Annotated in this window: 59 protein-coding genes; 23 read left to right on the forward strand and 36 right to left on the reverse strand. The window is 68.2% G+C overall.

Going from position 1 to position 86,200, the window contains the following annotated elements; all coding sequences use genetic code 11:
• Positions 1–794: 794 nt before the first annotated feature.
• The 14 genes from AC5P9C_RS17590 to glnA form a co-directional block, all read right to left on the reverse strand.
• Positions 795–1,421, reverse strand: a complete 627-nt coding sequence (locus tag AC5P9C_RS17590) for a superoxide dismutase family protein (protein ID WP_049439226.1) — start codon at positions 1,419–1,421, stop codon at positions 795–797.
• Positions 1,422–1,458: 37 nt separating this feature from the next.
• On the reverse strand, positions 1,459–2,028 hold the full coding sequence (locus AC5P9C_RS17595) for a superoxide dismutase family protein (protein ID WP_164082939.1): 570 nt from the start codon (positions 2,026–2,028) through the stop codon (positions 1,459–1,461).
• A gap of 93 nt (positions 2,029–2,121) precedes the next feature.
• Positions 2,122–3,564, reverse strand: coding sequence for a nitrogen regulation protein NR(I) (gene ntrC / locus AC5P9C_RS17600; RefSeq protein ID WP_049466302.1), 1,443 nt, complete (start codon positions 3,562–3,564; stop codon positions 2,122–2,124).
• A complete protein-coding gene (locus AC5P9C_RS17605) occupies positions 3,557–4,618 on the reverse strand; it encodes a two-component system sensor histidine kinase NtrB (protein ID WP_053462608.1) in 1,062 nt (353 codons plus the stop codon). The genes ntrC and AC5P9C_RS17605 overlap by 8 nt, the downstream gene beginning before the upstream one ends.
• 171 nt (positions 4,619–4,789) lie before the next feature.
• The gene (locus AC5P9C_RS17610; protein ID WP_343540676.1) at positions 4,790–6,835 is read right to left on the reverse strand and encodes a TonB-dependent receptor; all 2,046 of its coding nucleotides are present in this window, start codon (positions 6,833–6,835) and stop codon (positions 4,790–4,792) included.
• A gap of 103 nt (positions 6,836–6,938) precedes the next feature.
• On the reverse strand, positions 6,939–7,253 hold the full coding sequence (locus tag AC5P9C_RS17615) for a hypothetical protein (protein ID WP_049466292.1): 315 nt from the start codon (positions 7,251–7,253) through the stop codon (positions 6,939–6,941).
• Between the two features lie 107 nt (positions 7,254–7,360).
• Positions 7,361–8,527, reverse strand: coding sequence for a murein transglycosylase A (gene mltA / locus AC5P9C_RS17620; protein WP_343540675.1), 1,167 nt, complete (start codon positions 8,525–8,527; stop codon positions 7,361–7,363).
• A 67-nt stretch (positions 8,528–8,594) separates the two neighbouring features.
• A complete protein-coding gene (locus tag AC5P9C_RS17625; protein ID WP_057493694.1) occupies positions 8,595–9,341 on the reverse strand; it encodes an N-acetylmuramoyl-L-alanine amidase in 747 nt (248 codons plus the stop codon).
• 347 nt (positions 9,342–9,688) lie between these two features.
• Positions 9,689–9,967 (reverse strand): YrhB domain-containing protein, encoded by a 279-nt coding sequence (locus AC5P9C_RS17630; protein WP_154329821.1) that lies wholly within the window; start codon positions 9,965–9,967, stop codon positions 9,689–9,691.
• Positions 9,967–23,691 (reverse strand): hemagglutinin repeat-containing protein, encoded by a 13,725-nt coding sequence (locus tag AC5P9C_RS17635; protein WP_495205232.1) that lies wholly within the window; start codon positions 23,689–23,691, stop codon positions 9,967–9,969. The genes AC5P9C_RS17630 and AC5P9C_RS17635 overlap by 1 nt, the downstream gene beginning before the upstream one ends.
• Before the next feature lie 106 nt (positions 23,692–23,797).
• Positions 23,798–25,522 carry a ShlB/FhaC/HecB family hemolysin secretion/activation protein gene (locus tag AC5P9C_RS17640; RefSeq protein WP_495205233.1) on the reverse strand — a complete coding sequence of 575 codons (1,725 nt, stop codon included), beginning with the start codon at positions 25,520–25,522 and terminating at the stop codon, positions 23,798–23,800.
• A 295-nt stretch (positions 25,523–25,817) separates the two neighbouring features.
• A complete protein-coding gene (amt, locus tag AC5P9C_RS17645; RefSeq protein WP_312580535.1) occupies positions 25,818–27,248 on the reverse strand; it encodes an ammonium transporter in 1,431 nt (476 codons plus the stop codon).
• A 22-nt stretch (positions 27,249–27,270) separates the two neighbouring features.
• A complete protein-coding gene (locus AC5P9C_RS17650) occupies positions 27,271–27,609 on the reverse strand; it encodes a P-II family nitrogen regulator (RefSeq protein ID WP_004134334.1) in 339 nt (112 codons plus the stop codon).
• Positions 27,610–27,955: 346 nt separating this feature from the next.
• Positions 27,956–29,365 (reverse strand): type I glutamate--ammonia ligase, encoded by a 1,410-nt coding sequence (gene glnA, locus AC5P9C_RS17655; RefSeq protein WP_019661939.1) that lies wholly within the window; start codon positions 29,363–29,365, stop codon positions 27,956–27,958.
• Between the two features lie 223 nt (positions 29,366–29,588).
• On the opposite strand from glnA, the gene AC5P9C_RS17660 reads away from it, so the two are divergent.
• The gene (locus AC5P9C_RS17660; RefSeq protein WP_057493697.1) at positions 29,589–30,383 is read left to right on the forward strand and encodes an undecaprenyl-diphosphate phosphatase; all 795 of its coding nucleotides are present in this window, start codon (positions 29,589–29,591) and stop codon (positions 30,381–30,383) included.
• 73 nt (positions 30,384–30,456) lie between these two features.
• The gene (locus tag AC5P9C_RS17665; protein ID WP_049466280.1) at positions 30,457–31,281 is read left to right on the forward strand and encodes an META and DUF4377 domain-containing protein; all 825 of its coding nucleotides are present in this window, start codon (positions 30,457–30,459) and stop codon (positions 31,279–31,281) included.
• A 157-nt stretch (positions 31,282–31,438) separates the two neighbouring features.
• On the opposite strand, the gene AC5P9C_RS17670 is transcribed toward AC5P9C_RS17665, so the two are convergent.
• The 9 genes from AC5P9C_RS17670 to AC5P9C_RS17710 form a co-directional block, all read right to left on the reverse strand.
• A complete protein-coding gene (locus AC5P9C_RS17670; RefSeq protein WP_049466278.1) occupies positions 31,439–32,050 on the reverse strand; it encodes a YbhB/YbcL family Raf kinase inhibitor-like protein in 612 nt (203 codons plus the stop codon).
• A 10-nt stretch (positions 32,051–32,060) separates the two neighbouring features.
• Positions 32,061–34,130, reverse strand: coding sequence for a tetratricopeptide repeat protein (locus AC5P9C_RS17675; protein WP_414615134.1), 2,070 nt, complete (start codon positions 34,128–34,130; stop codon positions 32,061–32,063).
• Positions 34,131–34,186: 56 nt separating this feature from the next.
• Positions 34,187–35,176, reverse strand: a complete 990-nt coding sequence (locus AC5P9C_RS17680; RefSeq protein WP_049466306.1) for a YheT family hydrolase — start codon at positions 35,174–35,176, stop codon at positions 34,187–34,189.
• Between the two features lie 52 nt (positions 35,177–35,228).
• Positions 35,229–36,020: a lysophospholipid acyltransferase family protein gene (locus AC5P9C_RS17685; protein ID WP_049466274.1), complete on the reverse strand. Its 792-nt coding sequence runs from the start codon at positions 36,018–36,020 to the stop codon at positions 35,229–35,231.
• A 118-nt stretch (positions 36,021–36,138) separates the two neighbouring features.
• Positions 36,139–36,573, reverse strand: a complete 435-nt coding sequence (locus AC5P9C_RS17690; RefSeq protein ID WP_049466272.1) for a hotdog fold thioesterase — start codon at positions 36,571–36,573, stop codon at positions 36,139–36,141.
• Positions 36,574–36,583: 10 nt separating this feature from the next.
• Positions 36,584–38,632: a phospholipase D family protein gene (locus tag AC5P9C_RS17695; protein WP_049466270.1), complete on the reverse strand. Its 2,049-nt coding sequence runs from the start codon at positions 38,630–38,632 to the stop codon at positions 36,584–36,586.
• Positions 38,629–39,246, reverse strand: coding sequence for a YceI family protein (locus tag AC5P9C_RS17700; RefSeq protein WP_049466268.1), 618 nt, complete (start codon positions 39,244–39,246; stop codon positions 38,629–38,631). The genes AC5P9C_RS17695 and AC5P9C_RS17700 overlap by 4 nt, the downstream gene beginning before the upstream one ends.
• Positions 39,247–39,250: 4 nt before the next feature.
• Entirely contained in the window at positions 39,251–39,727 is a 477-nt protein-coding gene (locus AC5P9C_RS17705; protein ID WP_343541567.1) for a SixA phosphatase family protein, read from the reverse strand.
• 39 nt (positions 39,728–39,766) lie between these two features.
• The gene (locus tag AC5P9C_RS17710) at positions 39,767–40,396 is read right to left on the reverse strand and encodes a nucleotide-binding protein (protein WP_005420986.1); all 630 of its coding nucleotides are present in this window, start codon (positions 40,394–40,396) and stop codon (positions 39,767–39,769) included.
• Positions 40,397–40,519: 123 nt separating this feature from the next.
• Between AC5P9C_RS17710 and AC5P9C_RS17715 the strand changes: the two genes are divergently transcribed.
• Entirely contained in the window at positions 40,520–42,004 is a 1,485-nt protein-coding gene (locus AC5P9C_RS17715) for an AAA family ATPase (RefSeq protein ID WP_049466262.1), read from the forward strand.
• A gap of 387 nt (positions 42,005–42,391) precedes the next feature.
• Here AC5P9C_RS17715 and AC5P9C_RS17720 read toward each other — a convergent pair whose 3' ends face one another.
• A complete protein-coding gene (locus AC5P9C_RS17720; RefSeq protein ID WP_053461809.1) occupies positions 42,392–43,027 on the reverse strand; it encodes a tetratricopeptide repeat protein in 636 nt (211 codons plus the stop codon).
• A 169-nt stretch (positions 43,028–43,196) separates the two neighbouring features.
• Between AC5P9C_RS17720 and AC5P9C_RS17725 the strand changes: the two genes are divergently transcribed.
• Positions 43,197–46,883, forward strand: a complete 3,687-nt coding sequence (locus AC5P9C_RS17725) for an indolepyruvate ferredoxin oxidoreductase family protein (protein WP_164688650.1) — start codon at positions 43,197–43,199, stop codon at positions 46,881–46,883.
• 83 nt (positions 46,884–46,966) lie between these two features.
• On the opposite strand, the gene AC5P9C_RS17730 is transcribed toward AC5P9C_RS17725, so the two are convergent.
• On the reverse strand, positions 46,967–47,581 hold the full coding sequence (locus tag AC5P9C_RS17730; protein WP_057493703.1) for a DUF938 domain-containing protein: 615 nt from the start codon (positions 47,579–47,581) through the stop codon (positions 46,967–46,969).
• A gap of 757 nt (positions 47,582–48,338) precedes the next feature.
• Here AC5P9C_RS17730 and AC5P9C_RS17735 point away from each other — a divergent pair.
• Genes AC5P9C_RS17735 through AC5P9C_RS17775 form a run of 9 tightly spaced genes read left to right on the forward strand, consistent with a single transcriptional unit; the run spans position 48,339 to position 60,690 of the window.
• Positions 48,339–49,970: a TldD/PmbA family protein gene (locus AC5P9C_RS17735; protein WP_343540937.1), complete on the forward strand. Its 1,632-nt coding sequence runs from the start codon at positions 48,339–48,341 to the stop codon at positions 49,968–49,970.
• A 30-nt stretch (positions 49,971–50,000) separates the two neighbouring features.
• Positions 50,001–51,635, forward strand: coding sequence for a TldD/PmbA family protein (locus tag AC5P9C_RS17740; RefSeq protein WP_057493705.1), 1,635 nt, complete (start codon positions 50,001–50,003; stop codon positions 51,633–51,635).
• 21 nt (positions 51,636–51,656) lie between these two features.
• Positions 51,657–52,991: a TldD/PmbA family protein gene (locus tag AC5P9C_RS17745; protein WP_049470455.1), complete on the forward strand. Its 1,335-nt coding sequence runs from the start codon at positions 51,657–51,659 to the stop codon at positions 52,989–52,991.
• Entirely contained in the window at positions 52,991–53,698 is a 708-nt protein-coding gene (locus AC5P9C_RS17750) for a DUF4159 domain-containing protein (protein WP_343540935.1), read from the forward strand. Before AC5P9C_RS17745 ends, AC5P9C_RS17750 begins: the two co-directional genes overlap by 1 nt.
• A 16-nt stretch (positions 53,699–53,714) precedes the next feature.
• Positions 53,715–54,698 carry an AAA family ATPase gene (locus AC5P9C_RS17755; RefSeq protein ID WP_150828295.1) on the forward strand — a complete coding sequence of 328 codons (984 nt, stop codon included), beginning with the start codon at positions 53,715–53,717 and terminating at the stop codon, positions 54,696–54,698.
• A gap of 7 nt (positions 54,699–54,705) precedes the next feature.
• Positions 54,706–55,602, forward strand: a complete 897-nt coding sequence (locus AC5P9C_RS17760) for a DUF58 domain-containing protein (RefSeq protein ID WP_329854045.1) — start codon at positions 54,706–54,708, stop codon at positions 55,600–55,602.
• A complete protein-coding gene (locus AC5P9C_RS17765) occupies positions 55,599–56,720 on the forward strand; it encodes a BatA domain-containing protein (RefSeq protein WP_343540932.1) in 1,122 nt (373 codons plus the stop codon). Before AC5P9C_RS17760 ends, AC5P9C_RS17765 begins: the two co-directional genes overlap by 4 nt.
• The gene (locus tag AC5P9C_RS17770; protein ID WP_343540930.1) at positions 56,717–58,885 is read left to right on the forward strand and encodes a hypothetical protein; all 2,169 of its coding nucleotides are present in this window, start codon (positions 56,717–56,719) and stop codon (positions 58,883–58,885) included. The genes AC5P9C_RS17765 and AC5P9C_RS17770 overlap by 4 nt, the downstream gene beginning before the upstream one ends.
• Positions 58,882–60,690 (forward strand): amino acid adenylation domain-containing protein, encoded by a 1,809-nt coding sequence (locus AC5P9C_RS17775; RefSeq protein WP_343540928.1) that lies wholly within the window; start codon positions 58,882–58,884, stop codon positions 60,688–60,690. Before AC5P9C_RS17770 ends, AC5P9C_RS17775 begins: the two co-directional genes overlap by 4 nt.
• A 110-nt stretch (positions 60,691–60,800) precedes the next feature.
• Here AC5P9C_RS17775 and AC5P9C_RS17780 read toward each other — a convergent pair whose 3' ends face one another.
• A complete protein-coding gene (locus tag AC5P9C_RS17780; RefSeq protein ID WP_074725827.1) occupies positions 60,801–61,475 on the reverse strand; it encodes a hypothetical protein in 675 nt (224 codons plus the stop codon).
• 39 nt (positions 61,476–61,514) lie between these two features.
• Entirely contained in the window at positions 61,515–62,033 is a 519-nt protein-coding gene (locus AC5P9C_RS17785; protein ID WP_103283082.1) for a hypothetical protein, read from the reverse strand.
• 211 nt (positions 62,034–62,244) lie between these two features.
• Here AC5P9C_RS17785 and AC5P9C_RS17790 point away from each other — a divergent pair, with 211 nt between their 5' ends.
• From AC5P9C_RS17790 to AC5P9C_RS17800, 3 genes are all read left to right on the forward strand, one after another.
• Positions 62,245–64,734 carry a DEAD/DEAH box helicase gene (locus tag AC5P9C_RS17790; protein WP_053461795.1) on the forward strand — a complete coding sequence of 830 codons (2,490 nt, stop codon included), beginning with the start codon at positions 62,245–62,247 and terminating at the stop codon, positions 64,732–64,734.
• Positions 64,731–65,771, forward strand: a complete 1,041-nt coding sequence (locus tag AC5P9C_RS17795; protein ID WP_495205234.1) for a ribonuclease H-like domain-containing protein — start codon at positions 64,731–64,733, stop codon at positions 65,769–65,771. The genes AC5P9C_RS17790 and AC5P9C_RS17795 overlap by 4 nt, the downstream gene beginning before the upstream one ends.
• 66 nt (positions 65,772–65,837) lie before the next feature.
• Positions 65,838–66,152, forward strand: coding sequence for an I78 family peptidase inhibitor (locus tag AC5P9C_RS17800; RefSeq protein ID WP_495205235.1), 315 nt, complete (start codon positions 65,838–65,840; stop codon positions 66,150–66,152).
• A gap of 66 nt (positions 66,153–66,218) precedes the next feature.
• On the opposite strand, the gene AC5P9C_RS17805 is transcribed toward AC5P9C_RS17800, so the two are convergent.
• Positions 66,219–68,219, reverse strand: a complete 2,001-nt coding sequence (locus AC5P9C_RS17805) for a M56 family metallopeptidase (RefSeq protein WP_312580544.1) — start codon at positions 68,217–68,219, stop codon at positions 66,219–66,221.
• Positions 68,220–68,222: 3 nt separating this feature from the next.
• Complete coding sequence (locus AC5P9C_RS17810; protein ID WP_053461791.1) at positions 68,223–68,609, reverse strand: BlaI/MecI/CopY family transcriptional regulator; 387 nt, start codon at positions 68,607–68,609, stop codon at positions 68,223–68,225.
• 191 nt (positions 68,610–68,800) lie between these two features.
• Here AC5P9C_RS17810 and AC5P9C_RS17815 point away from each other — a divergent pair, with 191 nt between their 5' ends.
• Positions 68,801–69,868 carry a serine hydrolase domain-containing protein gene (locus tag AC5P9C_RS17815; protein ID WP_074725884.1) on the forward strand — a complete coding sequence of 356 codons (1,068 nt, stop codon included), beginning with the start codon at positions 68,801–68,803 and terminating at the stop codon, positions 69,866–69,868.
• A gap of 39 nt (positions 69,869–69,907) precedes the next feature.
• Here the strand turns inward: AC5P9C_RS17815 and AC5P9C_RS17820 are convergent, their stop codons facing one another.
• Complete coding sequence (locus AC5P9C_RS17820) at positions 69,908–71,020, reverse strand: SDR family oxidoreductase (protein WP_049470492.1); 1,113 nt, start codon at positions 71,018–71,020, stop codon at positions 69,908–69,910.
• A 35-nt stretch (positions 71,021–71,055) separates the two neighbouring features.
• Positions 71,056–71,289 (reverse strand): metallothionein, encoded by a 234-nt coding sequence (locus tag AC5P9C_RS17825; RefSeq protein WP_057493717.1) that lies wholly within the window; start codon positions 71,287–71,289, stop codon positions 71,056–71,058.
• A 152-nt stretch (positions 71,290–71,441) separates the two neighbouring features.
• Here AC5P9C_RS17825 and AC5P9C_RS17830 point away from each other — a divergent pair, with 152 nt between their 5' ends.
• Positions 71,442–71,750, forward strand: coding sequence for a hypothetical protein (locus AC5P9C_RS17830; RefSeq protein WP_049470497.1), 309 nt, complete (start codon positions 71,442–71,444; stop codon positions 71,748–71,750).
• Here AC5P9C_RS17830 and AC5P9C_RS17835 read toward each other — a convergent pair.
• Positions 71,738–72,796 carry a DNA topoisomerase IB gene (locus AC5P9C_RS17835; RefSeq protein ID WP_049470499.1) on the reverse strand — a complete coding sequence of 353 codons (1,059 nt, stop codon included), beginning with the start codon at positions 72,794–72,796 and terminating at the stop codon, positions 71,738–71,740. The genes AC5P9C_RS17830 and AC5P9C_RS17835 overlap by 13 nt on opposite strands.
• 111 nt (positions 72,797–72,907) lie before the next feature.
• Here AC5P9C_RS17835 and AC5P9C_RS17840 point away from each other — a divergent pair, with 111 nt between their 5' ends.
• From AC5P9C_RS17840 to AC5P9C_RS17850, 3 genes are all read left to right on the forward strand, one after another.
• The gene (locus tag AC5P9C_RS17840; RefSeq protein ID WP_074725885.1) at positions 72,908–73,297 is read left to right on the forward strand and encodes an I78 family peptidase inhibitor; all 390 of its coding nucleotides are present in this window, start codon (positions 72,908–72,910) and stop codon (positions 73,295–73,297) included.
• Between the two features lie 175 nt (positions 73,298–73,472).
• Positions 73,473–77,927 (forward strand): glutamate synthase large subunit, encoded by a 4,455-nt coding sequence (gene gltB, locus AC5P9C_RS17845; RefSeq protein ID WP_064237371.1) that lies wholly within the window; start codon positions 73,473–73,475, stop codon positions 77,925–77,927.
• Between the two features lie 85 nt (positions 77,928–78,012).
• Positions 78,013–79,458 (forward strand): FAD-dependent oxidoreductase, encoded by a 1,446-nt coding sequence (locus tag AC5P9C_RS17850; RefSeq protein ID WP_049470505.1) that lies wholly within the window; start codon positions 78,013–78,015, stop codon positions 79,456–79,458.
• On the opposite strand, the gene AC5P9C_RS17855 is transcribed toward AC5P9C_RS17850, so the two are convergent.
• Entirely contained in the window at positions 79,444–81,849 is a 2,406-nt protein-coding gene (locus AC5P9C_RS17855) for an ATP-binding protein (RefSeq protein ID WP_343543352.1), read from the reverse strand. The two genes, AC5P9C_RS17850 and AC5P9C_RS17855, sit on opposite strands and share 15 nt — an antisense overlap.
• A 167-nt stretch (positions 81,850–82,016) precedes the next feature.
• On the opposite strand from AC5P9C_RS17855, the gene AC5P9C_RS17860 reads away from it, so the two are divergent.
• A complete protein-coding gene (locus AC5P9C_RS17860) occupies positions 82,017–82,883 on the forward strand; it encodes a methylglyoxal synthase (protein ID WP_053505657.1) in 867 nt (288 codons plus the stop codon).
• Between the two features lie 173 nt (positions 82,884–83,056).
• Here AC5P9C_RS17860 and AC5P9C_RS17865 read toward each other — a convergent pair whose 3' ends face one another.
• The 3 genes from AC5P9C_RS17865 to ttcA are packed head-to-tail and all read right to left on the reverse strand — an operon-like array spanning position 83,057 to position 85,758.
• On the reverse strand, positions 83,057–83,836 hold the full coding sequence (locus AC5P9C_RS17865; protein WP_049470515.1) for a M48 family metallopeptidase: 780 nt from the start codon (positions 83,834–83,836) through the stop codon (positions 83,057–83,059).
• A gap of 59 nt (positions 83,837–83,895) precedes the next feature.
• On the reverse strand, positions 83,896–84,801 hold the full coding sequence (locus tag AC5P9C_RS17870) for a recombination-associated protein RdgC (RefSeq protein WP_053461785.1): 906 nt from the start codon (positions 84,799–84,801) through the stop codon (positions 83,896–83,898).
• Positions 84,802–84,837: 36 nt separating this feature from the next.
• A complete protein-coding gene (ttcA, locus tag AC5P9C_RS17875) occupies positions 84,838–85,758 on the reverse strand; it encodes a tRNA 2-thiocytidine(32) synthetase TtcA (protein ID WP_176422035.1) in 921 nt (306 codons plus the stop codon).
• Positions 85,759–85,848: 90 nt separating this feature from the next.
• Between ttcA and AC5P9C_RS17880 the strand changes: the two genes are divergently transcribed.
• Positions 85,849–86,052 carry a YdcH family protein gene (locus AC5P9C_RS17880; RefSeq protein WP_049470524.1) on the forward strand — a complete coding sequence of 68 codons (204 nt, stop codon included), beginning with the start codon at positions 85,849–85,851 and terminating at the stop codon, positions 86,050–86,052.
• Positions 86,053–86,200: the final 148 nt, after the last annotated feature.

Consider the following 86,200-nt stretch of genomic DNA (forward strand, 5'->3'; position numbering starts at 1 on the left):
GCCGGCACTACCGATAGGGAAGAACGCCGGCTTGCGCCGGCGTTTTCCGTTTCCAGCAGAAATGGCCGCAGTGCTGTTCGTGCACTGCGAGGCCGGGCAGGACGCGCGCGAGCTGCTGGCGCGCTGAAGACGGGTAGTGCCGGCCGCTGGCCGGCAACGTCCGGACCTGCGATGGCCGGCCAGCGGCCGGCACTACCGATAGGGAAGAACGCCGGCTTGCGCCGGCGTTTTCCGTTTCCAGCAGAAATGGCCGCAGTGCTGTTCGTGCACTGCGAGGCCGGGCACGACGCACGCGAGTTGCTGGCGCGCTGAAGACGGGTAGTGCCGGCCGCTGGCCGGCAACGTCCGGATCTGCGATGGCCGGCCAGCGGCCGGCACTACCGATAAAGAAGAACGAACGCCGGCTTGCGCCGGCGTTTCCCGTTTCCAGCAGAAATGGCCGCAGTGTTGTTCGTGCACTGCGAGGCCAGGACGCACGCGAGCTGCTGGCGCGCTGAAGACGGGTAGTGCCGGCCGCTGGCCGGCAACGTCCGGATCTGCGATTGCCGGCCAGCGGCCGGCACTACCGATGAAGAAGAACGCCGGCTTGTGCCGGCGTTTTCCGTTTCCAGCAGAAATGGCCGCAGTGCTGTTCGTGCACTGCGAGGCCAGGCAGGACGCACGCGAGCTGCTGGCGCGCTGAAGGACGGGTAGTGCCGGCCGCTGGCCGGCAACGTCCGGATCTGCGATGGCCGGCCACCGGCCGGCACTACCGATAAGGAAGAACGCCGGCTTGCGCCGGCGTTCCTTGATTCTTACGGGGCCTTCTGGATCACCGCGCACGCAAGGCGCGCGCCGGCGTTGCCGGTCGGCTGGGTCTTGTAGTCGTCTGCATCCGCGTGGACGATCAGGCCACGGCCGATGATGTCGAAGTCATCGCCCTTGCCGATGTTGACGTTGCTCGACACCGGGCCGTCGATGGTGGCCACGCCCTTGTCGTCGGCCTTGATGTTGGGCATGTCGCCGCCGTGATGCGGATCGGTGGCGACGTTGCCGTGATCCTGCTTGCCGGGATTGAAGTGACCGCCGGCGCTCATGCCGTCCGGCGCGCTGCAGTCGCCCTTCTCGTGGATGTGGAAGCCGTGCTCGCTGCCCGGCTTCAGGCCGGTGATCTGGCCGGTCACGTGGACCTTGCCATCAACCACCTTGAAGGTGACGCTGCCCTTGGCTTCGTTGCCCTGGGTCGGTGCCAGCTCGGCGGTGGCCGAAGCATCGGCCGCCGGTGCGGCAGCCGGCTGCGGGGTTGCAGCGGGTTCGGTGGTGGCGCCGTCGGCCGGCGTGGCCGGCGGGGTTTCCGCCTGCGGCGCGGCCGGTTGCGGGTTGCAGGCCGCCAGGCCCAGTGCGGCGATGGCCGCAAACAGCGAAGTGTGGATCAGACGCATTGGAATCTCTCCCTCGATGATGCCTGCGGTGAAGTGATCAGCGGACGACCCGGATCACGCCACAGGCGATGCGGACGCCGGCATTGCCGGCGGGCTGGCTGCGATAGTCGTCGGCGTTGGCATGCACGACCAGTGCACGTCCGGCGATATCGGTGGCGGCGCCTCCGCCAAGGGTAACGCCCTTGAGGTGGATATCGACGTTGGCGCGGCCCTGGGCGTCGGCACGCAGGTTGTCCATGTCGCCCAGGTGGTGCTTGCCGGTGCCGGCGCGACCGTGCGCAGCCCCGGCGGGGTTGAAGTGGTTGCCGGCGCTGCTGGCATCCACCGCGCTGCAGTCGCCACGCTCGTGGATGTGGAAGCCGGCCTGCTGCATCGGCTGCAGGCCACCGACCAGGCCGGTGATGTGGATGCCGCCAGGCTCCACCATCAGTGCGATGCGGCCACTGACGATGCTGGCCGAGGCCGGCGCGAGATTGGCCTCGCCCTGCCGTGCAGCGCTGACCACGGTGGGCGGCGGCGGCGTGGGTTCGGTCTTCTTCGGCGCACTGCCACAGGCAGACAGCAGCACGGCGGTTGACAACGGCAGGATGGCAAAGGACAGGCGCATCAAAGACTCCTTGCAGATGACACTAAGCGTTGCATCGTCCATGAACGATCAACAGTTCGGCAAGCGGGTGCGAGGATCGCGTGCAGGGGCCGTTCAATGGCCGCCGCGACGACGTCCCGCGCCCAGCTTGCGGGTCAGGGTATTGCGGCCAAGACCCAGTCGTGCCGCGGCTTCGGCACGGCGGCCATGGGTGATCTGCAGCGCGGCGTCCAGCAGAGCATGGTCGACCCGCTCGCGCACCTGTGCGTGCAGTCCTTCCACGCCTTCAGCCAGCTGCCGGCGCGCCCATTCGGCCAGCAGCGCTTCCCACTGCCCCGGATCGGCACTGCTGCCGCGACGGCTCCGTGCGCGGTTCAGCGCGGTATCGACGTCGGCCACGCCGATGGTGTCAGCAGCGGCCAGCGCGGCCATCCGCCAGCACACGTTTTCCAGCTCGCGCACGTTGCCCGGCCAGTCGTGCTCGCGCAGTGCCTGCAATGCGGCCGCCGTCAGGCGCTTCGGCGGCGTGTCCAGCTTGCGTGCGGCGGCGGCCAGGAACGTGCTGGCCAGCTGTGCGATGTCCTCGCGGCGCTCGCGCAGCGGTGGCAGCTGCAGGCGCACCACGTCCAGGCGGTGCAGCAGATCGGCGCGGAACTTCCCCTGCGCGACCAGGCCTTCCAGGTCCTGGTGGGTGGCGGCGACCACGCGCACATCGACGCGGATCAGTTCGCGGCCACCGACGCGGAAGAACTCGCCCTGCGCCAGCACGCGCAGCAGGCGGGTCTGCAGCGGCAGCGGCATGTCGCCGATTTCGTCCAGGAACAGCGTGCCGCCGTCGGCCTGCTCGAAGCGCCCGGTATGGCGGCGCTGCGCGCCGGTGAACGCGCCGGCTTCATGGCCGAACAACTCGCTTTCCAGCAGTTCGGCAGGAATCGCGGCGGTGTTGAGCGCAACGAACGGCCCGTGCGCACGCGGCGATTCGCGATGCAGCGCATGGGCCACCAGTTCCTTGCCGGTGCCGGTCTCGCCGGTGATCAGCACCGCCAGCGGCGCCTGCGCCAGGCGACCAATGGCACGGAACAGCGCGCGCATCGCCGGTGTATCGCCCACCAGTTGCGGCGGCTGGTCGCTGGCGGTTTCGACTGCCGGGCTGGGTGCGGCCAGGGTGGGTGCCACGGCCGGCAGCACCCGCTGCGCCAGTGCCACCGCATCGTCCAGATCGAACGGCTTGGACAGGAACTCATGCGCGCCGCCGCGGAACGCACCGGCGGTGCTGGCCACATCGGTGTAGGCCGACATCACCACCACCGGCAGCTGCGGCAAGGCGGCCTTGAGCTTGTCCAGCAGCACCAGGCCGTCATCGCCGGGCATGCGCACGTCGGTGAACAGCAGCGCCGGTGGCGGCCCCTCGCGCAATGCCTGCAGGGCGGGGGCGGCGCTGTCGAAATCGACGACCTGGTAGCCCGCCTCGCGCAGCGCGGTGCACAGCACGAAGCGCACGGCACGATCATCGTCGACCACCCAGATGCGCTGTGCGGCGGAGGAAGATTCAGACATCGCGCGGGGCCTCCTCGGCCGGGGCGGCGCCGTTGCCGATCGGCAGCAGCAGGGTAAACACGGTGTGGCCCGGGCGCGAGCGGTAGGTCAGCGTGCCGCGATGCTCGCGCGCCACCTGCTGGGCCAATGCCAGGCCGAGTCCAGTGCCTTCGGCGCGGCCACTGACCAGCGGCAGGAACAGGTGTTCGGCCAGTTCCTCGGGCACGCCACGGCCGTCGTCGGCGATTTCCAGGCGCAAGGCCAGCGTGTGCAGCTGTTCGGCGATGCGCACGCCATGCTCCACGCGGGTGCGCAGGGTGATGCTGCCGGCACCGGCCTGGATTGCATTGCGCACCAGGTTCCACACCGCCTGGGTGAGGCGGTCGGCGTCGCCGTGGAATTCGGGAATGCTGGGGTCGTAGTCGCGCTGCAGGCGTACCGCCCAGCCGGCCTCGTTCTCGGCCAGGCGCAGCACGCGCTCGAGCGCGGCATGGATGTTCAGTTCGGCGTGCGGTGCGGCCGGGGCCGGCGACAGCAGCTGGTCGAGCAGGCCGTTGAGACGTTCGATCTCCGAGCCGATCAGCTCGATCAGTTCGCGTTCGCTGGCGTCGCGCTGTGCGGCCCGGCGGGCCAGCAGCTGAGCCGCCCCCTTCAACCCGGCCAGCGGGTTGCGCAGCTCGTGGGCCAGGCCCTTCAGCGCCGCGCTGAGCGCGCTGGGCAGGGCCTGGGTCGGGTCCAGCCCGGGGAATTCATCGACCGGATGCGCCTCCAGCAACCAGCCGCCATCGTCGCGCCGGCTCATCCAGCCCTCGGCGAAGCGGGGCGCCTCGCCGGGCACCGCCAGCGCCAGCCGGTTCAGGCGCAGGCTGTCGCGCTCATCGCGTGCCAGGAAGTGGGCCAGGGCTTCGCCCTGCACTTCCAGTGCGGCCAGTGGCTGGCCCAGCAGCCGGCGACCGCTGACGCCCAGCCAGCGCCCGAAGGCCGGGTTGCAGCCGATGATGCGGCCATCGGCCCCGGCCCAGGCCAGCGGCGTGCCCAGGGCTTCAAGGGTCGGCGGCGGTGCGGGGTCGGACATTGCACCAATGTAGTGCAAAACGCGGGGTTCGGGGTCAGAGCCCTTTCCTCGCGGAAAGGGATCTGACCCCATGCGCTACGGGTTCCGGGGTCGGATCCCTGTCCGCCAGAAAAGGGCTCTGCCCCCTGCTGCAGGTCGAGCAAGCTCGACCATTACCAGATGCGTGGCCGGCTACAGCTTCATGTTGAGGCCGACGAACACGCTGCGGCCCGGCGCCGGCGAGAACATGGGGCGGGCGCTGTCCCAGAAGAAGCTGTCGTACCAGGCGTAGGCGTACTCGCGGCCGGTAACGTTCTTCAGCTGCAGGTCCACGCTGAAACGCGGGGTGAGCTGGTAGGCCGCGCTGAGGTCGAGCACGGCGAAGCCTCCGAACTTGCCGGCCACGTTGCGCTCCTCAAGGTAGTAGTCGCCCTGTGCACGCGCCTGCAGGCCCAGCCGCAGCGCATCCGTGGCGCGGTAGTCCACGCCCAGATTGCTGATGTGGCGCGGGGTGGCGGCCACTTCCCGGCCCTGCAGGGAAATGCTGGCATCGCGGTCGTCGCGGGTGATCTTCGCTTCCTGGTAGGCGTGCGACGCCCATACCGTCCAGTCGTCGCCCAGCTGCAGGCTCAGCTGCGCATCCACGCCGCGCCGGCGGGTCTTGCCCAGGGTGACCGTGGTGCCGGTGGCCGGCATGTTGGACACCTCGTTTTCCGCGTCCTGCTGCCACACCGCCAGGCGTGCCTGGCTGCCGGCAAACGGCTGGAATTTCAGGCCCAGCTCCATGCCGGTGTTGGTGGACGGCTGCATCGGTGCCTGTCCCGGGGTGAGGTAGGCCGGTGCGGTGGATCCGGTCAGCACCTGGAAGGTGCGGCCCCAGTTCGCGTAGACGTGGGTGGTCTGGCCCAGGCTGTGGATGATGCTCAGCTTGGGCTGGCCGATGCTGCCGTAATCCTGCAGCCGGGCGGTGATGCCGTTCATCAGGTGCGTGCGGCCACTGAAACGGTCGACCCGGTAGGCCGGCACGATCTTCCAGGCCTCGACCGGCTGGTAGATGGCCTGCACGTAGGCACCCCAGTTGTCGAAGCTGTGGCGATCGTTGTTCTGCACCCGCGCGGGCGGCTGGCTGAAATCAGTGGGTTCGGCGTAGGCGTAGCGCTCGCGGATGTAGCTGTTGTCCTGCTGCTCGTAGTTCAGGCCGCCCTCGACAGTAAGCGCGGGGCTGGCCTGCCAGGTCAGTGTGCTGAGCAGGCCATGCTGCCGCTCGTCCCACACGCGGCGCTGGCGCGGCAGGTTGCCGGTGGGCAGGTTGCTGAAGGTCACGCGGCGATCGTCTTCGTAGCGGTTGTAGTAGAGACGCGTGCCGAAGGTGAGTGCGTCGGACAGTTTCATGTCCAGGTGCGCAGCAAGCTGGCGCATGTCGCGGTCATCACCATCGTTGCCGTTGCGCAGCTCGCTGCCACGGCGGTGCGTGCGCAGTTCCTCGGCGGTCATGAAGCCGGGTTCGTCGGCTTCATGGTGGTAGGCGCGCGCGGTCAGGCCCACGCGCAGGCCGTCGTCCAGCGAGCCGAAGAACCACTTGCCGCCCAGTGAGTACTTCTTCGAGGTGTCGTGGTCGCGGTAGCCATCGCTGGCCTGGGTGCCAACGAAATAGTTCTGCGCGAAGCCATTGGCTTCGCGGCCAACCGCCAGCTGCGCATCACGGGTGTTGTAGCTGCCGTAGGCCAGGCGCGCATCGGTGTAGCTGCCACCCTGGCGCGTACCGAAGTTCACGTTGCCGCCGATGTTGTGCAGGCCATAGCGCGGGTCGTTGGTACCGCGCACCACTTCGATGTAGCTGATGTCCAGCGGGAACAGCATGTCGATGAAGCGCTGGTTGCCGCTGTTGACGTTGCTGGGGATGCCATCGATCAGCGTCTTGATGGCGTTGAGGTAGCCCTCGCCGTTGAAGGCGCGGAAGCTGACCTTGCCCGATTCGGCGCCCTGCCGGGTTTCGGTGAGCTGGATGCCGGGCATCTGCCCGAGCAGTTCCCAGCTGTGCGAGACGTTGCGGTTTTCGATCTGGTCTGCGCCCAGGACGTCCACCGAGGTCAGCACCTGGTGCGCACTGAGCTGGCCTTCGCCGTGCTGGTGTACCTGCACCTTGCCGAGGGTAAGCGCGGCGTCGGCCGACTGCGCGAAGGCTTCAGGGGCGAACGGTGCGGCCGCGAGGGCGGCCACCAGGGTGGGAGTCTTCATGGGAAGGGGCGGTTGCAGTGAAATGTAATCATATAACATTTCACATGCCCGCTTTTGCAGCGTCAAGCAAGGCTAGGCGCCACAAGGGCGGGTGCCGGGGGGATTACACCGGGTAACCGGTGGCTTCCCGTGCCTTCTTCCAGGCGGCTTCGAATTCACGCGCGGAGATTTCGTCGTCCTCGTCGAAATCCAGGAACGACACTGGCTGGTCGGCCAGCAGGAAGCGGTCGTCGCTGTGGGCGTGCTCGTCGGCCCAGACCATCTTGGTGCCGTAGATTTCCACCTGCCGCACGATCTTCTCGCCGCGCGCTTCCATCAGCACGTTGCCCTTGCCCAGGCCCGATTCGGCCCAGTGCTTGTAGTACTTCTTTGCGGCGGATCTCGCGCCGGATTTTGCGTTGTGCTTTGCGTAGGTCATTGCAGGAGCCCTGGCCGCAGGCGCGGCCGGAAAGTACGGAATGGCGCCATTATCAGGCATCCGGGGTCAGAGCCCTTTCCTTTGGAAGGGATCCGACCCTTGCCGGTTCAGTTCGGCAGGGGCACGCCCTTCGGCCACAGCATCCAGATGTTGCCCTTCTGCTTCATGTCGCCAGCCAGCTTGCCGGCGGCATCGCCGCTGCCCCAGTACAGGTCGGCGCGCACTTCGCCGGCGATGGCGCCGCCGGTGTCCTGCGCAGCCACCGGGCGCACCACCGGGGTGCCGTCCGGGCGCGTGGTGGACAGCCACAGCAGGCTGCCCAGTGGCACCACGGTGCGATCCACTGCCACGCTGTAGCCGGCGGTGAGCGGCACGTTCAGTGAACCCCGTGGCCCTTCCGGGCTGTCCGGGTTGCGCACGAAGAACACGTAGCTGGGATTGCTGCGCAGCAGTTCCGGTACGCGCGCGGGATGGGCCCGTGCCCAGGCGCGGATCGCGTCCATGGTGACGTCTTCCTTCTCCAGCTGGCCCTGGTCCACCAGCCAGCGACCTATGGCGCGGTACGGGTGGCCGTTCTGTTCCGCATAGGCCAGCCGCACCTGCTTGCCATCGGCCAGGCGCACGCGGCCGGACCCCTGGATCTGCAGCAGCTGCAGGTCCATCGGGTCGGTCAGCCACGCCAGCACCGGGGCCTTGGCGCCCTTGGCCGCGATGGTGCCGGCGTCGTCATAGGGCTTGAGCACCTTGCCTTCGACGCGACCACGCAGGCGCTTGCCCTTCAGTTCCGGGTAGAGGCTGTCCAGCTGCACCACGATCAGATCATCGGGCGTGCCGTACACCGGTACCGTCGCCTTGTCGGTGCGGGTCAGGCTGCCGGGGTAGATCGGCTCGTAGTAGCCGGTAATCAGCCCGTCGGCCTGGTGGCCGCCGGCACGCAGCGCGTAGGCATCGAGGTCGCGCTGCAGGAACTGGCGGATCGCAGCCGGGTCCTTGTCTGATACCGCGGCGGCGGTGACGCAGGGTTTGGCCCAGACAGCGTCGTTTTTCAGGCGGGCGCAGCTGCTGCGCCAAGCCACGAAGCCGGCCTGCAGATCGCTGTCCGAGACCGCTGGCAGGGCTTTCCAGTCGACCCTGGCGTAGGTGGCCGCCGGCGGCGTGGGAGGCGTGGGCGCTTCGGAACCCGTGCGGGGAGCGGTGGTAGCGCAACCGGCTAGCACCGCCGCTGCCAACAGGGTCCAGTGCTTGCGCTTGAAGAAGGTAGCGGAATCGATCATGCCGCCATGGTGGAGTGCCGGCCGCTGTGCGGCAACCCAGCGCGGGGTCAAGCGTTCATGCGCGGGGTCACGGCATCTGCAGCAGCAACGAATGCAGGATACGGGCGTCCTCGGCATCCAGCGTCTTCGGCAGATCGTCGCGGCCACGGAACCGGCGGTGGAAGGCGGCGACGGTGGCTTCGCGGTTGTCGAGCGGATAACCGAAGCGGGCCAGCGCATTCCACGCGTCGAAGCCTTCCGGTGCCGCGCCGTCGGCCGCGCGCGGCCACACGCCGAAGCCGGCCTCGGCCAACTGCTGCCATGGGAAGAAGCGGCTCGGATCCTGCTTGCGCGTCGGCGCCAGGTCGGCATGGCCGATCACCTGGCGCGGCGGAATGTTCAGGCGCGTGGTGAGATCGCGCAGCAGCACGATCAACGATTCGATCTGCGCTGCACTGAACGGGCTGCGGCCATCGTTGTCGAGCTCGATACCGATCGAAGCCGAGTTGAGATCGGTGATGGTGCCCCAGCGCCCGGCTCCGGCGTGCCAGGCGCGGCGCTCATCAGCGACCAGCTGGTAACGATGGCCATCGGCGCCGATCAGGTAGTGCGCACTGACCGGTCCACCACTGTTGGCGGTGCGCAACGTATGCAGGCTCTGCTGCACCGATTTCTGCTCGGTGTGGTGGATGACGATGATGACCGGCGTGCGCGCGTTCTGGTTGGGTGATGGCACCCAGGTGGCGAGCGGGTTGTGCTGCACGGGCGCGGTGGCGGTGCAGGCCGAAAGGGCCAGGGCCAGCAGTGTGGGAGCCAGGAGGCGGGGGCTGATCATGGGCGGATTGTAACGATGGCCGCGGCCATGGCGCGATCCTGCGTGCCAAACAGCTGTATCAGCGCCAGCAGCGGAGGCTCACTCAACTAGCCTGATGATGATCTGCTCCCCGGAAAAGCGCCTCACCCCGTCCAATATCTGCTTCCTCGGAATCTGGAGTTCAGATCGGCGTGCCGTTCAATTGACCCGCTAGTCACATGTTGGGGGGAACGTGATGTCGCTGCAACAATGACTAGGACGTTCCTTGCATCCAGCTCATCGGAGGCCGCATCTGCGTTGAGCTCCGCCCCTTCCACGCAACCAGAAGTGACCTCAATCTTCATCTTTTCACCGCACTTCCATCAAGCTCATCTGTTCTTCAACTTATTATTGACGTAATCCACAACGTACTCCTCAACCGGCTTGTCCGTACCCAGGTCAAACACCTCGCCCGAATCCCTATCGACCACAAACGGCGCATTTCCAGCCAACTGGGCAGAGAATTCACCGGTATCCAAGTACTCCACTGACTGGTAGCAAAAGTACCAGCCCTCAGAAAACTGCCCCCAGCTTGTTACTCGGAGAGGAATGTCCGAATCCTCAAGATATGCCACTGCCTTACGCATCGCATCTTCAAATTCAATCACTAGTTAGTCCTCATCAGATGAACATCTTTGAACTTTGAAAAATCAACAACCTTGCCCGTTTGACCATCCAGGAATCTCACCACTCCGCCTTGATTAACCACGTTGAAGACGTGTCCTGGCGGACCAGATGGATACGTACCGTATACGATGCCACGAGCACCATTGCCGGCACCAGCCATCTGGGAAATCACCCCTTGCTGCGTCGTTGCCGCACCAAAACGCCCTCCGAACTGTGTTTCAAGCACCCGTATGGAAACGCCCTTGGTGCTATAGATCGGCAAGGCCGACGCGGGATTTCCGGCGAGAAGCGAATCCGTAGCAATCGCACAGTTCACACAGTTGTGAGTCCTTCCGGCCGCCGGGAAGCCGGGATTTACGTTCCTGATTGATCCTGCGACATCTTCACCCACCCCGGCCACTCGACCAGTACTTCCCTTTACTCCCACAGAACTGGTGATCAGCGATATCGCCATATCGCGCCAATACTCACCGCTGGTGAATATATTGGACAGATCTCCAAACGCCTGACCGACCTGGCCTCTCAATCCGTGCGTAAAGTAGGATCCCAAGTCCAGAGCATAACCAGGTGCCATACCCCAAAGTGGCGGAGGCAGTCCAGATGCAACGAAGTCGTTGTACTCATCCTTCTGCATGATGAGCCGAGGAGTTCCGTCGGACTCCGTCAGAGTAAAGCTGACCGTCTCACCGGTTTCCTTGTTTTGATTGGCGATGACCTTGTAGGCGACCTCATCGCTGCTATCGGAAATGACAACCGCTGTGGTGTTGTCCGACATCTCAAGAATGGTGGAACAACCTCGTACTGCAGGATTTGACTTGCAGACGTCCAGAGCTTCCAGGTACTGGTCCCAATGCATCTGACGATTGAACTGATCTCCCAGCAGCGCCGTGCCCGCACCATCGGTACCACCCACGACCCCGCCCAGCGCAGCACTGGCGAGTTCGATCAAGCTGTTGAACTCACCACTTCGCGGATCCATGCCCTGACCTGTGAGGAAACGCGTCATTGCCTCCTTGGCCAGCGCGGCACCGGTGGCACCCGCAGCGGCGCCACTAATATCGCCGCCACTCAATGCCGCAACGGCAGCGCCTGTCAGGCCATGCAGCAAGACCTTGTTGCGCCCGCTTTCACCCCACTCGCTGATCCGCCGCAGCGCGTCGGCCTCGGCCTCGGCATCACCATTGGCGCGCGCAACTTCCAGGTCCACCTTGGCCTGGGCACTCTTCTTGGAGGCCAGATTGCCAACGGCCTTGAAACCGATCTCTCCCAGGATCTGCGTGAGTTCCTGCCGCTCCTGAACCTTCTTCTCGTCAAAGATGGGCGCAAACCCGTTGGCGTTGTCCAGACTGGTTACGCCGCGCTGCAGGTCTGCCAGCGTGCTGCTGTCTCCGTTTCTAATATCGATCGTGCCGTCGGCTACGCCGCTCCGCGTGGTGGTGCTCCTGCTGTCACCCGTTGGCATGCCTGGCATCACCGACGGGTTGAAATTGAACCCGTCTGAGGGACTCCCACCGCCGCTGGTACCGCCACTGATCGATGCAGAAAGGAACTCCGCTCGATTGTTTAGATCCTCAACCGTCAAGCTACCCGTCGACAGTAGATTCTTCGAGGAATCCGCGGTACTTGCGATGACGGCCCCGACCAGATGCGTGTTGCCCCCCACCTGCAACTGGAAGCCCCCGTCGCCAGCGGCGATTCCCGTCTGCTCACGGACGCTACGGTAGTCACTGTCAATCAAGGCGGCACTGCCGCTGGCACTACCCTCGAAGCCATAGCCAATCGTGGCTTCACCTTTCGCCGCAAGCTGCTGACTCTTGTATCTATCCGTGTCCTGCTCTGTGCGCACCGTCAGATTGCCCGCAACCTGGCCAATCACCTGGTTGGCAACCAGCTGTGCGCCCTGCAGAGTCGTGTCTCCACCACTCGCAAACGTAAGGCGATCCCCGGCCTTGATGATACTTTCGTTGTGGACGGTGCCGTTCCCGTCGGCCTTGCCACGCGCGGCATTGGCGCCAACATAGACACCGATCGCTGCACCACCGCCGCTGCTTCCACTGATCGCAACACCGATCTCTCCACCCTGGGACTGGTTTCTGCTGTCCTGGGCATAGCGATCCTCGCTGCTTCTGATCATCAGATCCTTGGCCGCCGCAAGATCTACGTTGCGACCCGACACGTTACTGCCCACCACGGTCAGATCACCGCCCGTGGCTGCGATCACCACATCGCCATCACTGTGCAATGTGCTGCCACGATGGGTCGTCTGCTCCATCGTCGTTTCCGACTGGGATCGCTGGGTTCCTGCGGTCACCCGGACGTTCAATCCGGCGCCGCCACCGCCATCGCCCGACTGCTGCCCCGCAGCCTGGGCCACCGCGATTGCACCCTGCGCCGCCTTGTACGCATAGAGCGCCTTGAGGCGATCGTCCTCGACCTCGTCTGCGCGCTTGGCGAAGGCGTACACGGCGCGTGCACTTTGAATCGTATCAACGGTCGCACCGCCCACAGCAACATTCAGACCGGACTGCCTGAAGTAGTTCCTGTCGTTGTACTCCGAGTGCTGTTCTGCTGAATCGATACGTACATTCTTGCCAAGCAACGTCATTCCGTTCTTGGAGAGAACATCGGACCCGCCGATGTGCAGTGTTTCTCCCGCTGTTAGTGTCACGCTTCCCAGCGCGCTGCCGACGATGCTTCCTTCCGCGATCGTCTCGGTCAGGGAACTGCTGTTGCCGCTGCTTCGGCTGCCGAAGGTAACCCCGAAGCTGCCATTCATCCCCCCAAGTAGCCCGGACTTCTTGCGATCGCTACTGTGCTGTTCGGAATGACTGGACTCCGCAGCAACAATACTGAGATTGCCCTTGGCAGCCATCACTACGTCGCCAGTGGCCGCAATCTTGGCGCTCTCGGCTGTGATGTCACGACCTGCGCCGATGCTGATCCGATCACCCGACAAAACCGTGCCAATGGCCAGGATGTCTTGGGCCGCATCGTGCGTTGCGGTACGCGTAGTGGACGTGAGCCCACGCTTCTTGCGCTCGGTGTCTTGCTCCCAGGTATGCTCTTCCTGCGCGGATGTCAGATTCACATCGCGGCCAGCACCAATACTGATCGCGTCCTGTTCGCTTCGTACCTCCGCGGCTACCAGGTTCACATCGCGACCTGCACTGAGTGCGATTCCGCCGTCAGCAGACAGCTGGCTGCCGCGCACGGTCTCATCACTCTGGCTGATCTGCAGCGAGCTGCGCTTGCCACCTGCATTGAAGTCACTGCTGCGGCTGTCCACCAGCACCTGGCTGTTGATGTCCCCACCGGCCTGCAGGGCCATGCCGCCATCGGCCTTGATGCGGGTTGCAGCCAGGTTGATGTCCTTGCCCGCTGCCAGCACCACATCGCCAGCGCCTTCAATCGAAGACACCGCATGCGTGGTCTGGCTGTTGCTGGTGTGATTGCGGTTGTCGTGGTTCAGCGCGCTGCTCTGGCCCAGCGTCTGCGCACCCAGGTCCAGGGTGCCGCCAGCAACCAGCTGGGTGATGCCATCCTTCCCGGCATTGCGGATCTCCGCCGCCTTGAGGCCGATGTCACCGCCGGCCACCACCGACAGCACGCCGTCGCCGCTGGGATTGGTGACATACAGGCCAGCCACGCGATCGAGCGTGGTCTTCTGCTGTGACAGGCGATCGCCCTGGTCCTTCCATTCCGTGGTAGTCGAAGCCACGGTGATGTTGCCGCCGGCCTTCAGTGCGAGCGCATCGGTAGCCTTGACGGTACTGCCGATGATGTCGATGTCCTGCCGCGCTGACAGGCCCACCTGGGCACCGCTGATCTGGCCGCCGGACAGGTTGCGGATGTTGCCGGCATCGATGCTGACCAGCTGCCGGCCGGCGATCGTGCCGCTGTTGACCAGGTCACCGCGCAGCTTGACGTCCACCTCCGCGCCGGCCAGCAATGCGCCATCGTTGCCAAGGTCGCCCGGCAGCACCCGCAGGTAGACCTGCGGGACCAGCGCGCGAACCACCGAGCCATCGGCCAGGGTGACGTCCTTTTCCACCAGCCAGACGATGTCGCTGGTCAGGCGTGCCATCTGCTCGGCGGTGAGCGCTACGCCGGGGCGCAGGCCCCATTCGCTCGCCACCGTGGCACCGGCCTCCAGCAGCGCGCGGTACTGCTCCTCGTCGCTGGCGTGGCCGCTAAGGAAGCGGCGGCCGGTGAGTTCTCCGATCTGCTCGCGCACCAGCTTCTGCTCGTAGAAGCCATCACCCAGACGTTTCTGCGTCTGCGCGGGATCGAAGCCTGCGCGCTGCAGAAGGTAGTCCGAGCTGAGCCAATCACGATAGCTGGTAAAGCGCGGGTCGGTTTCCACGATGTGGTTGCCACGGTTGGCATCCACATTGAACAGGCTGGCGGTGGGCGCACTGGCATTCGGGTTGGTGGTGACCACCACGCGCGGATCAGCACCGGTTGTCGTTGTGGCCTGCTTGCCATCCACCGCGGCATTGCCACCACTACCGGCATGCTCTCCGGCGCGCACCGCCGCCGGGCCGTTGGCATTGGCCTGCCCGGCCTGGGTGGCACTGATGTCCTGGGCCGTGCCAGCGCCCGCCCCGGCATTGCCGGCCTGGCCGGGGCCCTGGGCACCCGCCGCGTCTGCCCGCACGCCGTCGGCCTGCGCTACCGCCTGCTGATGGCCGCCGTTGGCCCCGTGCGCCGCGCCAGCGGTGCCCGGCCCCTGCGCGTCCACGCTGCCCGCACCCTGCCCCGTGCTCTGGCCGGGCCCCTGCACGCTGCCCGCGCCGGGACCGACCGCACCTGCACCGCGGCCGTTGGTATCCACCTGCGCGGTGCCCTTGCCACCACCGGCGTTGGGGTTGCTGCCCCCGGTGTTGTCGTTGCGCAGGTTGCCGACATCGATGGTGAGCTTGCCACCGGCGGTTATCGACGAACCCAGCGCGCCGGTCTTCTCGGTGATCGGTGCCGCCTTCCAGCGGCTGGAGGAGCCACCGTAGGTGATGGACACGTTGTCGAAGGTGCTGGTGCGGGTCAGCTGCTCGGCCGCATTGATCACCTCGGATTGATCGCGATTCAGGCCGACGATGGCCAGGTCGCGACCCGCAGCGATGTTGGCGAAACGGTTCTCCAGCCGGTCGGTGCTGATCCGCATGTTGCCGCCCGCATTGATCACGGCGTTGTTGCCTGCCGAGACCACCACGTCTTCCACGGTGGTGCGGGTGGCAATACGGGTCTTCTCGTTGCCGCTGGTCTCCTGCGGGTGGCGCTGCATGTTGATCAGCGTCGCGTCCGGATTGTCATAGTCCGGATAAGTGATGAGCTGCACGCAGGTGGTGGTGCAGGTGCCGTAGGCGTTGTTGTACCGGAGGGTATCGGTCACGTACTCGATCGGCGGCGAACCGGCCCCGCGGACGGACAGGTCGCGGAAGGGATCTTCCGCGCCCGCGCCGAGCTGGTCGGGATTGTTGCGGTTGTCGGCACGGCCGACGTAATAGATCGTGACGGTGCCGTCCTGCACGTTGAGGCGTTCGCGTGAAGCGCGCGCACCATATGCGCCGCCGCGGGCAAAGGCATAGGCGCTGGTGTTGCTGGTCAGCCGGATGACCGCCTTGCGGATCTGCTGGCCATCCGGGGTGACGTAGGGGGTGTCTTCCAGGATGTCCGACGGATCAAGGTAGTAGATCTCGTACGGCTGGTAGTTCGAGGTTGCCCTAAAATCGCGGTTGTTGTTGTTGGCGTTCTTGAACCAGCCGGGCTGCTCCAGCCGGACCGGCGCGTGCACGGTGGTGACCTTCTCCACGACTACGTTCTCGCGGATGTTGTTCACTGCCAGCGCGGACAGATCCAGGTTGCCGCTGACCTCGATGGTGGAGCCGATGTTGTCCACCCGCTGCGCGCTGCCTACTGCGGCCAGGCCGTTCAGGGAGCCGCCGATGGCGGCGTCGCCATCGCTGAAGATCAGGCTCTTGCCGCTGTTGGTCAGCGTGCCGACGCCGAGGTCCAGGCGCTGGCGCGCGGCGATGGTGCCTGCACGGTCCACGCCACCGATGTTGGCCGCCACGTTGTTGAGCGAGCCCGCCTGGATGGCGACGCGGTCACCGTAGATGCGGCCGCTGCCGATGTTGTCGACGGTCGCGGCGGTGATATGGGTGACGTTGCCGTCCAGCAGGCCGTAGTTGACCAGTGCGCCGCCCGCTGCAAGGCGGGTCAGGCCGATGCTGCTGATCTCGCCGGTGGACGCATTGGTGATGTTGCCCGCATTGATGTTGACGTTGGCGCCGGCCAGCTTGCCGGTGTTGTCCAGGTTGCCCTGGATGGACAGGCTCAGCGTGCCGTTGGCCACCATCTCGCCACGGTTGGTGTGGCTCTGTCCCAGCTCCAGGGTCATGTCACCCTGCGACATCAGCCGGCCGTCACCGATGATCTCGCGGGTGCGGAGGGTCTGCTGCCTGCCGGCCACCAGGGTGCCGCCGCTGTTGACCAGGGTATCGGCGCGGACATCGGAGCCCAGGGCCGCCGACACCAGGCCACCGCTGTTGTCCAGGCGCTGGTTCACCTGCAGCACGAGGTTGTCCGCAATCACCTGGCCGTTCTGGTTGTCCAGGTTGCTGGTGGTTACCTGCAGGGTCTTGCCCTGCAGCCCCAGTGCAGGACCATTGCCCGGGCTGAGCGTATTGCGGTTGTCGACGTGGCTGGCCTGCAGGTCGAGGCGGCCGGTTGCGGCCACCAGGCCGCCACTGTTGAGCAGCGCGCCCTGCAAGCCGATATCGGCGTTGCCACCGGCGGTCACGCTGCCACCGCTGTTGGCCAGCTGCTGCGCGCGCAGCAGCAGGTCGGCCGCACTCACCAGCGAGCCACCGCCACTGTTGTCGATGTTGATGGCCTGCACGTCGGCGCCGGACTTGGCGGACACGGCGCCGCCACGGTTGTCGAGATCGCCGCTGCGGATCTGCAGCGTGCCGCTGCTGACGATGCCGTTGCCATTGGAACCGGCATTGGTCAGCCGCTGTCCTCCAGTGTTGATGCTGAGCGCCGCCGCCGATTGCAACAACCCGCCGGTATTGTCCAGCGCACCACTGCGCAGCTCCGCATTTCCGGAAAGGCTGGCAATGATGCCGCTGCGGTTGTCCAGCGCCTGGCCGCGGGTATCCAGCTGCAGGTCGTTGGCGATGATCCGGCCACTGGTGTTGTTCAGGCCGCTGGCCGAGACCTGCAGGTGCTTGCCGGCCTGGACCAGGCCAGCCTGGTTGCGCAGCACTTCACCGCTGGTCAGCTGCATGTCCTGACCAGCCGCCACGGTGCCACCGTCGTTGTTGATGGACTGTGCCTCGGCCAGCAGCGTGCCTCCGGCGGACAGGGTGCCCTTGTCGCTGTTCTCGAGCAGGCCGTCGACGCGCACGGTCAACGTGCTGGTGCCATCGCTGTGCACGGTGCCGCCGCGATTGTCGAACGCGCCTGCTGTGAGGGTGGCGTCTCCTGTGGTCAGGATGCGGCCGCCGCGATTCTCCAGCGCACGGGTGATCGCCAGGGTGCTGCCACCGCCGCCGGCAGCCTGGATCGTGCCCCGGTTGTTGAGCAGCTGCGCGCTGCGCAGATCCAGCGTGCCATTGCCGGCAAGCGTGCCACCGGTGTTGTCCAGCCTTTCGCGCGCGGACACCTTCAAGGCATCGCGACCGGAGGCGATGATCGAACCGCCCGCGTTGAGCAGCGTGCCGGTATCCACGGCGATGCGGGCAGCCGACAGCGTGCCGTCACTCAGGTCGGTGGTTTCACCGGTCAACTGCAGGGCGCCATTGCTGAGCAGCTTGCCGCCCTGGCCATTCAAGGTGTGCGCGTTGATGGCCAGCGTGCCGGTACCGGCCTGCTGCACGGTGCCGCCAGCATTGCCGAACACTGCGCTGGTCAGGGCCAAGTCGCCATTGCTGGCGATCAGACCGTTGCCGCCATTGTCCAGTGAGGTGGTGGCCTGCACGCTGCTGGCCTGCGTGCCCGTCGCCAGCAGCTTGCCGTTCTGGTTGTCGAAGCGGTCGGCATTGATGTTGAAGTGATCGGCACTGAGCGTGGCGCCGCGATGGTCCACAGTCATCGCATCCAGCTGCAATGCGCCTGCCGTGGCGATGCTTCCGGCAGCTCCATCCAGCTGGTTGGCCTGCACGGTCAACACGCCCTTGCCTGCATGGACGATGCTGCCCGCAGCGTTCACCAGCTGCCCGGCATCGAGACGCAGGTTGCCGGCATTGCTGGCGAGGGTGCCGCCGCCGTTGTTGAATCGGCCGGTGACGGTGACCCGGCTGTCGGACGTACCTGCCGAGCTCAACGTGCCGCCCGCATTCGACAGCGAACTGGCGCTGATCTGCTGCGCGCCGTTGGCGGCAATGGTGCCGCCGTCATTGCCCAGCGCGCCGCGCACCTGCAGCGACATCGCCTGGTTGCCGGTGGCGTTCAGCGTACCGCCCGTGTTGTCGAGCTGGCCGACCTCGATGCTGACCTGCTGCGCGGCCGTGGTGCCCGCACTCAGATCGACGGTCTCGCCCTTCAGCTGCAGCTCGCCGTTGCTCACGATACGGCCGGCGTGGCCCTGCAGCGTAGTGGCATCGATCTGCAGCAGGCCGTCACCCGCCTGCTCGATGCTGCCGCTGCGGTTGTCCAGCGAAGCCGCCGACACCTGCATGCCCGCGCCACTGGCAATCACGCCCTTGTTGCTGTTGTCGAGCAGGCCATCGGCCTTGACCACCAGCCGTTCAGCGCTGTGCAGCACACCGCCCTGATTGTCGATGCTGCCGGAAGCGATGCCGAGCCCACCGTTGGCCAGGATGCGGCCACCGCGGTTGTTGAGGTCCTGGCCGATGCTCAGCTGGCTGGCCGCTGTACCCGCGGACTGCAGCGTGCCGCCGGCGTTGACCAGCACGGCGCTGCGCAGATCCAGGCCGCCGTTGCTGGACACCGTACCGCCGCTGTTGTCGATGCGTTCGCGTGCGCTCAGCCGCAGCATGTCACTGCCGGTCGCGGTCAGCGTGCCGCCGGCGGTGATCAGGGTGCCGGTCTCCACCTCGATCCGCTTGGCCGAGGTGACACCCGCCCGCAGGTCGGTGGTGGTGCCCTTGAGCAGCAGGCCGCCATTGCTGACCAGCGTGCCGCCCGTGCCGTTGAGCGTTCCGGCGTTGATCGACAGCACGCCTTCGCCGGCGTGCTGCACGGTACCGCCGGCATTGCCTAACACCGCCGCCTGGACATCCAGGTCGCCATTGCTGGCCAGCAGGCCACCCTCGCCGTTGTCCAGCGTGCCGGCCACCTCGATCCGGCTGCCCTCGGCACCGGTTGCGATGACCTTGCCGGCCCGGTTGTCGAACGACTGTGCGTCCAGCGCGATGCGCTCGGCCTGCAGGGTGGCGCCGCGATGGTCGACGCTGACCGCCTGCAGGGTGATGCCCCCTGCGCTGGCAATGGTGCCGCCCTGGCCATCCAGTTGCCCGGTACGCAGCAGCAGGCCCTGCGTGCCGGCATGGCTGAGCGTGCCCTTGACGTTGGCCATGCTGCCGGCGTCGATCTTCAGCGCCGCACCATTGCTGGCCAGCGTGCCGTTGCTGTTGTCGAACAGGCCATTGACGCGCAGCTCAGTGGACGCGCTGCCGGCCGAACTGAGCGTGCCGCCACGGTTGGAGAGCTCACCGGCTTCAATGTGCTGCGCACCGTTGCTGGCGATGGTGCCCGCGTCGTTGGCCAGCCGGCCGCTTACTTGCAATGCCAGCGTTCCGCTGCCGGTTGCACGCAGCGCGCCTGCACTGTTGTCCAGGCTGTCGGCCACGATATCGAGCTGCTCGGCCGCCACGCTGCCGCCGCGGAGATCCAATGAACCGCCCTGCAGAGACAGCGCGCGGGCAGCACCGATGCTGCCGCCCTGGCCCGACAGCATCTGCGCGTCGATGCGCAGGTTGCCGTTGGCGGAGATCGAGCCGCTGCGGTTCTCCAGCTGCGCGGCACGGATTGCGGATGCAGCGTCACCGGCGGCGATCAACTTGCCGTGGTCGTTGACGAAGCGGCCTGCGTGCACGTCGACGGCGCCATTGCTGCCCAGCGTTCCGCCGGTATTGTCGAGCAGGCTGCGGGCCTGCAACTGGAGCACCTGGCTGCCGAGCGCGCTCAGATTGCCGCCCGCGGTGATCACGCTGTCACCGGCGATGCTGATGCGTTGCGCCGTCGTGGTGCCATCGCGCAGATCGAGGGTGTCGCCCTGCAGGTCCAGCGAACCGTTGCTGAGCAGGGTGCCACCGGCGCCGGTCAGGTCCTGCGTGGTGATGACCAGGCTGCCGGAACCGGCCTGCTGCACGGTCCCTCCGGCGTTGCCGAAGGTGCGCGCATGGACGTCCAGGTTGCCGTTGCTGGCGAGCGTGCCGCCATTACCGTTGTCCAGCGTGCCCTGCACGCGCAGCGTGTTGCCGCCGGTGCCGGTGGCGATGATGCGCCCACCGCGATTGTCCAACCCGGTCGCCGTGATATCCAGCTGTGCGGCAGCCAGCGATGCGTCCTGGTGGTCGACCTCGGCCGCAGTGAGCTGCAGGGCGCCAGCAGTGGCAATCTGTCCCTTCGCCCCGTCCAGGCGCCCGGTATCGATGACCAGGCCGGCGCTGCCCGCATGGCTGAGGGTACCGCCGGCATTGACCAGCGCGCCGCTCTTCAGCTGCAGATTGGCCGCGTTGCTGGCGATGCTGCCGCCACTGTTATCGAGCGTGCCGTCGACCCGGATCTGCGACGCTGCAGTACCCGCCGAAGTGAGCGCACCGCCGCGGTTGGACAGCGCGCCCGCCTGGATCTGCTGCGCGCCATTGGCGCTGATGCTGCCGCCGTCGTTGCGCAGCAGGCCCTGCACCTGCAACTGCATCGCGTTGTTGCCCAGGGACAACAGGCTGCCGCCGCTGGTGTCCAGGCCCGTGGCCGTGATCTTCACGTCACGGGCGCGGGTGTTGCCCTTCTGCAGGTCCAGCTGCTGCCCGCTCAACTGCAGCTGGCCGTTGCTGGCGATGCTGCCGCCAGCCCCCTGCACGGTGATCGCCTCGATCTGCAGCGTGCCGGTGCCGGCATGGTCGATGCTGCCGCCCTCGTTCAGCAGCCCATCGGCCTTGATGTCCAGATCGCCATTGCCGGACAGCAGGCCGCGCTGGTTCTGCAACCGCTGGCTAGCATGGATGCGGCTGGTGCCAGTGCCTGCGGCGATCAGTTTGCCGCCATCGTTGATGAGGATGCCACTGTTGATGTCCAGCGCACCATTGGCGCCAACGGTGCCGCCGCTGTTGTCCAGGGTGCGCGATACCTGCAGCTGCAGCGCGTCGCCGCCCGTCGAGGTCAGCGTGCCACCGGCGGTGGTCAGGTCGCCGGCACGTACATCGATGCGCTGCGCGGCGGTGGTGCCGTTGCGCAGGTTCAGGGTATCGCCGTGCAGCTGCAGGGTGCCGTTGCTGAGAACAGTGCCGCCCTGGCCCTGCAGGTTGGCGGTGGCAATGCGGAGGTTGCCGGCGCCCGCCTGCTGCACGGTACCGGCAGCATTGCCGAAGGACGCCGCGTCGATCTGCAGGTCGGCATTGCTGGCCAGCAGGCCACCGTCGCTGTTGTCCAGGTGATTGCGGACATTGAGCGTACTGGCCTGCAGCCCGGTGGACAGCACGCGGCCGCCACGGTTGTCGAAGTCCTGTGCGGTCAGCTCGAGCTGACGGGCGACCAGCTGCGCGCCGCGGTGGTCGGCACGGCCCAGCAGCAGGTCTGCCGCGCCTGCGGTGGCGATGCTGCCCTGCACACCGTCCAGTACCCCCGCACGCAGCAACAGCCCTTCACTGCCAGCGTGGCTGATCCCACCTCGCGTGTTGACCAGGGTGCCGATGTCCAGACCCAGGCGCGTGGCATTGCTGGAGATGCTGCCCTCGCTGTTGTCGAGCTGGCCAATCGTCCAGGTCGTCCCGGCGCTGCCACCGTGGGCGAGGCTGCCGCCGCGATTGATCGCCGACATCGCCTTCAACTCGAAGCCACGGGCGAAGGTCATGCGGCCGCCGCTGTTGTCCAGCTGTTGCACCTGCGCGCTGGCCGCGCCCTGGACCTGCAGGGTGCCACGCATGTTGCGCAGCGCCTGTCCCTGTACCTGCAGGGTGCTTGCGCCCAGGGTGCCGTCGCTGTTGTCCAGGCTGTTGCGGGCGCTGAGCTGCAGGTCGCCACTGGCTTCGATGCGGCCGCCGTCGTTGCCCAGCGTTCCGGCGATGTTGAGCACACCGGCCGCCAGCGGCGGAAGCGGCGTGACCGGCGGGGTGCCGGTGCCAGCAGAGCCGGTGCCCGGAGTACCCGTGCCTGGCGTGCCGGTACCCGGGCTGCCCGTACCCGGTGTCCCGGTTGCCGGTGTACCCGTGCCAGGCGGGGTACCGGTGCTGGTACCCGGCGGCGCACTGGCCACGTTGCCGATACGGCCCTGCAGATTGCTGACGTCGGCCGCCTGCAGCTGCAGCACCTGCGCGCCAAGCTGTTCGATGCTGCCGCCACGATTGCGCAGTGCATCGGCATTCACTTCGATGCGCCGCGCGTTGAGGGTGCCGCCGCTGTTGTCGACATCCGCAGGGGTCTGCAGGCGCAGCTCGCGCTCGGCACTGAGCGTGCCGGCATTGGCGATGCCCGCGCTGGCATCGATGCGCAGGTCCTGTTGCGCATGCATCGCGCCGGTGTTCTGCAGCCGGCCGTCGGCAGTGACGACCAGCTCGCCGGCCTGCGCGCCGATCTTGCCGGCGTTGCTCACGCCCAGGCCGTGTTCGTTGCCGACCAGCCAGATGCGATTGGCGTACATGCCGCCCAGCGCGCCCACATCCAGCGCGAAGGTGGGCGCCGCGGATGCAGGACTCTGCAGCTGCACGCTGCTGTGGTCAGCGCTGACCACGTTGCTGCCCAGGCTGGCCTGCAGCTGGTTGGCCCAGATGCCGGCGTTGACCTGCAGCGAACGGGTGATGATGTCGGTGTAGTCGGCGCGACTGGTATCCAGGCCTGCGCCACCGATACCGATGCTGCCACCTTCCACGCGGTACCCGTCCAGCACGCCCTGGGTGACGATCGGCGTACCGGTGGTGAGGGTCACCCGGCTGGCATTGAGGAAGCCCGCGCCATTGACCTGGATGCCGGCCGGGTTGGCGATGACCACCTGCGCCCGCGCACCCGCCACTTCCACGTAGCCATTGAGGTGGCTCGGATTGCTGCTGTTGATCTCGTTGAGGATGACGCGCGCGCTACCGGTGGCCAGCCACGGATTGCCCTGCACCCAGCCGCCCAGCTGGGTCTGCACCTCACCGCGCGAGTTGTTGAGGATGACGCCCTGCTGGCCGACGTCGAACTGCTGGTAGGTATTGCGCGACACGCCGCCAGCGCTGGGCGTGGTGATGTTGACCTGGGGCGTGCCGTTGGCCGAGGTGATCACCGTCGGGCGCTGGTTCGCCGGCGCGCCGGGGTCTGCGGCAATTCGGCCCGGGTCGGCCGGCGCCTGCTGCGCGGACAACGGCTGCACCAGACCCACCCACCCCAGCATCAGCCACAGCGCGAAACTGATCGGACGCAGCGTGCCAACCGTACGGCCTTCCCGGTTGTCGGCACCGCCGTGCGCGGCGTTGGCCAGCTCGGACGCCACCTGCATGACCCCGAGCGTACGGTTGAAGACCAGACGGTAGACTTTGTTCACGGCGCTGATTCCTTTCGGTGCTGTTGGGTTGTATGCGCAGCAGGCTGCGCGGTACCACATCGTGTTGGCCGCGCAGCGGACTGCGCAGGCCGGTCATGTGCAGGTGTCAGAACGAGACGCCCACGTTCATTCCGAACGTGGTGTAGGCGGTCTGGAAACCACGTGGCTTGGACAGCGGGCTGCCGACGAACGCATCCCAGTTGATGTGGCGGGTGCCACCGCGAAGTCCGAGCGCGGTACCGGTGAGCCGGTTGCCCAGCAATCGCGCCGTGGACGGGCCGGCAACACGCCCGTGATCAACGGCAACGTAGGCCTCCACGCCGCCGCCCAGGGGCACGCCCACTTCATTGCGCAGCAACCAGCCACGCTCACCGGTCAGCGACATTTCGCCATCAAAGCCACGCACGGTGTAGCGGCCACCAATGGAGAACCGGTCCTGCGGCACCAATGGCGAGCGGTTCCACTGCGCGCGCCAGCTGCCGATGTAGCGCAGGCTCTGCTTGCCCCACTGAAGGGGCAGGACCAGCTGCGCGTCCGCGGTATAGATGCGGCCATGCGCCGTGCCTTCGCCAAAGGCCTCTTCCGGTGCACGCAACGCGTTGAAGGCACCGGTACCCTTGCGGTACGCCAGGTTCACATCCAGCGTCGCCTTGCCGATGAAGTGACGGTGGCCCAGGCCCAGCTCCCAGCCGGCCATGCGGCGGCGCTGCACTTCGATCTCGGTGTCGTTGATGAAGTTGTCCGATTCGCGATACCAGCCACGCGCGTACATGCTGGTCTTGGCGTGCGCATTGCGGAACAGCATGCGGGTCAAGCGCAGTTCCGCATTGCGGCTGGAGCCGCTGTAGACGTAGTTCTCGAACGCACCGGCAACGGTCTGCTCATAGTCGTACTTGCTGGCATTGGCGCCCAGCAACCAACCGCCCAGCGGCAGGCTGTAGTGCGCCGCCCAGCTGTCGGTGCCACGTTCGCTGCCATTGAACACCGATCTGCCCACGTTGATGTAGAACAGATCGCTCAGGCCCGCAGGGTTGTCCACCGACACCGTGGCACCGGCCTGCATCTTGCCCGTGCTCTGGCTGCCGGCATCGTCCAGGGTCAGATTGACCCGTACCGGGCGCGCCTGCTTCCAGCTGATCACCAGGTCGCTTTCGCCGGGTTTGGCGGCCGCGCCGTCGGCTGGTGGCGCGATCTGTATGTCCACCGAGGCGGTCGGCACGCGTTGCAGGTTCTCCAGCGCCTGCTCGATGTCACGCAGGTTCAGCACCTCGCCGCGCGTCACCGGCATCGCGTTCCAGAGGGCGGGGGTGCGGCCTTTTCCATCGGCGAAGCGGATGGCGTTGACGCGCCCTGGCACGACCGTGAGCGTCAGGATGCCGGCCTTCAGGTCCTGCGGTGCGGCCAGGATGCGGGTGGTGACGTAGCCGCGCTCGATGATCGCGTTCTGAACGCGCTTCATCACGACGTCCACGCCGCCCGTGCCCAAGCAGCGCCCGGTGGCGGGATCGCTGCGAGGATCAGCTGCCGCCAGCGCCCAGCGGAAGCGGTCCGCAAGATCCCCCTGCAGCGCGATGGCGTTGATGGTGAAGCACGGTGACTCCTCCATCGGCAGGTGGCCGAGGTCTTCGGTAGCCGGCTGCAGGCGGACGTCCGGCGTGGACTCCTGCTGTTCACGCAGGAGGCGCTCGCGCTCCTGCTGCCGGAGCAGTTCCTGCTCCGGCGACACCGTCTGCGCCCATGCCGGCGCCTGGAGGCCGGTGATGGCCAATCCCACGCCCACGGACAACCGCCACCGCAACGCGCGGCTGCGTACCTTACGTCCCTGTTTCACGATGCTCTTTCCCTGCGGATAACTGCCAGTCCGACGAGTATTCGGCTGGAAGAGGCCGCACTTTAGGGGAATCGCATGGAAGGCGACAGAGCCGGCAAGCTACGCGGGCCAAAGCCTTGCCCAGCAAAGTGTGATGTCCGACGAGGCGGCTTCTGGCAGCCGGCGGCCATCGGAATCTGCTCCGACGCTGCCAGCCGGTGGATAGACATCGGCGGCCCTAGGGCCGCCGAGGGCGGACGCCCGCTACTGCCTGTGCGACGGCAGTAACGAGGCGTCCGCGAAACCGTGAAGCCGGTCAGGCCTCGTACGCCGACTCGCCGTGCGAAGTCACATCCAGGCCGGTGCGTTCGGCCTCTTCGGTCACGCGCAGGCCGACCACGACCTTGACCACCAGCAGGATGACCGCGGTCACCACCGCCGACCACAGTACGGTCAGGCCGACGCTGACCACCTGCACCCACACCTGGTGGGCGATATCCAGATCGGCCTTGGTACCGCCCAGCGACTGTGCACTGAACACGCCGGTGAGGATCGCGCCGACGATGCCGCCGACACCATGCACACCGAACACGTCGGCAGTGTCGTCCACCTTCAGCAGGCGCTTGAGACCGGTCACGCCCCACACGCAGACCACGCCGGCGACGAAGCCGATCACGATCGCGCCAAGCGGCCCGACGGTGCCACAGGCCGGGGTGATGCCGACCAGCCCGGCCACCGCACCCGACGCCGCACCCAGCGCCGACGGCTTGCCCTTGCCGATCGCCTCCACCAGGGTCCAGCCAAGCACGGCAGCAGCGGTGGCCAGCACGGTGTTGAGGAAGGCCAGCGAGGCCACCGTATCGGCGGCGGCGGCGGAACCGGCATTGAAGCCGAACCAGCCCACCCACAGCAGCATGGCGCCGATGTAGGTAAACGGTACGTTGTGCGGCTTCAGCGCGGTCTGGCCGTAGCCCAGGCGCTTGCCGACGAACCACGCGCCGACCAGGCCGGCCACGCCCGCATTGATGTGCACCACGGTGCCACCGGCGAAGTCGATCGCGCCCAGTTCACCCAGGTAGCCGCCGCCCCAGACGATGTGTGCCATCGGGATGTAGCTGAGGGTGAACCACAGCGCCGAAAACAGCAGCACCGCGCGGAACTTGATGCGCTCGGCGAATGCGCCGACGATCAGCGCGGTGGTGATGCCGGCGAAGGTCGACTGGAAGGCGACGAACAGGTAATCCGGCAGGCCCTTGATCGGCGTGTTGCCCACCGACTCCGGGGTGAAGCCCTTGAGGAAGGCGAATTCGGTGAACGAGCCGAAGAACGGATTGCCGGCGCTGAACACCGCGCTGTAGCCATAGGCCACCCACAGCAGCAGCACCAGCGAGAACACCACCAGGATCTGGCTGAGCACTGACAGCACGTTCTTCGAACGCACCAGGCCGCCATAGAACAGGGCCAGGCCCGGCACGACCATCAACAGCACCAGCAGGGTGGAGGTGAGCATCCAGGCGACGTCGCCACGATCATAGGCGGCGGCGGCTTCGGCCACGGCCGGCGCAGCGGCGGCGGCGGCGGCGTCGTGCAGCGGCTCGACCGCCACGCTTTCGCTGGGCAACGGCGAGACCTGGGCCTGGGCGTGGGCGCTGCCCGGCCAGGCGCCGGCGGCCAGCGCGCTGAGCAGCATCAGCAGGCACACCAGGTGGAACCGGGCTTGCCACCCGGTGAGAAGTCGCATCTTCATGGGGGGAATCTCCGGAAGGGGGTTACAGCGCGTCGGCACCGATTTCGCCGGTGCGGATGCGGATGACCTGTTCAACGGCGGTGACGAAGATCTTGCCGTCACCGATCTTGCCGGTGCCTGCCGACGACTGGATCGCTTCGATCACCGCGTCGGCACGCTCGTCGGTGACCACCGTTTCGATCTTGATCTTGGGCAGGAAATCCACGACGTACTCGGCGCCGCGATACAGCTCGGTGTGGCCCTTCTGGCGACCGAAACCTTTCACTTCGGTCACGGTGATGCCCGACACGCCTGCATCTGACAGGGCCTCGCGGACCTCGTCGAGCTTGAACGGTCGGATGATGGCGGAGATCAGTTTCATGCGCATGTCCCGATGGTGGATGGGGCCAGCGCGCCAGCGCGCGTTGGCATCAGGCAACCACGGGTCATCAGGATGATGACCGTGGCTGTTGCACCGGACACATACAGGGCCGGGACGGCCGTGCCTCTCTCCTTGCACGACCGACGCGGGAGGGAGGGCGGCCCTGGTCGCGTATCCGGTCTCTCTCTTGCCCCTGGATAAGCGGGCCAAAGGCCCGCGTTCCAATGCAGCGGACTGACAGTCCGCTCTACAACGGCGGGCCTGCGCCCGCCTTGCGGCTCCCCAGCCGCGAAAACGGAAGCGATGGCGGCGGGTGGGAGGGGGAACCCACCGCCATCGCGCCCGGTCAGCTGGCGTAGTACAGCTGGTATTCCAGCGGGTGGGTGGCCGCGCGGAACTTGGTTACTTCCTGCATCTTCAGCGCGATGTAGCCGTCGATGAAGTCATCGCTCATCACGCCGCCGGCCTTCAGGAACTCGCGGTCCTTGTCCAGTGCTTCCAGCGCCTGGTCCAGCGAGGAGCAGACCTGCGGGATCAGCTTCTCTTCTTCCGGCGGCAGGTCGTACAGGTCCTTGTCGCTCGGTGCACCCGGGTCGATCTGGTTCTTGATGCCGTCCAGGCCGGCCATCATCAGCGCGGTGAAGGTCAGGTAGCCGGACTGAATCGGATCCGGGAAGCGCATTTCGATGCGGCGTGCCTTCGGGTTGGACACCCACGGAATGCGGCACGAGGCCGAACGGTTGCGGGCCGAGTAGGCCAGCATCACCGGCGCCTCGAAGCCCGGCACCAGGCGCTTGTAGCTGTTGGTGCCCGAGTTGGCGAAGGCATTGATGGCCTTGGCGTGCTTGAAGATGCCGCCGATGTACCACAGCGCCAGCTGGCTCAGGCCACCGTAGCCGTCACCGGAGAACAGGTTGGTGCCGCCCTTGGACAGCGACTGGTGCACGTGCATGCCGCTGCCGTTGTCGCCGACGATCGGCTTGGGCATGAAGGTGACGGTCTTGCCGTTGCGGTGCGCGACGTTCTTGATCACGTACTTCATGCGCAGCAGTTCGTCGGCCTTCTGCACCAGGGTGCTGAACTTGGTGCCGATCTCGCACTGGCCGGCGGTGGCCACTTCGTGGTGCTGCACTTCCACCTCGATGCCGACCTGTTCGAGGGTCTTGCACATCTCAGCGCGCAGGTCGTGCAGGGTATCGGTCGGCGGAACCGGGAAGTAACCGCCCTTCACGCCCGGGCGGTAGCCGCTGTTGGCGCCATCGTACTTGGCACCGCTGTTCCAGGCGGCTTCTTCGGAATCGACCTTGAAGAAGGTGTTGCCCATTTCATTGGCGAAACGGACCGAGTCGAAGATGAAGAACTCCGGCTCCGGGCCGAAGAACGCGGTTTCGGCGATGCCGGAGGACTTCAGGTAGGCCTCGGCGCGCTTGGCGATGCCGCGCGGGCAACGGCCATAGGCCTGCATGGTGGCCGGGTCGAGGATGTCACAGCTGATCACCAGGGTCGGATCGGCATAGAACGGATCAACATAGGCGCTGGACGGGTCCGGCAGCAGCACCATGTCCGACTCGTTGATGCCCTTCCAGCCGGCGATCGAGCTGCCATCGAACATCTTGCCTTCTTCGAACAGCGACGGCTCGACGATGCTGACCGGGAAGGTGACGTGCTGCTCGACGCCACGCATGTCCACGAAACGCAGATCGACGAATTCGATCTGGTTGTCCTTGATCAGCTTCTCAACGTTTTCCACGGACATCGGTACGACCTCGGATGGGGATGAATGCCTGCTGAGGTACAGCAATGACCGTGCCAACTTTTTGCAACCCGCAAGTCGTTGATTTCACTAAGCCCGCCCCGCACCGGTGCAGATCAGCGCGCACCAAACGGGTGCGCGGGGTACCGCACGCACCCGTTTGGTGCAGCGGGGATCGTCTATCCTCTCGACCTTCTTCCTTCCGCCGCGCGTGCACGCACCGTCCATGTCCGACCTGCTCTCCGCCCTGCTGCTGGGCATCCTCGAAGGCTTGACCGAATTCCTGCCGATCTCCAGCACCGGCCACCTGCTCATTGCCCAGCACTGGCTGGGAGCCCGCTCGGACTTCTTCAACATCGTCATCCAGGCCGGCGCCATCGTGGCCGTGGTGCTGGTGTTCCGCCAGCGCCTGCTGCAGCTGGCCACCGGCTTCAACCAGCGCGAGAACCGCGAGTACGTGTTCAAGCTGGGCGCTGCGTTCCTGGTCACCGCGGTGGTCGGCCTGGTGGTGCGCAAGGCCGGCTGGTCACTGCCGGAGACGGTCAGCCCGGTGGCCTGGGCGCTGATCATCGGCGGCGTCTGGATGCTGCTGGTGGAGGCCTACACCGCACGCCTGCCCGACCGCGACCAGGTGACCTGGACGGTGGCCATCGGTGTGGGCCTGGCGCAGGTGGTGGCTGGCGTGTTCCCCGGCACCTCACGTTCGGCCTCGGCGATCTTCCTGGCCATGCTGCTGGGCCTGAGCCGCCGTGCCGCCGCGGCCGAGTTCGTGTTCCTGGTGGGTATTCCCACCATGTTCGCCGCCAGCGCCTACACCTTCCTGGAAATGGCCAGGGCCGGGCAGCTGGGCAGCGAGAACTGGGCCGACGTGGGCGTGGCCTTCCTTGCCGCAGCCGTCACCGGCTTCGTCGTAGTGAAGTGGCTGATGGGCTACATCAAGTCACACACGTTCACCGCCTTCGCCCTTTACCGCATCGCGCTGGGCGCGGCACTGCTGCTGTGGTTGCCATCCGGCAGCTGAACAGCGCCGGGGCGTGGCAACCCCGTTGCCGGCCTCGCTCCGTTTCCCCCACGGTTCCCCAAGGAGAATCACCATGAACCGCAAGCTCACCCTGCTCCTTCCGCTGGCCCTGATGGCCGCCTGCAGCCAGACCCCGGCCCCGGCCGGCACCGGCGGCGACGACGTGGCCCCGGCCGCGGCCAAGGCAGCAGACCAGCAGACGCTGGCGCACCTGGATGCGCAGCGCCTGCAGAGCCAGCACTGGCGGCTGCAGCAGGCCACCGGCGCCGACGGCAAGCGCATCGACGCGCTGTTCGCCCGCGAAGACAAGCCGGTCACCCTGGACTTCGCTGAGGGCCGCCTGTCGGTCAGCAACACCTGCAACCGCATGGGCGGCGGCTACACCTTCGACGCTGGCAAGCTGAGCGTCAGCGCGATGGCGTCGACCATGATGGCCTGCACCGACAAGGCGCTGATGGCGCTGGACGAGGCCGTGTCGAGCCGCCTGCAGGGCGAGCTGAAGGCCGAGCAGGGTGCCGATGGCACGCTGACCCTGACCAACGCCAAGGGCGACGTGCTGGTGTTCAACCCGGAACCGACCGCTGAAACCCGCTATGGCGGCGCCGGCGAGACCGTGTTCCTGGAAGTGGCGGCCAAGACCGAGAAGTGCTCGCACCCGCTGATCCCGGACTACCAGTGCCTGCAGGTGCGCGAAGTGAAGTTCGACGACAAGGGCCTGAAGCAGGGTGAGCCGGGCAAGTTCGAGAACTTCTACGGCACCATCGAGGGCTACACCCACGAAGACGGCGTGCGCAACGTGGTGCGCGTGAAGCGCTACGAGGTGAAGAACCCGCCGGCCGATGCGCCGTCGCAGGCGTACGTGCTGGACATGGTGGTCGAGTCGGCCATCGAGAAGTGATGCAGAGCCGACTGTCAGTCGGCTGACGGGTGGAGGGCGGCCGCAAGGCCGCCCTTCTTCGTTGTGGGTGGAGCCGGCCGCTGGCCGGCTGCCCTGCGCGGATCCGGCAGCACACGGGCGTTGCCGGCCAGCGGCCGGCACGACCCGTCATGCCGCCTCAGCCCAGCGCCGGATTCAACGTGTAGGTGCCGTGCAGCGCCGCTTCGGCCAGCACGTGGCCGTGCATGGCCCGGTAGGCGTCGGCGGCGGTGAAGCGTTCCGGCAGCTGCAGCGACGCCACGTCCAGCGCGAACACGCGGAAGAAGTAGCGGTGCACGCGTTCGTCGTTGAAAGGCGGGTAGGGGCCGTCATAGCCCAGATAATCGCCGGCCATGTCCGGATTGCCTGCGAACCAGCCGGTGAAGTCGTTCAGGCCCTGGCGGCTGCCGGCCGGGCCGGCCGGTGCGGACTTGCCCTTCACCACGAAGCCGTCGCTGCAGCTGCCTGCGGCAATCTCGCGCACCGAGGCCGGGATATCGGCCATCACCCAGTGCACGAAATCGCAGCGCGGCTGGTCGCGCGGCACGCTCATGTCGGTACGCCCGACCGTTTCCGGCACCGTCGGCACGTCCGGATCGACGCATACCAGCAGGAACGAACGGGTGCCCTCCGGCACCCCGCTCCAGGCCAGGTGCGGATTGCGGTCCGGTGCGAAACCTGCGGCATCGCCGGCGGCGAACTCACGGTCGATCGGCGCACCATTGGCCAGGCTGTGGCTGCTCAGCTGCATTGCATTCTCCTCACTCTTCCGGATAGCCCAGGCGCACCGCGATCGGGGTGAGCTTGGCGAAGGCGGCGCTCATCACGTCGCGGTAGTTGCGCCAGTGGCCCGGCGGGAACCGCGGCGCGCCCAGCTGCGCGGCCGGCGGCATCGGCCGCTCGAACAGCCGGCCCAGCAGATCGGCCATCGCCTGCGGATCGTTGCCGATCTGGTCGATGCGCAGCAGCACCTGCGGATACAGGTCGTCCTCGTGCAGGGCGGCAACCTGGGCCAGCGCGCGCGCCAGCCATTCGCTGGCTTCGGCCAGCGAGGTCATCGCCAGCGGCGCGGCCGCACCGTAGGCCACCCAGTCCAGCAGCATGTCGCGCGGGTCGCGCAGCACCACCAGCAGGCGGCCCTGCGGCAGCTGCGGGCGCAGCGCCCACAGCAGCGCGTTGTCCCACCACAGCAGCCAGTCGATGATCGCGTCGTCCTGCACGCCGCGCGACGGCAGCTGTTCGCGCCAGCGCTGCACCAGCCGCTCCGGGGTCAGCACGCCGGAAGCGAGGTCCTGCAGCGTGTGGTAGTTCTGGAACGCGTCGTCGGGTGCGCTGGAGGTGTAGCGGTCGCTGCGCAGCACCGGGCTGGCGGCGGCCAGGCCGGTTGCCACGCGTTCCACGCCCGACCCCGGTGCCCCCCACAGGAAGATCGGCGCGGAAGTGGCCTGCGCATCGATCTCGCCCTTGTCCGGCCAGCTCGGCGGCGCCTTGGCCTGCGGCGGCAGCGGCAGGCGCTGCGGTGCCTGGTCGGCCTGCAGCGCCAGCCAGGTCTGCAGCGCGTCTTCGTGCTGCCCGGCGCGATCCTGGATCTCGCCCAGCCAGGTGCGCAGGTCGGCGCGGTGGCCTTCGGGGGCCATCTGGATCAGCGCTTGCACGCGGGCGATGGCGGCGGCCGGATCGCGCTGCAGCAGGCCTTCGACCAGGCGGGTCTCGCCGCTGACGCGGCCCGGCTCGAGGCTGACGATGCGCTCGGCGATCGCTTCGGCCTGGGCGTGTTCGCCCACCATGTCGTGCAGCCGCAGGCGCGCTTCCAGCGCCGGCAGGTGGCCCGGCATCGTGTCCATCCAGCGCTCGACCGTGGCGGCAGCAGTGGGACTGCCGACCTCTTCCACCGCCAGGCGCGCCAGCCACAGGTCGTGCAGCTGCGGGTGCTGCTCCAGCGCGGCATCCAGACGTGCGCGTGCTTCGTCTTCGCGGCCCAGGCGCTGCCAGGACATCAGCAGCAGCTGCAGCACCTCGCGGTCGCCGGGCGCCGATTCCAGCAACGGCAGCAGGTGTTCCAGCGCCTGCAGCGGCTGGCCGCTGCGCAGCGCCAGCTCGCCAGCCAGGCGGCGCATCGACGGCGTATCCATGCCCTGCTGCTGCAGTGCGACCTGCATGGCTTCGGCGGCGGCTTCCAGGTTGCCCTGGCGCATGGCCAGCTGCACCACCAGGCCATGCAGCGAGGAGATCGCCGGGTTCAGCTCCAGCACGCGGCGGAATGCCTGTTCGGCGAAGGCCAGCATGTTCTTGCCCAGGTAGGCGAAGCCCAGTGCGTAGAGCACGCGGGGGTCGTTGGGCTGGGCCTGGTTGGCGGCCGACAGCAGCCTCAGCGCGCGATCGGGGTCATCGCGGCGCAGCGCGATCATGCCGTCGATGGTCAGCAGTTCCGGATGGTCCGGTTCAACGCGCGAAGCCAGGGTGGACAGTCGCTGTGCTTCGTCGAAATCATTGCGGCCGATCGCCAGGTGGGCCTGCATCAGGTACGCGGCAAACGCGTTCGGGTCCAGCCCGGTGGTGCGGGTCAGGGCCTCGCCTGCGCCCTCGAACTGGCGCAGGGCCAGCAGCAGGCCGGCGTGCTGCAGGTGCAGCTGGGCATCGTCCGGGGCCAGCTGCAGCGCCTGCTGCAGGGCGTCCATCGCGTCCTCGACCTTGCCCTGCTGCTGCAGCGCAAGCGCCAGCCAGCGGTGGGCCGCGGCCTGGCCGGGTTCATCGTGGGTCCATGCCCGGGCCAGCTGCACGGCCTGGTCGGCCTCGTTCTGGCGCAACGCTTGGATGATCTGGTCTTGCATGGCGGTCCGGTTCAAGGGCAAACCCGCATTGTAGCGGCCTGCGCGCCCGTGCCGGTTCAGCCTTGCAGCACGCGCCGCAGCCGCTGCGCCACCCAGCGTTCGGAGAAGCCATCCCCCCGCCAGTTTTCCAGGAAGCCGCAGTGGCCTCCCCAGCAGGCGGTTTCCAGGTGCGCCTGGCGCGGCAGCTGCCAGTCGCTGAAGGTCGCGTACGGGATCACCGGATCGTCCTGCGCCATCAGGATGTCGGCCGGCACCTGCAGCGTGGCCAGGCGATCGCCGGCGATCGAGTAACCATCGAAATAGGCCTGCAACGAGCCGAAGCTGGTGTGGCGCTCGACCAGCCAGGCGGTCAGCGCGCGGATGTCCAGCTTCAGCACGCGGTCGTCGCAGTCGCTCAGTTCGGGGAACAGATCGCGCTTGCGCCGCAACGAACCGGCCCACTTGCGGCGGAAATACCAGTCGTACATCGCCGGACCGTTCTCGATGTTCTCCATGGTCAAGCCCGGGTCCAGCACCGGGCATACCGACGCCACGCGCAGCAGCGGCACGCCAGCCGCCGGCGCGCGCAGGGCCAGGCGCAGCACGAAGTTGCCGCCCAGCGAGTAACCCGCGGCCACCAGTGGCAGCTGCGGCCAGCGCTGGGCGATGTCGCCCGCGGCATGCACCACTTCGTCGATCAGGTTGGAGTGGAAGATGCCGGGGTTGAGATGATGGGTATTGCCGTGGTCGCGGAAGTTCAGCCGTACCACGTCGAAGCCCTGCTCGAGCATGCGCGCGGCCGCCATGCGCATGTAGCTGGATTCGGCGCTGCCTTCCCAGCCGTGCAGCAGCAGCGCCATGCCCTTGGGCTCGCGGCCTTCGATATGGCTGTGCCAGCCCTGCAGGCGCACGCCATCGCCGCCATCGAGAATCAGCTCTTCGCTGACCGCGCCGGTCGCAGCCAGCAACAGCAGGCCGCGCTGCAGGCGCATGCGGCTGGAGCTGAGCATCGATTGCAGGTGCGGGTTGCGCAGCCAGCGCGGCGGCTGGTAGTCAGCCGCGTGCAACGTCGGCGTGCCGGCGTCCAGGACGGGTGGCGGGATCAGGGCCACCGCACCCTCACCCGGTGCTCATGGCCGCCACGATGCGCGCGCGCGACGTCTCCGCGATGCGCCGACGGCCTTCCAGGTCCTGCGCACCGATGGGTGCCAGGAAATGCACTTCCGCACGCCGCGCCGGCTCGCCGAGCAGGCGCAGGAAATTGGCGAAGAAGCTCTCGCCGGGGCCGAAGGCGACAATGGTCTGCGCATCACCGTTGGCCCCGTACACCAGCGCCACCGGCTGCACCGGCACGCCGGTTTCCACCGCAGCCTGGAAGATGCGCGCATGGAACGGGCCAACTTCGTGGCCCCCGCGGGTACGCCCTTCCGGGAACACGCCCACCGCCTTGCCTTCGCGCAGGCGATCGGCCATCACCTGCATCACGCCACCGAGCGATTCGGTGTTGCCGCGCTGGTGGAAGATGGTCTGGCCACGCGCGGCCAGCCACCCGACCAGCGGCCAGCTGGCGATCTCGCGCTTGGCGACGAAGCCCATCATGCGCTGGCTGTGCAGGATGCAGATGTCGACCCAGCTGACGTGGTTGGCGACGAACAGCACAGCGCCGGGCAGCGGCGTGCCGATCTGCACCAGGCGGAAGCCGAAGATCCACATCAGCCCCCCCTGCCACCAGTTGACCACTTTGGCCCCCAGGGTCGCCTCGCCCACGCGCAGTTCGCCCCACGGCCGAAGCATGCCGATCAGGATGAGCGGCAGGAACACGATGATGTGGACCAACAGCAGCGGTACGCGGTACAGGTAACGGCACACACGCGCCACGCCGCCGCGGGGGGCCGGAGTGGGGGAAGTCATCCGCGCACGATACCGGAGGGCCGTCATCGCTGCCAGCCGATTTAGGCCATAACTGCCATTGACCGGGGCAATCGGCAGGGAACGCTGGGTTCTGCTGCCGTCACCGGCCTTCCGGGGCTCAGCCGTGGCCGGCCGCGACCACCGCCAGGGTCAGCCGCGAGATGCATACCAGCCGGCCCTGCTCATCCTCGATGCGGATCTCCCACAGCTGGGTGCTGCGGCCGACGTGCAGCGCGCGCGCGGTGCCGGTGACGGTGCCCGAGCGCACGGCGCGCACATGGTTGGCGTTGATTTCCAGGCCCACGCAGACCTGCTGCGCCGTATCCACGCACAGGTTGCCAGCGCTGCTGCCCAGGGTTTCAGCCAGCACCACCGACGCGCCGCCGTGCAGGATGCCGTAGGGCTGGCGGGTGCGCTCGTCCACCGGCATGGTGGCCTGCAGCCAGTCGTCACCGGCCGCGCTGAAGACAATGCCCAACGACGCGATCGCGGTGTTGCGGCTGAGCGCATTGAGCTGCTCGAGGGAAACGGCTTCGCGGAACACCTGGGTCATGCGGGCACCTTCAGAGGATGGGAACGAGGCCGGCACCGAATGCGGTCAGCATGCGGACCAGCAGCCACTTCGGGCCGACATTGACCTCGGGGAAGTCGCCCACGGCGACGTAGCAGCGGTGGAAGTCTGGGTCCTGCCGGGGCAGCGGCTGCGGGCAGTCCGGGCCGGGCTTGAACTCGTAGTCGGTGGCATAGCGCCACGGCCAGAAGTCGAGGATCGGCAGCGCTTCGGAGGCCTTGCCGACGCTGTAGTTCAGCCCGGACAGCACCGGCGGCTTGGCCCGCGGGGCCACCGTCCACGAATTCTGCGGGTGGGTGTCGCGCAGGATGCTCTCGGCCAGCTGCTCGGCGAAGGCCGGGTCATCGATGATGACCGCGCCTTCGGTGTTGTAGTTCTCGCTGCGCGGATCGAAGTTGTGGGTGCCGACCACGCCGATGCGGCGATCGACCACCAGCGACTTGGCATGCAGGCCCATGCGCGCGCCCTTGCGGGTGACCGGCAGCGGCTTGTTGACCGCCTTGCTGCCCAGGAACGAGGGCCGCGTCTCGGTGCGCAGCAGGCGGGTCTCGACCTCGCTGCCGGCCGCGCGGCGACGTTCGCGTGCGTTCTGGTACGCGCTGCCGGTGCGCGGATGGTTCACCGGCGCCTGCCTGGCAGGCGCCGCGGGCGCGTCGCGGCGGTCGCCGGCATTGCTGCCGGCGGCGCTGCCGCCGATCAGCGGGTTGCGTCCACCGTCGTCGTCGCCCCCGGGTGCGGCGATCGGATCAGGCAGCAGGTTGCGGTAGTCGACCGGGGCATCCAGCGGGAACGGCTTGTATTCGAAGATGTTGAAGCCCAGTTCGCGCATGTTGCGCCGCTTGTACTTGTACGACAGCGCATACACGATCGGGTTGTCGGTGGCCGCCAGGCTGTTGCTGGACACCACCACCCGTGGCGGCTGCGGTCGCTTGCGCAGCTCGCGGAACAGCGCCTGCGCCGGCTTGGACAGCACCAGGTACGGGGTCTGCAGGATCACTTCCTTCTGCGCGCCGGCGATCAGCGCATCCAGCTGCGGCTCGGTCACGTGCTGGCCGGCCAGCGGCGCATCGGCCTTCTGGCGCCGGTGCTTGCGTGGCAGGTCGGCGACATAGCGCACCGACGCCACCGGCAGCGCGGTATCGACGAACGCGCGGGTGACGAAGTCCATGTCGTTGGCCTCGGCACTGACCCGCTGCACCCGCTCGGGGCGGCGGAAGCTGGCCGGTGGCAGGGCCGGCACGCCTTCGCGCAGCAGGGTCCGGCCGACATCGTTCAGGCGCTCGGCCGGCACGCTGCGCTGGGCACGCCAGAAGGCATCGAAGTTGGCCGCCATCGCACGCGCCTCGGGGCCGGCAATCAGCACGTCGCGGTCGCGGAAGTTGTACTCGCGGTCCCAGTCGTAATAGTCATCCTGGTAGTTGCGGCCTCCGACCACGCCGATCGCATCGTCGATCACCAGTAGCTTGTTGTGCATGCGCTGGTTGAAGCGGCGGAAGCAGCACAGCACGCTGCCGGCATAGTCGAAGTAGTTCAGCCGGGCCTTGCCGAAGGTCGGGTTGTAGACCCGCAGCTGGAAGTTCTGGTGGGCGCCGGACAGCGCGCCGAGGATCTGCAGGTCGGAGATCGCCGAGAGCTGGTCGATCAGCACCCGCACCTTCACCCCGCGCCGCGATGCAGCCAGCAGCTCGTCGATGACCAACCGGGCGCTGTCGTCCTTGTCGAAGATGTAGGTCTGCAGGTCGATGCTGCGGGTGGCGCTGCGCAGCAGGTTCAGGCGCGCAACCAGGGCACCCTCGCCCTCGTCGAGCAGGGTGGCGTAGTGGCGCGGCTGCTGCGGGGTGGATTCGGTGAACGCCCGGCCGGCCAACGCGCGCAGCGGCGAGTCCTGCGCGCAGCGGTCGGCGCGCTGGCAGTCCACCTGGCTGGAGCGCGCCTGCACGGCGATCGCCTCGGCGCGATCGCGTTCGGCATGCGAGAGCGATGCACAACCGCTGCCCAGCAACACGGTTGCCAGCGCCAGTACACGCAGCAGGAGGTTCACGGTTTCGGCGCCTCGCTCAGGCGCGCACGCAATACGAAGGTCACTCGGTCACTCAAGGCAAGCTGCCAGCTGTCCATTCCATACCGGCCTCGCTGCACGGTACCGCGGCTGACGACATCGCAATCATAGCCGGGTCGGGCGCACTCCGCTTTCTCGACCCGCAGCGATTCGGGATGGCTGATGCCGCGCAGGGTCAGCCGGCCCTGGATGTCGCCACCCTGCTCCACGGTCTCCGGCCAGTAGGGCAGCGAGTCGAACTCGACCACCGGATGGCGCCCGGCATCGAAGAACTCCTCGCCGCGCATCCAGCCGGTATAGCGCGCCTTGCCGGGGATCTCCACCGAGCGGGTGAACATCTTCAGGTGCACCTGGTGGCGGCCGTCGGACAGGATCTCGATGCGTCCCTCGAAGTGCGGGAACACGCCTTCGATGCGCTGGCCGAAGCGGGTCCGCACTTCGAAACCGATCCGCGAGCGCTGGGTATCCAGGCGCAATGGCCGGGGCGCTTCGGCCGACACCGCCGGCAACGGAGTCGGCGGGGGCGCCGCGGCCCAGGCCGGGCCGAGCGCCAGCAACGCGGGCAGCAGGAAGCGGCCGCGCCGCACCCGGCTCATCGGATCACGGCCACCAGAACGCGTTCAGGCTGGCCACGCCCGGTTCGATCGTGGCCTCGCGCGGGAAGCCCAGCACGGCGATGCCGGCCGGCGGCATGCCACGGTAGTCGCTGCTGGTGCCCTCGGTCATCAGCGCCACCAGGCGCTCCAGGCCCGGGTTGTGGCCGACGATCAGCACCCGATCGAGGTCGCGGCGCTCATCCACCAGTGCCGCCAGGGTGCCCGGGGTGGCCTCGTAGATCCGGTCTTCCAGGCGCTTTTCCACATACCCGATGGCGGCCAGCACCGCCTCCAGGGTCTCGCGCGTGCGCCGCGCCGGCGAGCACAGCACGCAGTCGGGCAGCAGGTTGTTGTCCTTCAGCCACTTGCCGGCGGCCTCGGCTTCGGCCAGACCGACCGGCGACAACGGCCGGTCGAGGTCGGCCTGGCCGGGGGTGGCCGGTTCGGCATGGGCATGGCGCAGCAGGATCAATTCATGCATCGCGGGTTTCCATGAAAAAGAGGATGGAGACGTGCAGCCTTACAGCTTCAGCCAGGACAGCAGCGGCTCCCAGTCGGCCTGGTGCTCGCGCACCTGGGCCGAGCGGTAGTCGAACAGGCTGCGGCCCAGGCCGGTCATGACCACGTAGCTCTGGCTGTCACGCAGCTGCGCGACCACCGGGTACGGCCACTCGGCCAGCATCTGCAGCGCCTGCTGCGAGGTCTGGGTCCAGGGTTTGGTACGGTTGAGCACCAGCCCCACCGGCAGCTTGCGGCTGTGCACGCGCGGGTTCTGGGCCAGGCTGTTGAGGAAGCCGACGATGGCTTCGATATCCAGCGCCGAGGGCAGCACCGGCACCACCACGGCATCGGCCGCGTCCAGGAAGTGGGGGATATCGTCGGCGAGCGCACCGGCCGGCGCATCAATGATGACGGTATCGGTACCGTCGGGCAGCTTCTGCGCCCACTGCTTCTTCCGATACACGTCGATGGGAAGCACCGCGCTCTCCAGCCCGGCACGCCGTTGCGCCCAGCGGGTGCTGGAGCCCTGCGGGTCGGCATCGGCGATCACCGTGGCCTTGCCCTGCAATGCCGCGTACGCGGCCAGGTGGGTGGCGACGGTGGTCTTGCCCACCCCGCCCTTGGAACCGGCCACCAGGATCGTCTTCATGCCAGCCTCGCTTCCGGGTACGTGCCCCGAGCGTACACCGGCGGTGGTGACGGGAGGTAGCACCGTGCTGAACCGGTGGCCATCGCCTTTGCTATCGTGGCGCCCCCGAAGGATCGAACCGCCATGAGCGAACTGCAGGACCTGAGCGCACTGATCCGCGCCAACACCCCCCTGATCGTGATCGAGACCCAGGACGAGGGTCGCATCGTCGAGCTGTTCCGGCAGACGCTGATGCATGTGTGGCGGGCCCTGCACCGCTGGTCCATCACCGAGGGCCTGCGCCGCATCGACCTGGACCGCGAAGACGCGGCGGTCGGCCCCCCCGATGCCAGCGCTGCGTTGCAGATGATCCGCCAGGCCGACCAGCGTGGCGTCTACCTGCTGCTCGATTTTCACCCCTACCTGGGCTATGCCAGCCACCAGCGCGCCCTGCGCGACCTGATCCAGCGCCGCCACAGCGAACCGCATGTGCTGGTGCTGATCGGCGCCAAGGTCGAACTGCCGGCCGAGCTGGAAGCGCTGGCGGTGCGCTTCAACCCGCGACTGCCCGATGCCAACGCGCTGCTGAAGATGCTGCGCGAAGAGGCCGACGCCTACGCCCGCGAGCACGGCGGCCGCCGCGTCGAGGTCGACAGCGAGGCAGTGAAGAAGATCCTGAAGAACCTGCAGGGCCTGAGCCTGGTCGATGCCCGCCGCATCGCACGCCAGTTGATCTACGCCGACGGTGCGCTGCGCGATGACGACCTGCCGCAGCTGGCGCGGCTGAAGTTCGAGCTGCTCAACCGCAGCGGCCACCTGTTCTTCGAGCATGACAGCGCGCGCTTCGGTGACGTGGCCGGCGCCAACCGGCTCAAGCGCTGGATCAACCAGCGCCGGGTGGCCTTCATCGCCGGTTCGGCACCGGCCGGCCTGGACCCGCCGCGCGGCATGCTGCTGCTGGGCGTGCAGGGCTGCGGCAAATCAATGCTGGCCAAGGCCACGGCCGCCGGCTTCGGCGTCCCGCTGCTGCGCCTGGACGTGGGCGCGCTCTATAACAAGTACCACGGCGAGACCGAGGCCAACCTGCGCCAGGCCTTGGCCTCGGCCGAGCAGCTGGCGCCCTGCGTGTTGTGGATGGACGAGATCGAGAAGGGCCTGGCCAGCGGTGGTGAGGACGGCGGCGTGTCGCGCCGCGTGCTCGGTTACCTGCTGACCTGGATGGCCGAGCGCAAGGCGCCGGTGTTCATCGTCGCCACTGCCAACCAGGTGCACGAGCTGCCGGCCGAGCTGCTGCGCAAGGGCCGTTTCGACGAGATCTTCTTCGTCGACCTGCCCACGCCTGAGGTGCGTGTGGAGCTGCTGCGGCTGCACCTGGGCCGGCGCCAGCTCAATGGCGACGACTTCGCGCTGCCGGCGCTGGCGGCGGCGGCGAATGGCTTCTCCGGCGCGGAGATCGAGCAGGCGATCGTGGCCGGGCTGTATGCAGCGCATGCGGAAGGCCGGCCGCTGGACACCGAGCTGCTGATGAACGAGATCCGCGCGACCCGACCGTTGTCGGTGCTGATGGCCGAGCAGGTCGAGGCCCTGCGGGCATGGGCGTCGGGGCGGACGGTTTCCGCGGACGATTGAAGTGGAAGCGCAAAAACAAAAGCGCTTGGCTGGCCGCTCTTGAGCGCATGGGGTCAGATCCGTTTTCCTCTGGAAAACGGATCTGACCCCAGTTCGATTTCTATCCCGGGCAGATCGCATCCACGCATGGCGTGGATCGACCGTGCCGACCAAGGTCGACACCTACCAACAGCCGCAGGAACCTGTCGGAGGCGGGGTACTGTGGGTTTGCGGGGTGTGAGCCGCATGGATGCGGCGACCAAGCCCCCATGGATGGGTTTACGGCGGCCCCGCAAACCCACAGTGCCCCGCCCCATCCCTCAGGAAACCCGCTTTGGCTTTGGCTTTGGCTTTGGCTCCAGCCCTTGCCTCTGCGGGTGCCGGGTGCAACCCGGCCGCCCCCTACCCTCAGGGCCAGGCCGGCGGGGCAGCCGCCCACGCCTGCTGCACTTCCGCCAGCGAGGCGCGCTCGTCGTCACGCCACAACGGCAGCAACTGCGCATAGCGGCTGCTGTCGCTCCATTGCGCCGGCTCGGTGCGCACCGCCGCGGCATACCACTGCACCGCCTCCTGTTTCTGCCCGGCCCGCCACAACGCCAGCGCATAGGTGGGCGGCAACCAGGCCGGCTTGCTCAGTGAACCACCGGCGGCGGCCTGCCATTGCTCCAGGGCGGCCTCGGCCTTGCCCTGGCGCAGCAGGTCCCAGCCGTAATTCCAGCGCACGCCGCGGCCCAGGCTGCCCTGCACCGGCGCATCCTTCAGTGCCTCGCGATACAGCTGTTCCCCCAGTTCGGTGCGGCCCTGGGCGATGGCCACCGACGCCAGCTGGACGGTGGCTTCGACCGTACGCCGGCCGCGTTCGCGCTGTTTCAGCAGCTGCGCCACCAGCGCATCACCTTCGGCCTGGACCACGACCATCGGCGCGGCGGCCGCATCGCTGTCGAAGTAGAACTCCTGTGGTGCCGGCACGACCGGCGCGGCCCACACCGGGGCCGTTCCCGAGACCAGCAGCACGCTGACCAGGATCTTTCCTGCAACTGACATCCCATCTCCCCAGACCGCAACTGCAGCCTCCCTCTCTCTCCCCGATCCTAACCGCAGCATGGCTGCGGGCGCGAGTGCCGGGGCGGCCGGAGCCTCGCTGCTACAATTCGCGCCTTTCCCGCCGCGTGCCCGCACGCGGCCGGTGCCAGCCGATCCTACCGGGCCAGCCATGACCAGTACCGCGCAACTCACTTCGCCCTCTTCCGCCGACCTGATCGACCGTGACTACACGCTCGACCACAAGTACACCCGCAACGAGGGGCGGATCTACCTGAGTGGCGTACAGGCGCTGGTACGGCTGCCCTTGATGCAGCGCCTGCGCGATGCCGCCGAAGGCATCGACAGTGCCGGCTTCGTCAGCGGCTACCGCGGCAGCCCGCTGGGCGGCTTCGATCTGGAGCTGTGGCGGGCGCGCAAGCACCTGGAAGCCGCCCGGGTGAAGTTCACCCCGGGCCTGAACGAGGACCTGGGCGCCACCATGGTGTGGGGCACCCAGCAGACCAACCTGTTCCCCGGCGCCAACGTGCAGGGCGTGTTTGGCATGTGGTACGGCAAGGGTCCGGGCGTGGACCGCTGCGGCGACGTGTTCAAGCACGCCAATGCCGCCGGCACCTCGCGCTACGGCGGCGTGCTGGCGCTGGCCGCCGATGACCATGCCTGCCGTAGTTCGACCCTGCCACATGGCAGCGAGGACGAGTTCGTCAGCGCGATGATGCCGGTGCTGAACCCGGCCGGCGTGCAGGACATCCTGGACATGGGCCTGCTGGGCTGGGCGATGAGCCGCTACACCGGGCGCTGGGTCGGCTTCAAGACCATCGCCGAGACCGTGGAATCATCGGCCTCGGTCGAGGTCGACCCGATGGCGCGCCGCATCGTGCTGCCGGAAGACTTCGAAATGCCCTCGGGCGGCCTCAACATCCGCTGGCCGGACCCGCCGCTGGACCAGGAAATGCGCCTGCACCGCTATGCGGTGAAGGCGGCACAGGCGTTCGCCCGCGCCAACGGCATCGACAGGGTGGTGATGGATGCGCCGCGCGCGCGGCTGGGCATCGTCACCACCGGCAAGAGCTACCTGGACGTGCTGCAGGCGCTGGAATACCTGGGCCTGGACGAAGCCGCGTGCGCCGACATCGGCATCCGCGTGTACAAGGTCGGCATGACCTGGCCGCTGGAGCCGCAGGGCATCGCGCGCTTCGCGCAGGGCCTGGAAGACATCATCGTGGTGGAGGAGAAGCGTGCCTTCATCGAGCGCCAGATGAAGGAACAGTTCTTCAACTGGCCGGCCAGCTGGGGCCAGCGCCCGTCCATCGTCGGCAAGTACGACGAGAGCGGCGAATGGATCCTGCCGTCCACCGGTGAACTGACCCCGGCCACCATCGCCGGCGTGATCGGCCGCCGCATCCAGAAGTTCTTCAACAACGCGTCGATCGAGCAGCGCCTGCAGTGGATGCAGGAGAAGGAAGCCGAGCTGGCGTTGCCGCGCGCCAGCTTCCCGCGCGTGCCGCATTACTGCTCGGGCTGCCCGCACAACACGTCCACCAACGTGCCGGAAGGCTCGCGTGCGCTGGCCGGCATCGGTTGCCATTACATGGTGACCTGGATGGACCGCAGCACCGATACCTTCACCCACATGGGCGGCGAAGGCGTGACCTGGGCCGGGCAGGCGCCGTTCACCGATACCCCCCACGTGTTCCAGAACCTCGGCGACGGCACCTACTTCCACAGTGGTTCGCTGGCGATCCGGCAGGCGGTCGCCGCCGGCGTCAACATCACTTACAAGATCCTCTACAACGATGCCGTGGCGATGACCGGCGGCCAGCCGGTGGACGGCCCGCTGAGCGTGCCGGACATCGCCAGGCAGATGCGCGCCGAAGGCATCCACACCATCGTGGTGCTGTCGGACAACATCGGCAAGTGGACCGCCCAGCGCGAGCACTTCCCCAGCGATGTCGAGTTCCACGACCGCAGCGAACTGGATGAGGTGCAGAAGCGCCTGCGCGAGGTGAAGGGTGTTTCGATCCTGATCTACGAACAGACCTGTGCCACCGAGAAGCGCCGTCGCCGCAAGCGCGGCAAGCTGGAAGATCCGCAGAAGCGGGTGATGATCAACTCGCTGGTCTGCGAAGGTTGCGGCGACTGCGGCAAGAAGAGCTTCTGCGTGTCGGTGCTGCCGAAGGAAACCGAGTTCGGGCGCAAGCGCGAGATCGACCAGTCCAACTGCAACAAGGACTATTCCTGCGTGAACGGGTTCTGCCCGAGCTTCGTCACCGTGCACGGCGGCCAGCCGCGCAAGGGCAGCAAGCGCGATGCCTCCACCCTGCTGGACAATCTGCCGGCACCAACCATCCGCGGCACGCTGGAACAGCCCTGGAACATCCTGATCACCGGCGTCGGCGGTACCGGCGTGGTAACCATCGGTGCGCTGCTGGGCATGGCCGGCCACCTGGAAGGCAAGGGCGCGACCGTGCTCGACCAGACCGGCCTGGCGCAGAAGGGCGGTGCGGTGACCACGCACATCCGCATTGCACGCCGCCCGGACGACATCCACGCCGTGCGCATCGCCGCCGGTGAGGCCGACCTGGTGCTGGGCTGCGACATGGTGGTGGTGAACGACTACTGGGCATTGTCGAAGGTGCGTGCCGGCCGTTCGCAGGTCGTGCTGAACACCTACGAAGCCATGCCCGGTACCTTCACCACGCGCCCGGACATGCAGTTCCCGGCCGCCGACATCATCGCCGGCGTGCGCGTGGCCTTGGGCGGCCAGGAGCCGCTGCTGCTGGATGCCACCCAGCTGGCCACCGCCCTGCTGGGCGATGCCATCGCCGCCAACCTGTTCATCCTCGGCTACGCGTGGCAGCAGGGCCTGGTGCCGCTGTCGTTCGAATCGCTGATGCGCGCCATCGAACTCAACGGTGCCGCCGTGGCGATGAACCAGCAGGCCTTTGCCTGGGGCCGCCTGGCCGTGGTCGACCCGCAGGCGGTGCAGCAGGCCGCCGGCCTGGTGCGCAACCGCCACACCGATACCGAGTCCACCCCGGGCCCGCTGCATCCGCTGCCGCCGGGCGAGTGGGAAGGCAATGAATGGGGTGCGACCGCGGCACCGCGCAACACCGGTGACGAACGCGAACTGCGTGGCCTGCCTGCGCACGGCGGGGACGTGGCGTTCCTGCCGCTGGACGACGCGCGCTTGTCGCGCTCGCTGGATGAAATGATCGAGCGCCGCGCGGCGTTCCTGGTCGAGTACCAGGATGCGGCCTACGCCAACCGCTACCGCAGCCTGGTCGAGCGCGTGCGCCGCGCCGAAGCCGAGCGCATCGGCGGTTCCACCGCGCTGACCGAGACCGTGGCCCGCTATCTGTTCAAGCTGATGGCGTACAAGGACGAGTACGAGGTGGCCCGCCTGTACACCAGCGGCGACTTCCAGCGCCGCCTGCAGCAGCAGTTCGAGGGTGACTACCAGCTGCGCTTCCACCTGGCACCGCCGCTGTTTGCGAAGAAGGACGAGCAGGGCCGGCTGTTGAAGAAGGAATACGGGCCGTGGATGTTCAAGGCCTTCGGCCTGCTGGCCAGGTTGAAGTTCCTGCGTGGCGGTCGCTTCGATGTGTTCGGCCGCACGGCCGAGCGCCGCATGGAACGCACGCTGATCACCGACTACGAGGCCACCGTGCAGGTGCTGCTGGATGGCCTGGACGATGATCGCCTGGCACTGGCGGTGGAGATCGCCAGCATTCCCGAGCACATCCGCGGCTTCGGCCACGTCAAGGAAGCGCATTTCGAACAGGCCAAGGCGCGCGAAGCGGTTCTGCTGGCTCAGTGGCGCAACCCGAAGGCGCTGCACATCGTGCAGGTGGCGTAAGGCCGCGGAACAGGTAATGCCGGCCGCTGGCCGGCATCCATCCTGGCAATCGGTGCCGGCCAGCGGCGGGCACTACCGGCGGTTCAGCCCAGCCGCCACAGCAGCAACCGGTTGTTGGCCGGCATCGCGACATCCCCCAGCCGGGTGAATCCGTTGTCGGCCGCCAGCGCCTGCACCGCCTCGCTGTCGCGGATGCCGCTGCGCGGATCGCGCGCCTTCAGCCAGGCGTCAAACTGCGCGTTGCTGTCGCTGGTGTAGCGACCGCCGTAGTTGAACGGGCCATACACCGCCAGCAGCGCGCCGTGGCGCAGTACCGCAGGCAGCGCGGCGAACAGTGCCTGCACATGCGCCCAGCTCATGATGTGCAGGGTGTTGGCGCTGAATGCGGCGTCGAACATGCTGCCTTCCGGCAGGCTCAGGCCGTTCGCCGGCGGCAGCTCCACCTGCAGTGCCACCGGCGGCAGCAGGTTCAGCAGCGCCGCTTCCGCGCGCCAGGCCTCGATGCCGGGCAGATGGTCCGGATGGTCGGTGGGCTGCCAGCGCAGCCACGGCCAGCGCTCGGCGAAGAACGCCGCGTGCTGGCCGGTGCCACTGCCGATTTCCAGCAGCCGATGACGGTCGCCCATCCACGGGTCGAGCGCGGCGGCGATGGGTTCGCGGTTGCGCTCGCAGGCTGCTGAATACGGCTTGCTCGACATCAGGACGGTGTCCAGGCGGGGTCGGCCCCATTGTGCACGAGGGGGGGTTGCTCGGCAGGGCTTGCAGCCCTGCACCCGCAGGAGCAACGGCAAAGGCCGAAGCAACGTCAAAAGCGGACTTCCTGTGGGTTGGCGGGGTGGGTCCGATTGCGGGGGACGCCGTAAATACGTCCCTGTAGGCTCGGTCGCGCCATCCATGGCGCTCACGCCCCCGCAACCGGACCCACCCCGCCTTCGACAGTTTTCTGCGATCTGTCGGGACATCATGGGGTCAGATCCGTTTTCCGCAGGAAAACGGATCTGACCCCGGTTCCATTTCGATATCTGACAGATGTGTCGACCAAGGTCGACACCTACCAACAGCCGAGGAAATCTGTCAGAGGCGGGGCGGTGTGGGTGGGCAGGACCGTTGGCGCCATGGATGGCGCCATCGAGCCCCCAGGGGTGAGGGCGCTTTGCTTGCGAAGCACTGCTTCGCAAGCGCCCGAACGCACAGCCGCCAGCGGCTGGGCCGGTCTGGGGGTTTACGGCGTGTCCTGCCCACCCACACCGCCCCGCCATCCCACGGAATGCCGCTCTGGCTTTGGCCGTTGCCTTTGCCGCTGCATTGAGCAGGTGCAGGGCGCAGCCCTGCCGAAACCCTCCCAACCATGACTGCAGTCACTTGCCCGGTGGCGCCGCGCTGGCGAAAGTCGAGGAGTTGACGTGATCGGTCCGGCCCGTTGCCAACCGCACGCAAGCGAGAGAGAGAAACGCTGTGCAACGACGTGAGTTCCTGGCTTTTTCCGGTCTGGGCCTGGCGGGCCTGCTGCTGCCGCATTCCCGTGCCATCGCCGCCGAGCAACTGCTCGCCCCGGTCGACCCCCTCCAGCGCCGGCGCCTGGCGGACGTTGCGCTGGCGACCGCACGCACGGCCAAGGCCAGCTACTGCGACGTGCGCATCGGCCGCTACCTCAACCAGTCGGTCATCACCCGCGAGCACCAGGTCGGCAATGTGACCAACCGCGAATCGTCCGGCGTGGGCGTGCGGGTGATCGTCAACGGGGCCTGGGGCTTCGCCGCCACCCACCAGCAGACCGAGGCCGCGGTCCGCGCGGCGGTGGAGCAGGCCGCCGCGATCGCCCGCGCCAACGCAAGCATCCAGACCCGGCCGGTGCAGCTGGCGCCGACGCCGCCGGTCGGGGAGGTGCGCTGGCAGACCCCGATCCGCAGGAACGCGATGGCGGTGCCGATCCAGGACAAGGTCGAGCTGCTGCTGGCACTCAATGCGGCCGCGCTGAATGCGGGCGCCGACTACATCAATTCCACCCTGTTCCTGGTCAACGAACAGAAATACTTCGCCTCCAGCGACGGTTCGTTCATCGACCAGGACATCCACCGCATCTGGTTGCCGTTCACCGCCACCGCCATCGACAAGGCCAGCGGCAAGTTCCGCACCCGCGCCGGGCTGTCCTCGCCGATGGGCATGGGCTACGAGTTCCTCGATGGCGATGCGCGCGGCAAGGTGCAGCTGCCCGGTGGCATCACCGCCTACCGCGATTCCTACGACCCGGTCGAGGATGCCATTGCGGCCGCGCGCCACGCGCGCGAGAAACTGAAGGCGCCGTCGGTGAAGCCCGGCAAGTACGACCTGGTGCTGGACCCGTCCAACCTGTTCCTGACCATCCACGAGAACGTCGGCCACCCACTGGAGCTGGACCGCGTGCTCGGCTACGAAGCCAACTACGCCGGCACCAGCTTCGCTACGCTGGACAAGCGCGACGCCGGCTTCCGCTGGGGCAGCGACATCGTCACCTTCTTCGCCGACAAGACCCAGCCGGGCAGCCTCGGTGCGGTCGGCTACGACGACGAGGGCGTCAAGACCCAGCGCTGGGACCTGGTGCGCGACGGCATCCTGGTCGATTACCAGGCCACCCGCGATGAAGCCCACATCCTCGGCCGCGATGCCTCGCACGGCTGCAGCTATGCCGATTCCTGGTCCAGCGTGCAGTTCCAGCGCATGGCCAATGTCTCGCTGGCGCCGGGCAAACAGCCGCTCAGCGTCGAGGACATGATCAAGAACGTGGAGAACGGCATCTACATCCATGGCCGCGGGTCGTATTCGATCGACCAGCAGCGCTACAACGCGCAGTTCGGCGGCCAGCTGTACTACCAGATCAAGGACGGAAAGATCGCCGGCATGGTCGAGGACGCGGCCTACCAGATCCGCACGCCGGAATTCTGGAATGCCTGCACCGCGATCTGCGACGAGCGGGATTTCCGCCTGGGCGGTTCGTTCTTCGATGGCAAGGGCCAGCCCGGCCAGGTCTCAGCGGTCTCGCACGGTTCGTCCACCACCCGCTTCAACGGCATCAACATCATCAACACCGCGCGCAGTCTCGGCGCTTGAGCCACCCATCCTTCGACATGGAGAGCAGCCTTGCAAAGACGTGACTTCCTGGCCCTGACCGGGCTTACCGCGGGCGGGCTGATCGTGCCCTCCTTCTTCGGCAAGGTGATCGCCGCCGAGCAGCTGCAATCCAGCCTCGACCCGGCGCTGAAGAAGCGCCTGGCCGACGCTGCGCTGCAGGCGGCGCGCAGCGCCGGTGCCACCTACTGCGACGTGCGCATCGGCCGCTACCTGCGGCAGTTCGTGATCACCCGCGAGGACAAGGTGCAGAACGTGGTGAACACCGAGTCCACCGGCGTGGGCATCCGCGTGATCGTCAACGGTGCCTGGGGTTTTGCCGCCACCAACGCGCTGGGTACCGCCGATGTGGCCCGGGCCGCGCAGCAGGCCGCGGCGATCGCCAAGGCCAATGCCGGCGTGCAGACCGCGCCGGTGCAGCTGGCCAAGGCGCCGGGCGTGGGTGAAGTCAGCTGGCGCACGCCGATCCGCAAGAATGCGATGGAGGTGCCGATCAAGGACAAGGTCGGGCTGCTGCTGGACGTCAACGCCGCCGCAATGGGCGCTGGCGCCAGCTTCGTCAATTCGATGCTGTTCCTGGTCAACGAGCAGAAGTACTTCGCTTCCACCGATGGTTCCTACATCGACCAGGACGTGCACCGCATCTGGGCGCCGATGACGGTCACCGCCATCGACAAGGCCAGCGGCAAGTTCCGCACCCGTTCGGGCCTGTCCTCGCCGATGGGCCTGGGCTACGAGTACCTGGACGGCGCCGCCGCCGGCAAGGTGGTCAGCCCCAATGGCGTGGTCAACTACAGTTCTTCCTACGACATGAAGGAAGATGCCATCGCCGCTGCCCGGCAGGCGCAGGAAAAGCTGAAGGCACCGTCGGTGAAGCCGGGCAAGTACGACCTGGTGCTCGACCCGTCGCACACCTGGCTGACCATCCACGAATCGATCGGCCACCCGCTGGAACTGGACCGCGTGCTCGGCTACGAAGCCAACTACGCCGGTACCAGCTTCGCCACGCTGGACAAGCGCGAACAGCATTTCCAGTACGGCAGCGAGCTGGTCAACATCTTCGCCGACAAGACCCAGCCGGGCAGCCTCGGCGCGGTGGCGTACGACGATGAAGGCGTGAAGTGCAAGCGCTGGGACCTGATCAGCAACGGCAAGCTGGTGGACTACCAGACCATCCGCGACCAGGCCCACATCCTCGGCAAGACCGAGTCCGACGGCTGCTGCTATGCCGACTCGTGGTCCAGCGTGCAGTTCCAGCGCATGGCCAACGTGTCGATGGCACCGGGCAAGAAGCCGCTGAGCGTGCCGGACCTGATCAAGGACGTGGAGAACGGCATCTACATCATCGGTGATGGTTCGTTCTCGATCGACCAGCAGCGCTACAACGCGCAGTTCGGTGGCCAGCTGTTCTACGAGATCAAGAACGGCCAGATCACCCGCATGCTGGAAGACGTGGCCTACCAGATCCGCACGCCGGAGTTCTGGAACGCCTGCACCGCCGTGGCCGACGAGCGCGACTACCGCCTGGGCGGTTCGTTCTTCGACGGCAAGGGCCAGCCGGGCCAAGTCTCGGCGGTCTCGCACGGTTCGTCCACCGCGCGCTTCAACGGCATCAACGTCATCAACACCGCACGCAGCCTCGGCTGACCGGTCAGGAGCCCTTACACCATGAGTATCTTCACCGAAGCCCAGGCCAAGGCCATCCTCGACAAGGTCATCGCCCTGTCCAAGGCCGACGAATGCACCGCCGTGCTGGCCGGCGCGATCGACGGCAACATCCGTTTCGCATTGAACAACGTTTCCACCAGCGGCATCGTCGACAACACCGAACTGGCGGTCACCGTTGCGTTCGGCAAGCGCGTCGGCACGGCCTCGATCAACGAGTTCGACGATGCCGCGCTGGAACGCGTGGTGCGCCGTGCCGAAGACCTGGCCCGCCTGGCCCCGGAGAACCCGGAGTTCATGCCGGCCATTGGCAAGCAGAGCTACCGCGCCAGCCCCACCTTCAGCGAATCCACTGCCGCGATCGATCCGGCCTTCCGTGCCAAGGTTGCCGCAGATTCAATCGCGCCGTGCCGTGGCCATGGCCTGATCGCCGCCGGCTTCCTCGAAGACGGCCAGGGTTTCCAGGCCACCGCCAACAGCAACGGCAACTTCGCCTACCAGCGCACCACCAACTTCAATTACACCTGCACCGTGCGCACCGAGGATGGCCGTGGTTCGGGCTGGGTGGGCCGCAACCTGAAGGACGCCGCCGACTTCAAGGCCGACCAGGACATCCGCATCGCCATGCGCAAGGCCACCGAATCGGCCGAAGCCAAGGCGCTGGAACCGGGCAAGTACACGGTGATCCTGGAGCCGGCCGCAGCGGCGGGCCTGATCAGCTTCATGATGAACTTCTTCAGTGCACGCTCGGCCGATGAAGGCCGCAGCTTCCTGTCGAAGAAGGGCGGTGGCAACAAGCTGGGCGAGCAGGTCTACGACCCGCGCGTGACCATGATCGCCGACCCGTGGCATCCGGAGGCGCCGGTGCTGCCTTGGGACAACGAGGGCCTGCCGCGCGAGCGCATGGCGATCATCGAGAACGGCAGGATCGCCAACCTGGACTACTCGCGCTTCTGGGCGCAGAAGCAGGGCAAGACCGCCAAGGCCTCGCCGGGCAACCTGCTGATGAGCGGCGGCGACAAGAGCACCGCCGAACTGGTGCGTGGCACCCAGAAGGGCATCCTGGTCACCCGTACCTGGTACATCCGCATGGTCGATCCGCAGACCGTGCTGCTGACCGGCCTGACCCGCGACGGCACCTTCTACATCGAGAACGGCCAGATCAAGTACCCGGTGAAGAACTTCCGCTTCAACGAGTCGCCGGTGATCATGCTCAACAACATCGAGGAGCTGGGCAAGCCGGTGCGCGTGGCCGGTGATGAATCGAGCTTCGTGATGATGATCCCGCCGATGAAGCTGCGCGATTTCACCTTCACCTCGCTGTCCGACGCGGTCTGATGGATCGCCGGGCCTGCCTGCGCTGGTTGGCCGCTGCCGCTTCGGCGGCGGCGTTGCCGGCCTGGGCGCAGGCAGGCCCGCGCAGTTCGCGCTACGACTTCTGGTTCACCCGCCTACAGTACGACTCCGGTGACTGGGACGTCGACGCGCGCATGCCGTCCAACCTGATCACCTCGCTGATCGACTACACCGCGCTGCGCGTGGACCCGCAGGAACACGTGGTGGCGCTTGCCGACCCGCGCATGCTGGAGGCGCCGTTCTGCTACCTGGCCGGGCACACGCTGGTGGAATTCAACGCCGCCGAACGGCAGAACTTCGTGCGCTACGTGCGCAATGGCGGCTTCGTCTTCGTCGACGACTGCAACCATGACATCGATGGCCTGTTCGCCACGTCGTTCGAAGCACAGATGGGTCGCCTGTTCGGACCGAAGGCACTGCAGAAGCTGCCCAACAGCCACGCGCTGTACCGCAGCTTCTTCCACTTCCCGGAGGGCCCGCCTGCCACCAGCTTTGAGCTCAACGGCTGGGGCGACGACCTGGTGCACGACTACCTGAAGGGCATCGAGGTCGACGGACGCCTGGGCCTGCTCTACAGCAACAAGGACTACGGCTGCGAGTGGGACTACGACTGGCGCAACAAGCGCTTCCTGGCCGAGGACAACACCCGCTTCGGCGTCAACATCGTGATGTACGCGTTGAACCATTGACAGGACCTGCACGCCCATGACCTCCCCCGACCTCGATTCCCTGTTGCCGCGCCTGGATGCACTGCGCGCCGCGCTCGCACGCGCGGTGGTGGGCCAGCACACCGTGGTCGAGCAGCTGCTGATCGGCCTGCTGGCCGGCGGCCACTGCCTGCTGGAAGGTGCGCCCGGGCTCGGCAAGACCCTGCTGGTGCGCTCACTGGGCCAGGCACTGGAGCTGCAGTTCCGGCGCGTGCAGTTCACCCCGGACCTGATGCCCAGCGACATCCTCGGCACCGAGCTGCTGGAAGAAGACCACGGCACCGGCCATCGCCATTTCCGCTTCCAGCAGGGCCCGATCTTCACCCACCTGCTGCTGGCCGACGAGCTCAACCGCACCCCGCCCAAGACCCAGGCCGCTCTGCTGGAAGCGATGCAGGAACGCACGGTCAGCTACGCCGGTACCACCTACGCGCTGCCCGCGCCGTTCTTCGTGCTGGCCACGCAGAACCCGATCGAGCAGGCCGGCACCTACCCGCTGCCGGAAGCGCAGCTGGACCGCTTCCTGCTGCACGTGCTGGTCGATTACCCCAGCGAGGACGAGGAGCGGCGGATCCTGGAACAGACCACCGGTGGCACCACCGACGCGGTGCCGAAGGTGATGGATGCCGAGGCGGTGATCGCCCTGCAGGCGGCCGTGCGGCAGGTGCATGTCAGCCCCGACGTGCTGGCCTGGATCACCCGGCTGGTGCGCGCCAGCCGGCCCGGCGAAGGCGCACCGGCGGCGATCAACCAGTGGGTCAAGTGGGGCGCCGGTCCGCGCGCGGGACAGTCGCTGGTGCTCGCGGCCAAAGCGCGCGCACTGCTGCAGGGCCGCTTCGCCGCCACCCGCGAGGATGTGCAGGCACTGGCCGCACCGGTGATGCGCCATCGCCTGCTGCTGTCCTTTGCCGCCGAGGCCGAGCAGAAGCGTGCCGACGACGTGGTCGCCGCGCTGCTGCAGGCCGTGCCGTTCCCGGATTGAGCCACGCGTGAACGCAGCTGCCGCCCTGACGTTGCCGCCGGAACTGCGTGCGCGCCTGCGCCTGCTGCGGCTGCGGCCACGCCTGGCCAGCGGCGCCAGTGGCATCGGCCAGCACGCCAGCCGCAGCCGTGGTGCCGGGCTCGAATTCGCCCAGTACCGGGCCTACGAGCCCGGTGACGAACTGCGCCAGATCGACTGGAAGCTGTATGCCCGCTCGGACCGCTTCTTCGTGCGCGAGTCCGAACGCGAAAGCCCGATCACGGTCTGGCTGCTGCTTGATGCCACCGCCTCGGCCGGCCAGGCCGACCGCGCGGCACCGCAGCGCACGCGACTGGACCACATGCGCGGCGTGGCCGTCTGCGTGGTTGAACTGGCCCTGCAGCAGGGCGACCGTTTCGGCCTGCTGGCAATCAATGGCGATGGGTTGCAACTGGTACCCGCCGCAAACGGCGCACGCCAGCGTGATCGCGTGCACCTGCAACTGCATGCCCTGCAGGCGCGCGGCGGCTGGCCTGCGGCCGATCGACTGCGTCCGCTGTGGGAGCGGGTGCGCCCGGGCGACCTGCTGCTGGCGATTGGTGATGGCTTCGACGAGGCCGGCATCGTGCTGCTGGAACAGCTGGCCAGCGCCCGCCGCGAAGTGGCACTGCTGCAGATCCTCACCGCCGACGAGCGCGACTTCCCGTTCGATGCCGGCCATCGCTTCCGCGACCCGGAAACCGGCGAGGAACTGCTGGGTGACGGCGCGGCGATCCGCGCCGACTACCTGCAGCGCTTCGCTGAGGCGCGCAGCGCCTTGCAGGCGCGCCTGCAGGCCAGCGGCATCGCCCGTGCCACCGGCTGGCTCGACCAGCCGCTGGACCAGCCACTGCAGGCACTGTTCGGCCGCGGGGGCGGCGCATGACCCTGCTGTTCCCGTTGGGCCTGGCCGCGCTCGCTGCAGGGTTGCTGCCGCTGCTGATCCACCTGGCCCGCCGCCATCCGTACACGCCACTGGATTTCGCCGCGCTGCGCTGGCTGCGCGCTCAGATCCGGCCGCGCCAGCGCATCCGCTTCGATGACTGGCCGTTGCTGCTGGTGCGCCTGCTGTTGCTGGCCGCGCTGGCAGTACTGCTGGCACGACCTGCGTTGACCGGGCCTGCGCCAGCCCCCACAGCGTGGACGGTCGTGGCCCCGGGGTTGGATGCTGCGGCGCTGCGCGGCACCGCCGACGAGGGCAACTGGCATTGGCTGGCCCCCGGCTTCCCCACCATCGATCAGGCGCCCGGTGCATCCCGTGCGTCGCTGCCCAGCCTGCTGCGTGAGCTGGACGCGCAGCTGCCTGCGGGCACCCCGTTGACCGTGCATGTTCCCGACCCCTTGCCCGGCCTGGATGGCACCCGCCTGCAACTGTCACGCGACGTGCAATGGCACCCGCAGCCGATGCCGGTCACTCCTTCCCGGACGGCCGTGGCCATTCCGCGGCTGCGCGCGCACGACGGAGCGTCCGCCACCGCCCAGCACTGGTTGAATGCACTGCAGCGCGCGTGGGGCATGCAGGCGCCGCTCGCGCCTCTGTTGGCCGATACCCTGCCCGAACGCGGCGAGATCGGCGTCTGGAGCCGCAGCGACGCACTGCCGGCGGATTGGCAGGCATGGCTGCGCGCCGGTGGCCGGGTGATGACTGCCGGCAAGCCTGCTGCCGACGCCCGCATCGTCCTGCGCGATACCGAGGGTGCCCCCCTGCTGTGGCAGCAACGCGTCGGCCACGGGGTCCTGCTGTCTCTGCCCGGCGACTGGGATGCCTCGGGCAACGCTGCCTTGCGCGATCCACAGGTGCCGCGTGCCCTGCTGCTGGCGCTGCAAGCGCCCCCTTCGCCGCGCCTCGGCGATGCACGTGACCAGGCACCGCACCGGGCCGCATTGCCTGCTGCAACACCACCGCTGCGCGAGCCGACGCCTTGGCTGCTGCTCGCCATCGTGCTGCTGTTCGCGCTGGAGCGCTGGATGGCCAGCAGCCGCCGGCGCAGGGTGGCCGCATGAACACCCTGCAACGCGCCTGGCAACGCGCGCGCCGCCGCCGGGCGCTCATCACCCTGCTGCTGGGCCTGCCATGGGCGCTGGCCGCCACGATGCTGGCCCTGCGCCTGGCCGGCTTCGATAGCGCCTGCGTGGTCGGCACGGTCAGCCTGCTCGCCTGCGCAGCGCTCGCCACGGCGCGTTCCCGCCAGTTGGACCGGCAGTGGTTGCAGCGCCAGCTCGACGGCAGCGGTAGCAGCGAGGACAGTGCCGACCTGCTGTTCGCCGATGGCGCTACGCTCAATCCACTGCAACAGCGCCAGCGCACGCATGTACTTGCCACGCTGGAGCGCGCAATGCCGGACCTGCGTCCGCGCTGGCCGCGCAGGGCGTTGGCCCTGAACTGGGTCGCGGGCCTGGCCATCGTTGCGCTGGCATTCGGCTGGCCACCTTCCAGCCCCGGCCCCGCACCGGCGCGCACATCGGCGCCTGGCAGCACGGCGGCCGCAGGCCCGCTGCACCTGCAGTCCGCCCGCCTGCGCATCGATGCGCCGGCCTATACCGGCCAGGCCACGCTTACCCAGAGCACGCTGGATGCCAAGGTCGCCGCCGACAGCACGCTGTCGTGGTCGCTGCGCTTCGATCGCGCGCCGGACAAGGCATGGTTGCAGTTCCACGACGGCCGGCGGCTGCCGCTGAGCCAGCGGGATGGACAGTGGCAGGCGGAGGACGTGGCGCGCACGCCGGTGCTGTACCGCGTGGTGAGCGAACCCGCACTGGCCGAAGCCCGCCTGCACCGGCTGGATGTGGTCGCTGACCGCGCGCCCAGCGTACGCGTGCTGGAGCCCGCCGCGACCCTGGTTCCGGGCACGCCCGGGCAACGCCAGTGGTCGCTGCGCTTCGAGGCCAGCGATGACTACGCCGTGGCCACGCAGGCAACGCTGTCGATCACCGTCACGCAGGGCAGCGGCGAGAACATCACCTTCGTTCGCCGCAGTGTCGGCCTCATCGGCAGCGGCGAAGCGACCGCACGGCGTTTCGCGCATACCCTCGACCTGGCCGCGCTGGGCGCGCAACCCGGCAGCGATGTCATCGCCCAGCTGGAGGTACGCGACAACCACGCGCCGACGCCGCAGACCGGGCGCAGCAGCAGTGTGATCCTGCGCCTGCCCAGCGCCGACGTCGCGCTCGGTGCCGAGCTGGAAGGACGGATCAAGAAGACCCTGCCGGCCTACTTCCGCAGCCAGCGGCAGATCATCATCGATGCCGAAGCGCTGATCCGGCAGCGGCGCACCCTTGCCGCCGACGACTTCGTGAAGCGCAGCGATGCGATCGGCGTCGACCAGCGCATCCTGCGCCTGCGCTATGGCCAGTTCCTGGGCGAAGAAAGCGAAGGCGCACCGAAGCCGCCGCCGACCAGCGACCTGCCCACCAGCGATGCGCCGACCGCGGACAGCCACGACGACGATCACGATCACGACCATGGCGCCGGTGCCGGAGCGCACGACGCGCATGGCCACGATCACGGCGGCAAGCCGGCCAATGCCGATACGCCACCGGTGTTCGGCAGCGATACCAACGTGCTCTCCGAATACGGACACACCCATGACCACGCCGAGGCGGCGACGCTGCTCGATCCGCAGACCCGCGCCACCCTGAAGGCCGCGCTGGACCAGATGTGGTCGGCCGAAGGCGAGCTGCGCCAGGGGCGCCCGCAGCAGGCGCTGCCGTTCGCCTACAAGGCCCTGGGTTTCATCAAGCAGGTGCAGCAGGCCGAACGCATCTATCTGGCCCGGGTCGGGCCGGAGCTGCCGCCGATCGATGAAGGCCGACGCCTGGGCGGTGACCGCGCCGGGCTGGCCAGCCGTGAGCTGCCGTTGGCCGCGCGCACCCCACCGGATCCGGCCATCGTCGAAGCCTGGCAGCGCCTTGGTGATGACAACGGCGCACCGGATCTCGACGCGCTCGCGGCCTGGCAGCAGCGCAACGCTCCCTACCTGCCCGATGCACTCGATCTGGCCGCCGCCATCGAACAACTGCGCATCGAGCCCAGTTGCAGCGATTGCCGCCAGCGCCTGCGCGCGCAGCTGTGGCGGGCGCTGCAGCGTCCACTGCCGCAGGCGATGCGGCGCAGTGCCGCTGATGCGATGGGCCAGCGCTACCTCGATGCGCTGGAGGCGCAGCCATGAACACCGCCGGCCTGAATCTGTGGATCGCGCTAGCACTGGCCCTGATCGTGGTCATCGCCAGCGTGCGCCAGCTGCGTGGCAGCACCGCGTCCCCAGGCAGCCGGTGGTGGGTGATCGCGCTGCAGATCATCGCCGCCGCGCTGCTGTACGTCTGCCTGGTGCCGCCCACCCGCCAGCAACCCGCCAGCGGTCTGGTCGTGCTCGGAATCGATGCCGGCAAGGCCGGCGCACTGCCGGCCAGCGAAGGCCCGCTGCTGCTGTTGCCGGAAGCGGCCGATGTGCCCGGCGCCCAGCGCGTCCCCGATCTGGCCACCGCGCTGCGCCTGCACCCGGCCTCCACGCTCACCCTGGTCGGTGCCGGCCTGGCTGCGCGCGATCAGGACACCGCGCTGCCAGCGGACGTGCGCTGGCAGCCGGCGCCACCAGCACGCGGTTGGATCGCGCTGCGACCACCGGCCGACGTCGCGCCCGGTGCGCGCTTCGAGGTACGGGCGCAGGCACGCGGCGTTGCCCGGGCGAAGGCGGAGCTGCTCGACCCGGCCGGCAGCGTCGTCGACCGCCGCGATGTTGCAGCAGATGGTCAGGTGCAGCTGAGCGGCGTTGCCCGCGCTGAAGGCCGCAGCGTGTTCCAGCTGCGCCTGCTTGATGCCGACGGCCATGGGGTGGACAGCGTGCCGGTGCCGCAGCAGACCCTGCCGGCCGCGCCGCTGCGCCTGCGGGTGCGCGCCGGTGCGCCGGGACCAGAATTGAAGTACCTGCGGCGATGGGCGGCCGATGCCGGCATCCACGTGCAGGTGCAGGCCGATGTCGGCGCCGGGGTAAGCGTCGGCGACGGTGCATTGCCGCTCGATGCGGAATCACTGGCACGCATCGACCTGCTGGTGCTGGACGAGCGCAGCCTGGCCGCGTTGAGCACAGCCCAGCTGGCCACCGTGCGCCAGGCCCTGCGCGAGGGACTGGGTGTACTGGTGCGCAGTGGCGGCACGGCTTCGGCGAGCATGCGCCTGCGCCTGCGCGAACTGGGGCTGCCGGTGCAGGGCGATGGCAGCAGCCACGCGCTCGAACTTCCCGGCGACGGCGACAGCGCGGTGCTCGCGGCGCGACGTGGCCCGCTCGCCGCAGGTACGCTGCCGACCGGCTACGGCGAAGAGGCGGACCGCAGTTCGCACAGCGCCGCCCTGCCCACGCTGGAAGCACTGGCGCTGCAGGCGCCGGGCAGCACCGCGCTGCTGCACGATCGCACCGGCAGGGCGGTCGGCGGCTGGCGCGCTGCCGGCAGGGGCCGCATCGGCCTGCTGCCACTGACCGACACCTGGCGCTGGGTGCTGGCCGGCCGCGACGACCGCCACGGCGAGCTGTGGAGCGGCGTGGTTGCCACGCTGGCGCGTGCGCAAGGCAGCGCCGATGCGCTGTGGTCGCCACAGCCGATCAGCTGGGCCGGCGAACGGCAGGCGCTGTGCGGCGTGCAGGCACCGCTGCAGGCCTTCAACGCACGCGGCGGCGGTGTGCCGCTGATCGTCGACCGCACCACGTCAGACCTGCGTTGCGCGGGCTGGTGGCCGCGTGAGGCGGGCTGGCAGCGCCTGCGGCACGGTGAGACTACGGTCTGGCGCTACGCATTCGACCCGAAGGACGCGCCCGCACTGCACCGGCAGGCGATGATCGAGGCCACCACGCAGGCGTTGGCCTCACGTACGTCGGCGAATACGACGCTCATGTCGCCGGTGCCGGGCTCACGCTGGCCCGGGTGGCTGGGTTTTGTGCTGTGCGCATCGCTGCTGTGGTGGCTGGAGCGGCGGCGCTGACCCGGGCTCGGATCCCTTTCGCTGGCGAAAGGGCTCTGAACCCACCGACTGGATCGCACACAGCATCCACGCATGGCGTGGATCTACCAGCTCCCTCCGTCATGCGTCCTTCAGTGCTTCGCCGCGCGCCGGTACACGCCGTTGAAGCGCACGTTCATGCCGCCGCATTCGCTGTTGTCGGCCACGATCAGCACCTCACCCAGCGAATGCACCCGCACCTTGCAGGTGTCTTCAACGAATTCCACATCGGCACCACGCGGCGTCGCGCGCGCTTCCACCTGGCCCATGTTCGGCCCATACGGACGCTGCTCCGGCGTGGGGTTGGCGGAGGGCCAGTAGGCGTCGCCTTCCACATGCAGCTGCCCGCCCTGCACGGTGATGCGCAGGCCGTTGTCGCCGTCTTTCCAGTGCCCCGCCCAGTCCTTCAGCGCCGGCACAACCACCGGCAGCGGCTGCAGCTTGCTGCGGTCCACCCAGCCCGCACTGCCGCCCACCTTGTTCGGGAAGAACGCGCAGCGGTAACGGCCCAGGTCGCGACCGGTCACCACCGTATCGCCGTTGATCACATAGCCGCGCTGGCGGCAGGCGGGTTCGCCCTTCGCCGGGCAGCCGTCCATGTCGCCGAGCAGGTACAGGCGTGGCGTATCGACCACGCGTGCCAGCGCAAACTGGCCCTGTTCGGACGGAAATGCGCCATTGCGGCAGGCGCCCCCACCGGCGATGCCGTCAGCGAAGGCGGACGCCGGCAGCAATGCAGCCAGCAGGCAGAACGAACGCAGGAACATGGCAGCGCTACCGATTGAGGAACCCGCAGGATAACCGGCCTACTTCACCGGCGGCGCCTCGCCCCCATCCTGCTGCTGGGAAAAGCGCAGCGCACGCTGCTGCTGTTCGGCACTGAGCTCCGGCGGAGGCCGTGCAACGGCCGCCTGGATCTGGTCCGGCCCGCCGGTGAGCTTGTTGATCCCCTTGGCCGCCGCCAGCACGCCCTTGACCACGCCCATCATGATGTAGCCGCCGCCCATGCTGACCTGCTCCGGCGACGGCGGTTCGCTCCAGTCGCGGCTGAAGCGGTTGTCGCCGAACTTTACCGGGTTCTTGAAGCGATACAGGTCCAGCGGCTCGTCGTCGGGCTTGAGCGCTCGCACTTCGCCGAGGGTGGTGACGTTGTCCTGCGATGGAGCGGCGGGGAGGGACGCGGTGCCTGCAGCCGGCGCATCCACCGGGGGAGTGGGCGCTGGGTCAGGCCCCGCTATCGGCGCGGCCTGCTGCGCCTGCGCGAGACCCGCCAGCAACAGGCTGACCAGGAGTGCTCCCTGCGTTCCACGTCGTGCCACAGCCATCCACCCTGTTGGTTGCGTCCAGCACCCAAGGATACGGATGCCGGCTTCAGAATTCGTTGCTGCATCGGCAGCTGTTCAGCCAGGGGAGATGCAGCGATGCCATCCGGCAAAGGCACTGAACGGTTCACGGCCGCGCAGGCGGTGTCTCACATCCTGAGACGTGGATGTGGTGCCATGTGACCCCTCGTAAAACGTCCCGGCTCCACTTTCCATGGTCTACGAACTCGCCAAGCGCACCGCCGATGCGGAGCAGAAGCTCGCCACCCGCGATGGCCTGCCGGCCCGCGATGGCGCACTGCTCAGCGCGCGCCTGCAGCGTCGCTACCAGGACCGCATCACCGGCAGCTTCGCCATTCCCGGCCGCGAAGGCCGCTATGCGCCGCTTCCCGCCTCGGTACCGCCGGCGCTGGCCGCGGCGCTGCAGGCACGCGGCATCGAGCAGCTCTACAGCCACCAGGCCGAGGCCTGGGAGGCCAGCCAGCGCGGCGAGCACGTGGCCATCGTCACCCCCACCGCCAGCGGCAAGTCGTTGTGCTACACCTTGCCGGTGGTCAGCGCGGCCATGCAGGACAAGGCCAAGGCGCTGTACCTGTTCCCGACCAAGGCGCTGGCCCAGGACCAGGTGGCCGAGCTGCTGGAACTCAACCGTGCCGGCGACCTGGGCGTGAAGGCCTTCACCTTCGATGGCGATACCCCGGGTGATGCACGGCAGGCGATTCGCCTGCATGGCGACATCGTGGTGTCCAACCCGGACATGCTGCACCAGGCGATCCTGCCGCATCACACCAAGTGGGCGCAGTTCTTCGAGAACCTGCGCTACATCGTCATCGACGAGGTGCATACCTACCGCGGCGTGTTCGGCAGCCATGTCACCAACGTGCTGCGCCGGCTCAAGCGCATCTGCGCGTTCTACGGCGTGCAACCGCAGTTCATCCTGTGCTCGGCCACCATCGGCAACCCGCAGGCGCATGCCGAGGCGTTGATCGAGGCGCCGGTCACCGCCATCACCGAATCCGGCGCACCCAGCGGGCCGAAGCAGGTGCTGCTGTGGAACCCGCCGGTGATCAATCCGGACCTGGGCCTGCGCGCTTCAGCGCGCTCGCAGAGCAACCGCATCGCGCGCATCGCGATCAAGTCCGGGTTGAAGACGCTGGTGTTCGCGCAGACACGGCTGATGGTCGAAGTGCTGACCAAGTACCTGAAGGACATCTTCGACCACGACCCGCGCAAGCCGCCGCGCATCCGTGCCTACCGCGGCGGCTACCTGCCCACCGAACGCCGCGAGACCGAGCGGGCGATGCGCGCCGGCAACATCGACGGCATCGTCAGCACCTCGGCGCTGGAGCTGGGGGTGGATATCGGCAGCCTGGACGTGGTCATCCTCAACGGCTACCCCGGCAGCGTGGCCGCCACCTGGCAGCGCTTCGGCCGTGCCGGCCGTCGCCAGCAGCCGGCGCTGGGGGTGATGGTGGCCAGCTCGCAGCCACTGGACCAGTACGTGGTGCGGCATCCGGATTTCTTTGCCGAAGCCTCGCCCGAACATGCGCGCATCGCGCCGGACCAGCCGCTGATCCTGTTCGACCACATCCGCTGCGCCGCGTTCGAGCTGCCGTTCCGGGTCGGCGATGGCTTCGGCCCGATCGACCCGGAAGTGTTCCTGGAAGCGCTGGCCGAAACCGAGGTCCTCCACCGCGAAGGCGAACGCTGGGAATGGATCGCCGACAGCTACCCGGCCAACGCGGTCAGCCTGCGCGCGGTCGCCGACGGCAACTTCGTGGTGGTCGACCGCAGCGATGGCCGCCAGCAGATCATCGCCGAGGTCGATTATTCCGCCGCCGCGCTCACCCTGTACGAGGGCGCCATCCACATGGTGCAGTCCACGCCCTACCAGGTGGAAACGCTGGACTGGGAGGGCCGCAAGGCCTACGTCACCCGCACCCACGTGGACTACTACACCGACAGCATCGACTTCACCCGGCTCAAGGTGCTGGACCGCTTCGACGGCGGCGTGGCCGGCCGTGGCGATTCGCACCATGGCGAAGTGCACGTGGTGCGTCGCGTGGCCGGCTACAAGAAGATCCGCTACTACACCCACGAGAACATCGGTTATGGCCCGGTGAATCTGCCCGACCAGGAACTGCACACCACCGCGGTCTGGTGGCAGTTGCCGCAGGCCCTGCTGCTGCGCGCGTTCGCCAGCAAGCAGGATGCGCTCGATGGCTTCCTCGGTGCGGCGTATGCGCTGCACATCGTCGCCACCGTGGCGGTGATGGCCGATGCGCGCGACCTGCAGAAGTCGGTCGGCAACGGCGATGGTTCCTGGTTCGCCATCGCCGACCAGAGCGGCCGTGGCCAGCTGCGCGGCAGCGAAGGCGATCCTGGCGGGGTGGAGCTGCTGCAGGAGTTCGTACCCACGGTCTATCTGTACGACAACTTCCCCGGCGGCGTCGGCCTCAGCGAACCGCTCTGGCAGCGCCAGGCCGAGCTGGTGCAGCGCGCGCGCGAACTGGTCCAGCGCTGCGACTGCAAGGCCGGCTGCCCGGCCTGTGTCGGCCCGGTGCTGGCCGCACAGGAGGACGATGAGACCTCGCCGCGGGCGCTGGCGCTGCGCGTGCTGGACCTGTTCGATGCCGAAGCCTGCCAGTACGTGCGCGACGTGGTGGTGACCACGCGCGAGCCGATGGAGTTGCTGGCACCGTGAGCCTGAGCCTGGACAAGCTGCGCCTGCTGCGGAAGCAGGCCGGCGACCCGAAAGCCGCCGTACCGGCGGCACCGGACGCTCCCGCTGCACCTGCGGCACCGCGGGCCGCCAACGATGCGCGACAGCCGCCGGTCGAGCGCTCGGTGTTCGCCTGGGTCGAACAGGAGATCCGCCACAAGCCGACCGGCACTGCGGCCTGTGCCCCGGCACCGGCACCGGCGCCGGCGCCGGCAACGCTGCGGCGGCCGGAGGTGGGAAGCCTGCATCGCCTGCTCGGCCTGCGCGCGCGCGGTTCCGCCACGCCGGCACGCGCCAGCGCACAGGATCGCCAGCTACCGGGGGATGAGATCGCACCGGGCCTGTTCCTGGTCGAATCGCTGCAACCGCAGCCGATCCCGGCCGCCCCGTTGTCACTGGCCTTCGCCAGGCGCGAGGACCAGCACGTGGCCGCGCGCGATCTGCTGTTCTTCGATACCGAGACCACCGGGCTGGCCGGTGGCACCGGCACCCGCGCCTTCATGATCGGCGCGGCCGACTGGCACGTGTGCCCGCAGCGCGGCGAGGGCCTGCGCATCCGCCAGCTGCTGATGGCCACGATGGCCGCCGAGGACGCCATGCTGGCCACCTTCGCCGGCTGGCTGCAGCCGTCCACCGTGTTCTGCAGCTACAACGGCCGCAGCTACGATGCGCCGCTGCTGAAGGCGCGCTATCGGCTGGCCCGCCAGCCCGACCCGATCAGTGCACTGGACCACGTCGACCTGCTCTACCCCACGCGCCGCCGTTACCGCGGCCGCTGGGAGAACTGCAAGCTGTCCACCATCGAACGCCAGCTGCTGCGCGTCGTGCGCGAGGACGACCTGCCGGGCTCGGAGGCGCCTGGTGCCTGGTTGCGCTTCCTGCGCGGCGGCGACGCGGTGAACCTGCGGCGGGTGGCCGACCACAACCACCGGGACGTGGTGACCCTGGCCCTGCTGTTGCAGCGGCTGGTACGCGAGGAACAGCGCGAACGCGAGACGCTGGCGCTGGTCGGGCAGTAGGCGTTGACATGCCCTGACGGTGGCAGCGGTGACACTGCCGGCACCATCCACGCCTGGAGCCCGACGATGCGTCCCAGTCCCCTTGTCCTGCTCGCCATCCTGCCCTTGGCCGCCTGCAGTCACGCCGGCGGCAGCACCGCCCACGATCCTGCGCCGGTGCCCGTGGCCGATGCCGGGCACGAATGCAGACCCGAGGCGCTGGACGCCTTCACCGGCAAGACCGCCGACGAGGCCACGATCAGGAAACTGGTGGCTGACAGCGGCGCGCGCGGCGCACGGGTGGTCAAGCCGGGCATGGCGGTGACCATGGACTTCCGCCAGGACCGCGTCACCGTGCAGGTGGACGCGCAGAACCGCATCGAACGCGCCAGCTGCGGTTGATCGACCCGGTGGGTGCCGGCCACTGGCCGGCGCCCCACATTGCCGGCCAGCGGCCGGCACTACCAGTCAGAGACGCTCGGCCTTGCCGCTGGCCAGTGCGCGCGCGATCACCTGCTGTGCCTGCTGCGACGCCTGCGCATGCACGCGGGCCTGGCGCTCGCCAAGCGCGGCCTGCTGGCTGCCCAGCGCCGCCTGACGGCTGGCCAGTTCAGACTGCTGGCTGGCCAGCCGCTGGATGTCGCGGGTGTGGCTGGCACGCGCGCTTTCGTTGTCCACGTCCTGCATGGCACGACGTGCCTGTGCTGCGGCCTCACGCGCGGCCTCACGTGCAATGGACGAATCGCGGGTCGCGCCCCGCGCCGCCTTCGCCGCCTCGGCCGCCGCTTCGCGGTTGATGTCATGCGCGGCCATCGCACTGCGCGCGGCCTCGGCGGCCGCCAAGGCGATGCGTCGCGCCTCCTCGCCCTGCAGGCGGCCCATCTCGCCCATCTGCCTGCCGAGTTCACCCTGCCGGCGGCCCAGCGCACTCTGCTGACGGCCGAGTTCGCGCTGCTGGCGGCCCAGATCCACCGCGCCACTGTAGGCACGCTGCAGGCTCTGGATCATCATCGGATCGCGCACCACGTAGCGCTTGTCGCCCTGGCGGAACCACAACGCCGGGCCCTTGCCGAGCTGCCGGCGGGCCACCGTCACGTCATCCATACCGCCGTTGGCGAAGGTCGAATCACCATCGACCAGCACGAAGGCCTGCGGCGGCGACCTGCCCAGGTCCAGGCGGCCATAGGTGGTGATGGATGAGGCCGTCGAAGTCGTTCCCTGGGGGTCTTCGGCCATGCCGGCGGCGGCGTCGAAATCGGCCACGTCGGCATCGTCGGGCCCGGTCGTATCAGCGGGTTCGGCCGGTGCTGCAGGCGCCTCCGGTGCAGCCGGTGCTGCAGGCGCCGCCGGCACACCCGCGGCCGATGGCGGTGCGGCCGGGGCCTTGGGAGCCTTCGGCGGTGGCGGCACAGCCACCTTCGGTGCCGTCGGCGGCGCGGGCGGAGTTGGCGGCACCGGGGCCGCGACCAGGCGCATCGGCGCCACGCCCACCAGGACCACCACGGCCGTCAGCGCCATCGCCAGAACGCGCGGGCAGGCCCGGCGCGGCTGCAGCGACAGCAGGCGGCGCTTGAGGCTGGTGGCGTCCGGCGCGGCACTGGCCACGCCCAGGTGTGGCTGCGGCGCAACGCCCAGCTGCAGCAGCAGGCGGCCATAGGCCTGGCGGCTGGCACCCTGCTGGCCCACCACGGCCGCATCCACGGCTTCCTCGCGGGCCTGCGCGTATTCGCGCACCGACAGGCGCAGCAACGGGTGGAAGAAGAACAGATGCTGGGCCAGCGCGGGCAGCAGGCCCCATTGCAGGTCACGGCGCTGCAGGTGCTGCAGTTCGTGGGTCAGTGCCAGGTCCAGCGCGTCGCCCTGCAGGGCGTTGTCGCCCGCCGGCAGCAGCAGCACCGGGCGGAACGGACCGACCAGCTGCGGTGCGTCCACCTGCCTGCTCATCCACAGCCGCGGCGCAGGGCGCACGCCGTGTGCATCGGACGCCAGCTGCAACGCGGCTACCAGCGCCTCGTCCGTGCAGGGATACGCCGCCGCCAGCAACGCGCGGCAGCGACGCCATTCACCGAAGGTGCGCAGGGCCATCAGCAGCACGCCCGACATCCACAGGCCGGCCAGTGCCACCGCCCACCACGCCATGGCCGGCATGTCCGCCGCAGCCGTGGGCATCGCAGCCAGCAGCTGTGCCGAGGCTTCCGGGGCCAGCGGATAGACCACGTCGGCGGCCGCATCGGTTGCGGTCATCGCCACCGCCTGCGGTGCGGGCAGCCAGGCCAGCTGCAGCGGCTGGCTCCAGAACAGGCCAAGCACGGCCTGCAGCGATACCAGCCACCACAGGCGGCAGCGGGTCGCCGCCGACAGTGACGGCAGCGCGCGGCACACGCCATACACCAGGGCCACCAGCAACACAGTCTGCAGGCTGGTCCAGCCCAGCCGTTCCAACAACGGGATCAGCATCGTGGTGTCCATGGCTCAGCCCTCGTGGCGACGCGATTGGAGTTGGGCCACCAGCGCTTCCAGCTCGGCCAGTTCGTTGTCGCTGACCTGCTGGCGCTGCGACAGGTAGGCCACGAACGGCGACACCGAGCCCTGCAGGGTGTTGTCGACGAACTGGGCCACGGCGCCCTGCAGCACGCTCTGCGGGCCACGGGTGGCCTGGTAGCGGTAGACGCCGTCCTGCTGGTGGCGCTGAAGATACCCCTTCGCCCGCAGCCGCTCCATCATCGTCAGCACGGTCGAACGGGCCAGGCCGCGGGCCTCGCCGTAGCCACTGGCGACCTCGCCGACCGTGGCCGGCGCATGTTCATCGATGTACTGCAGCAGGGCCAGTTCCTGGTCCCCGATCGTCTTGCCACGCATGACACCACTCCCTTGACTACACGTGTCGTCACTTTCTCTGTGACGACAACTGTAGTCAACCCCCCGGAAGTCATGGGCCGACGAACGGTAGGCACCACCGCGCACTTAAACCTTTGACGCGCCGTCTGCATCCGATCCGCAACGTCCCAGTGGAATGCCGCATGTTCCGTCCCACGCTCCGAGTGCTGCTCATGCTCATCAGTGCACTGCCCTTCGCTGCCATCTCTGCCAGCCACGACCCGGCCAACGACCAGACCCGCCGCCTGATCCGCCAGGTCATGCTGGAACAGCGCATCCCCGGCTTGCAGGTCGCCGTGGTCAAGCAGGGACAGATCGTGCTGTCAGAGGCCTATGGCCTGGCCAACGTCGAGAACGGCGTGCCCGCCTCGCGCGATACCCGCTTCCCGCTCAATTCGGCCACCAAGGCGTTCACCGGCGTGGCCGCCGCACAGTTGGCACAGCGGGGGCAGCTGGATCTGGACGCGCCGGCGTCGCGCTACCTGGATGATCTTCCACCTGCGTGGAAAGACGTACGCGTGCGCCAGTTGCTGGCGCATACCTCAGGCCTTCCGGACATCCTTGATGCGAACGGACTGCTTGGCGGTGGCTCCGAGGCACAGGCATGGGCGGCAGTCACCGCGCGCCCTGTCGAAGCCGCCCCGGGGCAGCGTTTTGCCTACAACCAGACCAACTACGTGCTGCTGGCCAGGATCATCGCGCAGCTATCCGGCATGCCCTACGAACGCTTCCTGGCCACCGGCCAGTTCAGCAGTGCACGCATGGCGCGCACCACCTTCGGCGACAGCTATGACCTGATTCCGGAGGTAGCGACGATGTACAGCCTGGCCCCGCGTGCCACCGACGCGGCGGATGCGCCGTCGCGCCTGTCGCACTGGTTCTATGACATACCGCCTTCGCTGTGGGCCGGTGGCGGCATCCTCACCACCGCCGACGACACCGCGCGCTGGCTGGTCGCGCTGACCGAAGGCGGCCTGCTGGACGACGCCGCGCGTGCACGCATGTGGTCGGCCGAGCGTCTGGCCGATGGCCGTGCCGGCCCCTGGGCCGCCGGCTGGCCCGTGCTGCAGGACACACCGGACCTGCAGGTCGCCGGCATCGGCGGTGCCCGCTCGGCCTTCGTGGTCTATCCCGAGCGCGGCGTGGCAGTGGTGGTGCTGACCAATCTTGTCGGTGCCAATCCGCAGCAGTTCATTCCACGCATTGCCGATCTTTATGCGCCTGCGGTGACCGTGCCCTGAGGCGGCCGGCCAGCGGCCGGCGCTACCGGCAGTGCCTGTTCACCCACGCGGCCCGCCCATCACCGGCAGGATCACCCCGCTGATGTAGCTGGCACAGGCTGGCGACGCCAGGAACACATAGGCCGGTGACAGTTCCTCGGGCTGTGCGGGCCGGCCCATGTCACTGTCCTTGCCGAATTCCGCTACGTCTTCAGCCTGCTTGTCAGCCGGATTCAACGGCGTCCACACCGGACCGGGTGCCACGCAGTTGACCCGGATGCCACGTGGCAGCAGCTGGCTGGCCAGGGCCTTGGTGAACGCATGGATCGCGCCCTTGGTGGCCGAGTAATCGATCAGCGCCTTGCTGCCGAAGAGTCCGGTTTCCGAACCGGTGTTGATGATGCTGGCGCCCTCGCCCATGTGCGGCAGTACCGCACGCGCCATCTGGATGTAGCCGCCGATGTTGGTCTGCAGCGTCTCCTGCAGGTGCGCGTCTTCCAGATCCTCCAGCCGCTCGCAGTGCAGCTGGAACGCGGCGTTGTTGACCAGGATGTCGATGCCACCGAAGGCCTTGGCCACCTGCTTCACCGCCTTGTTGCAGAAGCGCGGGTCGCGCACGTCACCGGCGATCACCACACAGCGGCCGCCTTCGCGCTCCACGTGCTGGCGGGTGAGGTCGGCATCTTCGGCCTCGTCCAGGTGCAGGACCGCCACATCGGCGCCTTCGCGTGCGAACAGCACGGCCACCGCGCGGCCGATGCCGGAATCACCGCCCGTGACGATCGCGCGCATGCCCTGCAGCTTGCCGCTGCCGGTGTAGTCCGGCGCGAGGAAGCGCGGCGCCAGCGCCAGTTCGTGTTCGTGCCCCGGCTTTGCCAGCTGCTGGGCCGGCATGGCCTCCGGCTGGCGGCGTGCGCCGGCCTGGGTGGCGGTCTTTTTCGTGGCCTTCTTGGCCGCGCGGGCGTCCTTGGCCTTTTCCTGGTCCTGCAGGCGCCGCTGCCGGGCGGCAACGCGGGCGGCACGGGGATCACCGGCGGCGGCCTTGCGCGTTGCGGTCTTCACCACCCGCGTACGCGCAGTGCCTGCAGCCGTTTCCGCAGCCGGCGCCTTCGCACCCTTGCGTACCTTGGGGGATGCCTTGCGGCGGGCGGGCACCTTCTTGCTCGTGGCCATGGGGTCTCCTTCAGTCAGATGGGAATGGGGGCTGCTCAGGCGCGGTCGGCCACGCCCTGCACGCCGGCGTGGCTGGCACAGTGCGCACAGCAGAAGATCCGGCCGTCGCCTTCGACGCCGTGGCCGATCACCGCGCAGTCGCAGTGCGCGCAGTGCGGGGCGAAGGCATGGATCGCGCACTCGAACGAGTCAAACGTGCCGCTGCGCCCGCCCTGCTGCAGGGTGAAGCTCTTGTCGTAGTCGTTACCGCAGACATCACAGGTGGCCATCTCGCGCCTCCGTGGTGTGGAAAGAAACGTCAGTGTGGCCATCGCCGATGTCGCCGACGGTGAATGCCCTGTGTCGCGCGCGTGCAGGCCATTCATGCCGTCACCACGCAGCGCCCGGCACGCTGTCGACCCGATCACCACGGAGCAGGACCATGATGCGCGCATTCAGCGTGGCCGTACTCACTTTCGCCGTCACCGCCTGCAGCAGTACGCCGGTCGCACAGGTACAGCCGATCGATGGCGTGATTTCCGGCCAGTGCCACAGCGACAAGGTGCGTGGCGCCGTGGGCCTGGCCGCTTCGGACGCCACCGTGGCCCGCGCACGCGTGGACAGCGACAGCCTGCAGGTGCGCGTGCTGCGCCATGACGGCCCGCGGGTACCACCGGCCAGTGAAGGCGGCGACCGCCTGACCATCGAGAAAGGCCGGACCAACAACATCGTCGCGATCTATTGCGGCTGACGACGGCGGCTGAGCCGGCGCGCCCTGCGCAGTACGCGCAGGGTGGCCTGCTCCCACTGGCGCGGCCCACGCAGGCCGGCCAGCGCCGCCAGTTCACCGCGCTCCCAGCCGGCAAACACGCACGGGTCGATGTAGGCCTTGCGGCACACGGCCGGTGTGTTGCCCAACCGCGCCGCGACCTGGCACACCACGCTGCGCTGTGCCTGCGCCAACGCACGCTGGCTGGCCGGTTCCGGCAGCTCGGTGGCGGCAAACGCCTGCACTGCGGCCACGGTGCCGCCCCAGGTGCGGAAATCCTTGGCCGTGAAATCTTCGCCCATCACTTCGCGCAGATAATCGTTCACTGCACCCGAATCCACCGGCTGCAGCGCACCTTCATCGTCGCGGTACTGGAACAGCGCCTGGCCCGGCAGCTGCTGCAGGCGCCGCACCAGCAGCCCCAGCCGGCGATCACCCACGGTCACTTCCTGCAGCTGGCCGGACTTGCCTCGGAAACGCATGCGCACCCGCCCACCCCGCAACAGCTCCAGATGGCGGTTGCGCAGGGTGGTCAGCCCGAATGAACGGTTCTGCTGGGCATAGGTTTCATTGCCGACCCGCACCAGCGTGTCGGCCAGCAGTGCGACCACCATCGCCAGCACCTTTTCGCGCGGAAACCCTGGACGCTTCAGGTCCCGCGACAGCCGTCGCCGCAGCGTGGGCAGGGCGTCGCCAAAGGCGATGATGCGGTCGAACTTGCCGGCGTCGCGCTCTTTCGCCCAGTCGGCGTGGTAACGGTACTGCTTGCGCCCGCGCGCATCGCGGCCGGTGGCCTGCAGGTGGCCGTTGGCGTGGGCGCAGATCCACACGGCGGTGTAGGCCGGTGGAATGGCCAGTGCGCGGATGCGCTGCAGGGTGGCCGCATCGCGGACCACGTGACCGTCCGCGTCGCGGTAGCTGAAGCCCTGGCCGGCGCGGCGCCGGCTGATGCCCGGCTGGGTGTCATCGACATAGCGCAGGCCGGCCGCGCGCGCGGCCTGTCGTTCGGGGGAAGAGGGGGTTGGCATGACCACAGTGTCGCCGTCGCGATGCCGCGATCCTGTCGATAACAGAAGACAAACACGTGAGGGTCGGATCGCCGCTATGCTCGGGTTTTCACAATCCCTTCCGGAGTCATGATGTCGTTCCCGATTCGCGCCCGTTCGCTCTCCGCCCTGCTGCTGCCGGCCGTACTGGCCCTGACCGCCTGCCAGGCTCCGGCGCTGGATGAACAGGATTCGGCCACGGCCCATGCGCAGCAGGCGGCCGAAGCGGCCAAGGCACCGGCCGACGAAGCCGGCAAGGCCACCGAGGCACCGCCGGTCGGCACCTGCGATGCCAGCCAGGTGCAGAGCCTGGTCGGCCAGGCCTATGCCGACGCGCTGGGCAAGCAGGCGCAGGAAGATGCCGGTGCCCACCAGCTGCGCGTGATGAAGCCCAACGACGTGGCCACGATGGAGTTCCTTGGCGACCGCCTGAACGTCGAAGTGGACGACAAGGGCCTGGTCAGCGGCGTGCGCTGCGGCTGAGGCCGACCCCGCGCCGGCACGGGGTTGCCGGCGCGTTCCGTTGCACCTGCAACCGTGTATTGCGGCGTTGCAGCAACCTGTGATCTAGTCGAGGCATCCGGTGGCCTCACGATGCGCTCCAGGGATTGGGCGGGCTTGAGTGTCCCCGTTCAATTCATCCCGCATCGAGGTAGAGATGGCCCCCCGCAACCGCCAAGGGCTTTACGACCCGCGCTCCGAGCGCGATGCCTGTGGCTTTGGCATGGTCGCCCAGCTCGACGATCAACCTTCGCGCCTGCTGGTCGATACCGCCATCGCCGCGCTGTCGCGCATGACCCACCGTGGCGGTGTTGCCGCCGATGGCCTGACCGGCGATGGCTGCGGCCTGCTGCTGCGCCGCCCCGACGCGTTCCTGAAACTGCTGGCCAGCGAAGCCGGCATCGCCGTCTCCGCACGCTTTGCTGCCGGCCTGGTGTTCCTGCCCCACGACGCCGATGCCGCCCATGCCTGCCGCACCCAGCTGCAGGCGCAGGTCGAAGCGGTCGGCTGCCGGGTCGCCGGCTGGCGCGAAGTGCCGACCGATGACAGCGTCTGCGGCCAGCTGGCGCGTGACACCCTGCCGCGCATCGAGCAGGTGTTCGTCGATGCCGGCGTCGGCCAGGACGATGCCGGCTTCGCGCTGGCGCTGTTCCTGGCCCGCCGCCGCAGCGAACAGCAGCTGCGCGATCACGCTGATTTCTACGTCACCACCCTCACCCCCGATGCGATCAGCTACAAGGGCATGGTGCTGCCGGACAAGCTCAGCCGCTTCTATCCGGACCTGCAGCGGCGCGAGCTGGCCTCCAGCGCGATCGTGTTCCACCAGCGCTTCTCGACCAACACGCTGCCGCGCTGGCCGCTTGCCCACCCGTTCCGGATGCTCGCCCACAATGGCGAGATCAACACCATCGAAGGCAACCGCCGCTGGGCCCAGGCGCGCAGCAAGGTGTGGAAGACGCCGCGCTTTGACATCGCCGAATTCGACCCGGTGATCTCCATGCACGGCTCGGACTCGCAGAGCCTGGACAACATGCTGGAACTGATGGTCGCCGGTGGCATGGAGCTGATCCAGGCGCTGCGCATCCTGGTGCCGCCGGCCACCCAGTCGCTGGAGTTCAAGGACCCGGACCTGGCCGCGTTCTACGAGTTCCACGGTCTGAACAGCGAGCCGTGGGATGGCCCGGCCGGCATCGTTGCCTGCGACAGCCGCTACGCCGTCTGCACCCTCGACCGCAACGGCCTGCGCCCGGCGCGCTGGATGCTGACCGCCGACCGCCACTTCCTGGTTGCCTCTGAAGCGGGCGTGTGGGAAGTGCCCACCGAGCGGGTGGTGCGCAAGGGCAAGCTCGGCCCCGGCGAGATGATCGCGATCGACCTCAAGCGCGGCGATCTGCTCGACTCCGATGCGGTGGACCGCATCAACCGCGGCCGCGCGCCCTACAAGCAGTGGCTGCAGCAGGGCGTGACCTACCTGCAGACCGAACTGATCGACCCGTCGCTGGTGGAAGAGCCGTTCGACGAAGCCACCCTGCGCAGCTACCACAAGCTGTACCAGCTCAGCAGCGAGGAAGTGGAGCAGGTGCTGCGGCCGCTGGCCGAGACCGAGCAGGAAGCCACCGGCTCGATGGGCGACGACACGCCGATGGCGGTGCTGAGCCAGCGCAGCCGCCCGCTGTACGACTATTTCCGCCAGGCCTTCGCGCAGGTCACCAACCCGCCGATCGATCCGCTGCGCGAAGACTGCGCGATGTCCCTGTCCACCCAGCTCGGCAAGGAGACCAACATCTTCCATGCCGGCCCGGAGACGGTGAACCACGTCATCCTCAATTCGCCGGTGCTGAGCCAGCGCAAGCTGCGCCAGCTGCTGAAGATGGACCAGTACGTGCAGGCCAACCGCCTGCTCGATCTGTCCTACAGCGAAGACGAGGGCCTGCGCGCCGGCATCGAGCGCATCTGTGCCGAGGCCGAACAGGCCGCGCGCGATGGCATGGTGATGTTGCTGCTGTCCGACCGCTACCCGGTGGCCGGACGCCCGATGGTGCATGCCCTGCTCGCCACCAGCGCCATCCACCACCACCTGTCGCGGCTGGGCTTGCGCTGCGACGTCAACCTGATCGTCGAGACCGGCACCGCGCGCGATCCGCACCACATGGCCTGCCTGCTCGGCTTCGGTGCCACCGCGGTATATCCGTACCTGGCCTATCAGACCCTGTTCGACCTCGGCCGTCGCGGCATCCTCAAGCTCAGCAAGGGCGGTGAGCAGTCGCAGATCGGCCGCCGCTACCGCAAGGGCGTCTACAAGGGCCTGTCGAAGATCATCTCGAAGATGGGCATCTGCACCGTGGCCAGCTACCGCGGCGCGCAGCTGTTCGAGATCATCGGCCTGGAACCGGAAGTGGTGGACCTGTGCTTCCCGGATACCGCCTCGCGCATCGGCGGCGCCGGCTTCGCACGCCTGGACGCCGATGCGCGCGAGCTGTGCGCGCAGGCCTGGGACGCGCAGCAGGATGTCGATGTCGGTGGCCTGCTGAAGTACGTGCACGGCGGCGAATACCACATGTACAACCCGGACGTGGTCACCACCCTGCAGCGCGCGGCGCGCAGCGGTGACCCGCGTGCGTGGCAGCAGTATTGCGATGCGGTGCATGCGCGCCCGCCCTCGGCACTGCGTGACCTGCTGGAACTGGTACCGGCCGCCGTGCCGGTACCGCTGGACGAGGTCGCCCCGGCCAGCGCACTGTTCCCGCGCTTCGATACCGCGGCGATCAGCCTCGGCGCCCTGTCGCCGGAAGCGCATGAAGCGCTGGCCATTGCCATGAACCGCCTGGGCGGCCGCAGCAATTCCGGCGAAGGCGGCGAAGACCCGGCACGCTACGGCACGCAGCGCCGCAGCAAGATCAAGCAGGTGGCGTCCGGGCGCTTCGGCGTGACCGCCGAGTACCTGGTCAATGCCGAGGTGCTGCAGATCAAGGTCGCCCAGGGCGCCAAGCCCGGCGAAGGCGGCCAGCTGCCCGGCCACAAGGTCAACGAACTGATCGCACGGCTGCGCTACGCACGCCCCGGCATCGGCCTGATCTCGCCGCCGCCGCACCACGACATCTATTCCATCGAAGACCTGGCGCAGCTGATCTACGACCTCAAGCAGGTCAACCCGACCGCGCTGGTGTCGGTGAAACTGGTCAGCCATGCCGGCGTGGGTACGATCGCCGCCGGCGTGGTCAAGGCCGGTGCGGACCTGATCACCATTTCCGGCCATGACGGTGGCACCGGCGCGTCGCCGGTCAGCTCGATCCGCTATGCCGGCGTGCCGTGGGAACTGGGCGTGGCCGAAGCGCACCAGGCGCTGCTGGCCAACGACCTGCGCGGGCGCACCCTGCTGCAGACCGATGGCGGGCTGAAGACCGGCCTGGACGTGGTCAAGGCCGCGCTGCTGGGCGCGGACAGCTTCGGCTTCGGCACGGCGCCGATGATCGTGCTGGGCTGCAAGTACCTGCGCATCTGCCACCTCAACAACTGCGCCACCGGCGTGGCCACCCAGGACGAACGCCTGCGCGAGAACCACTTCACCGGCCAGCCGGAGCGCGTGGAGAACTTCTTCCGGCTGCTGGCCGAAGAAGTGCGTGGCTGGCTGTCCTACCTGGGCGCGCGTTCGCTGGAAGAGATCGTCGGCCGCACCGACCTGCTGCGGCAGATCGAGGCCGCGCCGCGTGACGGCGTCCGCGTGGACCTGTCGCGCCTGCTGGCCGACAGCCGCTATGAAGGCAGCCACTGCGCCGCGCAGCGCCTGTACGAATCGCCGGACAGCCTGGCCACGCAGATGGATGGCCTGCTGGCCCCGGCCATCGAGCACAAGCGCGGCGGCGAGCATCGCTTCCTGATCCACAACACCGACCGCAGCATCGGCACCCGCCTGGCCGGCGCGGTGGCACGCGCGCACGGCAACCAGGGCATGGCCGACACGCCGCTGGAACTGCGCTTCCGCGGCAGCGCCGGGCAGAGCTTCGGCGCCTTCAATGTCGGCGGCCTGCACCTGGAAGTGGAAGGCGAAGCCAACGATTACGTCGGCAAGGGCATGGCCGGCGGCCGGCTGGTGGTGCGGCCGCCGCGGGGCGCGCGTTTCGAGGCACGCAGCACCGCCATCATCGGCAACACCTGCCTGTACGGCGCCACCGGCGGTGAACTGTTCGCTGCCGGTCGTGCCGGCGAACGCTTCGCGGTGCGCAATTCCGGTGCGCTGGCGGTGGTCGAAGGGGCCGGTGACCATTGCTGCGAGTACATGACCGATGGCGTGGTGCTGGTGCTGGGCAAGGTCGGCCTGAACTTCGGTGCCGGCTTCACCGGCGGCCTGGCCTACGTGCTGGACGTCGACCGCGACTTCGTCGACCGCTACAACCACGAGCTGATCGACATCCATCGCGTGTCCGCCGAAGGCTTCGAGAACTATCGCCAGCACCTGCACCGCCTGATCGGCCGCCACCGCGAGCTGACCGGCAGCATCTGGGCACAGCAGATCCTGGACGAGTTCCGCGATTACATCGGCAAGTTCTGGCTGGTCAAACCGAAGGCCGCCAGCATCGAGTCGCTGACCGAAACGCTGCGCCGCGCCGCGTAACGGTAGTGCCGGCCGCTGGCCGGCAACCCAGGATCACGTAGTGCCGGCCGCTGGCCGGCAACCGCAAAACACCACAGAGCCCGCCATGAGCCGCAAGCACGCCTTCCAGTTCCTCGACCTGCCCCGCACCATGCCGCAGCGCATTCCGGTGGAACTGCGCACCTCCGGCGACTGGGGCGAGCTGTACGGAAAGTTCGGCAAGGAAGACGCGCAGTACCAGGCCGGCCGCTGCCTGGACTGCGGCAACCCGTACTGCAGCTGGAAGTGCCCGGTGCACAACGCCATTCCGCAGTGGCTGCAGCTGGTGCAGGAGAACCGCATCCACGAGGCCGCCACGCTGTGCCACAGCACCAACCCGCTGCCGGAAGTCTGCGGCCGGGTCTGCCCGCAGGACCGGCTGTGCGAAGGCAGCTGCACGCTGGAGGAATTCGGCGCGGTCACCATCGGCGCGGTGGAGAAGTACATCGTCGATACCGCCCTGGCCAGTGGCTGGCGCCCGGACCTGGGCGCGGTACGGCCGACCGGCCACAGCGTTGCGGTGATCGGGGCCGGCCCCGCCGGCCTGGCCTGCGCCGATCGCCTGGCCCGCGCCGGCATTGCCGCGGTGGTCTACGACCGCTACGAGCAGATCGGCGGCCTGCTGCAGTTCGGCATTCCCAGCTTCAAGCTGGACAAGGACGTGATCCACCGGCGCCGCGAAGTGCTGGAGGGCATGGGCGTGCAGTTCCGCCTCGGCGTGGAGATCGGCCGCGACCTTAGCGTGCAGCAGCTGCTGGACACCCACGATGCCGTGTTCGTCGGTACCGGTGCCTACCGTTACACCGACGGTGGCCTCGACGGCCAGGACCTGAAGGGCGTGCTGCCGGCACTGCCGTTCCTGGTGCAGAACAGCCGCATCGTCGGCGGCGATGACCCGAAGGGACGGCCGATTGCCGGCTGGGAAGACACCATCGCCCTGCCCGACCTCAACGGCAAGCGCGTGGTGGTGCTCGGTGGCGGTGATACCGGCATGGACTGCGTACGCAGCGCCGTGCGCCTGGGCGCGGCCAAGGTCACCTGTGCCTACCGCCGCGACGAAGCCAACATGCCCGGCAGCGCGCGCGAAGTGGCCAATGCGCGCGAAGAAGGCGTGCGCTTCCTGTTCAACCGGCAGCCGCTGTCGATCGAGGCCGGCGCCGACGACGAAGTGATCGGCGTGACCGTGGTCGAAACGCGGCTGGGCGAACCCGATGCCAATGGCCGCCAGAACGCCGTACCGATCGAAGGCAGTGAATCGCTGCTGGAGGCGGACGTGGTGATCATCGCCTTCGGCTTCTCGCCCAGCGTGCCGGCGTGGCTGGCCGAACTGGGCGTGGAAGCCCAGTCCAACGGCCGCATCCTCGCCGGTGGCAAGGACCGTCTGCCGTTCCAGACCGCGCACCCGCGCCTGTTCGCCGGTGGCGATGCGGTGCGCGGTGCCGATCTGGTGGTGACCGCCGTGGCCGAAGGTCGCGACGCCGCTGCCAGCATCGTCCGCCTACTGGCGCACTGAGTCCGGCAGCAGCAACGCGTCCAGCAGCGCGCGCAGTTCGCGCGCCTCCAGCGGCTTGGCCAGGAAATGGTCGATGCCCGCATCACGGCAGGCCTCACGGGTGCGCTCCAGCACGCTGGCGGTCAGCGCAATGATCGGGACCCGCGCACGGGTGGCGCAGGCGTCGCTCCGGATCGCCCGGGCCAGCGCGAAGCCATCCATGTGCGGCATGTGGCAGTCGGTGATCACCAGGTCGAACGGCTGCCCCTGCCAGGCCTCCCAGGCCTGCAGGCCGTCGCCGCAGGCGTGCACCTGCAGGCCCAGCTCGCACAGGCGTTGTGCCAGCAACTGCAGGTTGGTCGGATGATCCTCGGCCACCAGCACCCGCGCCGGTGGCAGCGGTCGTTGCGCGGCCCGTGCCGTCGCCGGTCCCGCCGCGGGGGCCGCACAGGCCGCCAGGTCCAGCTCCAGCCACACGGTGGTGCCCTTGCCGGGCACGCTGCGCAGGTGGAGGCGCCCGCCCATCGACGTCGCCAGCTCGCGGCAGATCGACAGCCCCAGGCCACTGCCGCCGAAACGGCGCGTGGTCGACGCCTCGGCCTGCTCGTAGGCGGCAAACACCGCCTGTTGCCGTTCCACGCTGATGCCCACGCCGGTGTCGGTCACCTGCAGGCGCAGCTGCTGGCCGCCCTCGCGCTGCTGCAGCACGCGGACCTGCAACACCACGCACCCCTGCAGGGTGAACTTGAGTGCATTGCCGGCCAGGTTGAACAGGACCTGCCGCAGGCGCAGCCCATCGGCCAGCGACCAGGCCTGCAATGCCGGGTCGATCTCGCTGTGCAGTTGCAGGCCCCGGCTGCTCGCGACCGGCGCCAGCAGCTGCTGCACCGCCCGCACCATCGCCGCCAGGTCGGTCGGGCGCAGCTGCAGCGGGGCGGGTTGCAGGCGCTGGCTGTGCAGCACGTCGTCGAGGATCTGCCGCAGCATCTGCGCCGCATCCGCCACCGTGCCCAGCACCTGCTGCTGGCCCGCGTCGAGCGGCCCGCCCGCCAACCGCTCCAGCATGCCCAGCAGGGTGCTCATCGGCGTGCGGATCTCGTGGCTCATGGTCGCCAGGAAATGGCTCTTGGCCAGCGCCGCCTGCTCGGCTGCGCGGCGTGCATCGGCCAGCGCCGTCGCCCGCGCCTGTGCTTCGCTGACGTCCATCCAGTAACCACTCCACTCCACGCTGCTGTCATCGCACGGCAACGGGCGCCCCTGCGAGCGGACCCAGCGCCAGCCCTGCGCCGACCGGGTGCGGAAGGTGACGTCGATCGGGCCGCGCGCCAACGCGGCAGCTTCGATGCGGGCCATCACCCGGCTGCGGTCGTCGGGATGGACGGCGGCCAGCAGCTGGAAGTGATCGATCCGCGCGGTCTCCACGCTCACCCCGAACAGCGCCTGCACATCACCGGCGATCTGGGTCAGGCTGTAGTGCCCGGTCGCCGAGCGGCGGGCCTGGTAGACCACCGCCGGCAGGTTCGCGGTGACCTCCTGCAAGCGCTGCTCCAGCACGCGCCGGCGGGTGCTCTCACGATGCACGCGCCAATAGCCGAAGGCATGGACCAGCGCGAGCGCGAGCAGGACCAGCGACGCCGGCACCAGCCAACGCAGCGTCGCGCCGGCGGGTTGTGCCCGTGGCCGCTCCGGCCGCCACGCGCTGTGCCCGGATGCGCGATGCGCGTCGTCCTCCTGCCGCAACTGCCGGTCGAAGGCAGCGATCACCCCGGCACAGGCCGGCACCGCTGCCACCACCAGGGCATCGCCGAAGCCCGCCGGTGCCGCGATCACCAGCGGGTCACCCGGCCCGGCACGGAGCGCGGCTTCGACTTCAGCAAGATTGGCGATCACGGCATCGACCAGCCCGGCGCGCAGCAGTGACAGCGCATGGTCCAGCGGCGCAGGGGCCAGCAGCTGCGCGCCCGGGGCCTGCTCGGCCAGCAGTGCCTCCAGCGGTAGCCGGTCCGGACTGGCCACGCTGCGCCCACGCAGGTCCTCCAGCCCCAGCACGGCTGCCGCGCTCTCGCGCCGCACGATCACCTGTGGCACCTCCAGGTAGGCCCTGCTGGCCACCCATCCGGCGGGGAGCTGCGCCTGCGGCCACCCCAACAGCACCTGGGTGCCGGCCGGCACCTGGCCCTCGGTGAGCGCCGCAGCAGCCAGCGGCCTGGCATCCGTCGCCGCCGGCTCGCCCAGCAGCGGCAAATAGTCTGCAGCCAATCCCGCAAGGTCGCCCTGCACGCTGTAGGACAGCGGCGGCCGATCGGAGCGCCATGCCACCTGCAACGGGCTTGTGCAGCTGGACGCAGTGGCGACGCCGGGCAGCAGCATTGTCATGACAGCGGCGACGGCGCGGCGGCCGGCGGCATTCACGGTAGGCGTCCTCATTTCGCGGGCAGGAACCACGGCCGCGCAGCGGTACCGCTGCCAGCCACGCTAGCGGGGCAGGCTTCCGCCACAATGAGAAAAATTGGAAAAACATCCGCATCGGCGGATGGCGACATACACTGCCGCTTCTACCCGTCCCTACGGAGCGCTCGATGCGTATCGGCCTGGCCGCCAACCGTCTCCATCACCACGATGCACGCGCTGCGCTGTTCCGCTGGCTGCGTGCCAGCGAGGCGGGCCTGCGGGAGCTGGGGGTGTCACTGCATGCGGTCGGACGCACCCACGATGCCATCGCGCGGCAGGGCTTCCTGGCCGGGTACGACGGCCTGCACCGCTATCCCTACGGCCGCGAAGGTGGCTTGATGAAGCTGGTGGCCGAAGTGGTCGGCATGGGACCGGAGCGCACCCTGGACGGTGCGATCTACCTGATCGACCCGGTCGATCCTTCCTCGGTGTTTCCGGAAGCCACTGCGCTCAAGCGGCAGTGTGTGATCCACGGCAAGCCGTTCATCTCAACCGTGGCCACCGCGCGCGACTGGATCGAAGTGGAGCGCATCCACGCCGGGCTGGCGGCCGATGCCGGTGCCGACGACCTGCATGCGTTCCAGGAACAGACACTGGCGCTGATCGCGCATGATGCAATGAAGCCGGCGATGCTGGCCTTTGCCGATGAACACTTCGATGTGCTGGCACGCTTTGGCCAGCGCGTTGCCACCGGCACCACCGGCCAACGCCTGAACGAGCTGGCGTGGAGCCGGGGGTGGCCCAGCGATACGCCGTGGGTGACGCGGTACCAGAGTGGCCCGATGGGTGGCGACGCGCAGATTGCCGATCGCGTGCTGGAGGGCCGCTGCCAGCGCGCGATCTTCTTCGAGGACCCGCATGTGGCGCGCCAGCACGAGGCCGACATCCAGCTGCTGGAGCGCGCGGTGACCACGGTGACCGACCAGGCGGTGTGCATCACCGCACCGCGGGTGGCGGCGCGCTGGGCGACAGCGGCGGCGTTGCGCGCGGGATAAGGGTTCCGGCCAACGGCTGAGCCCCTCGTGGCTGACACGGGGTAGCGTCGACTGTTGGTCGACTGCCGTCATAGGTTGGCCGGGAGGGATGGAGGAAAGCCCCGTCTGTTGAAGGGGCGCGCCGAAGGCGGGGGTAGACGAAGAATGCGTGGGCAACTGCTGTAGCGCTGGCGCTACAGCAGTTGTCGCAACATCGCCTTCAGGCGTCGCCCTTCGAGCTGGAAGTAGTCGCGCTGTTGCCGCCAGTCCGGGAAGCGTTGTTCCACTTCATGCCAGAACGCCGGCGAGTGATTGGGCTGGATCAGGTGGCAGAGTTCGTGCACCAGCACGTACTCGAACGCTTCGGGGCGGCCCAGCACCAGTGCCAGGTCCAGTGCCATGCTGCCATCGGGGGCGAGCGAGCCCCATTGCGAGGACATCACCTTCAGCCGCAGGCGGCTGGGTGCGCGTGGCAGGGTGGGCAGGTACCTGGGCAGCCAGCGGCCGACATCGGCGCGGGTCTGGGCTTCGTAGAACTCGCGCAGCAGGCGGCGCAGGGTGGCATCGCCGCCCCGGGTCGGCCACTGCACGCAGGCGCCGTGCTCATCGATCTCCAGCCGCGCGTAGCGGCCTTCCTGCCAGCGCAGCGGCAGCAGTTCGCCGCGCAGGGGCAGCACGCCGGCTTCGCCCGGCTGCAGCGGGGCCGGCAGGCCCTGGCCCTGGTACTGGCGCAGCTGCAGCGCCAGCCAGTCGCGGTGCTGCTCCAGGAAGCGCTCGCCCATCACCAGGCTGGCCCGCGGCGGCAGGGTCAGGCGTGCGCCACGCTCGTCCACGCTCAACTTGATCCGGCGTGCCCGCGGATCGCGCACGCGCAGTACCTCGATCTCGGCATCCTCCAGGCGCAGGCGAACGGTGTCGCGCTGCACGGTGGCGGGCGGGGTCGGGCTGATCAGGCGGCGCAGCAGACGGCTCATGCACCCAGCATAGCGCTGCTTCGGGCCGCCGGATGACCGACGGCCCATGAGGTGCGTGTTCAGTCAGCCTTGCTGAGCTTGAACGCGTCTTCCAGCAACAGGAACAGGCGGCGGATCTCGGCGCTCTGCAGGGCGAAGCGGGCGTCGAACTCGGCGCGGCGGCCGTCTTCGTCGGCATGCTCCAGCTGGTCCAGGGCACCGTCGAGGAACTTCAGCTTGCGCACGATCAGGTCGTCGCCGATCACGAACGACAGGTTGTCCTCGAAGATCAGCGCCAGCTTGGTCACCTGCTTGCCCGCGTCCAGGTGCTTGTCGATCTCGTCGCAGCGCAGTTCCTGGTGCTGGCACTTGACCACCGCACCGCCTTCGACCGGATCCTTCATCTCGCACTCTTCGCCCAGGCTCAGCCCGGTCGGCAGCGGCTCACCGGCGATCCAGCCGGTCAGGATCGAACGCGGCGCGACTTCAGCGTTCAGCGGCATCGCCGGGAAGCTGCCGAGCAGGCCGCGGATGTCGGACATGAAGTACTCGCCGGTCTTGCGGCTGGAGGTATCCACCGCGACGTAGCCGTGCTGCAGGTCGATGAAGGCGTCGTTGCGCGAGGACTTCACAAAGGCGCGCGGCAGCAGTTCATGCAGCAGGTCGTCCTTCATGCGCTTGCGCTCGCGGCCACCGGGGCGGCGGCCTTCCTTCTCCTCGATCTCCTCCAGCTTGCGCTCGAGCAGGTCGTTGACCACCGCCGCCGGCAGGATCTTGTCCTCGCCGCCCACGGTCAGCCACAGGTGTTCGGCGATGCGGTGCGACAGCAGTTCCTTCTCCTCGCGGCCAAACGGCGAGATGAAGCCACGCGAGTTCATTTCCAGCGCGCCCACGGGCTTGAGCACGGCATGCGGCAGCAGGGTGTCGACTTCGGAAAAATCGGTCGTGGTCGGGAAACGGAAGAACGTCAGGTTGCGAAAGAACATGGAATTCCGGATGACAAAGAGGAAGGGCGACCGACCTTAAACGGCGGGCGTCTCGGGATCTGCGTCGGCGTCAGCCGGGGTACCGGCCAGCCAGGCATGGGCGTCGGGCAGTGGCGCGTCGTCGCCACGGCCCAGCGACATGAAGTCGAACAGCGTGCTGTCGGCCAGCTGCGAGGGCCGGACGTCGCCCAGGGCACGCGCGATCTGCTCGATGCGGCCCGGGTGGTCCTTTTCCCACTGCTTCAGCATCAGGCCGACCTGGCGGCGCTGCAGGTTCTCCTGGCTGCCGCACAGGTTGCAGGGAATGATCGGGAACCGGCGTGCCTGCGCGTACTCGACGATGTCGCTCTCGCGCACGTACGCCAGCGGCCGGATCACCACGTGCCTGCCGTCATCGCTGCGCAGCTTCGGCGGCATGCTCGCCAGCTTGGCATGGTGGAACAGGTTCATGAAGAACGTGGCCACCCTGTCGTCGCGATGGTGGCCCAGCGCGATCTTGGTGAAGCCGTGGGTCTCGGCGTAGTGGTACAGCGCGCCGCGCCGCAGGCGCGAGCACAGCGAGCACATGGTCTTGCCTTCCGGGATGACCCGGCTGACCACCGAATAGGTGTCCTGCTCGATGATGTGGTACGGCACGCCCAGCCCGGCCAGGTACTCCGGCAGGATGTGCTCGGGAAAGCCCGGCTGCTTCTGGTCCAGGTTCACCGCCACCAGCTCGAACGGCACCGGTGCCTTCTTCTGCAGCTGCAGCAGCAGATCGAGCAGGGTGTAGCTGTCCTTGCCGCCGGACAGGCAGACCATCACCTTGTCGCCGGCCTCGATCATGCCGAAGTCGGCAATCGCCTCGCCCACCTGGCGGCGCAGGCGCTTGGCCAGCTTGTGCTGCTCGCGTTCGGCCACGCGCGGATCGCGGGCGGTGCGCGGCGGGGGATCGGGAAGGGAAATCACGGCACTCATGGGGTCCATTCTAACGGCTCGGAGCGGCCCCGGCCGGGAGTCGGGATTCCCCTCTCCCGGCGGTCATCAACGCTGTGTATCCTCGAAGCCGTGGATACCTACGACCCCGCCGAGATCGTCGAACGCCTCGCTGCCCTGCGCGCCGAGCACCGCCTGCTGGATGAACAGATCACCCGCATGGCCGCCAACGGCGAGGATGAGCTGGAAGCCAAGCGCCTGAAGCGGCGCAAGCTGCAGCTGAAGGATTGCATCGCCAAGCTGGAAAGCCTGCAGATTCCTGACGAGCCGGCCTGAGCGGTGGCCATCCACGCATGGCGTGGATCTTATCTCTTGCCGATCTGGCACCTTGGGTGCCGAGAGCCCGGCGTGGGCGACCGTGTGGATCCAGGTCTTGCGACCGAGAAGTAGCTTGGGTCCCCACGCCGGATTCTCCCTGAACCGC

The organism is Stenotrophomonas sp. YJH_SMC_10, from assembly GCF_059371555.1.

Coding starts and splice junctions, on each gene's coding strand:
- AC5P9C_RS17780 (WP_074725827.1), bottom strand. CDS start 61,475: ATGTTCCTGCGTTCGTTCTGCCTGCTGGCTGCATTGCTGCCGGCGTCC.
- AC5P9C_RS17700 (WP_049466268.1), bottom strand. CDS start 39,246: ATGAGCCGGGTGCGGCGCGGCCGCTTCCTGCTGCCCGCGTTGCTGGCG.
- AC5P9C_RS17830 (WP_049470497.1), top strand. CDS start 71,442: ATGATGCGCGCATTCAGCGTGGCCGTACTCACTTTCGCCGTCACCGCC.
- glnA (WP_019661939.1), bottom strand. CDS start 29,365: ATGTCCGTGGAAAACGTTGAGAAGCTGATCAAGGACAACCAGATCGAA.
- AC5P9C_RS17765 (WP_343540932.1), top strand. CDS start 55,599: ATGACCCTGCTGTTCCCGTTGGGCCTGGCCGCGCTCGCTGCAGGGTTG.
- AC5P9C_RS17660 (WP_057493697.1), top strand. CDS start 29,589: ATGTCCGACCTGCTCTCCGCCCTGCTGCTGGGCATCCTCGAAGGCTTG.
- mltA (WP_343540675.1), bottom strand. CDS start 8,527: ATGATCGATTCCGCTACCTTCTTCAAGCGCAAGCACTGGACCCTGTTG.
- AC5P9C_RS17590 (WP_049439226.1), bottom strand. CDS start 1,421: ATGCGTCTGATCCACACTTCGCTGTTTGCGGCCATCGCCGCACTGGGC.
- AC5P9C_RS17750 (WP_343540935.1), top strand. CDS start 52,991: ATGGATCGCCGGGCCTGCCTGCGCTGGTTGGCCGCTGCCGCTTCGGCG.
- AC5P9C_RS17790 (WP_053461795.1), top strand. CDS start 62,245: ATGGTCTACGAACTCGCCAAGCGCACCGCCGATGCGGAGCAGAAGCTC.
- gltB (WP_064237371.1), top strand. CDS start 73,473: ATGGCCCCCCGCAACCGCCAAGGGCTTTACGACCCGCGCTCCGAGCGC.
- AC5P9C_RS17825 (WP_057493717.1), bottom strand. CDS start 71,289: ATGGCCACCTGTGATGTCTGCGGTAACGACTACGACAAGAGCTTCACC.
- AC5P9C_RS17650 (WP_004134334.1), bottom strand. CDS start 27,609: ATGAAACTGATCTCCGCCATCATCCGACCGTTCAAGCTCGACGAGGTC.
- AC5P9C_RS17800 (WP_495205235.1), top strand. CDS start 65,838: ATGCGTCCCAGTCCCCTTGTCCTGCTCGCCATCCTGCCCTTGGCCGCC.
- AC5P9C_RS17690 (WP_049466272.1), bottom strand. CDS start 36,573: ATGACCCAGGTGTTCCGCGAAGCCGTTTCCCTCGAGCAGCTCAATGCG.
- ttcA (WP_176422035.1), bottom strand. CDS start 85,758: ATGAGTGCCGTGATTTCCCTTCCCGATCCCCCGCCGCGCACCGCCCGC.
- AC5P9C_RS17755 (WP_150828295.1), top strand. CDS start 53,715: ATGACCTCCCCCGACCTCGATTCCCTGTTGCCGCGCCTGGATGCACTG.
- AC5P9C_RS17865 (WP_049470515.1), bottom strand. CDS start 83,836: ATGAGCCGTCTGCTGCGCCGCCTGATCAGCCCGACCCCGCCCGCCACC.
- AC5P9C_RS17595 (WP_164082939.1), bottom strand. CDS start 2,028: ATGCGCCTGTCCTTTGCCATCCTGCCGTTGTCAACCGCCGTGCTGCTG.
- AC5P9C_RS17745 (WP_049470455.1), top strand. CDS start 51,657: ATGAGTATCTTCACCGAAGCCCAGGCCAAGGCCATCCTCGACAAGGTC.
- AC5P9C_RS17715 (WP_049466262.1), top strand. CDS start 40,520: ATGAGCGAACTGCAGGACCTGAGCGCACTGATCCGCGCCAACACCCCC.
- AC5P9C_RS17665 (WP_049466280.1), top strand. CDS start 30,457: ATGAACCGCAAGCTCACCCTGCTCCTTCCGCTGGCCCTGATGGCCGCC.
- AC5P9C_RS17860 (WP_053505657.1), top strand. CDS start 82,017: ATGCGTATCGGCCTGGCCGCCAACCGTCTCCATCACCACGATGCACGC.
- AC5P9C_RS17770 (WP_343540930.1), top strand. CDS start 56,717: ATGAACACCCTGCAACGCGCCTGGCAACGCGCGCGCCGCCGCCGGGCG.
- AC5P9C_RS17605 (WP_053462608.1), bottom strand. CDS start 4,618: ATGTCCGACCCCGCACCGCCGCCGACCCTTGAAGCCCTGGGCACGCCG.
- AC5P9C_RS17730 (WP_057493703.1), bottom strand. CDS start 47,581: ATGTCGAGCAAGCCGTATTCAGCAGCCTGCGAGCGCAACCGCGAACCC.
- AC5P9C_RS17850 (WP_049470505.1), top strand. CDS start 78,013: ATGAGCCGCAAGCACGCCTTCCAGTTCCTCGACCTGCCCCGCACCATG.
- AC5P9C_RS17625 (WP_057493694.1), bottom strand. CDS start 9,341: ATGATCAGCCCCCGCCTCCTGGCTCCCACACTGCTGGCCCTGGCCCTT.
- AC5P9C_RS17870 (WP_053461785.1), bottom strand. CDS start 84,801: ATGTTCTTTCGCAACCTGACGTTCTTCCGTTTCCCGACCACGACCGAT.
- AC5P9C_RS17720 (WP_053461809.1), bottom strand. CDS start 43,027: ATGTCAGTTGCAGGAAAGATCCTGGTCAGCGTGCTGCTGGTCTCGGGA.
- AC5P9C_RS17810 (WP_053461791.1), bottom strand. CDS start 68,609: ATGCGTGGCAAGACGATCGGGGACCAGGAACTGGCCCTGCTGCAGTAC.
- AC5P9C_RS17805 (WP_312580544.1), bottom strand. CDS start 68,219: ATGGACACCACGATGCTGATCCCGTTGTTGGAACGGCTGGGCTGGACC.
- AC5P9C_RS17675 (WP_414615134.1), bottom strand. CDS start 34,130: ATGCAAGACCAGATCATCCAAGCGTTGCGCCAGAACGAGGCCGACCAG.
- AC5P9C_RS17615 (WP_049466292.1), bottom strand. CDS start 7,253: ATGACCTACGCAAAGCACAACGCAAAATCCGGCGCGAGATCCGCCGCA.
- AC5P9C_RS17835 (WP_049470499.1), bottom strand. CDS start 72,796: ATGCCAACCCCCTCTTCCCCCGAACGACAGGCCGCGCGCGCGGCCGGC.
- AC5P9C_RS17725 (WP_164688650.1), top strand. CDS start 43,197: ATGACCAGTACCGCGCAACTCACTTCGCCCTCTTCCGCCGACCTGATC.
- amt (WP_312580535.1), bottom strand. CDS start 27,248: ATGAAGATGCGACTTCTCACCGGGTGGCAAGCCCGGTTCCACCTGGTG.
- AC5P9C_RS17705 (WP_343541567.1), bottom strand. CDS start 39,727: ATGCATGAATTGATCCTGCTGCGCCATGCCCATGCCGAACCGGCCACC.
- AC5P9C_RS17610 (WP_343540676.1), bottom strand. CDS start 6,835: ATGAAGACTCCCACCCTGGTGGCCGCCCTCGCGGCCGCACCGTTCGCC.
- AC5P9C_RS17670 (WP_049466278.1), bottom strand. CDS start 32,050: ATGCAGCTGAGCAGCCACAGCCTGGCCAATGGTGCGCCGATCGACCGT.
- AC5P9C_RS17710 (WP_005420986.1), bottom strand. CDS start 40,396: ATGAAGACGATCCTGGTGGCCGGTTCCAAGGGCGGGGTGGGCAAGACC.
- AC5P9C_RS17815 (WP_074725884.1), top strand. CDS start 68,801: ATGCTCATCAGTGCACTGCCCTTCGCTGCCATCTCTGCCAGCCACGAC.
- AC5P9C_RS17840 (WP_074725885.1), top strand. CDS start 72,908: ATGTCGTTCCCGATTCGCGCCCGTTCGCTCTCCGCCCTGCTGCTGCCG.
- AC5P9C_RS17775 (WP_343540928.1), top strand. CDS start 58,882: ATGAACACCGCCGGCCTGAATCTGTGGATCGCGCTAGCACTGGCCCTG.
- AC5P9C_RS17820 (WP_049470492.1), bottom strand. CDS start 71,020: ATGGCCACGAGCAAGAAGGTGCCCGCCCGCCGCAAGGCATCCCCCAAG.
- AC5P9C_RS17685 (WP_049466274.1), bottom strand. CDS start 36,020: ATGACTTCCCCCACTCCGGCCCCCCGCGGCGGCGTGGCGCGTGTGTGC.
- ntrC (WP_049466302.1), bottom strand. CDS start 3,564: ATGTCTGAATCTTCCTCCGCCGCACAGCGCATCTGGGTGGTCGACGAT.
- AC5P9C_RS17785 (WP_103283082.1), bottom strand. CDS start 62,033: ATGGCTGTGGCACGACGTGGAACGCAGGGAGCACTCCTGGTCAGCCTG.